Here is an 89,298-nt window from a genome sequence, read left to right as displayed (position 1 = left end):
TGCGGGAATAGCTCAGTTGGTAGAGCGCAACCTTGCCAAGGTTGAGGTCGCGAGTTCGAGTCTCGTTTCCCGCTCCATGTTCCGACAGGCCCCATCGCGGGGTTTTGTCATGTCAGGGGCGTCGTTCCTGATCGCAGTACGTTGGCCTCATGGCAGAGTGGCTATGCACCGGATTGCAAATCCGTTTACAGCGGTTCGATTCCGCTTGAGGCCTCCAATTGAAAAGCCCTGACTCCGGTCAGGGCTTTTTCTTTGCGCGTCCCCTGGCGCCAGCAGGGGTACCAAACTGCACATGCGACCCGGCGGGACCGGCTGCTAACGTCGCCGCACTCCTCTTCAGCGGTGGTGACTGCAGTGCGGAACCTGGCCATCCAGCAAGCGGTATACGTTCCTCTCGGCGGCATGCTGGCGCTGATCGCTTTCGCATTCACCGTGCCCGGCTACCACCCGTTCTCCCAGCACCTCAGCGAGCTGGGCCTGATGCCGGGGCTGCCAGCCAAGGCGGTGCAGGTCGGCGCGGTGGTCAGTGGCTCGGCCATCATCGTCTTCAGCCTTGCGTTGCTGGCGCAAAGCCGCCGTTTCGCGCTCACGGTGCTCACCTCCACCCTGTTCGGGGTGTCTATGGTCAGCAATGGCGTCTTCACCACGGGCAGCCCGCTGCATGGCCTCTATGGCATCGGCATCTTCTCGATCCTGACCCCGCTGCTGTTCCTGGCCGAGCTGGGCCCTGCTGCGTCGACGCGGATGGCCTGGATTGCGCGCGCCACCTCGCTGCTGGGGATGGCCTATCTGTGGCTGATGCTTTCCGGCTTCGACCCGGAGCCCTATCGCGGCCTCACCCAGCGCATCGCGCTGCTGCCGGCGTTCGGCTGGTACACCTTCGCCGCGCTGGAGCTGCGTCGATCCCGGCGCTGATTGGCCTGGCGCGGTGGCATTTGCCCGCAGGTACGATCAGTCGTAGCGTATGGCCAAACGGGGCCGCAGGGCCCGGGACAGGAGGTCTGGCATGAACATGAAACCTGGCATCGTCCTGGCATTGCTGCTGGTCGCGCCGCTGGCATCGGCACAGGTCTACAAGTGCAAGGGTGCGTCCGGTGAAACCACCTATTCACAGCATCCGTGCGGTGCCGGCGCAGAACCGATGAAGCTGCGCTCCAACCGCGCCGCAGCGGAATCGGCTGGCGAGCTTGCCAACCGCACCGCGGTCTATCGCACTGCCGAATTGAATGACGCCGGCATTGTCGAGCGCAACTGCCTGCAGAGCGAGCAGTCGCGCATCTACGGCCCGCTGGAATCGCGCAGCCAGGCGGTCAATCAGCAGGTGGCCGATCTGAACCGGCAGCTGGCTGCAGCGAGCAGCAATCTCGCCGGTGCCACCAGCGAATCCGGCATCCGTGCGCAGATTTCCAGTCTGCAGCAGTCGTTGAGTTCTGAACGGACCTCGGCCGACAGCCAGATGACGACAGCCCGCGAGCGCTGCTCGAGTGCGCGTCGCGACCGCGAAAAGGAGGTTCGCGAGAAGTACTCCAACGCGCCCGCGTCTTCTTCCTGATTGCAGCTGTCATGCAGTCAGCGGCAAAGGATCGTCAGCACGGAAATTGCGCGCCACCGGCGTGGTGGTGCCCACATAGTGCCGGAACAGGTAGATCAACGGTGCCCAGCGCTGCACGTCGATGTGCTGGGTTCCGGCAACGGTGATCGCCTCGTGCGCATGCACCCGGCAGATCCGTCCTTCGACGATCATGAAGCCCTGATCCTGCGTTCCGCTGGGCCGATGCGAGGCGAGCAGCGTGACCTCCACCTGCAGCGGGCATTCGGCAATCGCGGGCGGTGCCACCTGCACCGAATCGACGCGGCTGAAGCCGCCCAGTGCGAACTTGTCAGGCACGTGCACGTAACCCATGGAACGCTTCGATTCCGGCACCGGGGTGCGAGCGGTGGCGCGGGCAATGGCTTCAACCTGCGCCGCCTGCGTGGCATCTGCGAAGTTCAGTACGCATTCGCCGCGTGCCAGAAGGTTGCTGCAGCCTTGGCCCTGTTCGCCGATACCGAGCACCACGCGGTCGCCCAGCGCCCAGAATGATGAAAGCGGACTGATGTTCGCACTGCCGTCTTCATTCAACGTGGTCATCAGCACTACCGGTGTTCCCGGGTAGAGCACGGAGGGGGTGATGCAGCGGCGCTGGAAGTCTTCCGGTGGCATGCCTGGGCTCGTGGGGTGCGGGCGATGACTGTGCACTGTGCAGGGGAGAGCATGCTTCGATCCGGGTCGAACGATGCGCGGAAAGCGGCATGCCACAATGCGGCCATGGTCCAGACGTCCCGCTCCTTCATCCATGTCGGCACGCTGGTCGGTGACCATGCACGCGCGGCCATGCTGTTGACGTTGATGGATGGCCGGGCGCACACGGCGTCCGAGCTGGCCGGCGTGGCTGGCATCTCGCCGCAGACGGCAAGCAGTCATCTACGGCGGTTGCTCGACGGCGGCATCCTGGCCGTGGAGGTGCAGGGACGCCACCGCTATCACCGGATTGCCTCGACCGAGGTCGCCGACATGCTGGAAGGCATCCTGCGTTTCAGCGATCAACGGCCACCGCTTTCTCCACGAACCGTACGGTTTGATGCCGGCTTCCGCCGGGCGCGCACCTGCTACCGGCACCTGGCGGGCGAATACGCCGTTGCCATCTGTGACCACCTGCTGACCATCGGGGCGATTACCGCGGCGGCAGACCACTGGCAGATGACGGCTCATGGCGCTGACGTCCTGCGCGCGGTGGGGCAGCCGCTGGAAGAATTGATCGCGCGATCGCCACAGGTGACGCCCGCGCGATACTGCCGCGGCTGCCTGGACTGCACCGAGCGGCGCCCGCACATGGCCGGCATGGTGGGTGAAGCACTGCTGGAGAGTTTCCTGCAGAACCACTGGCTGCGTCGCCTCGCGGGGCGGCGCGACTTGCAGGTCACACCTGCCGGGCAGGAGGCATTACGCAGGCTGTTTGACGTACGCGCGTGAAGCCCGCCGCGCGCCGCCGGCAGTCTCAGCCGGCCACGACATTGCGACGGGGTATGGTCGGAGTCCTGGTCTTCGGGAGCAGCAATGGCAGGCAAGGACATGAGGGGCCGCATGCACGATGCGGCTGGTCGGCAATGAGCAGGTCAACCGCAGATGTGCGCTGGCTTACATTCCGGCTGAAGAACGGGCAGTCCATCGGCCCCGATCAACTGAAGGATGGCTGGGTCGTCGCCTCGGAGAGCCGTCATTGCGATGTGCGCCGGGAGAGTATCGAGGGCGCTGGCGTGGTCTATGCCCTGTATGGCCCGCCGGATCTTCCGTCTCCGCGCCGCGCCGAACTGCGTATGCGCGACTTCCTCATGCGCTCCGGCTATACCTTCACCATGGGTACGCTCGGCCACTGATGCGGTCGGCTGCTCAGAAGGGAGCCGCGGCTGCCTTCAACGCCTCGACCACCTGTGAATCCGTAAAGCCGCAGTGCCCCTCGCCCACCGCAGGCAGTACGCGCGGCAATGGCGTGGCGCCAGCGCGCTCGGCCAGTTGCGGATACACCGTCTGCATGTGCGGCACGATGCTCGGGTCGTTGTTGTTGAACTGGATCACCAGCGGTCGCTTGAGCGCGCCGGTCAACGCCAGCTTTTCGCGCACGTATCGCTGTGCCGGCGCAACAGGTGCCAGCCGCTGCACGCCCGCGTTGAACGCCTTGTCGTCACCGAATCCGCGGTAGACGGTCGTAACGTTGCCGACCGGCATGCCGCCGGCGCGCGTGGCCAGTTCGTGCAGGATCATCGCGTGCAGGCTGATCGTGCCCGGCAATGCCTCCACGCTTACCTGCAGCCGTGCAGCCAGTTGCGCAGCCACGGCCGGCCGGGTCTGAAGGGCGGCGGCGATGCCTTGATAGAGCTCCATCTGCGGCAGTGCCGCAGCTTCCGCCGATGCCAGGCCCGGCCGGGGCAATCCCTTCGCCCCGGGGAAGAAATAGTCGAACGCCACCAGGGTGGTCAGCAGGTCGTTGGCCAGTTGTTCGCCGGGCAGGTTGGCCCCGCACAGCGACACGCCACCGGCGTAGTGCCGTGGCAGGCGTTCGAGGGTGGCGATGGCCACCGCACCGCCCATCGAAAAGCCGACAATCCAGGTGCGACGCACGTCCTTCAATTCGGACAGGGCGTGCGCGCGCAGGCGTTCCATGTCCACGATCGCATCTGCCACCGCCCAGCCCTGGCTGGCATAGGCGCTCTGCGCCACGGCATAGCCCGCTGCAAGCAGGCTGGCGGTGCTGTCGTTGGCCGGCATCGGTGATGGCTGCGGCATGCCCACTGGTTCATAGCCATGCGCCAGCATTACCAGTTCGCCGTTCCAGCCGGCGGGCACGTCCAGGCGCCAGCGCGCGCCCTGCAGCTCGCCGCTGGAGGTGCGTGGCGGGGCGGGCGGCGCGGCGGCCTGCGACACGTGCGGCAGCAGCAGGACCAGTGCCAGGACCAGCCGGTGGAAGGTTCGCATCATGGTCTTTGCCCTGGCCGGTGCGGTCTGCGCGGAAGGTGCCGCCTGTATAGCGCTGCCTCTGCACGGTGGCTAGCCCCTGACGCAATGCAATCGAATTCGATACGATCTGCCGTATCTGCTCCCTTCCATTTGATCTGGAGTCCCGCCATGGTCGATCGCCTCGCCATCCTGCTCGAACGCTTCGCGGTCACCGCCTCGGTGTTCCATGCCGGCGCGCTATGCGGCATCAACAGCCTGGAGGCCGAAGGCGACGCCGGCCAGCTGCACCTGGTGCGGCGCGGCCCGTTGCAGGTCAGTCATGGCACGCAGACGGTGCAGGTCGACGTTCCCAGCCTGCTGCTGTATCCGCGCCCGCTGCCACACCGCTTCCACACCGATCCACAGCATGGCGCGGACATGGCCTGCGCCAATCTCCATTTCGAGGGCGGCAGGCTCAACCCGATCAGTGCCGCGCTGCCCGATTTCATCTGCCTGCCGTTGGCCGAACTGTATGGCGGCCATGCCGCCCTGGAGCTGCTGTTCGAGGAGGCATTCGAGCAGCGCTGCGGTCGCACGGTGATGGTCAACCGCCTGTTCGAGGTGGTGATGATCCAGGTGCTGCGGCAGTTGATGGAGGGGGGCGAGATGCGCGGCGGCCTGTTCGCCGGGCTTGGCCATCCACGGCTGCGGTTGGCGCTGGTGGCCATGCACGAGGCACCCGCCCAGGCCTGGAAACTGGAAGATCTGGCCGATGTTGCAGGCATGTCGCGCAGCGTGTTCGCCGCCAGTTTCCGTGAGGCCATGGGTACCACGCCCGGGCAGTATCTGCAGGGCTGGCGGGTAGGCCTGGCGCAGCAGGCGTTGCGGCAGGGGCGACCGTTGAAACGGATCGCCGACGAGGTTGGCTATGGCAGCGAGGCCGCGTTGTCGCGGGCGTTCAAGGCACACACCGGGCAATCGCCACGGCAGTGGCGCGGACAGGCGCGCGCTGCTGCCGGCTGAGTGTTACCCCAGCGCGAGCCGGGTCAGCTTCATGCCGGCGAACAGCCCGGCCAGGCCCAGGGCTACCGAGCCGCCGGCGTACAGTGCGGCCAGGCCATGCTGGCCCCGCTGCAGCAGCAGGCCGGTTTCCAGCGAGAAGGTGGAGAACGTGGTGTAGCCACCAAGAATGCCGGTGGCCAGCAGCAGGCGCAGTTGCGGCGACGCGCCGTTGCGCAGCGCAAACGCCTCCACCACCACGCCCATCAGCACGGCGCCGCTGATGTTGACCAGGAACGTCGACCAGGGCCAGGTGCTGCCGGCGGCCACGCGGGCGCCGATCAGATTGCAGGCATGGCGCAGGCAGGCGCCGACACCGCCGCCCAGGAATACCAGCACATAGTTGTTGAACGTCTGCATTGCTTGCCTCGAGTGCGTGTTCGCAGGTTCGACGGCGGACGCAATGGCGGGCACGGCCTGCCATCGACGAACGCCGGGTTCGTCTCAGCAGGAGCCATCAGCCATCTCAGGCGGTTATCGGGGGAGCCCCATCCCCATCGACGGCCATGCTACCAGCCCGCGATGGGTCAGGGCAGGGCAGTCATCACCACGCGTGCGACCTTGCCGCGGCTGACGCCCTCCATCAACAGGTCATGGGCCATCAACCCCAGCGTGGCCTCGCGACGGTAGCCCACCTCAAGTCCGCGCTCGTCAAGGATGTGGGCGACCAGCTCATAGGCCGCTTGCCAGACATCCAGATGGGCTTCGCTGGGCATGTGCATGTAGGCCGTGCCGCGCTCGCCGACTCCCCGTCCCAGCGGGCCAAAGAGCAGCTCGCGTGGGTCCAGCTTCACCGCATCGGCAATGCGGAACAGCTGTTCGGCTTTCACGTGGTTGGCCTTGACGTGGTCATTGAGCCAGTTGCTGACCGTTGCCGTCGTCGTTTCGGCGGCACGCGCCAGGTCGGCCGGGCGTGCATGCCCGGCGTCCTTCATGGCGACCGCGAGTCGTTGTCCAAGAGTATTCATCTATGCAAGCCAGCTTAACGCGTGGAAGCGAAAGAGGCCTTGGCGCAAGAATAAGTTTGATGATGAAAGGGATCGAAAATGGACGAATTCTGGAGCAAGCGGCAGGTCCGCACGCGGCTGGGCTTTTCCACCGACGCAGAGCTCGCCAGGTTGTTTGGAATCAGCAGATCCGCTGTCTCGCAGTGGCCCAGGGGCTTTCCCATCCCGCCGCTCAGGCGCTACATCCTGCAGCAGCGATACCCTGCGTTGTTCCCGATGGATGACGACTCGCACGACGAAACCGCATGAGATGCGTCGATGGTTGTCGCAGACAAGCCGCCAAGATCGATTTGCTAAGTATGCTTAGCAACATAGACAGAATCGATCGACGTGTGCCCAGCGATGGTCCGATCTGTGATGGATACCTTGGTTCGCCGGCTGGCTTTGTCGACATCGGCACGGACGTTTCTGATCCCGGTCGCTACGGCCTTTCATGAACGATTAATAATTTCAATCGCGAAAGTCGCGGCCTGTAATTGACGTGTCGTGAAATCTATGACTAATTGGCATCAACCGGCTGTGAAGGCCGGGAGTCTTTCAGTAGCTCGCAAGTGAATCGGTCGACCGTCAACGATGCAGAACAAGTCCAACGGAGGTCGTATGGAATACGGCATGCATGGCTTGGCTGAACGGGTACGCCGCGAACTGGAAGCCAGTTATCACAAACACGGATGCGGTCCGGCGTTCTGGGATACCTACCAGCAGGTGCTTGATCGTCTGGTTCCCCAGGGGACCGGGCGTACCGATGTCACCAATGAAATGGCGCTGATCATCGAACAACTGGGCATCGTCCGTCGCGCCCAGCTGGTACCGCCACGCCCGGGCGAGCCGGGCTGATCAGAGCAGGCGCCAAGCGCCGCACACCAGCAGCGCCAGCAGCAACGATGCCAGGGCCGTGGTGCGGGGGCGCCACCACCGGCGCGGCTGGCCTGCCATCACCTGCGGACTGCAGTAGCGCACCAGGCTGGGACCGAAACCGGCCTGATGCTGCTGCTGCGCGCACGCGTCCAGGCAGGCACCGCAGGCCAGGCAGTCGGCCTGTGGGCCATGGCGGATATCCAGCTGCATCGGGCACGCGCGTACGCAGGCCATGCAATCGAGGCAGTCACCCAGCCGATCCGCGCTGAAGGTGGGCATCGGTCCGGCCAGCAGCGGATGCGCGGCGCGGAAGACATAGTCCTGCGCGGTGGTCGCGTCGAGCAGGCCGCGGCCGCGGCCGAGCACGCCGCCCAATGCCGGCGGGCGGGCGCCGCGCGGCTCGCCGCGGCGTGGGTAATACAACATGCGCGGGGTGTGCGGGTCGGTCAGCAACGGCTGCATGCGCGCGAACGGGCAAAGTGATCGGCACACCTGCTCGCGCAGGAACCCGGCATTGCCCCACGTGGCGCCGGCATAGAACAGCACCCAGAAGCTCTCCCAGCCACTCCATGCGCCATCGAACGCGCCGGTGACCAGTTCGCGGATCGGGCTGAACAGCCCGACGAACGTGATCCCGGTCCACAGCGACAGCAGCAACCAGGCCAACTGGGTGGCCGGCCGCGCCAGCTTCGCTGGCAGCATGCGGGCCAATGCCTGCGCGATTCCGTCGAACGCTCGTGTCCACAGCGTCTGCGGGCAGGCATGTCCGCACCACACGCGACCGGCCAAGTGGGTGAGCAGGGCCAGACCCACCGCCATCACCGCCAGCAGCCCCAGCAACACACCGATGTCATCCGGCCACAGGGTCCAGGCGAACAGGTCGAAGCGGCGCGCGTTGAGGTCCAGCAGCAGGGCCTGCCGTCCATCCCACTGCAGCCACGGCAGCGCATGGAACAGGACCAGCAACGCAAGGCCCAGGGTGCGGCGCCAACGCCATGCGCGCAGGGGCGAGGATGCGGTGATGCTCATCCCAGTGGCAGCTCCTCATCCTCTTCGTTCGGCATCGGCCGCAGCAGGTAGCCGGTCACCGCGCTGGAAAGTGCGGTGACCGCCCAGAACATGAAGAAACCTGCGGTGTAGCCCAGCTCACGGCTGATGGCCGTACCCGGGAAGCTGATCGCCTGCAGCCGCAGTGGATCGACGAAGGCGAAGAACACCACGCAGGCCAGGCCGGCGGCGATGAAGCTGGGCCACAGGACTGCACCCCAATGCTGGATACGCCGCTGGCGGCTGGAAGTCGGTGTGTTCATGCGGGTTCGGGTTGAAGAAGAGGGCGGCGCGTATACTTCGCCGTGGTTGGCGCAGCATCCGCAGGGCATGCTTCCTGCAAGCGTGCCAGCCTAGGTGCGCCGCAGTGCGCTGACATTGATCTGGATCAACAGCGGTGGTGGCGGCATGCGGCACACTGCCGATCCGCACTTGGTGCCCTGATGAACGCAACGCCCACGACTGCCCTTCCCATTGCTTCGCCAGAGTTGTGCAGCGAGGAGGAAGTGACCCGGTTGGTCCACGATTTCTATGCGCGCGTGCGTGAAGAGGAGCGTCTGGGGCCGGTATTCGAAGGGCATGTGCGCGACTGGCCGGAACACCTGGCCCAGCTCGTCGATTTCTGGTCGGCGATGCTGCGCGGGACCCGCAGGTTCAAGGGCTCGCCGATGTCCAAGCACATGGCGATCGATCTGGAAAAGGATCTGTTCGACCGCTGGCTGGTGCTGTTCCACATCACCACGGCCGAATGCAACAACCCGCCCATGCAGGCGCTGGCCGACGATGTGGCCGCCCGCATCGCCGACACCTTCTGGCGCCGCTACCAGATGCTGCGCTGGCCGCAGGTCATGCTGCCGGTGCTGGGCGTGCCCACCAAGGATTGATCTGGGTCAAGGCGCACCGCCAGGCTTGGGGCGATGCTGGCGCCATGGACACGTTCTCTCCCGCTGCCGGTGGCCTGGCCTGGACCTTCGATCCCGATCTGTTGCGACGGCATGACCGTCCCGGCCCGCGCTACACCTCCTATCCCACCGCGCCGCACTTCCATGACGGCTTCGACGCACCTGCGCTGCGCCAGGCGATCGCCGACAGCAACCCGTTGGCGCGCGCGTTGTCGTTGTATGTCCACGTTCCATTCTGCTCCAGCCCCTGCTTCTACTGTGGCTGCAACCGGGTGATCACCCGCGATCGCGGGCGTGGCCACAGTTACGTGTCACGCGTGCTGGCCGAGGCGGACCTTTTGGCACCGCAGTTCGCCGATGGTCGTGAAGTGATCCAGCTGCACCTTGGCGGTGGTACGCCGAATTTCCTCGATGCCGATGCGATGACCGCGCTCGTCGAGGGCCTGCGCCGCCGCTTCGATTTCAGCGGTTCGTCGCAGCGTGATTTTTCCATCGAACTGGACCCGCGTTTCATCGACACCAGCGACGTAGCGATGCTGGCCCGGCTGGGCTTCAACCGCGCCAGCCTGGGCGTGCAGGATTTCGACCCGCAGGTGCAGGAATCGATCAACCGGGTGCAGGGCGTACGGCAGACGCTGGATATCCTGCGTGCGTGCCGCGACAGCGGCATGCGTTCGGTCAACGTCGATCTGATCTACGGCCTGCCAGGGCAGAGTCTGCAGGGCTTCGGCCGCACCCTGGAACTTGTGCTGGCGCTGCGTCCGGATCGACTGGCGGTGTATGGCTATGCGCATCTTCCGCACCTGTTCCGCGCGCAGCGGCAGATCGACGAAAGCCGGATGCCTTCGCCGGAAGACAAGCTGGCGCTGCTGGGCCTGGCGGTGGAGCGCCTGTCCGCAGCCGGCTACCAGTACATCGGCATGGACCACTTCGCATTGCCGGAAGAAGATCTGTCGCGTGCCCAGCGCGCCGGCCAGCTGCACCGCAACTTCATGGGCTACACCACCCACGCCGACACCGATCTGCTCGGCCTTGGCGTAAGTGCGATCAGTCACATCGGTGCCACCTACAGCCAGAATCCGCGTGACCTGCCGTCGTGGGAGAGCGCGGTGGACCAGGGACAGCTGCCGGTCTGGCGCGGCGTCGCACTCAGTGCCGACGACCAGCTGCGCGCCGAGCTGATCCAGCAGTTGATGTGCCAGGGTGAGGTGGATGGAATGTCACTGGCCCAGCGCCACGGCATTGATTTCGAGACCTACTTCGCCGAAGACCTGCAGGCCGTGCAACGCCTGCAACACGATGGCCTGGCCGAGTACCGCGATGGCGTGGTGCGTGCCAGCGAGCCGGGGCGGCCGTTGCTGCGCCTGCTGGCGATGTGCTTCGATCCCTATCTGCGCGCTGCGCAGGAGCAGCCGCGTTATTCGCGGGCGATCTGAGCGCAGGCCTCAGCGCTTGCCGACGCCGCGTTCGGGGTGGCGAGCGGCCATGCCACCACTGGAGGTGGTGCTCCAGTTGCCGCTCAGATCGCGCACGCTGGTGGAGTAGGAGCCGTCGCTGTACTCGGTGCGCCACCTGCCGCTCAGGTCACGCTTGCTGACCGAGTAGCTGCCGTCACTGTACTGGGTGCGGATGTTGCCGCTCAGGTCAGTGCTGCTGTTGGAGTAGCTGCCATCGCTGTGGGTGGTGCGCTTGCGGCCACTCAGATCGGTGGTGGTGGTTGAACGGCTGCCGTTGCTGTGCTCGGCGATCACCCGGCCGGACAGGTCGCGCTTGATTCGGCTGGACGATCCGTCACTGTTGCGGATATCCAGGCTTCCGTCGAGGTTGCGGTGGCTGTCCGAACGGCTCTGCGCCGATGCCGGTGCAGTAGCTTGGGCGAGCAGCGTGACCAGTGCCAGCGATGATGCGATCCCTATCCACTTCATGGCTGATCTCCTTATGCGTCGTTCGGCGGCCGGTATGGCGCGTTCGATTCTGCCATGCCGGCCTGAAGGCGTCCTGATCGGGGAGAGGGCAGCCGAATGGCCGCATTCCCTCCGGCGGGCTGCTGTGCAACCAGCGATGTGCGGACGTGGTGCGGGGGCGTCGATGCTTGATTGGGTGGTGCCCGGAGCCGGAATCGAACCGGCATGGGGTTGCCCCCGGCGGATTTTAAGTCCGATGCGTCTACCAGTTTCGCCATCCGGGCCTGCAGCGCGCGCCGATTGTAACGGAATCGCCGCCACTGCCGCCGGCTAACGCGGCTTTTACGCAACCGGGCGCGGCGCTGGGTACAGTCCGCCAACGTACCCGGGGATGGCGATATGCGTGCACGTGGCAGGCGATGGATCGGATGCAGTGCCGTGCTGGGGCTGATGCTGGCGATAGGCGCGGCCGCCGCGCAGCAGGCACCAGCGCCCACTGGCCCGGTGGTGGACATGGACACGGTGCAGGTGACCGGCGAACAGCCCGGCCCCGGCCTCTGGAAGGTCACCGCTCCGCAGGGGCACGTGCTGTGGATCCTGGGCACGGTCTCACCGTTGCCAAGCGGTGTGCAATGGCGCTCTGACGAAGTCGAACGGACCATTGCCGGCGTCGACCATGTGCTGGGCGATCCGGGTTTCGCCCTCGATGCGAAGATCGGTGTGTTCAAGGGCCTTACCCTGCTGCCACTGGCGTTGAAGACGGCGCGCGATCCGCAGGGGCGCACGCTTGACCAGATCCTGCCGCCGGCAACGCACGCGCGCTGGCTCGGCCTGAAACAGACCTACCTGGGCAATGACCGTGGCGTGGAAAAGGACCGTCCGCTGGTGGCCTCCGGCCGCTTGTACCAGGCCTTCCTCAAGCGCAACGGCCTGCGCGATGGCAAGCAGGTCAAGGAAGCACTCGGGCGCGCGTACAAGGCGCACGATCTGAAGCCGGAAGACGTGCAGGTCAAGCTGAAGGTCGACGACATCCGTGGCACGTTGAAGGAGCTGCAGGCCACCGAAGTCGATGACCGCGCGTGTTTCGAACGCACGCTCGACACGGTGGAATTCCAGGCACCGGTGCTGCGCGAGCGCGCCAACGCCTGGGCGCTGGGGGATGTCGCGGCACTGCGTCGGCTGTCGGGCTCGTCGATGGCCCAGACCTGCCGCGAACTGCTGCAGGATTCGGCCTTCGTGCGCCGGCGCGGCTGGAGCGATATGCCGCAGCAGGTACGCACGCGCTGGCTGCAGGGCGTGGATGCCGCGCTGAGCCGTCACCCAGGCACCTTCGCGACGGTGCCGGTCAGCCTGCTGCTGGGCGAGGGCTATCTGGATGCGTTGGTGCAACGCGGCTACCAGGTCGAGTCGCCGCCGGAATAACCAACGCTTGAAGTCCTCGTGCTTCCTGTCATATTCCTCTGCACTCAGGAGGGGAGTGATGGACATGCCGTTGCATGCGTACGCCTATGTCAGCACGGCCAGGGAGGGACTGGACGTGCCCGAGCTCGATGCATTGCTGGCCGATGCGACCGCGTTCAACCGCATGGCCGGGGTGACCGGGGCGCTGATGTTCGATGGCAGCCGTTTCCTGCAGTACATCGAAGGCCCACGGGATGGGCTGGCTTCGGTGCACGCGCGGATCGGCAACGCGCGTCGCCACGGCAGCATCATCCAACTTGCCGCAGGCCCAATCCCGAGCCGCTGGTTCCCGCGCTGGACGATGGCCAACCGGCACGTGGATGCGGCGACGCTGGGCAGCATCGTGGCGGCCCCATGGCATGGTTTCAGCCTGGCGCAAGAGCCCCCGGAGCATGGCTTCTGCCTGTTGTTGCGGGCCTGGACGGGGCGGCACGGCGAACTCGAGCCGGCGGCCGTCAGCCTCGGGTCCTGATCGGGGCGTGGTCTGGCGCCGCTGCCGCGGTTAACCTTGTCGGCATGTTTGCCTGCACCCGGACCCTCGCATGACCCAGTGGACACCGTTGCCGCCTGCTGGACGCCGCGCATGAGCGCGCCGATCGGCGCAGCACAGATGCCGTCCCCGGCCATCATCGGCCTGGGATATGTCGGGCTGCCACTGGCGGTGGCTTTCGGCCGCCAGCTGCCCACCCTGGGATACGATATCGATTCCGCACGCATCGCCGAACTTGCCGGCGGGCAGGACCACACGCTGGAGATGGAACCGGATGAACTGGCCAGCGCGTCGCTGCTGCGCTACAGCAGCGATCCGGCACAGCTCGACACCTGCAACGTCTACGTCGTCACCGTGCCCACGCCGATCGATGCCTACGAGCAGCCTGATCTGGAGCCTTTGCGCTCGGCGACGCGACTGATCGCCAGCCATCTGCGCGCCGGTGACCTGGTGATCTACGAATCCACTGTTTACCCGGGCACCACCGAAGAAGTCTGCGTGCCGCTGCTGGAACAGGGCTCGGGCCTGCGCTTCAACGAGGATTTCTACTGCGGCTACAGTCCCGAGCGGGTCAGCCCGGGTGACCGCCAACGGCGCCTGGCCGACATCCGCAAGATCACCTCCGGTTCAACGCCGGACGTGGCTGCGGTGGTCGATGGCCTGTACCAGCGGATCATCACCGCCGGCACGTTCCCGGTGCCGTCGATGCGGGTCGCCGAAGCGGCCAAGGTGGTGGAGAACATCCAGCGCGACGTCAACATCGCGCTGGTCAACGAGTTGGCCCTGATCTTCGATCGCCTCGGCATCGACACCCAGGATGTGCTCGACGCCGCAGGCAGCAAATGGAACTTCCTGCCGTTCCGGCCGGGGCTGGTGGGAGGCCACTGCATCGGCGTGGACCCGTACTACCTGCTGCACAAGTCCGAAAGCATGGGCTACCACCCCGACCTCATCCACACCGCCCGGCAGGTCAACAACCGGGTGGGGGAACATGTGGCCAAACGGGTGCTGGCGATGCTGGCCGAACGTGGCCGCATGCCAGCGCACTCGCGCATTCTGGTGCTGGGCGTGACCTTCAAGGAGGACTGCCCGGACCTGCGCAACAGCCGCGCGCTGGAACTGGCCCAGCGGCTGGCCGGCAGCGGCGCGCAGGTGGACGTCAGCGATCCGTGGGTGGGGCCGGCTGCCATGGCGGACGAAGGCGTGAACTGGCTGGCCGAGCCGGTGCCCGGCAGCTACGACGCGGTGGTGCTGGCGGTGGCGCATGAGAGCTTCAAGGCGATGGACGATGCCCATATCCGCAGCCTGTTGGCGCCCGGTGGGCTGGTCTATGACGTGAAGTCCGCCTGGCCGCGCAGCGTGGTCGACGATCGCCTGTAGGTGCTTGCGCGGTAGACTCGGGGCAGTTGCAACCGAGGAACGCCATGCACCGGTATATCGTCTACCTGCTCGCCATCGTGATGTTTCCGATCTGCCTGTGGCTGGCCACGATCTGGCCGGCCTGGTACTGGGGCGTCGGCATTACAGCTGCGATGGTGGCGCTGGGGACCTGGGACCTGCTGCAGAAGCGCAGCACCCTGCGCCGCAACTATCCGGTGATGGCGCACTTCCGTTATGGCCTGGAATCGATCGGCCCGGAGATCCGCCAGTACTTCGTGCAGAGCGACCTGGAGGATGTGCCGTTCTCGCGGCAGCAGCGTGCGCTGATCTACCAGCGCGCCAAGAACCAGATGGACACGGTGCCCTTCGGTACCCTGCGCAGCACGTATGCGGTGGACTACGAATGGATCAACCATTCGCTGGCGCCCACCACTATCGCCAAGCATGATTTCCGCGTGCTGATCGGCGCGAACTGCGCCAAACCCTATTCGGCGAGCGTGTTCAACATCTCGGCGATGAGTTTCGGCTCGTTGTCGGCCAATGCGATCCGTGCACTGAACGAAGGCGCGCGCCGGGGTGGTTTCTACCACGACACCGGCGAAGGTTCGATTTCGCCGTATCACCGGGAGATGGGCGGCGACCTGGTGTGGGAGATCGGCTCGGGCTACTTCGGGTGCCGTGACGAGAAGGGCGGCTTCAGCGAGGAACGCTTCGTTGCCAATGCCAACCACGATCAGGTGAAGATGATCGAGATCAAGCTGTCGCAGGGTGCCAAGCCTGGCCATGGCGGGGTGCTGCCGGCGCCGAAGGTCACCGCCGAGATCTCGGTGACGCGTGGCGTGCCGATGGGCGTGGACTGCGTGTCGCCATCGCGCCATTCGGCCTTCTCCACGCCGGTTGAACTGCTGCAGTTCGTCGCCCGCCTGCGCGAACTGTCCGGTGGCAAGCCGGTTGGTTTCAAGCTGGCCATCGGCCACCCGTGGGAATGGTTCGGCATTGCCAAGGCGATGCACGAGACCGGTCTGCTGCCTGATTTCATCGTCGTCGATGGCGCCGAAGGCGGTACCGGCGCGGCACCGGCCGAGTTCGTCGATCACGTGGGGGTGCCGATGCACGAAGCATTGCTGCTGGTGCACAACACCCTGGTCGGCCTGGACCTGCGCGAGCACATCCGTATTGGTGCTGCAGGCAAGATCACCAGCGCGTTCGATATCGCCCGCACCATTGCCATGGGTGCCGACTGGTGCAATGCAGGGCGCGGCTTCATGTTCGCGCTGGGCTGCATCCAGTCGCTCAGCTGCCATACCGACAAGTGCCCGACCGGCATCGCGACCCAGGATCCGGCGCGCTGGAAGCATCTGGATGCACCGGACAAGGCCACGCGCGTGTACAGCTTCCACGAGCACACCCTGCACGCGCTGAAGGAGTTGCTGTGCGCGGCGGGCTTGAACGATCCGGCCGAGCTCGGCCCGGAACACATTCTGCGCCGGGTGTCACCGGTCGAGATCCGTTCGCTGGCCTCGCTGTATCGTTACCTGGAACCGGGCGAGCTGTTGCACAAGGTGCCCGACCACGCGGTGTTCCATTCGTTCTGGGCGGACGCACGCAGCGATTCGTTCCAGCCGCCACCGAAGATCCAGGCGCTGCGGGCCAGCAAGTCGCGGTGACCCGCGTTGCAGGGCATGAAAAGCAGAGGCATACGGAGGCTGCATGCAGTTCAGGACGGGTACCGACGATGATGTGGGCACACTGTGGGCCCTGCGAACGCGCTGCGTACGTGAGCTGTGCAGCAGCCACTATCCGCCGGAGGTGATTGCACCCTGGTCGGCATCGCCGCCGCCGGTGCAGTATTCGCGGCTGCTGGGGCAGGGCGGCTGCGTCGTGGCCGAGGATGACCGGGGCAATGTGCTGGGGTTCGGTGTGTTCGATGCCGAGGGCAACGAGATCGATGCGCTGTTCGTCGATCCGGATCGGGGCGGGCAGGGTATCGGCCAGGCGCTGATGCAGCGGTTGCTGGCCCTGGCCGACCCGACGCGGGAGGTGGTGCTGTCGGCCTCGCTCAACGCCGTGCCGTTCTACCAGCGGCAGGGCTTCGTCGCCGAGCGCGAGGAACTGTATCCGCATCCCAGTGGCGTGGCATTGGCGTCGGTGAAGATGCGCCGGCCGGCGTGAAATTTCCGGCGCTATCGCGCGTTGATCAACGCGTGGCCAACCACGCGTTCACGCCCTCTGCCGCACGCAGTCCGCTGGCATAGCACGCCGTCAACAGGTAACCCCCGGTCGGCGCTTCCCAGTCCAGCATCTCTCCGGCGCAGAACACGCCGGGCAAGGCACGCAGCATCAGGCCCTCGTCCAGCGCGTCCAGGCGCACGCCGCCGGCCGTGCTGATCACCTCGGCCATCGGCCGCGGGCGCAGCAGGCGCAGTGGCAGGCGCTTCAATGTGGCGATCACCGCGGCCAGATCGTTGCCGGCATCCTTGCCCAGTGTTTCGAACACCAGTGCGGTCTTCACTGCGTCCAGTCCGGCCTGGCGACGCAGGTGCTCGCCGAAGCTTCGTCCCTTGCGCGGCTGCGAAAGGTCGGCCAGCAGCCGTGCCTCGTCGCGGCCCGGAACCAGGTCCAGCCACAGAGTGGCATGGCCGTCGCGGTTGAGGGTTTCGCGCAGGTCGGCCGACAGGGCGTAGATCAGGCTGCCTTCGATACCGTACTCGCTGGCCACGCACTCCCCTTGCAGGGCGCGGGGCTCACCGTCGAGGCCATGCCAATGTGCGACGACCGGCTTCAGGGGTGCACCCGCATGGCGTTGCGCGAAGAACGGCGTCCATGCAACGTCGAATCCGCAGTTGGCCGATTGCAGCGGCGCGATGTCCACGGCGCGGGCCTGCAACGCGGGAGCCCATGCGCCGTCACTGCCGAGCTGCGGCCAGCTTCCGCCGCCCAGTGCCAGTACGGTCGCATCGGCACGCACCTCCAGTTCGCCGTTGTCGGTGGCAAAACGCAGAGCGCCGTCGTCGCTCCAGCCCAGCCAGCGATGGTTGACGTGCAGGCGCACGCCCTGTTCCTTCAGCCGGCGGACCCAGCCGCGCAGCAACGGTGCCGCCTTGCGGTCGACCGGGAACACCCGGCCGGAACTGCCGACGTAGGTCTCCACGCCGAAGCCAGCGGCCCAGTCGCGCAGCGCCTGCGCGTCGAAACCATCCAGCCAGCGGCCGACGCGGGTGGCCTGCTCGCGGTAGCGGCTGTCGAACAGTGGGCGCGGGTCGGAATGGGTGAGGTTGAGCCCACCCTTGCCGGCGATCAGGAATTTGCGGCCCGGCGAGCCCTTGGCCTCGTACAGATCGACATCCAGGCCTGCCGCGCGCAGCCGCTCGGCGGCAAACAGCCCGGCCGGGCCGCCGCCGATGACGGCGATGCGGCGCGGCGGGCGGACGTCACTGTTGGACATTGAGCAGCTCGACGTCGAACACCAGCGACGAACCTGCCGGAATCGGGCCGACCTGGCGGTCGCCATAGCCGAATTCGGGCGGAATCATCAGCGTGCGCTTGCCGCCGACCTTCATGCCGGCGACGCCTTCATCCCATCCGCGGATGACCTGGCCTGCGCCCAGTGTGAAGGTGAACGGCTCGCCGCGCTCGACCGAACTGTCGAAGGTCTTGCCGTGCTTGTTGTCGGCGCGCTCGTCGTAGATCCAGCCGGTGTAATGCACGCTGACCTTCTGGCCCGGCACGGCCTCGGCACCGCTGCCCGGCTGGGTGTCGATGCGCTCGAACGTGGCAATGGTGCCTCCCGGCGGCGGACCGGAGGGCTCCGACGAGCAACCAACGGCGGCGAGGGACAGCAGCAGGGGAAGCAGCAGGCGGCGCATCAGGCGTCTCCAGGGGCGATGAGTCGAGGGCGGCAAGGTTAGCGCATCGGCGCCGGGTATCATGGTGGCATGGCAAAACTCCTGCTCAATCTGCGCAATGTCGGCAACGACGAATATGCCGATGTCTGCACGCTGCTGGACCAGCACGGCATCGCCTGGTACCGCACCGAACCCAGTCCGTGGGGCATCTCCAACGGTGGCCTGTGGCTGCGCGAGGATGCCGACCAGCCGCGTGCCAAGGCGCTGATGGCCGACTACCAGGCGGCCCGTGGCGTGCGGGTCCGTGCCGAGCGCGAACAGGCCCTGCGCGACGGCACTGCCGAGACCTTTGGCAGCCTGTTCCGGCGCCGCCCTGTGTTCGTGGTGCTGGTGCTGCTGGGCATGGCGGTGGCGGCGGCACTGGTGCTGCTGCCGTTCATGCTGCTGCGGGGGTAGGGGGTCCGGCCGGGTTGCACCCGGCACCCGCAGAGGCAACGGCAACAGCAACAGCAACAGCAACAGCAACAGCAACAGCAACAGCGGGCGTTCCGTGGTGGGCGGGGCGGTATAGGCAGGCGGGACACGCCGTAGACCCATCCTTGGGGGCTCGATGGCGCCATCCATCGCGCCAACGGTCCCGCCTGCCTATACCGCCCCGCCCCGGACGCGTTCCGGGTGCTGTCGGTAGATGTCGACCTTGGTCGACACTGTGGTAGATCCACGCCATGCGTGGATGAACGGTGGAGGCTGATGCGGGGGCGGTCAGGCGCTAAAATGGCGGGATGATCGCCAATACCGCTGCCTATCATTTCGCCGTCATCGACGCCCCCCAGGCCCTGTGCGACCAGCTGCAGGCGTGTGCCGAGGCGTCCGGCCTGCAGGGGACGATCCTGGTGGCGGGCGAGGGGCTGAACCTGTTCCTGGCGGGTGCACCGTCCGCGATCGATGGCTTCTACGCGGAACTGCGTGCTGATGCGCGCTTCGCCGATATGCGGGTCAAGACCAGCTTCAGCGAGCACCAGCCATTCGCGCGGCTGAAGGCCAAGGTCAAGGACGAGATCATCAGCTTCCGTCGTGACGATGGCCAGCCGCTGGACTACCCGCGCGCGCCGGCCATCGATCCTGCCACCGTGCAGCGTTGGCTGCGGCAGGGGCATGATGATGCTGGCAAGCGCGTGGTGATGCTCGATACGCGCAACCTGCAGGAGATCGAGTACGGCACCTTCAAGGATGCGCTGGTACTGCCCATCCACAAGTTCACCGATCTGCCCGAGGCGCTGGCACCCCATCGTGAAGCGCTGAAGGACAGCACCGTGGTCAGTTTCTGCACCGGTGGCATCCGCTGCGAGAAGGCGGCGCTGTGGATGCTCAACGACGGCATGGACAACGTGCTGCAGCTCGATGGCGGCATCCTCGGTTACTTCGAGGAAGTGGGCGGTGAGGGCTACGAAGGTCGTTGTTTCGTGTTCGACGAACGGGTGGCGCTGGATGCCGAACTGAAGCCTTTGGTGGACGAGCCGTTGCCCGAGCCACGCCCCAGCGCGTTCTGACCCTTCCACATTGGCCTGCGGGCCTGAACCGGCCAGGCAGGAATCAGCGTCCCGCCACCGGCACTGGCCGTGGCGGCAGGGCGACCCCATCAAACGGGGATCCTGTGACGGAAAACCGCCTGATGATCCCGTTGTCGATTCTCGACCTGGCCCCGGTCTGCGAGGGTAGCGATACCACTGCCGCCTTTGCCAACATGCTTGAGCTGGCCCAGCATGCCGATGCGCTGGGCTACCGCCGCTACTGGCTGGCCGAACACCACAACATGCCTGGCATCGCCAGTGCCGCCACGGCGGTGCTGATCGGTCATGTGGCCGGTGGCACCCAACGCATCCGCGTCGGCGCCGGTGGCATCATGCTGCCCAACCATGCGCCGCTGCAGGTGGCCGAGCAGTTCGGCACGCTGGCTTCGCTGTATCCCGATCGCATCGACCTGGGCCTGGGCCGCGCGCCGGGTACCGACCAGCCGACCGCCCGCGCCCTGCGCCGCTATTTCGACAGTGCCGACCAGTTCCCGCAGGACGTACGCGAGCTGCTGCACTACTTCGAACCGGTGCAGCCTGGGCAGGCGGTGCAGGCCGTACCGGGTGGCGGCCTGCGGGTGCCGACCTGGATCCTCGGTTCCAGCCTGTTCGGCGCACGCATGGCCGCCTCGATGGGCCTGCCGTACGCCTTCGCCTCGCACTTCGCCCCCGATTCCATGGATGAAGCGCTTGCGGTGTATCGCCGCGAATTCCGCCCTTCGGCCACGCTCAAGCAGCCGCACGCGATGCTGGCGTTGAACGTGGTGGCCAGTGACAGCGAGGCCGAATCGCGGCGGTTGTTCACCAGCCAGCAGCAGAGCTTCGTCAACCTGCGTCGCGGCCGTCCGGGCAAGATTCCGGCGCCGATCGATGACATCGAAGCGTTCTGGGAACCCCACGAGAAGCTCGGCGTGGAGCGGGCGCTGGCGTGCACCGTGCTGGGTGATCCGCAGCAGGTCGCCGATGGCATTGCGGCGTTCGTCGAGCGCCATCAGCCCGACGAACTGATGCTTACCGCCAACCTGTACGACCACCGCGCGCGCCTTCGCTCGTTCGAGCTGGCAATGCACGCCTGGCATGCCCGCCACGCGGGCTGAACAATTGCGTCACGGCAATTTGCGGTGCGGACGCGTCTGATGGGGACTCCCACTTCCGGAGTCCCCCATGGACGAATCGCGTACCGAGCACATTGCCCAGCTGGCTGAACTGATCAAGGACGTGGAGGTGGCGATGTTCACCACCCGTGGTGTCGATGGGCGCCTCTACAGCCGTCCGCTTGGCACCCAGCAGGTCGCCTTCGATGGCGACCTGTGGTTCGCCACTGCGGCCGACAGCCCGAAGGTGGCCGAGATCGCGCTCGACCCGCGGGTCAACGTGGCCTATGCCTCGCCATCGAAGAATACGTATGTGTCGGTAGCCGGCGTGGCACGGATCATCGACGACCGCGCGAAGGTCGAAGAGCTGTGGTCGCCGGCGATGAAGCTGTTCTTCCCGGGCGGCCCGGATGACCCAAGCCTGCGCTTGATCCACGTGCGTGCAGAGACCGCCGAGTACTGGGACGGACCGGGCACGCTGCTCGGCTCGGCGTTGAGTTTCGTGTTGTCGGCGGTGCAGGATGAACCGGCACGGTTGGGCGACAACGGATTCATCGATCTGCGTTGATTGCAGCAACCCGCCGGGCATGGCCCGGCGCTACCGGGCGGGGCTCAGGGTAGCGCCGGACCATGCCCGGCGAGCGCAGCGGCAGGCGCTCAGAACCAGCGCTGGAACAGGTCGACGGTGTAGCCCACCAGCTGCCCGGAACTGAAGCCGAAGAAAGCGATCGCCACCAGCGCAGCCACCCAGTTGAACAACATCAGCGCGCCGTCGCGTTCAAGCAGGGCCAGCGCGAACAGCAGCAACTGGAAGCCGAACAGATAGTTGGTGAACGGAATCGGCAACGACAGCAGCAGGCCCAGCAGCACCAGCAGCAGGCCGCTGAAGGCGTGGGCGGGAGCCGGGGTCAGCAGTTGCGGCATGCGCGGCTTGAGCATGCGGTCGAGGCGGCGCAGGGCACCATCGATGCGATCCAGGAACCGGTGCATGGTGCCGCGCTTCGGCCCGCGACGGGCAATGAAGCCGGGCAGCCAGGGCCGGCGCATGCAGAACAGCATCTGCAGGCCGATCAGGATCACCAACGGACCGCTGACTGCGCCGCCCAGCCCCGGGATGGGGATGAAGGCCGGCAGGATGGCGACGAACAGGAATACACCAAAGGCACTCTGCTGCAGATCCTGCAGGATCTGCCCCAGCTTCATGTGCTGGGCCGGGTCACCGAAGGCGAACATCGCCAGCAGGGTCCGGATGCCCTCGTTGCGGTACTCCGGCGATGCAGCGCCGGGGCCGGCGTCAGGCGGTGAGCTCATCGGCCTGCTCGTCGGACAGGGTGCGAAGCAGTAGTTTGTCCACGCGCGCACCGTCCAGATCGACCACCTCGAAGCGCCAGCCGGCCCAGTCGAAGTACTCGCCCGCGTGGGGGATGCGGCCGAAGAAGTGGATGCACATGCCGGCCAGGGTGTAGTAATCGCCATCCTCGGCGTCGGGCAGGTCGTTGCTGCCGATCAGCTCGCGCAGGTCCTCGATCGGCAGCGAGCCGTCCACCAGCAGCGAGCCGTCCTCACGGGTCACCACCAGCGCGTCCTCGTCGGCATTTTCCGTTGCCTGCAGGCGGCCGACCACCGCGCCCATCAAATCGCTGATGGTTACCAGGCCCTGGATCTCGCCGTACTCGTCCACCACCAGCGCCATCGACTGCTGTTCTTCGCGGAAGATCTCCAGCAGCTTCATCGCATGGGTGGATTCGGAGACGTACAGCGGTTCGCGCAACGTCTGGAACAGCGCGTTGTCGCCGCGTGCCATCCGCGTGGCCAGCGATTTCAGCTCAAGCACGCCGACCACGTCCATGTCGTTGTCGCGGTACACCGGGTACCGCGAGAACTCGTGCTCGGCCATGATCTCCAGGTTCTTGTCCAGGCCACCCAGCGTATCCAGCCAGGCGATCCGGTTGCGCGGGGTCATCAGGCTGTCGGCGGTACGGTCGCCCAGGCGCATCACGCGGTTCATCATGTCGCGCTCGTGGCTGTCGATCACGCCGGCCTCGTGGCTCTCGGCCACCAGCATGCGGATCTCCTCTTCGGTCACCGACGCGACCTCGTCCTTGCCCAGGCCGAACAGGCGCAGCACCAGCTGGGTGGTCTTGGACAGCAGCCAGACGAAGGGGAAGGCCAGCTTGGCCAGCCAGCTCATCGGCAGCGCCACCAGGCCGGCGATGTCCTCCGAGCGGGTCAGGGCCAGGCGCTTGGGCACCAGTTCGCCGAAGATCAGGGTGATGAAGGTGATGAAGGTGACCGCAAGGGCCTTGCCGATGCCGCCGGCGTAGGCGAAGCCCGGCATCAGCCCCTGGATCCAGCCGCCGATGGCTTCACCCAGGGCCTCGCCGCCGAGGAAGCCGGTCAGCACGCCGATCACGGTGATGCCGATCTGGACGGTGGACAGGAAGGCTTCCGGCTTCTCCGACAGCTCCAGGGCCTTGGCCGCGCGCTTGGAATTGCCGGCCAGCTGCTTCAGCCGGCTCTTGCGCGAGGTCATGACTGACATCTCGGACATGGCAAAGAAGCCGTTCAGCAGAACAAGCGCGAAAACAATCAGGATCATTTCAAACACGGGCATCGTCCCCGGTTGGTGGCAGGGAGGGCGGGTGCTTGCGATGGCGGCAGGCGCTCAGGAACGGGGTCCGGCGCGGCGCTGGGGGATAAGGGTCGTCGTCCATAAGGTGCGCCCGAAGGCGCGCTGGCATCTTAGCAAAGGGCCGTGGCTCGGTGGCAAATGCCTGTTCAGTTTTGGGCGTCCTGACCCCCGGAAAGGGGCAGGGATACCCGTGATGGTCATCTAGCCGTCATAATTCGCACTGGTGCCGTCCTTCCCGCGACGGCTGACAGGTTTCTCAATGTTCTCTCTGCAGACCATTTTCGGTTCCGGCAAACAGTTCTACACCCTGCTCGATGAGGCTGCCGTCGCGGCTTCCGACGCCGCCAAGGCACTGCATTCCATGCTGCGCGACGCCGATCGCCAGCCCGCCCTGGATGCCTTCAAGCTGGCCCGTCTGCGCGAACGCGCGGCCTCGGACAAGATCAGCCAGGCGCTGGTGGACAGCTTCATGACCCCGATCGAGCGCGAAGACATCGAAGCGCTGGGCTCGGCCCTGTACAAGATTCCCAAGCAGATCGAGAAGTTCGCCGATCGCTATTCGCTGGCCACCACCCACCTGGAACACATCGACTTCGCGCCGCGCGCGGCGATGCTGGAGCAGGCCGCTGGCGTAGTGGTGGAGATGGTCGCCGACCTGCGCCACATGAACCTGGACCGGATGACCGCGCTCAACGAGCGCCTGCGCTCGCTGGAAAACGAGGCCGATCGCCTGATGCTCGAGCTGTACCGTGACATCTATTCCGGTCGCCTGGACAACCTGCAGATGTTCCTGCTCAAGGAATTCTTCGAGATCCTGGAAAAGGCCATCGACCGCTGCCGCGAGGCCGGTGTGGTGGCGTACCAGATCGTGTTGAAGAACAGCTGACGGGCCGGTACCGATGCTCACCCTAGTCCTGGTGGTGATCCTGGCCGCGCTCGTCTTCGAGTTCATCAACGGCTTCCACGATACCGCCAACTCCATCGCTACCGTGGTGGCAACCAAAGTACTGTCGCCCGGTTGGGCGGTCATGCTTGCCGCCTTCATGAACCTCATCGGTGCCCTGACCGGCACCGCGGTCGCACTGACCATCGCGTCGGGCCTGCTCAACACCAACGTGGTCGACGTGACCCCGCAGGTGATCCTGTGCGCGCTGCTCGGCGGCATCATCTGGAACCTGATCACCTGGTGGAAGGGCCTGCCGTCCTCGTCCTCGCACGCGTTGATCGGTGGCCTGTGCGGCGCCGGCCTGGCTGCGGCCCACAACAACTGGGACGCGCTGATCTGGTCCGAACGGCTTGGCAGCTGGGCGCAGAACAAGGGCCTGCTGTGGAAGGTGTTCGTGCCGATGATCACCTCGCCGATCGCAGGCTTCCTGCTCGGCATCGCAGTGATGGTGCTGTTGTGGGCACTGATCGCAGGCCTGGCCAAGATCGGCGGCGCGATCGGCCGGCTGGCACGTCCGCGCATCGTCAATGCGTTCTTCGGCAAGGCACAGATCGCTTCGGCGGCCTACATGGGCTTTGCCCACGGCCACAACGATGCGCAGAAGACCATGGGCATCATCGCGATGACCCTGATCGGTGCCGAGGCGACCGGCGCGTTGAACGACCTGCCGTCGTGGCTGGCCTTCATGCATCCGGACGCGCACGCCGGCGACGGCATTGCCATGTGGATCGTGCTGACCTGTGCGGTGGTGATGGCCGCCGGTACCGCCTCGGGCGGCTGGAAGATCATCAAGACCCTGGGCCACAAGATGGTCAAGCTGCACCCGATCCACGGCTTCGCCGCGGAAACCAGCTCGGCCACCGTGCTGACCCTGGCGGCGCACTTCGGCATGCCGGTATCGACCACCCACAGCATCTCCACCGCGATCATGGGCGTAGGCTTCGCCAAGAACCCGCGTTCGCTGCGCCTGGGCGTGATCGAACGCATCGTCTGGGCCTGGATCCTGACCATCCCGGCGGCAGGCGGCTGCGCCTACCTGATCCTGAAGCTGTTCGAGCTGCTCGGCTGGACCTGAGTTCCACGCCAACGCTGGAAACAAAAAGCCCGCCGGATTCCGGCGGGCTTTTTCATTTCATGAAGCATCCGGTTTCCGTTATCCACGCATGGCGGGGATCAACAGTGTCGACCAAGGTCGACACCTACCAACAGCAGCAGGAAGTCGACACCCACCAACAGCAGCCGGAACCTGCCAACCCACGGAAAGCCCGCTTTTGACGTTGCCGCTGCCGTTGCCGTTGCCGTCGATTCCGCGGGTGCCGGGCCGCAGGCCCGGCCGACAACCCCTTAATTGCGCTGGAACAACGCCTGCACATCCCTGCGGAACGCCGCCTGGCTGTCAGCCCGGCTGTAGAACATGTGCCCGCCCGGATAGCTGCGCACCTGCACGCGGTCCGGGTTGCTGCCCATCGTCGGCATCTGGTCCACCGTCAGGATCGAGCCCATGAACGGGCAGGACAGGTCATTCCAGCCATGCACGATCAGCACCTGCAGATGCGGGTCGATCGCCACGGCCTGGCGCAGCTGGGTCACCGCACCTTCGCGCAGGTCACCATTGCGATCCCACAGACGGTTCACGTCGTAGTTCAGTGCCTGGTAGCGCGCATCCACCTTCCAGCCGACCTCGCGGGTGACGAAGTCGACCATCGCGGTGGTGGTCGGGGCGATGATGCTGTCCAGCAGCGGATCGTTGGCGCGCTGCTCCGGATCGTTCGGGAACGGATCGAACGCAGTGACGTTGGAATCGTAGCGGCTGCCCAGCGTGCCCTTGTCGCGGAACACCTCGCGCAGGTAGGCCTGGGTTTCCAGGCGACCGCCGGCGCGGCGCACGAACTGCGGGTCCAGGCCGGTCAACTCGGCCACCCGGCGCAGCATCGCCTCGGTCGCCTGCGGATCGCTGCGGCCCTTCATCAGCGCGGTGGCGTAGTCACCGCGGGTGTACTCGACCACCTCGCGCATCGCCGCGTCGGTCAGCTTGCCCTGGCGTTCCAGGTGCGCGGCAGCGATCGACGGCAGGGTCTGCATCCACGCCATCGGCGAGACATCGGCGTTGTCTTCCAGGGTCGGGCTCAGGTAAGGCGACACCAGCACCAGGCCGTTCATCGCCACGCCCAGGCGCGTCTGCAGGAAGTGGGTGATGCGCGGGCCGCGATAGCCGCCATAGCTCTCGCCGGTCAGGTACTTGCGCGAGGCCATGCGCTGGTTGCGCAGCAGCCAGTCGTAGATCGTGCGCGAGAGGTACTCGACATCGGCACTGGGCGTATACAGCTGTTTCTTCGCCTCCTCATCGCCGATGCGGGCGCGGCTGAAGCCGGTACCGACCGGGTCGATGAACACCAGGTCGGTGAAGTCCAGCCAGGTGCCGGGATTGTCGTGCAGCTTCGCCGGCGCCGATGCGCTGTCGCCTTCCGAACCGAAGGTCACCACCTTCGGGCCGATGGCGCCCAGGTTGAGGTACACAGAAGACGCGCCGGGGCCGCCATTGAGCGCGAAGGTCACCGGCCGGTCCTTGCCCGGCATCGTGTAGGCGGTGAACACCACATCGGCGATCACCTTGCCCTTCGCATCGCGTACCGGCAGGGTGCCGACGGTGGCGGTGTAGTCGAGGGTGCGCCCAGCCAGGCGCATGCTCTGGCGAGCCGACGCATCGGCCGGCAGGGGAGCGGCTTCGGTCTTCTCTTCTTTCGTTTCGGAGGCACCGTCAGCAGCAGGCGCGGCCAGCACGCAGGCAGGGGCGATCAGCAGGCCGACGCAGAGCGCGGCAGAGTGCAGCAGGAACTTCATGGCACCGGAACGGCAGCGGAAGGGACCCCGATGCTAGGGCGGGGTGCCGCGCACCGTATGTGTCCAAAGGCATGGGCCGGCGTTGTGGCCTGATCCGGTCAAGCGACGGTGGCTGAGCGCACCGCGTCGTCGGCCAGCAGCCCATACACGGCCGAGTCGGCCAGTTCACCCTGGATACGCCAGCGCTGCCGCAGCAGGCCTTCGCGGTGGAAGCCCAGGCGTTCGAGCACGTGTGCCGAGGCGTGGTTGCGTGGATCGATCTCCGCTTCCACCCGGTGTAGTTGCAGGGTGTTGAACAGATAGGCCAGCACCTGCTGCAGCGCTTCATGCATGTAGCCGTGGCCCTGCCTGCCAGGTGCCAGCAGATAGCCGATTTCCGCGCGCGCCGCATCCCGATCCAGGGCAAACACCACGCAGATGCCCAGCAGGGGGCCGTCCACCGATTCGCGCAGGGCCAGCTTCAACTGCGTGCCGGTCGCCTGTGCAGCCAGGTCGTCGTCGATCTGCGCGCGTGCTTCGGCCGGACGCGTCCACGCCGGGTGGTTCCACCAGTGCATCACGTCCGGGTCGGACTGCAGGGCGAACAGGGCCGCGGCGTCATCGCGGCGAATGGGGCTCAGTACCAGGCGCGCGCTGTGCAGCGGCAGCCCGGGGAACAGCAGTGAGTTGGCGGGCAATGGGGTCGTCCACGCGGATGAACGCGCATTATGGACCCGCAGGGTTTGCCGATGGCGGCCGATCCAACGGCCCGGTAATGCCGGCCGCTGGCCGGCAGCACGAAGAGGTCCGGTAGTGCCGGCCGCTGGCCGGCAACCCAGGTATCCCGCTGGTTCGCGAAAAGCAGCCGGCCAGCGGCCGGCACTACCACCGGTCCGGGAATCAGACTTCCAGCGAAGCCAGATCGCCCGCGCCGAGTGAACAATGCCCGCACGGCGAGGTTGGGGCCGTCGCCACGGCCCCGTGCAATGACGCACCGGAATCAGACTTCCAGCGAAGCCAGGTCGCCCTTGCTCTCCAGCCAGCCCTTGCGGTCCGACGCGCGCTTCTTGGCCAGCAGCATGTCCATCAGTGAATGGGTCTGCTCGCCATCGTCGATGGTCAACTGCACCAGGCGACGGGTGTCCGGATGGATGGTGGATTCACGCAGCTGCGGCGGATTCATCTCGCCCAGGCCCTTGAAGCGGGTCACGTTGATGGCGCCCTTGATCTTCTCGCGTTCGATCTTGTCCAGCATCGAGCGCTTTTCTTCCTCATCCAGGGCGTAGAACACCTGCTTGCCCACGTCGATGCGGAACAGCGGCGGCATCGCCACGAACACGTGGCCGGCATCGACCAGCGCCGGGAAGTGCTTCAGGAACAGTGCGGTCAGCAGCGTTGCGATATGCAGGCCGTCGGAGTCGGCGTCGGCCAGGATGATCACCTTGCCGTAGCGCAGGCCGCTGATGTCTTCCTTGCCCGGGTCACAGCCGATGGCCACCGCCAGGTTGTGCACTTCCTCCGAGGCCAGCACGCTGTTGGAGGACACTTCCCAGGTGTTGAGGATCTTGCCGCGCAGCGGCAGGATCGCCTGGAAATCCTTGTCGCGGGCCTGCTTGGCGCTGCCGCCTGCCGAGTCGCCCTCGACCAGGAACAGTTCGGTGCGCGACAGGTCCTGGCTGATGCAGTCGGCCAGCTTGCCGGGCAGGGCAGGGCCCTGGGTGACCTTCTTGCGGACGACCAGCTTCTCGGTCTTCAGGCGCGCACTGGCGCGCTCGATGGCGATCTGCGCGATCTTCTCGCCCAGCTCCACGTTCTGGTTCAGCAGCAGGCTGAACGCATCGTGCGCGGCGCCTTCGACAAAACCGGCGGCCTGGCGCGAGGACAGGCGTTCCTTGGTCTGGCCGCTGAACTGCGGGTCGGTCATCTTCAGCGACAGCACGAACGACACGCGGTCCCACACGTCTTCCGGGGCCAGCTTGACGCCGCGCGGCAGCAGGTTGCGGAAGTCGCAGAACTCGCGCAGCGCTTCGGTCAGGCCGGTGCGCAGGCCGTTGGCGTGGGTGCCGTGCTGTGCGGTGGGAATCAGGTTGACGTAGCTTTCCTGCACCAGCTCGCCTTCCGGCAGCCAGGCCACGGCCCAGTCCACGATCTCGGTGTCTTTCTTCAGGTTGCCCACGAACAGATCAGCCGGCAGCGACTCGCGATCGCCCAGTTCCAGCTTCAGGTAATCGCGCAGGCCATCCTCGTAGTACCAGGTGTCGACCTCGCCGGTGGCTTCGTCGGTCAGCTTGACGGTCAGGCCCGGGCACAGCACGGCCTTGGCGCGCAGCAGGTGCTTGAGCGCGCGCACGGCGAACTTGGGCGTATCGAAGTACTTCGGGTCCGGCCAGAAGCGCAGGCGGGTACCGGTGTTCTTCTTGCCGACGGTGCCGACCACTTCCAACGGCGAGGCGCGGTCGCCGTTGCGGAAGGTGATGCGGTGTTCGGCACCGTCGCGCTTGATGTGGATTTCCACCAGGGTCGACAGCGCATTGACCACGCTGACGCCGACGCCATGCAGGCCGCCGGAGAAGGTGTAGTTGTTGTTGTTGAACTTGCCGCCGGCATGCAGGCGGGTCAGGATCAGCTCGACGCCCGGGATCTTCTCTTCCGGATGGATGTCCACCGGCATGCCGCGGCCGTCATCGCTGACCTCCACGCTGCCGTCCTTGAACAGGGTGATCTCGATCGAGCGGGCATGGCCGGCGAGGGCCTCGTCCACCGAGTTGTCGATCACTTCCTGCGCCAGGTGGTTCGGGCGCGCGGTGTCGGTATACATGCCGGGGCGGCGCTTGACCGGGTCAAGGCCGGACAGGACTTCAATATCGGCGGCGTTATAGCGGGCGTTCATCTGTCTTCGAAAGCGTGGAGCGACGGGCAAGTGTGCGGTCTGGACCGGGAATTTGCACGCCTGCGGTTCAGCCTCGTTGGCGGGGAGGGGGTAAAATGGCAACCGCTGGAACCGAACACCGGCGCCCCCCACATCCGAGCCATACCGCGAGGAGGACTCCATGAAGAAGTTGCTGACCATTGCGATCCTGGCTGCCGCCGCTGTTGCAGTGCCGATGGTGCTGGCGCAGAACGCCGGCCAGCCTGCTCCGCAGCAGGGTGACCAGGCCGACAAGGCGCAGTCCGAAGCCGAGGCCAAGGCCAAGCGCCGCGCGCAGGCCAATGCCGAGATGAAGGCCAAGGGCCAGCCGGTGCCGCAGCAGGAAGAAGAGGAAGAGGCACGCAAGAAGAAGTAATTCTTCTGCCCCTCCGAGGCCCTCGCCACAAGGGTCTCCCCCTCGAACGCCCCGCCCAGCGGGGCGTTTCTTTTTGCCGATGGCGCCATCTGCCCCTTGGGTTGGCGGCCATCTATCTGTAAACTATGGCTTTCCGGGAGTAAGTGCGTGTCCACCATTTGCGAATGGGCTGGCACGGCCAAGCGTGGCCTCCAGCAAAGCGGGTCGCAGGTGACGGTCGAAGTGACCGGCACGGCCGCCCCGACCTCGCAGGGTGGTTCCCCGCTGGCGCATTGCGCTGGCCGGGCCCGCACCTCCCTCGCTGCTCCAGCGAACCGGAAAACCCCCTTTCTGCTCCACGCCCGCCCCCCGGGCAGGCGTGGTGCTGCCGTTTTCCATTTCCAGACAGGATGCTTGCAGCCATGACTCCCTTGATTTTCGTAACCGGCGGCGTGGTGTCCTCGCTCGGCAAAGGTATTGCCGCCGCGTCACTGGCCGCCATTCTCGAAGCGCGTGGCCTGAAGGTCACGATGATGAAGCTCGATCCGTACATCAACGTCGACCCGGGCACCATGAGCCCGTTCCAGCACGGTGAGGTGTATGTCACCGACGACGGCGCCGAAACCGATCTCGACCTGGGCCACTACGAGCGCTTCGTGCGCACCCGCCTGAGCCGCAAGAACTCGGTCACCACCGGTCGCATCTATGAGGAAGTGATCCGCAAGGAGCGCCGCGGCGACTACCTGGGCGCGACCGTGCAGGTCATTCCGCACATCACCGACGAGATCCGTCGCTGCATGGACGAAGCCACCGAGGGCTTCGACGTGGCCCTGGTGGAGATCGGCGGCACCGTCGGCGACATCGAGTCGCTGCCGTTCCTGGAGGCGATCCGCCAGGTACGCACCGAGCGCGGCCGGGAAAAGGCGCTGTTCATGCACCTCACCCTGGTGCCGTACATCGCTGCGGCGGGTGAGCTGAAGACCAAGCCGACCCAGCACTCGGTGAAGGAACTGCGCTCGATCGGCATCCAGCCGGACGTGCTGCTGTGCCGTTCGGAACAGCCGGTACCGGATTCGGAGCGTCGCAAGATCGCCCAGTTCACCAACGTCTCCGAGCGCGCGGTGATCAGCGTGCCCGACGTCGATGTGCTGTACCGCATTCCGATGGGCCTGCACGCACAGGGCCTGGACGAGATCGTCATCAACCAGCTGAAGCTGGCCGACAAGGCCGGCCCGGCCGACCTGTCGATGTGGGAAGACGCCGTCGATGCCACCCTGCATCCGCTGGATGCGGTGACCATCGCGGTGGTCGGCAAGTACATCGACCACCAGGACGCCTACAAGTCGGTCGGCGAAGCGCTCAAGCACGGTGGCCTGCGCCAGCGCACCAAGGTCACCCTGAAGTGGCTGGAAGCGCAGGACCTGGAAGGCAGCGACATGTCCGCGCTGGCCGATGTCGACGGCATCCTGGTGCCGGGTGGTTTCGGCGACCGTGGCTTCGAAGGCAAGGTGCTCACCTCGCAGTACGCCCGTGAGCACAAGGTGCCGTACTTCGGCATCTGCTACGGCATGCAGGCTGCGGTGGTCGACTACGCGCGCCACGTGGTGGGCCTGGAAGACGCCAACAGCACCGAGAACGATCGCCAGTCGCCTAACCCGGTGATCGGCCTGATCACCGAATGGCGCACTGCCACCGGCGACGTGGAAAAGCGTGACGACAAGAGTGACCTGGGCGGCACCATGCGCCTGGGCCTGCAGGAGCAGCGCCTGAAGCCGGGCACGCTGGCCCGCGAACTGTACGGCAAGGACGTGGTCGCCGAGCGCCACCGCCACCGTTACGAGTTCAACAACCGCTACCGCACCCAGCTGGAAGACGCCGGCCTGGTGATCGCCGGCAAGTCGATGGACGACACCCTGGTGGAAGTGGTTGAACTGCCGCGCGACCAGCACCCGTGGTTCCTGGCCTGCCAGGCGCACCCGGAATTCCTGTCCACCCCGCGTGATGGCCACCCGCTGTTCATCGGCTTCATCCGTGCTGCGCGCGAGCGCAAGGCCGGCGGCAAGCTGCTGCAGGAAGTGCGCGCCTGACTTGTCATGGGGGCCGCCGGCCCCCATCTTGCTCGCTTCAACCCCAGCGCACCGGCACTGCCGGTGTAGCGGACAACAAGGAAACGCCATGAAACTGTGTGGATTCGAGGTCGGGCTGGACCAGCCCCTGTTCCTGATCGCCGGCCCCTGCGTGATCGAGTCGATGCAGCTGCAGCTGGATACCGCCGGCAAGCTGAAGGAAGTGACCGACAGGCTCGGTGTGAACTTCATCTTCAAGTCCAGCTTCGACAAGGCCAACCGCACCTCCGGCACGGCCTTCCGTGGCCCGGGCATGGAAGAGGGCCTGAAGGTGCTGGCCGAGGTCAAGAAGCAGATCGGCGTGCCGGTGCTGACCGACGTGCACGAATACACGCCGATGGACGAAGTGGCCTCGGTGGTGGACGTGCTGCAGACCCCGGCGTTCCTGGTCCGCCAGACCGACTTCATCCGCAAGGTGTGCTCGGCCGGCAAGCCGGTCAACATCAAGAAGGGCCAGTTCCTGGCGCCGTGGGACATGAAGCCTGTCGTCGAGAAGGCCAAGGCCACCGGCAACGAGCAGATCATGGTCTGCGAGCGTGGCGCCAGCTTCGGCTACAACAACCTGGTCAGCGACATGCGTTCGCTGGCGGTGATGCGCGATACCGGCTGCCCGGTGGTGTTCGACGCCACCCATTCGGTGCAGTTGCCGGGCGGGCAGGGCACCAGTTCCGGCGGCCAGCGCGAGCATGTGCCGGTACTGGCGCGTGCCGCGGTTGCCGTGGGCATTTCCGGCCTGTTCGCCGAAACCCATCCGGACCCGTCCAAGGCGCTGTCCGACGGCCCCAACGCGTGGCCGCTGGACCAGATGGAAGCCCTGCTCGAGACCCTGATGGAGCTCGACGCGGTGACCAAGAAGCACGGCTTCTCGCGCTTCGCGTGAGCCAGCACCCGCAGGCGGCGCTGGAGATCCAGCGTCGTCGCCGGCGCTGGCAGCAGTGGCCGTGGGGCCCGATCGCACTCGGCCTGGCATTGCTGTCGGTGTCGGGTGTGTTCGCCATCGGCATGCTGTTCGGTGCCGGCATGCGCCCGTCCAGTGCCGGCGGTCCGGTAGTGAACCTGATGCCCTTCGTCATCGCCCTGGCGGTGGCCGAAGTGCTGACCATTTCCGCAGGGCTTTTCGCCGCGGTGCTCGGCTGGCGCCTGAACCGGGGCAGGGTTACCGCTGCACTGGCGATGGTCCTGCTGTCGCTGTGGGCGGGCATCCTGCTGCACGATCTTCTTTGATGAATACGACGCCTGAACCCTCGCGCGGCTGGCCATGGGGCCTGATCGCCCTGTTGCTGTCGGTGCTCGCCTGGGGCGGCCTGCTCGTGGGCGTGCTGGCCTTCGCCGCCAGCTTCCGTCCGCCGGGGGATGGCAACAACGGCGTGCAGGCCATGCAGTACTGGATGCTGGGCGCGCTGGTCACGCTGGTGCTGTCCTTCGTGGGCAGCCTGGTGGCGATGGTGATGGCCTGGCGACGTCGGCGCGGGCCGGTGTGCGCGGCCATTGCCGGAGCCCTGCTGGTGATGCTGGTGTCGCTGCTGCTGATCGTGATCGGGTCCAGCTGGGGCTGATGCCCATCACGCCATTTGGCAAGTGAGGGGTAGCCGGGGATAATCACGCGGCATTCGTTTTTGTCGCCCCCTCTCCATACAGGTAACCGGCCCGACCATGAGTACGATCCGCAGCATCCATGCCCGTGAAATCCTCGACAGCCGTGGCAACCCCACGCTGGAAGCCGAAGTCACCCTGGAGGACGGTTCGTTCGGTCGCGCCGCGGTTCCCTCCGGCGCATCGACCGGCACCAAGGAGGCGGTGGAGCTGCGTGACGGCGACAAGACCCGTTACCTCGGCAAGGGCGTGCGCAAGGCCGTCGACAACGTCAACGGCGCCATCGCCAACGCACTGAAGGGCTTCGAGGTCACCGACCAGGCCGGCCTGGACCGTCGCCTGATCGATCTGGATGGCACCGAGAACAAGGGCCGCCTGGGCGCCAACGCACTGCTGGGTGTTTCCATGGCTGCCGCGCACGCCGCCGCTGCCTCCAGCAAGCAGGCACTGTGGCAGTACCTGGCCGCCAAGACCGGCGCGACCCCGTCGCTGCCGGTGCCGATGATGAACATCATCAACGGCGGCGCGCACGCCGACAACAACGTCGATTTCCAGGAGTTCATGGTGCTGCCGGTCGGCTTCACCTCGTTCTCCGAAGCGCTGCGTGCCGGTACCGAAATCTTCCATTCGCTGAAGTCGGTGCTGAAGGGCCACGGCCTGAGCACGGCGGTGGGCGACGAAGGCGGCTTCGCGCCGGACTTCCGCAGCAACGTCGAAGCGCTGGACACCATCCTCGAAGCCATTGGCAAGGCCGGCTACACCGCCGGTGAAGACGTGTTGCTGGGCCTGGACGTGGCCTCCAGCGAATTCTTCGAGAACGGCAAGTACAACCTGGTCGGCGAGAACAAGCGCCTGACCTCCGAGCAGTTCGTCGACTTCCTCGCCGACTGGGCCGCGCAGTACCCGATCATCACCATCGAAGACGGCCTGGCCGAGAACGACTGGGCGGGCTGGAAGCTGCTGACCGATCGCATCGGCAAGAAAGTGCAGCTGGTCGGCGACGATCTGTTCGTCACCAATCCGAAGATCTTCCAGGAAGGCATCGATTCGGGCACCGCCAACGCGATCCTGATCAAGGTCAACCAGATCGGTACCCTCAGCGAAACGCTGGAAGCGATCGCCATGGCCGACCGTGCCGGTTACGCCGCCGTGGTCTCTCACCGTTCGGGTGAAACCGAGGACACCACCATCGCCGACATTGCGGTGGCGACCACCGCCACCCAGATCAAGACCGGCTCGCTGTGCCGCAGCGATCGCGTGGCCAAGTACAACCAGCTGCTGCGCATCGAGGAAGCCCTCGGTGCCGGCGCGCGTTACGCGGGTCGTGACGCGTTCGTGTCGCTGAAGCGCTGAGCCGATGCGCGACTGGCGCTGGCTGCTGTTGTTGCTGGCCCTGCTGCTGGCATGGCTGCAGTACCGTTTCTGGTTCGGCCCGGGCAATTCGGGTGAAGTGATGATGCTCGAAGCCCAGGTCGCCAACCAGGAGCGGGACAATGACGGCCTGCAGCAGCGCAACGATGCGCTTGCTGCCGAAGTGAAGGACCTCAAGGAAGGCCAGTCCGCCATCGAAGAGCGCGCGCGCAGCGAGCTGGGCATGATCAAGCCCGGCGAGAAGTTCTACCGCGTCGTGGAAGATGCACCGACGCGTCCGGCGCAGCCTGCGCCGGTTGTGGCCCCGGCCGGTGACCATCCGGCGGACGTGCCATGAGCGCGGCGATCTGGGTGGTTGTTCCGGCCGCAGGGCGCGGCACGCGTTTTGGTGCGCCGTTGCCCAAGCAGTACCTGCAGGCGGGCGGGCAGACCCTGCTCGCCCACACCCTGGACGCACTGCTGGCACACCCGGCCGTGGCCGGGGCGATGGTGGTGATCGGTGCGGACGATGCCGATTGGCCGGGCTGGAGCGAATGGGCCGGCAAGCCGGTGCTGACCTGCACCGGTGGCGCCACCCGCGCCGCCTCGGTGCTGGCGGGGCTGCAGGCCCTGCCGGACAGCGTGCGTGCCGATGAATTCGTGCTGGTGCACGACGCGGCGCGTCCGAACCTGTCGCAGGCCGATCTTGGCCGCCTGCTGGAAGTGGGCCGCACCGATCCGGTCGGCGCCATCCTGGCCGCGCCGGTACGCGACACGCTCAAGCGTGCTGGTGATGATGGTGGCATCGACGGCACCGAGCCACGTGAGCGCCTGTGGCGTGCACTGACGCCGCAGCTGTTCCGCCGCCACCAGTTGATCCGCGCACTGTCCGAGGCCGCTGCCGCCGGTGTCGATGTGACCGACGATGCCATGGCCATGGAGCGCCAAGGCCAGCGCCCGCTGCTGGTGGAAGGCAGCGAGGACAATTTCAAGGTCACCACCCCGGCCGATCTCGATCGTTTCGAATTCGTACTCTTCCGCCGCGCCGGCTGACCGCCCGCGCGGCCCTGCTGCAAGGGCTGCATCCATGAGCACCTCTCCGTTCCCGCCCGTCCGTATCGGCCAGGGCTACGACGTCCATGCCTTCGGTGAAGGCGACCACATCATGCTCGGTGGCATCGCGGTGCCGCACAGCTGCGGCGTGCTTGCGCACAGTGACGGCGACGTCATCCTGCACGCGTTGTGCGACGCCATGCTCGGTGCGATCGCGCTGGGTGACATCGGCCAGCACTTCCCGCCCACTGACGACCGCTGGAAGGGCGCGGACAGCAGCGAGTTCGTGCGCCATTGCGATGGCCTGCTGCGCGAGCGCGGCTGGCGTGTCGGCAACACCGACATCACCGTGATCTGCGAACGGCCCAAGGTCGGCCCGCATGCGCTGGCCATGCGCGAGCGCATCGGTGAACTGTTGCAGCTGCCGTTGGATGCGGTGAGCGTCAAGGCCACCACGTCCGAGAAGCTGGGCTTCACTGGCCGTGGCGAAGGCATCGCTGCGCAGGCGGTCGTGCTGCTGGTGGCCGCATGATCCCGTTGCCGCTCGCGTTCGGTGCACCGCTGCTGCAGGCGCGCATCCGCACCACGCCGGAAGATTTCCAGGTCGATGAGCTGCCCGCTTTCGAAGCGACCGGTGAAGGCGAGCATCTGCTGCTGCATATCCGCAAGCGTGGCGCCAATACGGTGCACGTGGCCAAGGTACTGGCCAAGTGGGCGGGCCTGCCGGAAATGGCGGTCAGCTATGCCGGCATGAAGGATCGCAACGCGGTCACCACCCAGCGTTTCAGCGTACATCTGCCCAAGCGCGTCGCGCCCGATCTGGCCGAGCTGGCCAGTGACGAGATCGAGGTGATCGACTCCACCTGGCACAACCGCAAGCTGCAGCGCGGTGCGCTGGCGGGCAACCGCTTCAGGCTGGTGCTGCGCGATGTGCAGGGTGATGCGGCGGCGATCGACGAGCGCCTGCAGCAGATCGCCATGCGCGGCCTGCCGAACTGGTTCGGCGAGCAGCGCTTCGGGCGCGATGGCGGCAACGTTCCCGCTGCGCTGGCGATGTTCGGTGGCCGGCGCATGCGCAAGGACCAGCGTTCGCTGCTGTTGTCGGCGGCGCGTTCGGCCTTGTTCAACCGCGTGCTGGCCGCACGCGTGGAGCAGGGCAGCTGGGACCAGCCGCTGCAGGGCGAAGTGTGGATGCTTGATGGCAGCCGCAGCGTGTTCGGCCCCGAGCCCTACAGCGACGTGCTGGCCGAGCGCCTGGCACGATTCGACATCCACCCCAGTGCTCCGTTGTGGGGCGAGGGTGAGCTGCGCAGCAGCGACGCCGCCCGTGAGCTGGAACTGGCAGCGCTGGATGATGGCGAATCCAAGGCGCTGCGCGGCGGCCTGGAAGAGGCGCGGCTGAAGCAGGAGCGGCGCGCGCTGCGGCTGCGTCCGGCGCTGCTCCAGCACCAGTGGCTGGCCGCTGACGTACTGGAATTGTCCTTCGCGCTGCCGCCAGGCTGCTATGCCACTGCGGTCCTGCACGAGCTGGGCCCGGTCGAAGACGCTTCGCAGGCCTGACGGAAATGGTGGCGGAGGCGAAGAGCATCCACGCATGCCGTGGATCCACTTTCCTCCGCCCGCCGCAGTAGACCCACGCCATGCGTGGATGGGCCGTCAGTAGATCCACGCCATGCGTGGATGAATCCCACCGGCAGAACGTCAACGCCGCGCCAGCAGCACCAGCATGGCGCCGGTCCCGCCTTGCCCGGTCGGGGCGGAATGGAACGCCAGCACGTCGTTGCGCAGGCGCAGCAGGCGGTCCACCAGGTTCTTCAGCACCGGCGCACTGCCATCGGACTGCAGGCCCTTGCCGTGGATGATGCGCACGCAGCCGTACTCGTGGGCGTGGGCCTCCAGCAGGAACTGGCGCAGCATCATCTCGGCCTGCGCGGCGGTGGCGCCGTGCAGGTCCAGTTCGTCCTGCACCGAGTACTGTCCGCGCTTCAGGCGCTGGAACAGGCGCGGCGGCAGGTTGTCGCGCCGGTAGCTGGCAACGTCGCCCGCTTCCAGCGGAGCGTTGTCGCGCAGCAGCCGGGCGAACTCACCGGCGGCTTCCGCGTCGTCGCGCTCGGCCATGCGCGCACGCGGCCTGGGCCGCGGCGCAGCAGGGGCGGGCTCCACTTCCTTGCGCAGCGGCGTCACTTCGCCGATGGCGGCACGGAACAATGCAGCCGGATCTTCGTCTTCAGGGTGCGACATGCGCACAGGTTAAACCGCCTGCGCGGGTCTGCCTATGACCGTTGGATGTCGGCCGTGACAGCAGACAGGGTAGGACCCAGCGCCCGCTTGCGGCACAATAGTCGGCGCACTTGCGGAGCTGCCGCCTCCCTGGAGGAGACGGGCCGGCTTCGCCCACGTTGCAAGGTGACGGGATCGAATTCTTGGAAAATCAAGCGGTTAAATCGAAGATGCGCATCCTGGTCAGCAATGATGACGGTGTCGACGCGGCGGGCATCCGGATGCTTGCATCCGTGCTGCGCGAGGCCGGGCACGAAGTCACGGTGGTCGCACCCGACCGCGACCGCTCCGGTGCCAGCAATTCGCTGACCCTGGATCTGCCGATCCGGCTCAAGCGCATCGACCACTACACCGTGTCGGTGGCCGGCACGCCCACCGACTGCGTGCACCTTGCGCTCACCGGCCTGCTGGAATTCGAGCCTGACATTGTCGTGTCCGGTATCAACAATGCCGCCAACCTCGGCGACGACGTGATCTATTCCGGCACCGTCTCGGCGGCGATGGAAGGTCGTTTCCTCGGACTGCCTGCAGTGGCGGTGTCGCTGGTGACCCGTAACCACGACCCGAAGCATTTCGAGACGGCGGCGCGTGCCGCAGTGGAGATTGTTGCCCGCCTCAAGGCCGATCCGCTGCCGGCCGACACCATCCTCAACGTCAATGTGCCGGACCTGCCGTGGAGCGAGGTCAAGGGCTTCGAAGTCACCCGCCTGGGCAACCGTCATCGCGCCGAAGGCTGCATCGCGCAGAAAGACCCGCGCGGCAACGAGGTGTACTGGATCGGTCCGGCCGGCCGCGAGCAGGACTCCGGCCCGGGCACCGATTTCCATGCGGTGCGCACCGGCCACATTTCTATCACCCCGATCCAGGTTGACCTGACCCGCTACCAGGCACTGGAGAAGGTCGCCAGCTGGGTCGGCGGCCTCAGCGCCGCGCTGGACCGGCCGGCATGAGCCCACGCCTGCGCCTGCAGCCGGAAGCAGTCGGCATCGGCATGACATCGCAGCGCGTGCGCGACCGCCTGGTCGACCGCCTGCGCGAAGCCGGCATCGTCGACGAGTCGACGCTGAACGCGATCCGGGTGGTGCCGCGCCATCTATTCATCGATGAGGCCCTGGCCTCGCGCGCATATGAAGACACCGCGCTGCCGATCGGCCACGGCCAGACCATTTCGCAGCCGTGGGTGGTCGCGCGGATGACCGAGGCCGTGCTGCAGGTGGCGCCGAAGAAGGTGCTCGAAGTGGGTACCGGCTCGGGCTATCAGGCCGCCGTGCTCGGCGCGCTGGGGCTGGAGGTCTATACCGTCGAGCGCATCGGTGACCTGCTGCGGCAGGCGCGCAAGCGGTTCCGCGCGCTGGGCATGAACATCCGCACCAAGCACGACGACGGCCGCGTGGGCTGGGCCGAGCATGGCCCGTTCGACGCCATCGTGGTTACCGCCGCCGCACCGGCACTGGTCGATGCGCTGGTCGAGCAGCTGGCTGCAGGTGGCCGCCTGGTCGCCCCGGTCGGTGGCGCGGGCGCACAGTCGCTGGTGCAGCTCGACCGCAAGGATGACGGCAGCATCGAACAACGCGTGCTGGCGCCGGTCACCTTCGTGCCGCTGCTGTCTGGCATGCTCGATTGAATCCACGGAGCAGGGTTGCATGAAGATTTTCGGGCCGCTGTACGAGCGGGCAATGAAGTGGGCTGCGCATGAGCGCGCGCCGACTTATCTGATGGTGCTGAGCTTTTTCGAAGCCATCATCTTCCCGGTGATGCCGGAAGTGATGCTGGCGCCGATGTGCGTGGCCCAGCCCAAGCGCGGCTGGTGGTTCGCCACCCTCAGCCTGGCCGGCTCGATGGTCGGCGCGCTGATCGGCTACGCGCTGGGCCACTATGCATTCGAAGCGGTCAAGCCGGTGTTCGAGGCGCTGGGCATGCTGCCGGCGATCGAGCAGGGCATTGCTACCGTGCAGGCGAAGATGGTGGAGTCGCCCTGGGCGGTGTTCACCTTCCTGGTGCTGGGCGGCTTCATGCCGATTCCGATGAAGGTCTTCACGTGGGCATCGGGTATCGTCGGCGTGCCGATGCCGCAGTACCTGTTGAGCATGTTGATCGGTCGTGGCAAGCGCGTGTTCGTGCTGGCTGCGGTCATCCGTATCGGTGGTGCGCGCGCGGAAGCTGCGCTGCGCCGATGGATTGAACCGCTGGGCTGGATCGCCACCGCGTTGGTGGTGGTGCTGATCGCCTGGCTTGTATGGAGGTCGAAGTTCGCATGAGTGCAGATCGTCTGAGCAAGGGAGTGCGCATCGGCGCGCTGGCGTTGCTGGTATCCACCCTGGCCGCCTGTGGCACCGCCACCGTGGTCCGGCCCAGTGGCGGCGGCAGCAGTGGCGTCAGCACGCCGAAGACGTCGGTGCCCAAGCCGGGGCAGACGGTGGTCGTGCGCAAGGGCGACACCATCTATGCGCTGGCCCGCATCCACGACATCACGCCGGCCGACCTGATCGCCTGGAACAATCTGGACAACCCGTCGACCATTTACCCGGGGCAGGTGATCCGCCTGTATCCGGCCGGTTCCGGTGGCGGTCGTGCGCCGACCACCGTGGTCACCGCGCCGCGTCCGGCTGGCAGCACGTCTGGCGGCAGTACCGCGCCGACGCCGGTTCCGGCCGGTCCGGTCAAGAGCAACATCGCCTGGCGCTGGCCGGCCGATGGCGCAGTCGTGGGCCGCTACGTGGCCGGGGATGCGACCAAGCAGGGCGTGGACATCGCCGGCACCAGCGGTGCACCGGTGAAGGCCACGGCCAATGGCGTGGTGGTGTACTCCGGTGCCGGCCTGGTCGGCTATGGCGAGCTGATCATCATCAAGCACAGCGACCAGTGGCTGTCGGCCTATGGCCACAACCGCAAGCGCCTGGTCAATGAAGGGCAGAGCGTGAAGGCCGGCGAGCAGATCGCCGAGATGGGCCGAACCGGCGCCAACCGGGACATGCTGCACTTCGAGATCCGCTACAACGGCAAGCCGGTCGACCCGCAGCAATATCTGCCGGCGCGCTAGCGCGGGCAGATACGCGGGTAGCGCCGGGCCATGCCCGGCGGCTGTACGCCGCAATGGAGCGCTGCCCGAGCATGGGCTCGGACGCTCACAGATGCCGCGATTGCCTTGCGCCTGTAGAGCCGCGCCGTGCTCGTCTGCCTTTCGACCCGCAGCAGTATCTACCGGCGCGCTAGCGCGGGCAGATACGGGTAGCGCCGGGCCATGCCCGGCGGCTGTACGCCGCAATGCAGCACTGCCCTAGCATGGGCTCGGACGCTTACATATACGCAACGTGTGTTTCAGGTAGCGCCGGGCCATGCCCGGCGACCTCGGGCCTCAGCCTTCCAGGATGAAGGCGGCCGCCACCTTGCGGCCTTCGCCGGCAAGGATGTTGAAGGTGCGTGCGGCAGCCGGATTGTTCATCACTTCCAGTCCGATGCCGCGCGACAGGCAGGCAGCCATGACAACCGCCGGCGGGAACGCCTGGCGCTCTCCGGTGCCGAGCAGTATCAACGCCGGCTTCAGTGCCAGGATCGGCTCCAGGTCAGCCAGCTGCAGCGCCGTGACGTCGGTCACCGGCCACTGTTCGACCAGCTGGTCCGGGGTCAGGAAGAAGCTGTTGCCCAGAACGCGATCATTCACCCGTGCCGAGCGACCGTCAGCGGCGCGCAGGCTGTAGGCGTAGTCGGGCAGTTCGTGGTTCAGCTGCATGGCAGGGTCCGATCAGCCGCGCGGCAGCACGATCTGGCGGTGTTCCTTGCTCGGACGATACAGCACGGCCACATGGCCGATACGCTGCACCAGCGCACTGTCGGTGGCCTGCACGATCTCGCCGATCATCACGTCGCGGGCGTCACGGTCTTCGGCGGCAACCTTCACCTTGACCAGTTCGTGGCGTTCCAGCACTTCGTTCAGCTCGGTCAGGAAGGCCGGAGTGACGCCCTTGCCGCCGGTCTGCAGCAGGGCCTTCAGGTCGTGGGCTTGGCCGCGCAGGAAACGGGTCTGGGAAGGGGTCAAGGCAGTGGGCATGCAGAAAACACGGTTGAATGGGACGATCAGGGTATCATGGCGACCCCATCAGCCCCTATTTCCAATGGCTACCCGCAGCAAAAGCAGCCAGCGCTGGCTCAAGGAACACTTCTCCGATCCCTTCGTGAAGAAGGCCCAGGCCGAAGGCATGCGCTCCCGTGCGGCCTACAAGCTTGAAGAACTGCTCGAACGTGACCGGCTGCTGAAGCCGCACATGGTGGTGGTCGACCTCGGCGCGGCCCCGGGTGGCTGGTCTCAGCAGGTGCGGAGACAGATCGGCGATACCGGCCGTGTGCTGGCCCTGGACATCCTGGACATGCCGCCGCTGGCCGGCGTGGAGTTCCTTCACGGTGACTTCAGGGAAGAAACCGTCCTATCGCAGTTTGAAGCGATGCTCGGGGATCAGCCGGTGGACCTTGTGCTGTCGGACATGGCCCCCAATAAGAGTGGTGTGGGCGCGGTCGACCAGCCGCGGATGATGCACCTGGCGGAGCTGGCGCTGGATTTTGCCGACAACCACCTCAAGACCGGTGGGGCATTCCTGATCAAGCTGTTCCAGGGCGAAGGCTTTGACGACTACGTGCGCGAGATGCGCCGCCGGTACGACAAGGTCTCCATCCGCAAGCCGGAAGCCTCGCGCAAGCGCTCTCCCGAGGTGTATGCCTTGGGTCAGGGAAAACGCGCCCACATGAAGTAAGCTCGACCCCGTAAGTTCGACCCCAACGCAACGCCAGCACTAAGAGGAACACCGGAGCCAATGAGGATGAACGACTTGACCAAGAACCTCCTGCTATGGGTGGTCGTCGCCGTCGTGCTGATGGTGGTCTTCCAGAGCTTCTCGCCCAAGACCTCGGGGCCCGGGGCGCAGGGCGCTTCGTACTCGCAGTTCCTGGACCAGGTGGACACCGGCAACGTGCAGAAGGTCGCCTTCGGCGGCGATACGCGCGGCGGTACCAGCCAGATCACCTACACCACCCGTGGTGGACAGTCGTCCACCATCACCGCGCCGTTCGATCGCGACCTGATCAACGTGCTGCGCAACAAGAATGTCGAGATCGTGCAGGAAGAGCCGTCCAGCGGCATCTCCCTCGGCGCGATCCTGATGAATTTCCTGCCGGTCATCCTGATCATCGGCTTCTGGCTGTTCATCATGCGGCAGATGCAGGGCGGTGGCGGCGGTGCCAAGGGCGCGATGTCCTTCGGCAAGTCGCGCGCCAAGCTGCAGGGCGAAGACCAGATCAAGGTCACCTTCGCCGACGTTGCCGGTTGCGACGAGGCCAAGGAAGAAGTCGGCGAACTGGTCGACTTCCTGCGTGACCCGTCCAAGTTCACCAAGCTCGGCGGCAAGATCCCGCGCGGCGTGCTGATGGTCGGCCCTCCGGGTACCGGCAAGACGCTGCTGGCCAAGGCCATCGCCGGTGAAGCCAAGGTGCCGTTCTTCTCGATCTCCGGCTCGGACTTCGTGGAAATGTTCGTCGGCGTCGGCGCCAGCCGTGTGCGCGACATGTTCGAGCAGGCCAAGAAGCACGCGCCGTGCATCATCTTCATCGATGAAATCGACGCCGTCGGTCGCCACCGTGGTGCCGGCCTGGGCGGCGGTCATGACGAGCGCGAGCAGACCCTGAACCAGCTGCTGGTCGAGATGGACGGTTTCGAAGGCGGCGAAGGCGTGATCGTGATCGCCGCCACCAACCGTCCTGACGTGCTGGACCCGGCGCTGCTGCGTCCGGGCCGCTTCGACCGCCAGGTGGTGGTCGGTCTGCCGGACGTGAAGGGCCGCGAGCACATCCTCAAGGTGCACATGCGCAAGCTGCCGCTGGCCGACGATGTCGTGCCGATGGTGATCGCGCGTGGTACCCCGGGCTTCTCGGGCGCCGACCTGGCCAACCTCTGCAACGAGGCCGCCCTGTTCGCCGCCCGTGGCAACGAGAAGGAGGTCCGCATGGACCACTTCGATCGTGCCCGCGACAAGATCCTGATGGGTGCCGAGCGCCGCTCGATGGCCATGAGCGAGGAGGAAAAGACCCTCACCGCCTACCATGAAGCCGGCCATGCCATCGTCGGCCGCCTGGTGCCGGAACATGACCCGGTCTACAAGGTCACGATCATTCCGCGCGGCCGCGCGCTGGGCGTGACCATGTACCTGCCGGAAGGCGACAAGTACTCGATGAACCGCGTGGCGATCCAGTCGCAGCTGTGCTCGCTGTACGGTGGCCGCGTGGCGGAAGAACTGATCTTCGGTACCGACAAGGTCACCACCGGTGCGTCCAATGACATCGAGCGTGCCACCAAGATGGCACGCAACATGGTCACCAAGTGGGGCCTGTCCGAGCAGCTCGGCCCGATCGCCTATGGCGAAGAGGACGATGAGGTGTTCCTGGGCCGTTCGGTGACCCAGCACAAGAGCGTGTCCAACGACACTGCCCGTCGCATCGACGAGGAAGTGCGCAACATCCTCGACAAGGCGTACGCCCGCACCACCGAGCTGCTGACCGAGAACATCGACAAGCTGCACACGATGTCGCAGCTGCTGCTGCAGTACGAAACCATCGATGCGCCGCAGATCGACGCGATCATGGAAGGGCGTGATCCGCCGCCGCCGATGGGCTGGGGCAAGTCCAACAAGGATGGCGGCAACAACGACAAGGGTGGCGATGCCCGTCCGTTGCCGCCGATCGCCGGTCCGGCCGAATCGATCTGACGGCCTGCCGTACGCAACGCAAGACGAGGCCGGGGCAACCCGGCCTTGTTGTTTCCGGGCCCCCGGCCCATCCGATCCCGACCGTCCGCTGGAGTCCGCATGTCCGCCCCCAAGCCTGAACCGATTTCCCACACCGCCGAGATGGTGATCGCTACCGTAGTCGGCGTCGCTGTCGGCCTGACCGTGGACAATCTGCTGCTGGGCTGTGGCGTGGGTATCGCGGTGGGTATCCTGCTGAGCATCATCAAGACGCTGTACGTGGACCGGAAGCGTCGCCGGCAGCGGTGAGGTTTGCCGGCAGGGCTGCGCCCCGCCTTCGACAATTTCCCGCTGCTGCTGGTAGGTGTCGACCTTGGTCGACACGGTAGATCCACGCCATGCGTGGATGCTCTTCGTTCAATTGTCGAGATATTCGATTCCGATGGAGATTCATCCACGCATGGCGTGGATCTACTGGCCACCGGGCAGCGCCGCCCGCAACCGGACCCACCCCGCCATCCCACAGAATGCCGCGGTTGCTTTTGCTGTTGAGGTTGCCGGCCAGAGCGGCCGGCATTACCGCTTCTGCGGGTGCAGGGCTCAGCCCTGCCGCCTTAAACTAACCTCCGTTGCCCGCAGGATTGACCATGTTCGACATCTCGCCCCAGCTCGATTGCGCCGGCCGCATCCTGCGTCTGGACCGTGCCCGGGTCATGGGTATCGTCAACGTCACCCCGGATTCGTTCTCCGATGGTGGCGCCCATGACACCACCGAGGCGGCGGTCGCGCATGGCCTGAAGCTGGTGGAGGAGGGCGCCGACCTGCTCGACATCGGCGGCGAATCGACCCGTCCGGGCGCGGCGCCGGTGTCGATCGACGAGGAACTGCGTCGTGTCGTGCCGGTCATCGAACAGCTGGCAGCGCGCACGGCGGTGCCGATCAGCATCGATACCTTCAAGCCGGAGGTGATGCGTGCCGCCGTTGCCTCAGGCGCCGGGATGATCAACGACATCTTCGGCCTGCGCCAGGACGGTGGGCTGCAGGCGGCGGCGGATGCAGGCGTGCCGGTGGTGCTGATGCACATGCAGGGCGAACCGGGTCACATGCAGACTGACCCGCAGTACGACGACGTGGTCGCCGAGGTCCATGGCTTCCTGGTGCAGCGGCTGTTCGCCGCGGAGATGGCCGGCATCGCCAAGAAGAATCTGGTGATCGACCTCGGCTTCGGCTTCGGCAAGACCACGGCCCACAACATGACGCTGCTGGCCCGCTCGGAGCGTTTCCTTGAACTGGGCGTGCCGATGCTGGCCGGGCTGTCGCGCAAGCGCAGCCTGGGCGAGCTGACCGGTCGTCAGTCGCCGGCAGAGCGTGTCGCTGCGTCGGTGGCCGCACACTTGATCGCCGTGCAGCGCGGCGCCCGTATCGTGCGCGTGCACGATGTGGCAGCGACGGTCGATGCATTGAAGGTCTGGCAGGCGGTCGAGGCGGTACCTGCCGTGCGGGTGGACGCCAAGCCGACCCTCCGCTGGCCGGACGAAGACTGATGGCAGTGGATCAGCGGCCGCTGGCGATCGCCGTGATGGGGCCGACCGCCAGCGGCAAGACCGCCACCGCGATCGCGCTGGCGCAGCAGCTGGACGGTGAAATCGTCAGTGTCGATTCGGCGCTGGTCTATCGCGGCCTGGATATCGGTTCGGCCAAGCCGGATGCGGCCGAGCGCGCACAGGCACCGCACCACCTGCTGGACCTGCGTGATCCCTGGCAGACCTATTCGGCGGCCGAGTTCGCTGCCGACGCCGCCCGCGTGGTGGCCGACATCGTCGCCCGTGGCAAGACTCCCATCCTGGCCGGCGGCACGGGGCTGTACTTCCGCGCGCTGTTGCAGGGTCTGTCGCCGATGCCGGAGGCCGACCCGGCGATGCGTGCCGTGCTGAGTGCCGAGGCCGCCGAGCGAGGCTGGGTGGCGCTGCACGCCGAACTGGCCGCCGTTGACCCCGCCGCCGCAGCACGCATCCATGCCACCGACCCGCAACGCATCCAGCGGGCGCTGGAGGTCTACCGGCTGACCGGCACGCCGATCAGTGAATGGCAGCGCCGCCCCGGTGTGGCCCCGTTGCCGGTGCGCACGTTGAAGCTGATTCTGGCGCCGCGCGACCGCGCCGTCCTGCACCAGCGCATCGAGGCCCGCTTCGACGCCATGCTCGCCCAGGGCTTCCTCGACGAAGTGCGCGCCCTGCGTGCATTGCCGGAAATGCGGGCGGTGGCCGCACCGCTGGACCTGCCCGCCGTCCGCGCGGTGGGGTATCGCCAGGCCTGGGAGTACCTGGACGGGGACGGGGACGCGGCCCGCTTCCGGGACAAGTCCATTTTCGCCACCCGGCAACTGGCCAAGCGCCAGCTTACCTGGCTGCGCGGCGAGCTTGATGCGCGCTGGTTCGACCCCCATATGGATGGGGAGCGCCTCGCAGGTGCGGTGTCGACCTTCGTTGCACGCTGAACCGACGCTGGCCGTGTACCATCATGGGCCGGCAAGCGGCTCGGGGGCCGCGGCAACCGCCGGCTACCAATAAGAACAATAATCAGGAGTGTGCAATGTCCAAGGGGCAATCGCTGCAGGATCCTTTCTTGAATGCACTGCGGCGCGAGCGCGTGCCGGTTTCGGTGTACCTGGTCAACGGCATCAAGCTGCAGGGCACGATCGAATCGTTCGATCAGTTCGTGGTCCTGCTGCGCAACACCGTCAGCCAGATGGTCTACAAGCACGCCATTTCCACCGTGGTGCCGGCGCGCAACGTCAAGGTCGGCCCGGGTGGTGGGTACGTGCAATCAGGTGAGGATGGTCAGGCGGGTGATGAAGCAGACGAATGATGTTGGAGCGGTGAATGTTTGACCGCTCGAAAAAGGGCGAACACGCCCTGTTGATCCAGCCGCATTTCGGCAAGCTGGAAGACGATGTGCTGGAAGAATTCGGTGATCTGGCCCGCTCGGCCGGCGCCAGCATCGCGGTGACCATCACCGCGCGGCTGGATCGCCCCAACCCGTCGACCCTGATCGGCAGCGGCAAGCTGGATGAGATCAAGGCCGCCGCCGAAGCCACCGGCGCAGACCTGATCCTGGTCAACCACGCGTTGAGCCCGGGCCAGGAACGCAATCTGGAGCGTTTCCTCGAGCGCCGGGTGATCGACCGTACCGGCCTGATCCTGGACATCTTCGCCCAGCGTGCGCACAGCCATGAGGGCAAGCTGCAGGTCGAGCTGGCCCAGCTGCGCCATCTGGCGACCCGCCTGGTGCGGGGGTGGACCCACCTGGAGCGCCAGCGCGGCGGTTCGATCGGCCTGCGCGGACCGGGTGAAACCCAGCTGGAAACCGATCGCCGCCTGCTGCAGAAGCGGGTTGAACAGCTACAGAAGCGGCTGGAGAAAGTCGAAGTACAGCGCACCCAGATGCGCCGTGCGCGTGTGCGCAGCGAACTGCCGCGCGTGGCCCTGGTGGGCTACACCAACGCCGGCAAATCGACCTTGTTCAACGCGATGACGGGCGCCGAGGCGTATGCGGCCGACCAGTTGTTCGCCACCCTGGATCCAACCGTGCGCCGTATCGCCGTGCCCGGTGGCAACGTGGTGCTGGCCGATACGGTTGGTTTCGTACGCGACCTGCCGCATGACCTGGTGGCGGCCTTCCGCTCGACCCTGTCTGAAGCGAGGGAAGCGGACTTCCTGCTGCATGTCGTCGATGCCGCGGACCCGCATCGCGAGGAGCGCATCGCGCAGGTCGACGAGGTGCTGACCGCGGTCGGTGCCGGCGATCTGCCGCAGCTGCTGGTTTTCAACAAGATCGACCGTATCGAGGGTGCCGATGTGCGCCACGATGGCCAGGACGGCGTACCGGATGAATCGCGGCGCGAGCGGGTGTGGATTTCCGCACGCGACGGGCAGGGCATGGAGCTGTTGCAGGCCGTGCTCGGCAAGCGCCTGGGCCTGCAGCATGTCACCGGCGAGCTGCGCCTGCCGCCCAGTGCCGGCCGCCTGCGCGCGCGCCTGCATCAACTGGAAGTAATCCGCAGCGAGCAGGCCGATGAAGACGGCTGGCTGCTCCAGGTCGATCTTCCCATCGCCGAGGCCGAGAAGCTGGCCGCCACTGCCGACGGCGAGCCGATCCGGGCCCTGCTGCCGGAGAAGCTGCCCGAATGGTGAGGTAGTGCCGGCCGTTGGCCGGCATGTCCTGTGGCCGCGACACCCCCCTGCCATCTGCGGTACAACGTGCAGGTTCTTCACTTTTCAGCTACCCCGATGGCCTTCCCGACCGACGCCGAACTCAATGCCCAGGCCGCTGCGCTGGGCCAGCGCCTGCAACAGGCCTCGCTGCAGCTGGTGACTGCTGAAAGCTGCAGCGGCGGCTGGATCGCCAAGTGCATGACCGACATAGCCGGTTCCTCGGCGTTCTTCGACTGCGGCATGGTGGTTTACAGCTACGAAGCCAAGCAGCGCCTGCTCGGCGTGCGCGCGCAGACGCTGGAGCAGTTCGGTGCGGTCAGCCGCGAAACCGTGCTGGAGATGGTCTCCGGGGCGCTGGTCAATTCCGGTGCCGGCATCGCGGTGGCGGTGACCGGTATCGCAGGGCCGGGCGGTGGCAGCCCGGACAAGCCGGTCGGCAGTGTCTGGATCGGCTGGAAGCGCCGTGGCGGCTATGCCCGGGCCGAACTGTTCCAGTTCGATGGTGACCGTGAAGCCATCCGCCGGCAGACCGTAGCGGCGGCATTGCACGGCATCGACGCCCAGCTGTGACATGCTGCTCTGGCAATCAACCGGAGTAGGCAACGATGTGGGAGACGCTGGGCACCGTCCGTGACCTTGGCCGGCTGCAGGAAATCGCCGCCGTCCTGATCCGCTACGGCTTCGGCGACGTCGTGCGGCGCATCGGCCTGGCCACGGTACTGGAACGTGCCGGCCGCCTGCTGCACTGGAACGAGGAGCGGCAGGAGATGCTGCGGATGACCGCGCCGGTACGCGTGCGCAGCGCCCTGCAGGATCTCGGACCGACGTTCGTGAAGCTGGGCCAGGTGCTCGCCACCCGCGTCGACCTGCTGCCGCCGGACTGGATCGCCGAACTCTCCGAGTTGCAGAACGCGGTCCCGGCATTGCCCTACGAGAAGATCCGCGAACAGCTGGAGGCCGATCTCGGTGCACCGCCGTCGCAGGTGTTTGCCTTCCTTGATGAAACCCCGATGGCGGCCGCTTCCTTGGCCCAGGCCCATCGGGCGCGGTTGCGTGATGGCCGCGAAGTGGTGCTGAAGGTGCGCCGCCCGGGTATCCGTGACGTGGTTGAAGCCGATCTGCGCCTGCTGGCACGGCTGGCCGAAATCGTTGAGGCACGGCTGCCGGATCTGCGCCGCTACCGGCCCGCCGAGGTGGTGCAGCAGTTCACCGTGTCGCTGCGCCGCGAGCTGGATTTTGCCGCGGAGTGCCGCAACGCCGAGCGCATCGCGCGCAACTTCGAGGGCCGTGACGACATCCTGATTCCGGCGGTGCACTGGCAATGGACCTGCGAAAGCCTGAATGTCCAGGACTTCGTCGACGGCATTGCCGGACGTGATCTGGCCGGTGTCGATGCGGCCGGCATCGACCGCCGCGAACTGGCCCGGCGTGGCGCCGACATCGTATTGAAGATGGTGCTGGAGGACGGCAGTTTCCATGCCGATCCGCACCCGGGCAACATCATCTACCTGCGTGACGGCCGCATCGGCGTGATCGATTTCGGCATGGTCGGCGCGTTGTCGGAGGTGCGTCGCTTCCAGGTCGCGCAGCTGCTGCATGGTCTGGTTGAACAGGATCCGCAGGGCGTGGCCGATGTGTTGCTGGACTGGGCCGGCGGCGTGGAAGTGGACGAGAACCGGTTGCAGCACGACATCAGCCTGTTCGTCGACCAATACCGCGGCGTGCCGCTGAAGGACCTGCGCATCGGCCTGATGCTGGGCGACATCACCCAGCTGCTGCGCAGCTACAACCTGACCCTGCCGGCAGATCTGGCGCTGATGATCAAGGCCTTCCTGACGCTGGAGGGCATGGGCCGCCAGCTCGACCCGGATTTCGACATGGCCAGCGCCGCGCGTCCCTTCCTGGAGCGGGTGGTACTGCAGCGCTACGCGCCGCGGGCGCTGTTCAAGCGTGGCCGACGCAGCCTGCTCGGCATGATCGACTTCGCCGGTGATTTGCCGCGGGACCTGCGCAAGCTGGTCCAGGCGGCGCGCCGTGGCCGCCTGCAGCTGAAGGTCGAGACCAACGCGCTGCAGGGCTTCGGCGACCAGGTCAATCGCGCCGCGAACCGCTTGGTGATGGGGATCGTCACGGCAGCCTTGATCATCGGCTCCTCGATCGTGATGCACAGCGTAGGAGGCGTTTCCAGCCGTTGGCTGCTGGCGCTGGGCGTGTGCGGCTTCATCGGCGCAGGGTTCTGCGGGGTGTGGATCCTGTTCTCGATCTGGAGAAGCGGCAAGCACACGTAGTGTGCTTGCCGCGGGTCGGCTGCTTCTGCCTTTGCCGCCCCCAACCAGCCGCGCCGCATTCCCGGTAGCGCCGGGCCATGCCTGGCCGCTTTCGCTCCTCCCGGAATCGCCCTCGGCACTTGCAGTCCCGGACGTTAGTAGTAATACTACTAACCATGGACCTGACCGACACCCAGCAGGCGATCCTGCAGTTGATCGCCGAGCGTATCGAAAGCGAAGGCGCACCCCCTTCGCAGACTGAAATCGCGCGTGCCTTCGGCTTCAAGGGCGTACGCGCAGCGCAGTATCACCTGGAGGCGCTGGAGCAGGCCGGGGCGATCCGTCGCGTGCCGGGCCAGGCCCGCGGCATCCGCCTGGTGCAGGCACCGCCGGTGGAGAGGCTTGCCGAACCGGGCCTGCCCGACAGCGTCCTGCGTCTGCCGATCCTGGGTCGGGTTGCTGCCGGTCTGCCGATCGGCGCCGACATCGGCTCGGATGATTTCGTGGTGCTGGACCGGGTGTTCTTCTCGCCGGCACCGGACTACCTGCTGAAAGTGCAGGGCGATTCGATGATTGACGAAGGCATCTTCGATGGCGACCTGATCGGTGTGCACCGCACGCGCGATGCCCATTCCGGACAGATCGTGGTGGCCCGCATCGATGACGAGATCACCGTCAAGCTGCTGAAGATCGCCAAGGATCGCATCCGCCTGCTGCCGCGCAATCCCGATTACAAGCCGATTGACGTGCTTCCAGACCAGGATTTCTCGATCGAGGGCCTGTACTGCGGGCTGCTGCGACCGAACCGTTGACGATTCATCCTGCAATTCCCGCGGTCTTTTGTGGCGATTCTCTGGTTCTGCTGAGGTTGGTACGGATGTCCGATAATTTTTTTCCGAACGCCGGGCAGAATCTCAGCCTGTGCGATACGCCAGCCTTAAAGTGAACCCATGGCCAAGAAGACTTCCAAAGACAGCACCTCCAACGACGTGACCTCTGCAAGGACCAATCCGATGGACGAGAACAAGAAGCGCGCCCTCGCTGCAGCTCTGGGCCAGATCGAAAAGCAGTTCGGCAAGGGCTCGGTGATGCGCATGGGCGACCGCGTGGTCGAGCCCGTCGAGGCGATCCCGACCGGTTCTCTGATGCTGGATATCGCATTGGGCATTGGTGGCCTGCCCAAGGGCCGCGTGGTGGAAATCTACGGTCCGGAATCCTCCGGCAAGACCACGTTGACCCTGCAGGCCATTGCCGAGTGCCAGAAGCTGGGTGGCACCGCCGCCTTCATCGATGCCGAGCACGCGCTGGACCCGATCTACGCAGGCAAGCTGGGCGTCAATGTCGACGATCTGCTGCTGTCGCAGCCGGATACCGGTGAGCAGGCGCTTGAAATCGCCGACATGCTGGTGCGCTCCGGTTCGGTGGACATCCTGGTGGTCGACTCGGTCGCCGCGTTGACCCCCAAGGCTGAAATCGAAGGCGAGATGGGCGACCAGTTGCCGGGTCTGCAGGCGCGTCTGATGAGCCAGGCGCTGCGCAAGCTGACCGGCAACATCAAGCGCTCGAACACCCTGGTGGTGTTCATCAACCAGCTGCGCATGAAGATCGGCGTGATGATGCCGGGCCAGAGCCCGGAAGTGACCACCGGCGGCAACGCGCTGAAGTTCTATGCCTCGGTGCGCCTGGACATCCGCCGTATCGGCGCGATCAAGAAGGGCGACGAGATCATCGGCAACCAGACCAAGATCAAGGTCGTCAAGAACAAGCTGGCGCCCCCGTTCAAGCAGGTCATCACCGAGATCCTGTACGGCGAAGGCATCAGCCGCGAAGGCGAGCTGATCGATATGGGTGTCGAAGCCAAGCTGGTCGAGAAGGCCGGTGCCTGGTACAGCTACGGTGAAGAGCGCATCGGCCAGGGCAAGGACAACGCCCGTGGCTATCTGCGCGACAACCCGCAGGTTGCCGCCAAGCTTGAGGCTGAGCTGCGCGAGAAGTTCCAGCCGACCGAAGCCGTCCGTGAGGAAGGCGAAGACGAAGGCGACGACGAGTAAAGGCTTGCTGTGGGGCAGGGCGGCGCCGTCAGTGACGTCGCCCTGTCCTGCAGATTCGGTTTCCCCGACGGGGGACGCGCCAGGGACGGCGCATTTGATTGAAGGCGAGAATGAACGATTCCGACGCCCCGGCACCCGGCCGCAAGCGCCGCGTACGCGAACAGACGCCTGTCCAGCGCGCCCTGGGCCTGCTGGTCCGTCGTGAGCACTCGCGCAAGGAGCTGACCCGCAAGCTGACGTCCCGGGGCATCGAGGACGAGGCTGCGCAGGCGGCGGTCGACAAGCTGACCGAGGCCGGTTGGCAGGACGACAACCGGTTTGCCGAGAATCTGGTGCGCATGCGCGCCAATACGGGCTATGGCCCCATCCATGTACGTGCCGAGCTGGGAACCCACGGGCTGGACAGCGAGCAGATCACTGCCGCGATGGATACCTTCGAGGGCGACTGGACGGAGAATGCCCGGGATCTGGTCCGTCGCCGCTTTGGTGAGGCCGGTCCGCAGGACCTCGCGCAGCGCCGCAAGGCCGCCGATCTGCTGGCCCGCCGGGGCTTCGATGGCGACAGCATCCGCCGCGCGACCCGCTACGATCCGGACGACTGAGACTGATGGCGCCGGGCCTGATACCCTTTGGGGTTTCGGCGGTCCGTTCGACCCTGGCCACTGCGGCCGGCGGCACGGGCCCCGGCCCGCAGACTGCCAGCCCCCATGAACGCATCCGCCAAATTCACGACATCCCAGATCCGCAGCGACTTCCTTGAATTCTTCAAGGGCAAAGGCCACACCATCGTGCCGTCGGCGCCGCTGGTGCCGGGCAACGATCCGACCCTGCTGTTCACCAACTCCGGCATGGTGCAGTTCAAGGACGTTTTCCTGGGCGCGGAAAAGCGCAGCTACGTGCGCGCGGCCGACGTCCAGCGCTGCCTGCGTGCCGGTGGCAAGCACAACGATCTCGACCAGGTGGGTTACACCGCCCGCCATCACACCTTCTTCGAAATGCTGGGCAACTGGTCCTTCGGCGATTACTTCAAGAAGGATGCGATCGCCTGGGCCTGGGAGCTGCTGACCCAGGTCTGGAAGCTGCCGGCCGAGCGCCTGCTGGTGACGGTCTACCAGACCGACGACGAGGCCTACGCACTGTGGCGCGACATGATCGGCATTCCGGAAGACCGGATCGTCCGCATCGGCGACAACAAGGGCGCGCCGTTCGCCTCGGACAACTTCTGGCAGATGGCCGATACCGGTCCCTGCGGTCCGTGCACCGAGATCTTCTACGATCACGGTGACCATATCGCCGGTGGCCCGCCGGGCTCGCCGGACGAGGACGGTGACCGTTTCATCGAGATCTGGAACCTGGTCTTCATGCAGTTCGATCGCCAGCAGGACGGCACGCTGATGCCGTTGCCGGCGCCGTGCGTGGACACCGGCATGGGCCTGGAACGCCTGGCTGCGATCCTGCAGCACGTGCATACCAACTACGAGATCGACCTGTTCCAGGCGCTGATCCGCAAGGCATCGGAGCTGACCGGCACTGCTGATCTGGAAAACAAGTCGTTGCGCGTGATCGCCGACCACATCCGCGCCTGTTCGTTCCTGATCGTCGATGGCGTGCTGCCGTCCAACGAAGGCCGCGGCTACGTGCTGCGCCGGATCATCCGCCGCGCACTGCGACACGGCTGGATGCTGGGCGTGCGCCAGCCGTTCTTCAGCAAGCTGGTGCCGACCCTGGTCGAGCAGATGGGCGAGGCCTACCCGGAACTGCAGGCACAGGCCGATACCGTGGTGCGTGCCCTGCAGGCAGAAGAAGAGCGTTTCGCCGAGACGCTGGACTCGGGCATGAAGATCTTCGACGACGTTGCGGCCAAGGTCAGCAATGGCGTGATCCCGGGCGTGGACGCGTTCCGCCTGTACGACACCTACGGCTTCCCGCTCGACCTGACCCAGGACATCGCCCGCGAGCGTGACCTGACCGTGGACATCGACGGCTTCAATGCCGCGATGGAGACGCAGCGCGAGACCGCGCGTGCCGCCGGCAAGTTCGGCGGTGGCGTGACGCTGTCGGCCGATCTGGTCGCCACGCTCAAGCCGACTGTCTTCCTGGGATATGACCGCCTGCAGGCCGACGGCCTCGGCGTGGTGGCGATCCTCAAGGATGGTCGCCCGGTGGACGCTGCCCAGGCCGGTGACGAGGTCATCGTGCTGACCAACCAGACCCCGTTCTACGCCGAGTCCGGTGGCCAGGTCGGCGACACCGGCACCTTGTCCGCTGCCGGCGTACAGCTGCAGGTGAGCGATACCCAGAAGTTCGCGGGCCAGTTCCATGGCCACGTCGGCAAGCTCACCCAGGGCAGCCTGAAGATCGGTGACGTGCTGTCCGGCCAGGTCGATGGCGAGCGCCGTGGCGCCACCATCCTCAACCACTCGGCGACCCACCTGCTGCATGCTGCCCTGCGCGAAGTGCTGGGCACCCACGTGCAGCAGAAGGGCTCGCTGGTGGCGCCGGACCGCCTGCGCTTCGATTTCTCGCATTTCCAGCCGATCAGCGCCGAGGAACTGGCGATCATCGAGCGCAAGGTCAACCAGCAGGTGCGCGCCAACAACGCCGCCGAAGTGCACAACATGGGCATGCAGGAAGCGCTCGACTTCGGCGCGATGGCCCTGTTCGGCGAAAAGTACGGCGAGAACGTGCGCGTGCTGAAGATGGGCGACTACTCCACCGAGCTGTGTGGTGGCACCCACGTCAACCGGACCGGTGACATCGGTCTGTTCAAGATCACCTCCGAAGGCGGTGTCTCTGCCGGTGTGCGTCGTATCGAGGCCGTCACCGGCCAGGGCGCGCTGGACTACGTGGATGCCGAGGAGGCCCGCCTGGCCGAGGCCGCCGAGCTGCTGGGTGGCAGTGCTGCCGACGTGGTCGAGAAGATCCGTGCGTTGGGCCTGCGCCAGAAGCAGCTGGAGCGCGAGCTGGAGGCCGTGAAGGCCAAGGTCGCCGCCGGCGCCACCGCCGACCTGTCCGGCCAGGCCGTCGAGGTCGCCGGTGTGAAGGTTCTGGCTGTCCGCCTGGAAGGCTTCGACGCCAAGGCCCTGCGCGATGCCATGGACCGCCTGAAGCAGCAGCTGGGCGATGCGGTGATCGTGCTGGCCGGTGCCCAGGACGGCAAGGCGGCCCTGGTCGCGGGCGTGAACGGCAGTGCAATGGGCAAGGTCAAGGCCGGGGAACTGTTGTCCCATATCGCCGGTCAGATCGGGGGCAAGGGCGGCGGACGCCCGGACCTCGCCCAGGGTGGTGGCGAGGACGGGCCCGCCCTTGCTACCGCGCTGGCTGCGGTCGTCGAATGGGTCAGCCCCCGCCTGTGATGAACCCCTGCCGTCCCCCTCCTTGTAGGAGCGGGACGGCTGACGGTACCATTGCGAATCTTTTCCCTTTGTCGTGGGCGCGCTTCTTGACGGAGCGTCAAGCCGGTGGGGGATACCCTTCCACACGGTTCCATGGAGACTTAAAAAAATGTTGATCCTGACTCGCCGCGTCGGCGAAACCCTGATGATCGGTGACTCGGTGAGCGTCACCGTGCTTGGCGTCAAGGGTAACCAGGTGCGTATCGGCATCACTGCGCCGAAGGACGTCGCCGTGCATCGCGAAGAGATCTACCAGCGCATCCAGCGTGGTGACGAAGCCGGCAGCACCGGTGGTGAAAATTCTGCGGAATAAGGCTTTACCTTCGCGCGTGATTAACGTTATGATTCACGCCCCGCTGAGGTGCAACGCACCAGACGCGGAGAAAACCCCGGAGTGATGCCCGAGCGGCTGAAGGGGCTCCCCTGCTAAGGGAGTATAGGGTCAAAAGCTCTATCGAGGGTTCGAATCCCTCTCACTCCGCCAGATGCAAAGAGCGCCCGCAGATCCAGGATCTGCGGGCGTTTTCTTTGTGCGTCGCGTTGGCCTGCGGCCCACGATCGCGGTGCCAGGTTCGCACCATGACCGCCGAGCGGAGCACGTCGATGACCAGTGCGAAGAAGGCCACCTTCCTGCAGCGACGTCTGGTGTTTCGGTGACGGCAGGATGGCTACGCTCGGGGCCTTTGTCGTCGACCCCGGATCAGCTGCCTGATGCAACCAGCGCCTGCGAAGGTCCGGCCAACGGGCGCAGCTGGGTATGATCGATGCACCATGACGCCGCCTGATTCCCTGCAGGACCCGCTGCATCGCTTCCATCCCGCGACGCAGGCCTGGTTCCGTGCCGCGTTCGACGCCTCCACGCCGGTGCAGGATCAGGCCTGGTCGTCGATCGGTGCTGGCCAACATACCCTGGTCATCGCGCCAACCGGATCGGGCAAGACGCTTGCCGCATTCCTGCATGCCATCGACCAGCTGTTCGGCGAGCGTGATCGGCAAGCGCGTGCAGCGCCGTCGGCCAAGCCGGTGCGGCGCACCCGCGTGCTTTACCTGTCGCCGATCAAGGCGCTGGGCAGCGACGTGCAGCGCAACCTGCAGGTGCCGCTGCAGGGCATCACCGACGAGCGCGCCCGACGCGGCGAGCCGGCGGTGCAGCTGACCGTCGCATTGCGTACCGGCGATACCTCCAGCAGTGAACGTGCAGGGCTGGTGCGGCGGCCGCCGGACATCCTGATCACTACGCCCGAGTCGCTGTACCTGATGCTGACCTCGCAGGCACGCGAGATCCTGCGCGATGTGCAGACCGTCATCCTCGATGAAATCCATGCAGTGGCCGGTGGCAAACGCGGTTCGCATCTGGCGCTGAGCCTGGAACGGCTGGATGCGCTGCTGCACGAACCGGCGCAGCGCATCGGCCTGTCGGCCACGGTGCGGCCGGTCGACGAGGTGGCGGCGTTCCTGGGCGGCGACCGCCCGGTGAGCGTGGTCCAACCCGGCTCGGCGCGGCAGCTGCAGATGCGCATCGTGGTGCCGGTGGAAGACATGTCCAGCCTGACTACGCAGGGCACGCCCGGGGAGCGCGACGGCGGCGCGCGGATCGGCTCGATCTGGCCGCACGTGGAGGCAAGCATTCTCGACAACGTGCTGCGCCATCGCTCGACGATTGTCTTTGCCAATTCGCGTGGCGTAGCCGAAAAGCTGACCGCACGCCTGAACGAGCTGCACGCCGGACGCAGTGGCGAAGACGGCGCAATCCGTGGCGATTCGGGTAGCGGGTTGGCCTATGGCTCTTTCACCGGCAGTACGGTCAACCGGGTCTCCGCTGCGCCGGCACTGATTGCACGCGCGCATCACGGGTCGGTCTCCAAGGAGCAGCGCGGCGAGATCGAGCAGGCGCTGAAATCGGGTGCACTGCGCTGCGTGGTGGCCACGTCCAGCCTGGAGCTGGGGATCGACATGGGGCTGGTTGACCTGGTGATACAGGTGGCCGCGCCGCCGTCGGTGGCCAGCGCCCTGCAGCGCGTTGGTCGCGCCGGCCACCAGGTGGGCGGCATGTCCCGCGGTCTGGTGTATCCGCGTACGCGGCGCGACCTGATCGATGCCGCCGTGGTGGTGGACAGCATGCTGGCCGGACGCATCGAGGCCATCGCTCCGCCGCGCAACCCGCTTGATGTGCTGGCCCAGCAGACGGTGGCGGCGGTGGCGATGGAGCCGTGGCAGGCCGATGCCTGGTATGCGCGGGTACGCCGTGCCGCGCCGTACCGCTCACTCCCGCGCAGTGCTTTCGACGCCGTGCTGGACATGCTTTCCGGCCGCTACCCGTCCGAGGATTTCGCCGGCTTCCGGCCGCGGCTGGTATGGAACCGGCAGAGTGGTGAGCTCAGCGCTCGCCCTGGTGCGAAGCAACTGGCGGTTACCAGCGGCGGCACCATTCCCGACCGTGGCATGTACAGCGTGGTGCTGCCTGAAGGAGAAGAGCGGGCCGGATCGCGTCGCGTCGGTGAGCTGGACGAGGAGATGGTCCACGAGTCGCGGGTGAATGATGTGATCACGCTGGGCGCGACCTCATGGCGGATCGACCAGATCACCCACGATCAGGTGGTGGTGACGCCCGCGCCCGGACGTTCGGCGCGCCTGCCGTTCTGGCGTGGCGAAGGTGTGGGCCGCCCTGCCGAACTGGGACAGGCCATCGGCGCGTTTCTTGCCGCGTTGGAGGCGCACATCGATAGCAGTGACACCCCTGCGACGGCGCTGCACGCACGCCTGCAGGCCAGTGGCCTGGACGCCAACGCGATCAGCAACATGCTCGGCCTGGTCGCCGAGCAGCGGCAGGCCACGGGCGTGCTGCCCACCGATCTGCGCCTGGTGGTGGAACGTTGCCGCGACGAGCTGGGCGACTGGCGGGTGATGCTGCATTCGCCGTATGGCCGCCGCGTGCATGATCCGTGGGCATTGGCGGTGGCAGCACGATTGCGCGAGCGCTGGGGCATCGACCCGGCCGTGGTCGCCAGCGACGATGGCATCATCGCGCGGATTCCCGACAGTACCGGGCGCGTTCCGGGGGCGGACATGTTCGTGTTCGAACCGGAGCGGTTGCGCCGTACGATCACCGCGGCGGTCGGTCATTCGGCACTGTTCGCGGCGCGCTTCCGCGAGTGTGCCTCGCGCGCACTGCTGTTGCCGCGTCGCACGCCGGGGCGTCGATCGCCGCTGTGGCAGCAGCGCCTGCGCGCCGGCCAGTTGCTGGAGATCGCGCAGGCCCATGCGGAGTTCCCGATCCTGATCGAGACCGCCCGCGAGTGCCTGCAGGATGTCTACGACCTGGATGCGCTGGACGCACTGATGCAACGCGTTCAACGCGGCCAGGTGCAGTTGCTGGACGTCGCGACCGAGGTGCCTTCGCCGTTCGCGGCCAATCTGCTGTTCGGCTATGTCGCCGAGTTCATGTACGAGGCGGACGTACCGCTGGCCGAGCGCCGTGCTTCGGTGCTGTCACTGGACAGTGGCCTGCTTGCCGAGCTGCTGGGCCAGGTAGATCTGGGCGAACTGCTGGATGCGGGGGTGGTCGATCAGGTTGAACGTGAACTGCAGCGGCTGGAACCTGCGCGCAGGGCCCATGGCATGGAAGGCGTGTCCGACCTGCTGCGCGAGCTGGGACCGTTGGCTGCATCGGACCTGGCGCTGCGCCTGTCCGATCCGGAATGCGTGGAAGTGCACCTGGCAGCGCTGCAGGCGCAGCAGCGCGCCATCCCGGCTTCAATTGCCGGCCGCACGCAGTGGGTCGCCGTGGAGGACGCCGCACGTGTGCGCGATGCGTTGGGTACGGCGCTGCCGGGCGGCCTGCCCGAGGTGTTTCTTGCAGGCATGCCCGATCCCCTCGGCGATCTGCTGGCCCGCCACGCACGTACGCATGCGCCTTTCACCAGCAGCGCGCTGGCCAAGCGGTTCGGGCTGGGTGTGGCGGTGGTCGACGGCGCGCTGGAAAGGCTGCAGGAGCAGGGGCGGGTGCTGCGTGGCAATTTCGGCGCAGCGCGGCGACAGCAGGAAAATGAGGGGGTGCATCCGTCGCCGGACGTAGTGCACGAATGGGTCAGCGAAGATGTATTGCAGCGTCTGCGCCTGCGGTCGCTGCAGGCCGCACGTGAAGCCACCCGGCCGGTGCCACCGGCAGCCTATGTGCGCCTGCTGCTGGAGGGGCAGGGGGTATTGCTGGAGGGCGGCGCCGGGCGTGCCCGCAATGGTGCCGTTGCGGCCATGCTTGAGGGCAGCGACGGCGTTGCCCGTGTGGTCGAGCAGCTGGCGGGGTTGCCGCTGCCGGTTTCGGTCTGGGAACACCAGGTCCTGCCGGCCCGGGTACGCGACTACGCACCGGCCCTGCTTGATGAGCTGCTGGCGACCGGCATGGTGCTGTGGGCCGGGCACGGGCGGCTGGGTGACGACGACGGCCTGGTGTCGCTGCACCTGCAGGAACATGCCGCCGAAACGTTGCCGCTGCTGCCGGAAGCGGATCCGGCGCTGCGTACACCGATGCAGGACGCCATCGTGCAGGTCCTGGCCGATGGCGGCGCCTACTTCGCGCGGCAGCTGGCCACGCAGGTGCAGTCGCGCCTGGCCGGCAGTGCGGCGGCGGCCGAGGACTTCCAGCTGGCGCTGTGGCAGCTGGCCTGGAGGGGCGAAGTGAGCAGCGACCTGTGGTCGCCGTTGCGGGCCCTGGCCGGCGTGCGCCAGCAGCGGGCGCGCGTTGCGTCGGCCTCGCGGCGCACGCGGGGTTTCCGCTTCATGCCGATGCTGGACGCGCGGGCCACGGCGCTGGACCCGGCCATTGCCAGCGGGCCGACCCTGGCGGGGCGATGGTCGTTGCTGCCCCGCGAGCGCAGCAACGACACCGTGCGGGCGCTGGCGCTGGGCGAAGGCCTGCTTGATCGCTACCGGGTGGTGACCCGGGCGGCGGCAATGACCGAAGCGGTAACCGGTGGGTTCCCTGCACTGCAGCCTGTCTATCGAGGCATGGAAGATGCCGGGCAGGTCCTGCGCGGCCGCTTCGTGGCGGGGCTGGGCGGAGCACAGTTTGCAGAGCGCGGCACCATCGACCATCTGCGCGAGCTGTCCGAGCGTGTGCCGCGTGAGCTGTCGGTTGTCGCGCTGTCAGCGCTGGATCCGGCCAATCCCTTCGGCAGCCTGCTGCCGTGGCCGCAGCCGGTGGCCGGTGCACGTCCGCTGCGGCGTTCCGGCGCGATGGTGGTGATCGGCAACGGCCGGTTGCTGCTGTACCTGGCGCAGGGCGGGCGGCAACTGTCCAGCTGGATCGAGGGCGGGGCAGAGGATGCGGCCAATACTCTGGTTGCCGCTGCACAGGCCCTGGCGGTGGCATTGCGCCGGGGGCGGCGCCTGTCCTTCACCCTGGAACGGATCAATGATGTGCCGGTGCATCGCGGCGCGCTGGTGGACGCGCTGCGGGCCGCAGGCTTCAGCAACGAGCCGCGCGGGCTGGGATGGAACGGCTGAGCGCGGCGGAATCACCTCGATGAATGCTCACCCCGTGGGGCCTGGCCCCGGATCGGACTGCCGCACTGTGATGCAGTTCGTTACGCGCCTGCCCCGGTGGCTGCAGAGTCCGGGTGGTGCGGCCATCGTGCACGTTGCGCAGACGGTTCTTCACTCGACAGGAGACTCACATGAAGCTGTTTTCTGCTGTGCTGCTGGCCCTTCTTCCGCTGCAGGCATCGACGGCGCAGGCGGCCGACGCTATGCGTTCGCCCCTGCTCGGCCGCTGGTCGCTGGAGATCGCCACCTCCGCTCTTCCTGAGGCGCAGCGGCCGCAACAGGTCGTGCTGGAATTCAAGGATGCCGGTGCGGGCAGGTGGAGCTCGCATGTGGACATCGTCCTGCATGACGGCAAGACCATGAAATCCGACGGTACGCTGGCACTGGATGGCACGCCCGCGGCGTTGACCGGCAGCTACGGCGCCAACCAGGCAACGCTGAAACTGCCGGCGCCGAATACGCTGGTGATGCAGCTGGTCGATCATGGCGCGCCGGCGTCCACCCGCGTGTACACGGTGGCCGCCGATCGTTCAACGATGACCGAGACAAAGGCCTTCTTCGGCCATGACGGCACGCCGATCCTGCAGACCAACCTGTTCAAGCGGTTGCCGTAGTGATGTGATGCAACGGCACCCACAGAAGCTTGCTCTGCGGGTGCCGTTGCTGTTCTGTCATGCCGCGGCGGGATCGGGCTTGCCGGTGTCGATGCCGTACCGGTCGATCGCCTGCTGCAGCAGGCCCCGTTCCACATGCCCGTCGTCGGCCAGGGCCTTCAGTGCCGCCAGTACGATGAAGTGGCGATCGACTTCGAAGAACGTGCGCAGCGATTCGCGTGTATCCGAGCGGCCAAAGCCATCGGTGCCGAGTGCGATGAAGCGCCGGTCGTTGATGAAGGGGCGGATCTGGTCGCCGACGATCTTCATGTAGTCGGTTGCCACCACCACCGGCCCGGCATGGTGCTGCAGGCACTGCTGCACGTAGGGAACGCGCGGCGGGTCGGCCGGATGCAGCAGGTTCCAGCGCTCGGCAGCCAGGCCATCACGGCGCAGTTCGGTCAGGCTGGTGGCACTCCAGACATCGCTTGCGATGGCGAAATCCTGCTGCAGCAGATCGGCGGCGGCCAGCACCTCGCGCAGGATCGCGCCACTGCCCATCAGCTGCACGCGAGGCTGTGCCGTGCTGTCGGCAGCGGCGGGACGCAGCAGATGGAGCCCCTTCAGGATGCCGGCTTCGGCGCCGTCAGGCAGTGCAGGGTGCGGGTAGTTCTCGTTGAGCAGGGTGATGTAGTAGTAGATGTCTTCCTGGTCCACATACATGCGGCGCAGGCCGTCGTGGATGATCACTGCCAGTTCGAAGTTGTAGGTCGGGTCGTAGGACACGCAGCTTGGAATCACCGAGGACAGCACGTGGCTGTGGCCATCGTCGTGCTGCAGGCCTTCGCCCATCAGGGTAGTGCGGCCGGAGGTGGCGCCAAGCAGGAAGCCACGGGTGCGCGCGTCGGCCGCTGCCCAGGCCAGGTCGCCGACGCGCTGCAGGCCGAACATCGAATAGAAGATGTAGAACGGAATCGTGGCCAGGCCGTGGTTGCTGTACGCGGTGCCCGCTGCGATCCACGAACAGATTGCGCCGGATTCGTTGATGCCTTCCTGCAGGATCTGGCCGTCCTTGGACTCCTTGTAATAGCTCAGCTGGCCGGCGTCCTGCGGGGTGTACAGCTGGCCCAGGAAGGAATGGATGCCGATCTGGCGGAACAGCCCTTCCATGCCGAAGGTACGCGATTCATCGGGCACGATCGGGATCACCAGCCTGCCCAGTTCGGGATCCTTGAGCAGGGTGGTGAGGATGCGTACGAAGCCCATGGTGGTGGATTGGCCACGATCACCGCTGCCCTGCAACTGCACGTTGAACGTGGACAGCGGCGGCAGCGGCAACGGATCGACCTGGGTCAGCCGTGCCGGCAGCTGGCCGCCCTGCGCCTGGCGACGCTGCGCGAAGTAGAGCGCCTCGGCGCTGCCCGGTTGCGGGCGCAGGTAGGGCATCTCTTCCAGCTGCCCGTCGCTGACCGGCAGGTCGAAGCGGTCACGGAACGCACGCACCGCGTCGGCGCTCATCTTCTTCAGCTGGTGGTTGATGTTCTGGCCTTCGCCGGCCTCGCCCATGCCGAAGCCCTTCACCGTCTTGGCCAGCACCACGCTCGGGCGACCGCTGGTGTTCACCGCCTGCTGGTAGGCGGCAAATACCTTCTGCGGATCGTGGCCGCCGCGTGCCAGTGCCCAGATCTCGTCGTCGCTCATGTGCGCCACCAGCGCCAGCAGTTCCGGGTAGCGCCCGAAGAAGTGTTCGCGCACGTAGGCGCCGCTCTGCGACTTGAAGGTCTGGTAGTCGCCATCCACGCACTCCATCATGCGCTGGCGCAGCAGCCCACTATGATCGCGTGCCAGCAGCTCGTCCCAGCCGCTGCCCCAGATCACCTTGATCACGTTCCAGCCGGCGGCGCGGAAGGTGCCTTCCAGTTCCTGGATCACCTTGGCGTTGCCACGCACCGGTCCGTCCAGACGTTGCAGGTTGCAGTTGACCACGAACACCAGGTTGTCCAGGCGCTCGCGCCCGGCCAGCGAAATGGCCGCCAGCGATTCGGGCTGGTCCATTTCGCCGTCACCAAGGAAGGCCCAGACCTTGCGGCCCTGGTGCTGCTTCAGGCCCCGGTATTCCAGGTAGCGCATGTAGCGGGCCTGATAGGCCGCCGTCAGCGGGCCCAGGCCCATCGACACGGTGGGAAACTGCCAGAACCCGGGCATCAGCCGCGGGTGCGGATACGAGGACAGGCCCTCGCGTCCGGCTTCGCGGCGGAAGTTGTCCATCTGCTCGGCACTGATGCGGCCTTCCACGTACGCCCGGCCGTAGATGCCCGGGGCCGAATGACCCTGGATGTAGATCATGTCGCCGTCGAAGGTTTCGGTCCGTCCACGGAAGAAGTGATCGAAGCCCACGTCATACATGACTGCTGCGGACTGGTAGGTGGCGATGTGGCCGCCGACATTGGAATGCCTGCCGGCACGCAGCACCATCACCATGGCGTTCCAGCGGATCATCGCGTTCAACCGCCGCTCGATGGCCAGGTCACCCGGGTAGGCGGGCTGGCGTTCGGGGGGAATCGTGTTGGTGTAGGCGGTCCACGCGCGGGTGTGCAGGTCGCCATGCTGCTGCACATCGAGTGCATCGAGCTGGTCCAGCAGATAGTGCGCGCGGGGGCGGCCGCCGGCCTCGATCACCGCCTGCAGGGACTCGCGCCATTCGCGGGTTTCCTGCGGATCGGCGTCGAGAGGGAAATGTGCCTGGTTCATGCTGCGTCTCCAGAGAGCGCCGGTTCTGCACCTGCACGGCACCGCCGGCAGGGCGACAGCTCTGGAGCGGAGTCGCGCCGGCAGGTCCGTGGCGCGGGGGCGGCCGTGGTGGCTGCCGAGGAGACAAGCGTAGGCGCCGTATCGGCTGGCGGGTAGACGGGCGACGATTGGGTCTGCGCGAACCTTCGCTTGGCCATGCAGCGCTGCAATGCGGATGTCATCGTTGGTGTGCACCCTGCTGGGTTTTCCAGCCTCGGGGTGGTTGGTCGGTTGTGAACAGCGTCAGGATCTGGGAGAAGAGCTATGCCTTGCGGCGCCGCCTGCTGCGTGGCTTCTTCCTTCGGCGTGGTTCACAGGCTGCCGATGCCGAGGACCTGGCCCAGGAGGTCTACCTGCGGCTGCTGCGCAGTACCGGCGAAGATGCCCAGGCGATCGAGAATCCCGAAGCCTATCTGTTCGCGGTGGCGGCCAACCTGGCGCGTGAACAGGCACGCTCGCGCTCCGGCCTGCCACAGATCGAGGACGTCGACCTGCTGGCCGAGGTACTGCGCAGCGAGGAGGACATCGAAGCTGATTTCGAGCGGGCACAGCGCTGGAGCGGAATCCGCGGCGCCATCGCGCAACTGCCGCCGACAACGCGGCGGGTGATGGAGCTGCACTATCGCGATGGGCTGGATTGCCGGCAGGTGGGGGCACAGCTGGATGTGTCGGTGCACATGGTGCGCAAGCACATCGGCAAGGGACTGGATGCCTGCAGGAAGGCGCTCGGCGCCGGGAAGGATGGATGAACCGGCAGGAGCCTGCAGCGATGGATGACGAGGTGGCCGAGCAGGCCGCGCACTGGTTCCTGTGCAACCGCGAGGGTGACCTGAGCGCCGCTCAGCGCATCGAGTTCATGGCATGGATGAAGCGCTCTCCCGAACACATACGCGCGTACCTGCACGTCCTGCACGTGCACCGGCAGGTAGGCGCGGTGATGGTGGCGTACGGACAGGAGCAGGGGGACAGGGCCGCGTTGCCGGAGCTGCCGGCAACGGCGAAAGTCGTGCCGTTGTTTGCCGTACCGGTGCCCGTGCCGCGCGCCGTGGTCGCATCGCGATCACGCCGACCACTCTGGAGGCGGGTGGCTGCGGTGGCCTGCTGCCTGTTGATGGTGGCCGGACTGGTGCCGTGGCTGATGCCTCGCGAACAGATGCTGATCGCCGGCCACGGGCAACTGCGTGAGGTGGTGCTGGCTGACCGGACGCAGGTGCGCCTGAACGCAGACAGCCGTCTGCGGGTGAACATCGGCTGGTTCAGCCGTCGGGTTGAATTGCTGAGCGGCGAGGCCACGTTCGATATCGCAGCGGATCGCCGGCCGTTCGAGGTGCAGGTTGGCGATCTGCGGATCCGCGACATCGGCACCGTGTTCGATGTGTCGCGCCGTTTGCAGAGTACGCGCATCGGCGTGGTGTCCGGCGAAGTGGAGGTCTGGACCGCCGGCAGCGGGCAACGACGGCTGGCGCAGCTGCCTGCCGGGAAGGTGGTCCAAGTCGATCACCGCAGCCATGCGGTGCAGCCATTGGAAATACCGGTGTCCATGCTGCTGGACTGGCAGCAGCGCCGGGTGTCGTTCCGCGATGAGCGGCTGGACGAGGTGGCGGCTGCCTTCAACCGCCACAACCAGGTACAGGTGCGGCTGACCGATGATGCGGCGCGCGCGGCGCGCCTGTCAGGCAGCCTGGAGGCGCACCGGGTCGCAGCGCTGCAGGCATTCCTGCAGCGGGACGCACGCTTCGTCATCCGCCGCGAAGCGGACACGGTGTGGGTGTCCAGCCGTTGACCGCGGTTCGGCGAACGGTTGTCAGAAAAAATTCATCGAATCGGCGTTCTCCACTTCCGCCGATGCCGGCTCTTACTTGGGAGAAGCCGCCGTCGCCTGCCGACGCGGTACCAGCAGTCCTCTCTCCTCCAAGGAACCGTGATGCGCAAGAAGTTCTATCTGTCGGTGGTACTGGCCTTGTCTCCCTGTCTGGGTGCGCATGCACAGGTGGCGTCGGCCAACGGGCTTGAGACCCGGATCACCGCAGCGATCGCCGCGCAGCCGCTGAGCCAGGCGCTGGAGCAGCTGTCACGCAGTTCGGGCGTGCAGTTCCTGTATGCCGGCGCGGGCGCTGCACCCATGGCGGGCGCGGTACCGCGAGGAGCCACCGTCAAGCAGGCGCTGGACACGCTTCTGGCCGGCACCGGCCTGCGCTACACGGTGGTGGACGGCAACGTGATCGCCATCGACGCGGCACCGGTCTCGCGGGAAAGCCGGCCGGCCGCACCTGCACCGCGCCCACCGGAAGCGGTGGTGGCCCCGACCCTGGGCACGGTCAAGGTGATCGCCGCCCATGAGGTCATCGATCAGAAGAAGACCTCGCCGGTGATCAAGGATTCGGTGATCTACGACGAGATGGACAGCTATGGCGATGAAACGCTGGCCGAGAGCCTGATGGCCGCGCCCGGCCTGAGTGCGGTGGAAGATGCGGGCGAACCGCGTTACGTGACCGTGCGCGGCGTGCAGGCCAATCTCAACTACACGACCATCGACGGCATCGCGATCGCAAGCGTGGGCGGCAGTGGCTCCGGCGAGCGCATGAACAACCTGCAGCTGATTCCCAGCGACATCGGCACCCGCACCGACATCTACAAGAGCTTCAGCGCCGAGCAGGCACCGGATGCCATCGGTGGTGTGATCGACATCATCAGCCGCAGCGCCTTTGACCGCTCCGGCAAGTACGTGTTCGCCGACGTGGCCGGCATCCATTCCACGGCCGAGACCAATGTGTGGCGCAGCGCGGGGGGCGACCACAAGACCCTGGGTCACTTCGGCAAGAGCGCCAAGGCAGTGTTTTCCAACCAGTTCGGCGGCGACGATCAGTTCGGCATCGTCGCGGTCGCGCGCTACGAACAGCGCTCGCGCAACAGCGTCAAGCGCTGGGTGGAATCGAACTACTATTACAACGATGCCGGCAAGTACCTCACCGATGGAACCACCGGCCCCGACGAGGCGAAAGGCTGGAACGGCCTGCGCGCACCGGGCAACTTCAGCACCGGCACCTACACCAACTACATCACCAACTTCGGTGGCTCGGCCAAGCTGGAATGGAAGCCATCGGACGACCCGTTCTATGCCTCGCTGCTGCTGTATTCGTACCGGTTCTACGAGAACTCGACGATGAACAAGACCGATCTGTATGGCAACGCCAAGTTCCCGATACGCAACCAGAGCGAGGACGGCGGCACCAGCCAGATCAACAGCATCTACATCAAGAACCGCCACGACCGCTGGGACCGCAGCAACCGCGGCGCGATCGCCAGTTTCAACTGGGATATCGGTGACCTCTCGCGGCTGACCCTGCGTGCCGGCCACACCGAAGAGACCTTCCACAACAACCAGGTCTACTGGGGCGTGCGCGCCTACCCGAGCAACCTGTTCGTTGACTATGCCAACGACAGCCATGGTTTTCCGAACGCCGTGGGTGTTTCCGATTCCAGCCTGCTGACCAGCTCGGCGTTCAAGCTCAATCCGGCGCAGGCCTATATCTCGCCGCGCGACGCCAAGGAAAGCATCGACAACCTGCGCGCCGACTTCAGCTACAACATCGATGCCGATGCACGCGGTTTCGGTCTGGCTGCCGGTGCCGAGTATCGCCACCTGAAGATCTGGCAGGACATCGATTTCGATTACTACAAGACCAGCGCGACCTTGAATGACTATCTGTACCCGGGTTCGACCCTGCTTGGCAGCGTTCCCGGTTTCCCGTTGATCGACAACCGCAAGTGGCATGACGAGCTTTACCCGAAGCTGGGCAACAACGATGCGGCGTACCCGAATGCCGACTTCACCAGCGATTACAAGTACGTGGAAGACATTGCCAACGCCTACGTGTCGGCGCATTACGCCTGGGACCGGCTGCTGCTGATCGGCGGCCTGCGCTACGACCACACCACCTTCGATGCGTTCAGCCCGTTCAGTGAGGATGGTGGCACCACCTACACATCGGCATTCCGCAAGAGCAGTGGCGGCTACAACAACCTGCTGCCGTCGCTGAACGCCACCTTCAAGCTGAGCGAAGACCAGCGCCTGAGGTTCTCCGCCAGCCGCACGCTGGGCCGGCCGACGCCCAGCAACATCGCCCAGGCCACCAGCACCAGCTGCGGCGACGACGAGCTGGGCGGAGGCTTCTGCACCATCAAGCAGGGCAATGCCTCGCTGCAGCCGCGCCGCTCGACCAACCTCGATCTTGCCTGGGACCTGTACTTCAACGGCAACAACGGCCTGGTCTCGGTGGCGTTGTTCGACAAGGTCATCAAGGACGACATCTACACCCTGACCACGTTCGAGAACGTCGGCGACATCCGCTACCGGATCACCCAGCCGATGAACACCGATGAGTCGACGCTGCGCGGTGTCGAGTTCGCGGTAGCCAACCGCAACCTGCAGTGGGGCCGCCACCGTTTCGACATGTACCTCAATGCCACCCGCCTGGACGGGCAGACCAACTACCGCATCAGCGACGGCAGCGAGCGCCGCCTGGACCGCCTGCTGTACCAGCCGGACTGGTCGGTGAACGGCTCGGTGATCTGGCGCATGCCGTGGAAGAGCTCGCAGCTGCGCGTATCCGGCACCTACCGCAGCCGGATGCTGGTCGACTTCGGCGATACCCAGTGGCTGGATTCGTACTACGACCCGTACATGACCTTCAACCTGGCCTTCAGCCACAAGGTCAGCAAGCACGTGACGCTGAAGTACGAGGCCAAGAACCTGTTCAACACCCAGCCGACCTACAGCACCGGTCCGAACGGGCGCTTCCGCACAGAGATCGATGACTACGGCCGTTTCTTCTATTTCCACATCATCTACAACTGAGGGCGGCCGTCTTGGATACGATCAATCGCAGGCGTTTCCTTGCCCTGTCCGGACTTTCCGCATTGGGTGCGTGGGCCGGAACGGCCTGCGCGCTGGCCGCGCAGAACGATGTGGCAGCGCTGAATCCGCGCAACCTGCTCGCATCGCCGCGCTTTGCCAGTACGCCGTTCACTCTCGGCGTGGCGTCGGGCGATCCGTCGGCCGACGGCGTGGTGCTGTGGACGCGGCTGGCCACCGAGCCACTGGTGTTCGGTGGCGGCATGCCACCCCGGCCGATGGCGGTGGCATGGCAGCTGGCCGCCGACGAGAGCATGCGTACCGTGGTGCGGCAGGGCACGGCGCTGGCCCACCCCGAGCTTGGCCATGCGCTGCACGTGGAACTGGACGGCCTGCTGCCGGGGCGGCCGTACTGGTACCGCTTCACCGTGGGAGGCCATGCCAGTGCGATTGGCCGCACCCGCACCCTGCCTGCGGCCAACGCACGGGTCGACCGCGTGCGCTTCGCGGTGGCCGGTTGCCAGCACTACGAGGAGGGGCACTACAGTGCATGGCGGCACATTGCCGAGGAGCCGCTCGACTTCGTGTTCCATTACGGTGATTACATCTACGAGGGCGAAAGCCAGCCTGGCGTGCGCAGGATGAACGGCCAGCCGTTCACCAACCTGCGCAACCATGTTGGCCCGCAGACCTACACGCTCGACGACTATCGCCGGCGCTACGCGCAATACAAGACCGATACGGACCTGCAGGCCGCGCACGCCGCGTCGCCGTGGTTCGTCACGTTCGACGACCATGAAGTGGACAACAACTGGGCCGGCGCCGAGGACCAGGACGGCACGCCCAGTGAAGTGTTCCTGCTGCGCCGCGCACAGGCATTCCAGGCGTACTACGAGAACATGCCGCTGCGTGCTTCGTCGTTCCCGCGCGACGGCCATATGCAGATGTACCGGCGCGCGCGCTATGGCACGCTGCTGGACCTGCACCTGCTCGATACCCGCCAGTACCGCAGCAAGCAGGTGGACATCGCGCAGCGCGGGCAGGTCGAATCTCCCGAACGCAGCATTGTTGGCGCAAAGCAGGAGCAATGGCTGTTCGACGGCCTGGCCGACGCCGCGCCGCGCTGGCACACCATCGCCCACCAGGTTTCGCTGGGCAACTACCTGCGCGAGAAGGACGGCGTGGTGCAGGCCTCCGACGACCAGTGGTCCGGTTATCTGTCCAGCCGCCGGCGCCTGCTCGATCACATCCAGAAGGTGGGCTTCGGCAACGTGGTAACCGCCTGTGGCGATGCGCACCGCCACTATGCCAGTGACCTGGTGCAGGACAATGCCGATTCCGGGGTCATTTCCAGTGAGTTCCTGGCCACTTCGATCACGTCGGGCGCGGACGGGCAGGGCGTGGATGCCTATGCAGAGAACCAGCTGTGGCACAGTCCGCACCTGAAGGCGACGACGGACAAGCGCGGTTATGTGCTGTGCGACGTCACCCGTGATGCCTGGATCGGTGACATGAAGACGCTCGATACGGTCATGCAGCCGAACGGCGCGCTGCAGAGCTGGAAGCGCTATGCCGTGGAGCATGGCCGGCCGGGGTTGCAGGAGGCCTGAGCGGGATGGGCCACCCTGTGGAGCCGAGCACGCGCCCGGCTCCACAGAATCACTTTCAGCCGTGATCGAAGCGCAGCGGTTCGCTGCCCATGGCAGGGTCGCTGGTGCCAGGCCGGCCGTCTTCGGCACGTCCGGCGAGGCGTTGCTCGACGCCCTGCGAGCGCACGATCAGGTCGTACCAGCCTGCGGTTGGCGCGGGATCCCAGGCCAGTACGGTTTCCGCGCCAGCCACCAGCTGCAGTTCGCGGGTAGGCATGTGGCCGGCATAGGCTCCGGCCTGCACCTGGACCTTCCGCGCTGAAGGCGATGGATTGCGCAGTGTCAGACGCATCTGGCCGTCCGCGCGCTCCACGTGCGCGTGCAGCGGCGCGAGCGTGCCATCGCCGCGATAATGGCGATGGAATCCATTCGGTCCCAGCAGCCAGAGATCGTAACGACCCTGCGCATCCAGCGGCCAGCGATCCTGCAGCGGGGCACCCGGTACCACGGTGAAACGGCGCGGAACGGCGTCCAGGTGCAGGCGGTCGTAGACATGCAGCACGGTCGCGGCGCCATCGCTGGCCAGCTGCAGGGTGAGACCAGCGCCATCCACCGATGTGGCCTGCACCTGCGGCCGATAGGGCAGTGCCCGTGCAGGACGTACGCCTGGCTCCTGGCGGGCCGGATGCAGGCCATCGGGCAGCGCGGGCACGGTACGGCCGGGCAGGGCGGCGGCGCGCGCGGCGACCGCGGTGACATCGGGCAGCGCCTTGGCGAAGGGGCGGGTGTCGCGCTGGGCGAAGTCGAAGGCGTTGCTCAGATCACCGCAGACCGCACGCCGCCACGGCGAGATGTCCGGCGCGGCGACGCCGAAGCGGCGCTCGATCAGACGCAACACCGACGTGTGGTCGTACACCTGCGAGTCGACCCAGCCGCCGCGGCTCCACGGTGAAATCACATACAACGGTACGCGCGGGCCAAGCCCATAGGGGCGCCCACGCAGCTCGGCGGCATCGTATTTCTCGTCGCCGGGTGCCGGGTGGCGGTGGTATTCGCCCTCGGTGCTGACCGCCGACGCACCGGCCCAGCCGGCACCAAGCGGGGAGGGCGGTGCCGGTGGCGGCACATGGTCGAAGAAGCCATCGTTCTCATCGAACATCAGCAGCAGGGCGGTACGGCTCCACACCTCTGGATCGGCGGTCAGTGCATCCAGCAGGCGCGCGGTATAGGCGGCGCCCTGCGCGGGGCTGGACGGACCGGGGTGCTCGCTGCCGGCTGCGTCGGCAATGATGAAACTCACCTGCGGCAGGCGGCCGCTGATCGCGTCCTCGCGCAGTTGCGCCAGGCCACGGGTACTGACACCGCGCGCGCGCAACTCCGGGTCATGCCCCGGGTCGCCGCGGTACGCCTGGCGGAAGGTCTCGAACCCGGCAAGCGGGTTGTCGGTGAAGTTGTCGGCCATGTCCTGGTAGATCTGCCAGGACACGCCAGCCTGCTGCAGCCGCTCGACATAGCTGGCCCAGCGGTACGAGTCCGGATGGCCGCCCAGCTCGGGGAAATTGTCGTGCGAATTGGCGATCACCGGGCCGCCTGCCTGGCCCTGGGCGTCGTTGTGGCCGGTCCACAGGAACACGCGGTTCGGGTTGGTGCCGGCCTGCATCGCGCAGTGGTAGGCATCGCACAGCGTGAATGCATCGGCAAGGGCGAACTGGAACGGCATGTCGCTGCGCTGGAAGTAGCCCATCGAATGGTTCTGCTTGGCCTTGGGCCAGTGCGCCATGCGCCCGTGGTCCCATGCCTGCTGTGCATCAGGCCAGGTGTGGGGCGTGCCTTCCACCCGCATGTAGCCGAAGTGCGCAGCGGTATCCAACGGGAAGGGGGCGATGGCGCGTTGTCCGCTGGCGTCGGGTTGCAGCCACAGGCTGCGCGGGCGGTCGCCACCGGGCAGCGGCGATGCCGGGGCAACGAAACGGTCACCGAAGCCACGCACGCCCGGCAACGTGCCGAAGTAGTGATCGAACGAGCGGTTCTCCTGCATGAACACCACGATGTGCTGCAGGTCCTGCAGGCTGCGCGCGCGCGGCGCAGGGGCGATCGCTGCTGCCCGGGCGATGCTGGGCAGCAGCGGCGAAAGGCCGGCGGCGACGCCGGCCTGCAACAGTCGGCGTCGGCCGGTATCAGTCACAGGGTCACACTCACAGGTCCACGCGGAAGGAGATGCCGACGGTGCGCGGGGCGCCGATGAAGGCGTTGTCGCGGCCGTCCACCCCTGCAAGATAACGCTTGTCGGTCAGGTTGCTCACCACCAGGTTGGCGCCCATGCCCTTCAGGCGCGGCGACAGGCCCTGCAGGTCGAAGCCGATGTTGGCGTTGAACACGGTGGCCGAGGGCAGCTTGTTGACGTTGGCCGCATCCAGGTAGCGTTCGCCCAGGTAGCGACCGGACAGGCCGAAGTTCCAGTTCTCACCCTGCCAGTCGGCCGATACCACCAGGATCTGCTCCGGCTGGCCGATCACCTTGGCGCCATCGACGATGCCCAGCTGCGTGTCGCGCGCGTCGTTGCCGCTGCCCAGGTACTTGGACCGGTTGTAGGTGTAGGCCGCATTGATGCGCCAGCCATTGTCCCAACCGTAGCCGAAGGCCGCTTCCAGGCCGTTGCTCTCCACGCCGCCGAAGTTCTCATAGACGCCATCGGTCTCGCCGAGGTAGTCGATGCCGCTGACCAGGCCGGCCGGCAGGTAGACGATGCGGTTGTCGAACTTGATGTTGTACAGGGTGACCGAGGCGGTCAGCGGCCAGCGGCTGATGCGCATGCCCAGTTCGATGTTGTCGGCGGTCTCCGGTTCGACGTTGCGGAAGCGCTGGGGATCGGTTTCACCCAGCACGCCGGACGGGATCGCGGCGAAGTTCTGCGAGTAGCCGGCGAACAGTTCCAAGCCCTCCACGCCCGGGGCCCAGGTGAAGCCGGTGGACAGCAGCGGATCGGACTTCGAGTCGGACTTCACATTCTCGGCGGCGCCGATCACGCGGCGGCGGGACTGGTCGACGAAGAACTGCTTTACGCCCAGTCGCGCGCTGAACGGGCCGAAGCGGGCCACGTCCTCGACGTAGTACATCTGCTCGTCGACCTTGTACTTGTCCTCGAACTGCACCCAGTAGGGCTGGTGGTCGAAGGCGATGTCCTGGCCGACGTTGAGCAGGCGGTGCCAATCGCGGCGCACGGAACGGTCCAGCTTCTCCACCCACAGCCCGCCGCGTACGGTGTTGTCGATGGCGCCGAAGGTCTGCCGCCATTCGACGTCGGCGGTCACGCCCACGCGATCGTTGTCGTAGTGGGAGTGGCGGTAGGACTGCGCGCCCTGCACGTTGCCGGCGTAGCAGTTGGGGTCGTACTCGGCGCTGAAGCCGAGTCGCGGCGTGCAGTTGGCCAGGCGCTGGGCGGAACTGCCGTCGGGGTTCACGAAGTAGATCTGGCCGCGGTTGCTGCCACCGTAGACCGTCCTGCCGCCGAGGTACTCCGACTGCGGGCGACCGGCACCGTCGTCGTTGACGTCGGCCAGGTACGGCGGCAGCCAGTCACCGCGACCCTGCATGCGGTGCCCGTAGGCGGCCATCGAGGCCTTGAAACCGTTGCCGTCATCGAAGGCGGCGCGCAGGTAGCCGAACGTGTTCTCGCGCAGTGCGCGCGAACCGGAGCGGTAGTTCTGGTCCAGGTACGGAATGCCGGTTAGGGTGCCGACCAGGCCGTCGCGGTCGGGGTTGGTGGCGAACCCCTGCGGCGAAACGCTGGTGTACTCCGGCTCGTCGGCATCGTTGTAGGACAGGTAGCCGGTCAGGGTCCAGCGGTCCAGCTCGGTGATGAACTTGCCGGCGATGTTGTCGTTGCTGGTGTGGCCGGTGCCATCGATCCAGTCATGCACGCGCGCCGACGATGCGCTGATCCATGCGCGGGTATGCCCTCCAAGCAGGCCGGTGTCGTAGCGCACGTAGTACTTGCGCGCTTCATTGTCACCGGCACCCACCACCATGCGCAGTCGCTGCTCCTGCAGTGGGTCGCTGGTGAGGAAGTTCAGGGTGCCACCGAGTGCTTCGTTCGAGCGCGAGGAGATATCGGCCGTACCCTGGCTCACTTCCACCGTTTCCAGGTCGAGCGTGTCGATGTAGCGGTTGGCCAGCGAGCCGCCGCCATAACCGGAACCACCATTGGGCAGGCCATCGATGGTGGTGCCGATCTGCTGGGTGTCGCGGTTGGTGACAAAGCCGCGCATGCTGATCTGCGTGCCCCAGACCGACGAACCGGTGGCATCGGCTTCGCTGACGACCACGCCGGGCACTTCGTTGAGCGCGCCATTGACGCTGCTCAACACGGTCTGTCGGTTCAACGTTTCCTGGCGCACGGAGGTCTTGGCATAGCTGGTGGCCTGGCCGATCACCTGTACCTGGTCCAGGGTCCGCGCGTCGGCGCTTCGCGTATCGGCCACATCGCCCTGCGGTGCTTCGGCCAGGGCATCCAGTGCGGGAGCAATCAGCAGGGCAAGCAGCGAGATACGGGGAAAGCGCGCAATCGTTCGCATCGAAACCGGACCTTCAAGGGAGGAAAGTCCGGGAGTGTCGGCAGCGCCGATGACATGGCGGTGACGCGCAGATGCAGGGAGTGTGTTGTGTGACGGCCGGCAAGACCGGGGCGTTGCTCAGTAGCGCGCGTCCTTCGGTTTTGGATCGCGCGGCCAGTCCTTGGCCTTGCCGGCGAAGTCCGGGCGCGGCTTGTTGATGAAGTAGCTGGCGATATCCACCGCGTCCTGGTCGGGCATCACCTGCTGGCCCAGTGGCGGTTCACGGGTCATTGCCGGCGGCATGTTGTGCTTGACGAAGCCTGCGGCCTTGTACAACCGCGCCATGCCGGCACCGATGTTGAAGCTGCGCTCGCCCCACAACGGCGGGAACGCGATATCGCCGCTGGCATCGCGCCGGCCTTCGCCGTTGTCGCCGTGGCAGGCGGCGCACTGCGCGGCATACAGCGCCTGCCCGCGCACGGGGTCCGGTGTCAGCGTGCTGTCGATCGGCCCTTCGCTGGGCGCGGCCACGCGCGCACCCTCCGGTACCGGGCGGCTCAGCCACGCCATGTATTCCAGCATCGCACGCATCTCCGGCGCGTCCTTGGCCAGTGGTTTGCCGTTCATCGAGCGCTGCAGGCAACCGTTGATGCGCTCGGCCAGGCCGATTTCCCTGCCCGGTCGCGGCATGTAGCGCGGATAGCTGCCGCCTCCGGTATTGAAATAGTGGTTGCCGAACGGTCGCTTGCCCTCGGCCATGTGGCACGAATTGCAGTTCAGATCGTTGCCGACGTTGTCCGGCAGCAGGCGTGCGGTCTCGTTGAGCAGGCGACGGCCGAACATCACCGCGTCGGCGTTGCCGAGGCTGGCGATCTCCTCGGCACTGGGTACGTGGTACTGGCCCACCACCTGGCCGTGGCTGTCGAGGATGTCCAGGGTCCTTGCGACTTCCGCGTCCAGGTCCGGGTACAGGTGCTGGTACAGCAGCGCGCCAGCACCGGCCAGCAGCACCACAACGACCGCGCTGGCGATCAACGCTGTCGAACGCTTTTTCGAACGCCTCATTGCGCCGTCTCCTGCGGGACCACATGCGCCGGCTTGTCACGCACCACCCGGCGCATGCGTGCTACGTCCAGTTCAGTGACTGCGCTGGCCTGGTTGCCCCAGCTGTTGCGGATGAAGGTGAGGATGTCGGCGAGCTGCGCATTGGGCAGCTGCTCGAAGCCCGGCATGGTGAATGCCATGGGGTCATGCGCGGTATGTGGCGTGCGCCCGCCGGTCAGGGTTACCTGCACCAGCGAGCTGGGATCGTCGGCGAACACGATGGAGTTGCCCGCCAGGGCAGGGTAGACCCGCGGCATGCCCCGGCCATCTGCGCGATGGCAGGCCTGGCAGTGTTCGGCGTAGGCCAGCGAACCGGCCACCCGGTAATCGCCGCCGCGCAGTGCGGCGGTAGTGGTGTCGGTGCCCGGCGTCCACTGCGCGCTGCGCCCTTCGCGCGCCGGCAGCTGCTTCAGGTACCGCGCCATCGCCAGCAGATCTGCGTCGGACAGGTACTGCGTGCTGTGCTCGACCACATCGGCCATGCCGCCAAAAGCCGCGGAGCGATCGGTGCGGCCGGTACGCAGGAACTCGACGATTTCGGCTTCGCTCCAGCTGGCCAGGCCGGTCTGTTCATTGCGCAGGTTCTTCGCGTACCAGCCTTCCAGCACCGAGCCGGACAGGAACTGGCGGCGGCCATCATCGGCCATCGCCTTTTCCTGGAAGGCCAGCCCGCGCGGGGTATGGCACGCGCCGCAATGGGCCAGGCCTTCAACCAGCTCGGCGCCGCGCTGCTGGCCGGCATCCAGGGTGGGATCAGGGCTGAAGCTGCGCGGGCGTGCGAACAACAGCTGCCACCAGGCAAGCGGCCAGCGCATGTTTGCCGGCCACGGAATCGTGCTGTCGGCGTTGTCCTGCCGGACCGGCTGCACCGCACCCATGAAGTAGGCATACAGCGCTTTGATCTCGGTATCGCTGGCGATCACGTACGAGGCGTAGGGCATGGCCGGATACAGCGGCTGGCCGTCATGGCGGATGCCACGCCGCACCGCGCGCTCGAAATCGGCGTAGTCGTATGCGCCGATGCCGGTCTCCGTGTCCGGTGTGATGTTGGTCGAGTACAGCGTGCCCATCGGGGTCTGCATGCCAAGGCCGCCGGCGAACGGCCTGCCGCCCGGTGCGGTATGGCAGGCGGCGCAGTCGGCAGCACGCGACAGATACCGGCCCTGCTCGATCAGGGCCGGGTCGTGGATGTTGACCTCGGCCTGTTGCCGTGGGGCGAACCAGTACGGTGTACTGCGGGCGATGCCGTAAGCGGCGGCCAAGGTGGCGGCCAGGGCAATGGCGAGCTTGAACGGGGTGCGCATGCCGGCACTGTGGCCATTCATGCGATGGCATTCATTGATCCGGATCAATGCTTTGGCCGGTCGCGACATTGTGACAAGCTGAATCGATCCTGCGCTGTCATCAACCCGTCATCCAGCTGCGATAGATGGCGCCGGGCGTGGCCGCTAACCTGCCACGCTGTCGCACTTTTCCCCTGACTGCCCATGAAGCGCCTGCTGCTGCTTTTGCTGGCGTGCGCCGGCCTGTGGCTGGCTGCATGCTCTTCCTCGATGACGGCCTCGTCCACCTCGCTCAGCGATCGCCTGATCGCGCCCGGTGGCGTCTCGACCCTGCTTGATCAACCGCGTATCGCCGCAGCTGTGGCCGCGCTGCCGAACCGGCATGGCTTCGCCCCGGGCCGTGATGGCGTGCCGATCTTCTGGCGTGCTTTCGATCCGGGCGACTACGGTGCGCGCTACCACTACCTGCCGCAGCAGCACCAGAACGGCCTGCCGCTGGATACCGGGTTGAGCCTGTCCGTACCGCAGCCGTTCCGCGCGCAGGCACCGCGCGGCACCGTGGTGCTGCTGCACGGCTGGATGATGAACGGTGATTCGATGCTGCCATGGTCGCTGCAGCTGGCCGAGTCGGGCTACCGCGTGATCACCCTGGACCTGCGCAACCATGGCCAGTCCGGCGCCGGTCCCTCCGGCTACGGCACCTATGAGTCGGACGATGTTGTGGATGTCATCGCCGAACTGCGCGCGCGCGGCGAAGTGACCGGCCCGCTGTACCTGTTCGGTGTTTCCTACGGCGCTGCCACCGCATTGTTCACCGCCGACAAGCTGGGCGACCAGGTCGCCGGCGTGGTGGCGATGGAATCGTTCGCCAATGCCGGGGTTGCGATCCGCACCATGATTCCGCATCTGATGGCCCTGCAGCCGGAAGGGTTGAAGGCACAGGCCATCGCTTCTTATGCACGCTGGCGCTACGGCAGCCAGGACATCAACCAGGTGGTGGCCGCCGCCAGCCGCCGCATCGACGTGGATCTGGACAAGGTGGATGTTGCCCGCGCGCTGGCCGATACCCGCGCCTGCGTGCTGCTGCTGCACGGGCAGGGCGACCAGCACATTCCGGTCAGCCAGGGGCGTGCGCTGGCGCAGGCCAATCCGCGTGCGCACTACATCGAGATGCGCGGCGAAGATCACATCACCCTGCCGCTGCGGCTGGACCTGCTGGCCGGAGTGGTCGATGACTGGATGGCGCGCGACGAGCACCATCCGAAAGCCGCGTGTCCGGCACCGCAGTTGCCGGCCCAGGCCGAATGGCTGGTGCATGGCGTCGACACACCCGCAAAAACCCCAGCACGCGGCTGAGCGTCAGGGCAGGCGGCGGGCCAGCGAACGTGCAGATGCCGCTACACCCAGCAGCATCGCTGCCACGCACAGGAAGGCAAAGCCCAGGCTGGTGGCATGGGCGAGCGCGCCGATCGCTGCGGGGCCTGCAAGAATGCCGGCATAGCCCAGCGTGGTGACTGCGGTGATCGCAATGCTCTCCGGCATCGCGCGCTGCTGACCGGCCATCGAGAACAGGGCGGGCACGATGTTGGCGCAGCCCAGGCCCACCAGCACGTAGCCGACCAGCGCCATGGCAAAGGAGGGCACCAGCGTGGCCAGCGCGAAACCGGCCGCAGCGGTGATGCCGCCAATGACGATGGTACGGGTTCGGCCGAGGCGCTCGACGATGCCATCGCCGAACAGGCGCATCGCCGTCATCGCCAGCGTGAACACGGCAAAACCGGCACCGGCCTGGTCGCGCGGCACGTGGCGTATTTCGGCCAGGAACACCGCGCTCCAGTCCAGCATCGAACCCTCGGCCAGGAACACCACGAAGGCGAGCACGCTGATGAACAGCACCACGCCGTGCGGCAGGGCCAGCATCGGGCCGTCATGCAGAATGCGCTGCGGGCGCCAGTGCGGTGCCGACAACAGGGCCACCAGCAGCATCGCCGCCACGGCAACCCATGACGCCAGCCACAGGGGCGTGCCGAGAACCAGCAGGCCGGTCATGCAGCCGGCGCCGATGAAGCCGCCGATGCTGTAGAACGCGTGGAAGCCGGACATCATCGGCCGCCCTGCATCGCGCTCGACGGCCACCGCCTGCATGTTCATCGTGCAGTCCATCGCCCCCACACCCGCGCCGAACACGAACAGCGTTGCTCCCAGTGCCAGCGGCGTGGGGGCGAGCGTCAGCAGTGGCAGGGCGAGCAGGATCAAGGCCGTGGTCGCGATCATCAAGCGGCGCGAGCCCAGGCGCGCGGTCAACGCACCGGCCAGTGGCATCGCCAGCAGCGAGCCGAGGCCAAGGCACAGCAGCAGCCCGCCCAGGCTGGCGTCGGACAACCCGGCCTTGGCTTTGGCGAAGGGCACCATCGGCGCCCAGGCAGCGGTGGCAAAGCCGGGGATGAAGAACGCAGCGCGGGTCGCGTGCTGCTGGGCGCGGGGAGAAGAGGGCGTCATGCGCGAGGAAGGCTCCAGAGGGTCGATTGCATGAAAACGTTTTCATAATCCGTAGGCAAGTGCCATGGATGACATCGGATGTCGAATACGAATGCATCGTGGCGATTCCTCCGGTCTTCCCTTGCAGGTAGCGCATTCGGGCCATTGTGAGGACGGCGCATGCAGCGACGGTGCGCTGCATCGATGCTCGCGCAATGGCTCGCGCAGATGTCGCGCGCATGGAAGTGTGACCCTTCGCCAGCTTTGCACCCGCACGAGCGGAATCCTTGGCGCAAGCATGGACATTTTCCGATACAGAGCCTGCGAAGCACCTCCTAAGGTCTCTCCGTCGCGCAGAAGCGACCGGGGCAGGGAATCCCTGCTCACCGCCTTGCCCTTCATGGAGGAAATCGTCAATGAACTCACCGCACGTGCTGAAGCTGGTGATGGCCAGCGTTCTTGGTCTGGGAAGCGGCGCGGTTGCCGACGGCGCACTGGCCGGAGGCAGTACCTGCACGGATTCGGGATGCTGGGTCTATCCGCCCATCCTTCCCAACCCTGGCGGGGGCAGAGGAGGAGGAGGCTGGGGCGGCGGTGACGGTTCGTCAGACCCGCGCGACGAATATCACAAGATCTCATGGTGCACCGATGCCCCCGGTTACGCCTGGGACGGCCATGGCTGTGACCTCTACAGCCCGCCGGTGCTGGCGGTAAATGGCTGTGGCACGGCGGGTGGCGTACCGGTGCCGGATTTTCTGGTTGCACCAGGGGCGTTGCAGGGCGGCGCGGCGGCGTTCGGAGCGATGTTCAAAGCGGCCTGTGATGCGCATGACACGTGCTACGGGACGCATGGCAATGACAAACATCAGTGCGATGAACGTCTTCGGCAGGACATGATCGCGGATGGACAGCAGAGGCTCGGTGGCGCATTTCCTGCATTCGGTGCATTCGTGATAGGCCAGGCCACGGCGTATGCAAGGTTTCTGCAGTGGGAATGGATCGAGCCCTGGACGTCACAGCCGGCGTATGACCGGTCGCAGATGGACGCGGCCTGCCGTACATCCAGCGCTGCCTTCAAGAACTACTGCGATCATCTCGGGTTCGGGAGCTGACCATGAAGTTCACCTGGAAGGCTGCAGGCCTGTTGGCGGTCCTGGTTCTGGTCCTGGTCTGCGGCGGACTGTGGCTGCTGGATTCATATGTCGAGGGGGATGTCGATTCGCTGCAATCGGCTCACCAGGCCGATCCTCTCCTGCAGCCCTACCGCGGCGCGATGGCGGGGATGAAGGCGCAGCGTGATGCGGACGCGCTGGCATCCATGAAGAAACCACCGCAGCAGCGCAAGCTGACGGTGCGCGAGGCATTTGCGGGCGATCCCCGTCTGATTGCGTTGTCGGTTGAAGAGGCGGCATGGATGGATCGGCATCACTACCCAAAAGCTGCCGACCTGGCAGCAGCAGAGTCGATCGATCCGCGACAACTGGCAGGAACCCGCGATCCCCGGCTTTTGACGATGGCGGGTTCCGCATTCAAGAAACGTGGTGAGTACATGCTGGCCATGAGCCAGAATTTCGATGCCGGTGCCCATGGCGCTTTGTATGCCTATCAACAAGGTGCGGTTGCCGAGCGCGCACTGTACGAGGAGCGTTTTGGACCTACGAATCGGGATACTGCCGGTGTACTGCGAGCTCGGCTGGAGGTGCCACTGGCGCTGGGGGATCACACCGTGCAGTACCTGATGGATACCGTGATGGCTGACGTGGACGCCATGGCATCCCCGAAGCACGTGCAGATCCAGTCCCGCGAGTTCCTGCGCGCGCTTGCCGAAGACGCCCGGCTGCAGGGGTTGCCGCCGCCCAGCGTGGATCCCCGTCCAAATGCAGCGCAATGGAACGAGCTCTATCAATTGAGTCGATCGGGTGCTGCAGATGATCTGGTCACCATCTACGAGCGCCAGTAACCATGGATATCACGTTCACCTGCAGCGACCAGTGGATCGCTGATGCCTTTTCCGAGCTGCGCCTGTCGTGTGGTGTTCCGCTTCGGCAGGACGTCACTTGTCCGCTGCCAGTGGCAACCGCGCTGCTGCTGCATGATTCGTTTGATCGTTCCGAGCTCTTTGAACGGAACCTGGAGCGTCATGAGCTGCTACACGCGCACGCACTGCTCGAACCGGCACTCAACCGCGCGCACGCTGCGTGCACGCTGGGGCAGCTATCAGCGGCACTGGAAACGATCACCGGCCTTCGTCCGGCGCAGCGCATGCGCGGAATAGGGATCGCGACGCAGAACTCCTACAGTCAACGGTTCCGCGGACCTTCAGCGGTCCAGGCCATGCGAGCGTCGGTGCGCTTGTTCAGCACACGGCGCCGGCAAACGGAACGGTCCGGTATCGAGAAGGCACTGGCCACCTATGTGGTCCTGTTGTCGATCCATCCGTTTGCCGATGGCAATGGGCGCACGACACGCATGCTGTTTGCCGCCGATGCGCTCGCGCATGATGGTCATGCCGCGCCTCAATTGACGCTTGCTCTGATTCTGCTGCACCGTGGGCGGGGACGGCTGTTCCATCTGGCTGCCCTGTGCGCCCGCACAGGTGACTTTTCGATGCTGGCAACGTGCTACAGCGAGGCATTGTCGTTGGCTGGCGCGTTTCTCCCGGCACTGTGCCCGCAACAGGGGCGGCCAGCATTGTTCGACGGATATCAGAGGATTGATGGACTGTTGAAACGCGCACCAGCTCCGCACATCTGAATTCCGGCTCCAAGGCCTCACCGGGGATTAACGTCGCCAGCGCAGAGTAGACCGACGGTCGGCATTCCGCCCGGCCGCCGCCGGAGATCAGCGCATGAGCACCACACCGACCATCCTCCTCGTCCATGGGTTCTGGGGCGGGGCCGCACACTGGGGCAAGGTCATCCTGGAGCTGCACCGCAAGGGCCATGACCAGGTGAAGGCGGTCGAACTGCCGCTGACCTCGCTGGTCAACGACGCCGAGCGGACGCGCAGGATGATCCGCCAGATCGATGGCCCGGTCGTACTGGTCGGGCACTCCTACGGAGGCGCGGTGATCACCGAAGCCGGCAACCAGCCGAATGTGCAGGCGCTGGTCTACATCGCCGCCTTTGCGCCGGACAGTGGTGAGAGCCCCGGCGGCATTACCCAGCAGCACCTGCCCGAAGCAGCACCGAACCTCGCCCCGGACAGCGATGGCTATCTGTGGCTGCGTGCCGACAAGTTCCATGAGAGCTTCTGCCAGGACCTCAGTGCCGACGAAGGCTGGGTGATGGCGGTGACCCAGAAGGCGCCGCTGGCCAGCACCTTCGGCGATGCGATCAGCGATCCGGCGTGGAAGCACAAGCCGAGCTGGTACCAGCTTTCCGGCCAGGACCGGATGATCGCGCCACAGAACCAGAAGGCCATGGCCGAACGCATGCAGCCCAAGCGCCTGCTGCAGCTGGAGGCAAGCCATGCCTCGCTGGCCTCGCATCCCTCCGAAGTGTCAGCACTGATCCTGGAGGCCGTAGCCGCCGTCGACGGCTGACTATCGCCAGGCAGCAGTCCCTGGTCAGGCACTGGCGCCACCCCACGACAGTGGGGGCGCAGGAGAGTAAACTCCTGCGCCGGCCGCCCTTGGCCGCATTCCCCCTTCCCCTCGAGCCGCCGCCAGAGGATCCCACCCCTTCGTGGAGGTCCCGTCGTGTCGTCTGTGCCTGTTCGTTTTTCCGTGCTGTCCCTGCGTCGCCGCCCATTGGCGAGGGCCCTTGCCAATGGTCTTCTGCTGACCACAGTGGCCACTGCCGGCGCCGCCTCGGCGCAATTGGCGCCGGTTGAAGAAAAGGGCAGGACAGCCTCGCAGACCCTGCAGACCGTGCAGGTCACCGCCAACCAGCTGGGCACCATCACCGAGGGCAGCGGCGCGTACACGCCGGGTACCATCGCCACCGCCACCCGCCTGGTGCTGACTCCGCGGCAGACCCCGCAGACCATCAGCGTGATCACCCGTGCGCAGATGGACGACTTCGGTCTGGATGGCATCGATGACGTGATGCGGGTGACCCCGGGCATCAGCATCGTCACCTACGACAGTGAGCGCACCGAGTACTACGCACGTGGTTTTGCCGTGCAGAACTTCCAGTACGACGGCATTCCGATGTCACGCGACTCGGCGTACTCGGCCGGCAATACGCTCAGCGATACCGCGATCTACGACCGCATCGAAGTGCTCAAGGGCGCCACCGGCCTGCTGACCGGCATGGGCGACCCCGGCGCGACCATCAACCTGGTGCGCAAGAAGCCGGGCAAGGAATTTGCTGGCAGTGCGACGCTGGGCGTCGGCCGCTGGGACGACTACCGTGCCGAAGTCGATGTCGGCGGCCCGCTGGCCGCCGATGGCCGCGTGCGCGGGCGCGCGGTAGGTGCCTGGCAGGACAAGCATTCCAATCTGGATTTCTACCAGCGCACCAGCAAGGTCGGCTATGCCGTGCTGGAAGCCGATCTGGGCGAACGCACGCTGCTGACAGTCGGTGGCGACGTGCTGGAGAGCGATCCCAAGGGCTCGACCTGGGGCGGTATTCCGCTGCTGGACAGCCAGGGCAATTTCAACGACATGCCGCGCTCGTTCAACAACGGCACCCACTGGAGCGGTTGGCGCCAATACGTGCGCACCGGCTTTGCCACGCTGGAACATACCTTCGACAACGACTGGGTAGCCAAGCTGCAGCTCAACCATCAGGTCAACGGCTACGATGCGGCACTGGCCGGTGCGGCCGGTGGCAATCCCGATCCGGTCACCGGCGAAGGCGTCTCGTTGTGGCTGGGCAAGTACGTCGGCAAGACGGTCAGCAACGCGGCCGACTTCTATCTGAGCGGCAATTTCGGCCTGTTCGGTCGCCAGCATGAACTGGTGGTCGGCGGCAGTGCCTCGCGCAAGCGCTGGACCAACACCGGCTATTCGCCGCAGCCCGGGTACCCGACCGCCGTTGCCGACTACAACAGCTGGAAGGGCGACATCCCGGAGCCGGAATGGCAGCGCGGTTATGGCAACAATGAGGTGACCCGCGAGAACGGCCTGTACGTGGTCGGTCGCTTCGACGTGGCCGACCCGTTGAAGGTGATCGTCGGCAGCCGCCTGGCCAGCTACCGTTCGCCGCAGACGCGCGAGACCGGCGTGTTCGTGCCTTATGCCGGCGTGGTCTACGACCTTGGCCAGCACTATTCGGTGTATGCCAGCTACAGCACCATCTTCAAGCCGCACAGCGAACGCGACGAACAGGGCAAGGCACTGGATCCGCTGGAAGGCCGCAGCTATGAAATGGGCCTGAAGGCGGAGTTCCTCGACGGCCGCTTCAATGCCAGCGCGGCACTGTTCCAGCTCGACCAGGACAATTTCGCCCAGCTTACAGGCGGCAAAACGCCCAACGGAGAAGACGCCTATCGCGCACTGATGGGCGTACGCACCAAGGGCTACGAACTGGAGATGTCCGGGCAGTTGGCCGAGGGCTGGCAGGTGCAGGGTGGCTTTGCGCACAAGATCGCCCGCCAGGCCGGCAGCAAGGTGACCACGCTGGAGCCGGAAAACCAGTTCAGCCTGCACACCAGCTACCGCCTGCGCGGCGACTGGCAGGGCCTGACCGTCGGTGGCGGTGCGCGCTGGCAGGACTCCACGTTCGGCGACATCACCAACCCGGCCAGTGGCACGTCGGTGGTTCATCGCACCCAGCCGTACTGGCTGCTGGATGCCATGGCCCGGTACCAGTTCAACGATCGCCTGTCGGCCACGGTCAACGTCAACAACCTGCTGGACAAGCGCTATTACACGATCTTCAGCTGGTACAGCACCTACACCTGGGGCGAGCCGCGCAACGTGCGGCTGGCAGTGACGTACAGGTTCTGATCGCGTTGCAACAGGACATGCCCGCGCTGCCGGATGGCATCGCGGGCATGCTGGTTACAGCTTCAGGTCGAACACCAGCACTTCGGCGTCGTTGCCGTTTTCCAGGGTCAGCTGTGCCTCGTCGCTGACCTGCAGTGCGTCACCCGCTTCCAGGGTGATGCCGTTGACCTGCAGCTGGCCACGCGCCACCTGCACATACGCGCCGCGGCCGGCAGCCAGGGCGTGGTGCAGCTTCTGCTCGCCATCGAGGATGGTGGCGAAGATGCGCGCATCCTGATGGATATGCAGCGAACCATCGGCGCCATCCGGCGAGGCGATCAGGCGCAGCTGGCCGCGCTTGCTCTCCGGCGTGAAGTGGCTCTCCTCATACGACGGCGCGATGTTCTCGGCCTCCGGGAAGATCCAGATCTGCAGGAAATGCACCGGATCGCTGGCCGAATGATTGAACTCGCTGTGGCTGACGCCGCTGCCTGCGCTCATGCGCTGCACGTCGCCGTAGCGCAGCACCGAACCGGTGCCCATCGAGTCCTTGTGTTCCAGCGCGCCGCCCAGCACGTAGGAGACGATCTCCATGTTGCTGTGGCTGTGGGTGCCGAAACCCTGGCCGCCGATCACCTTGTCTTCGTTGATGACCCGCAGCGGGCCGAAGCTCACATAGCGGGGGTCGTAGTAGCTGGCGAACGAGAAGGTATGGCGCGAGGACAGCCAGCCATGCTCGGCCAGGCCACGGGTAGCGCTCTTGCGGATCTGCAGGGCATCGAGGCTAAGCTTGAGCATTCGAAATTTTCGATGATGGCTGTCAAAAC

The 89,298-nt window shown here is 66.2% G+C and carries 84 protein-coding genes, 4 tRNA genes and 1 riboswitch; of the genes, 63 read left to right on the top strand and 25 right to left on the bottom strand.

Translation table 11 applies throughout. From position 1 onward, the window contains the following. The first annotated feature begins 1 nt into the window (after nucleotide 1). From ACUXVE_RS15285 to ACUXVE_RS15270, 4 genes are all read left to right on the top strand, one after another. Nucleotides 2-77, top strand: a tRNA-Gly gene (locus ACUXVE_RS15285). 66 nt (nucleotides 78-143) lie between these two features. After that, nucleotides 144-217: transfer RNA gene (locus tag ACUXVE_RS15280), tRNA-Cys, on the top strand. Between the two features lie 137 nt (nucleotides 218-354). Then, the gene (locus ACUXVE_RS15275; protein WP_445514712.1) at nucleotides 355-915 is read left to right on the top strand and encodes a DUF998 domain-containing protein; all 561 of its coding nucleotides are present in this window, start codon (nucleotides 355-357) and stop codon (nucleotides 913-915) included. Nucleotides 916-1,006: 91 nt separating this feature from the next. Next, nucleotides 1,007-1,552: a DUF4124 domain-containing protein gene (locus ACUXVE_RS15270; protein WP_261311931.1), complete on the top strand. Its 546-nt coding sequence runs from the start codon at nucleotides 1,007-1,009 to the stop codon at nucleotides 1,550-1,552. 9 nt (nucleotides 1,553-1,561) lie between these two features. Here the strand turns inward: ACUXVE_RS15270 and ACUXVE_RS15265 are convergent, their stop codons facing one another. Beyond that, nucleotides 1,562-2,203, bottom strand: coding sequence for a flavin reductase family protein (locus ACUXVE_RS15265; RefSeq protein ID WP_314819829.1), 642 nt, complete (start codon nucleotides 2,201-2,203; stop codon nucleotides 1,562-1,564). A 171-nt stretch (nucleotides 2,204-2,374) separates the two neighbouring features. Between ACUXVE_RS15265 and ACUXVE_RS15260 the strand changes: the two genes are divergently transcribed. Then, complete coding sequence (locus tag ACUXVE_RS15260; RefSeq protein WP_261311930.1) at nucleotides 2,375-3,013, top strand: ArsR/SmtB family transcription factor; 639 nt, start codon at nucleotides 2,375-2,377, stop codon at nucleotides 3,011-3,013. 134 nt (nucleotides 3,014-3,147) lie between these two features. Further along, on the top strand, nucleotides 3,148-3,417 hold the full coding sequence (locus ACUXVE_RS15255; protein ID WP_025875177.1) for a hypothetical protein: 270 nt from the start codon (nucleotides 3,148-3,150) through the stop codon (nucleotides 3,415-3,417). Between the two features lie 13 nt (nucleotides 3,418-3,430). Here the strand turns inward: ACUXVE_RS15255 and ACUXVE_RS15250 are convergent, their stop codons facing one another. Then, entirely contained in the window at nucleotides 3,431-4,513 is a 1,083-nt protein-coding gene (locus tag ACUXVE_RS15250; protein WP_445514714.1) for an alpha/beta hydrolase family protein, read from the bottom strand. Between the two features lie 150 nt (nucleotides 4,514-4,663). Here ACUXVE_RS15250 and ACUXVE_RS15245 point away from each other — a divergent pair, with 150 nt between their 5' ends. After that, nucleotides 4,664-5,497: a cupin domain-containing protein gene (locus ACUXVE_RS15245; RefSeq protein ID WP_445514711.1), complete on the top strand. Its 834-nt coding sequence runs from the start codon at nucleotides 4,664-4,666 to the stop codon at nucleotides 5,495-5,497. A 3-nt stretch (nucleotides 5,498-5,500) separates the two neighbouring features. Here the strand turns inward: ACUXVE_RS15245 and crcB are convergent, their stop codons facing one another. Both crcB and ACUXVE_RS15235 read right to left on the bottom strand, forming a co-directional pair. After that, nucleotides 5,501-5,893 carry a fluoride efflux transporter CrcB gene (crcB, locus tag ACUXVE_RS15240; protein WP_025875171.1) on the bottom strand — a complete coding sequence of 131 codons (393 nt, stop codon included), beginning with the start codon at nucleotides 5,891-5,893 and terminating at the stop codon, nucleotides 5,501-5,503. Between the two features lie 81 nt (nucleotides 5,894-5,974). Then, a riboswitch (Fluoride riboswitch) is annotated at nucleotides 5,975-6,038 on the bottom strand. Nucleotides 6,039-6,060: 22 nt separating this feature from the next. After that, nucleotides 6,061-6,501, bottom strand: a complete 441-nt coding sequence (locus ACUXVE_RS15235; RefSeq protein ID WP_223485056.1) for a helix-turn-helix domain-containing protein — start codon at nucleotides 6,499-6,501, stop codon at nucleotides 6,061-6,063. Between the two features lie 78 nt (nucleotides 6,502-6,579). Here ACUXVE_RS15235 and ACUXVE_RS15230 point away from each other — a divergent pair, with 78 nt between their 5' ends. After that, nucleotides 6,580-6,789, top strand: coding sequence for a transcriptional regulator (locus ACUXVE_RS15230; protein WP_025875167.1), 210 nt, complete (start codon nucleotides 6,580-6,582; stop codon nucleotides 6,787-6,789). A 351-nt stretch (nucleotides 6,790-7,140) separates the two neighbouring features. Then, nucleotides 7,141-7,377: a hypothetical protein gene (locus tag ACUXVE_RS15225; RefSeq protein WP_093817858.1), complete on the top strand. Its 237-nt coding sequence runs from the start codon at nucleotides 7,141-7,143 to the stop codon at nucleotides 7,375-7,377. Here ACUXVE_RS15225 and ACUXVE_RS15220 read toward each other — a convergent pair whose 3' ends face one another. Both ACUXVE_RS15220 and ACUXVE_RS15215 read right to left on the bottom strand, forming a co-directional pair. Then, entirely contained in the window at nucleotides 7,378-8,427 is a 1,050-nt protein-coding gene (locus tag ACUXVE_RS15220; RefSeq protein WP_445514710.1) for a 4Fe-4S dicluster domain-containing protein, read from the bottom strand. Then, nucleotides 8,424-8,708 carry a hypothetical protein gene (locus ACUXVE_RS15215; RefSeq protein ID WP_032976492.1) on the bottom strand — a complete coding sequence of 95 codons (285 nt, stop codon included), beginning with the start codon at nucleotides 8,706-8,708 and terminating at the stop codon, nucleotides 8,424-8,426. The genes ACUXVE_RS15220 and ACUXVE_RS15215 overlap by 4 nt, the downstream gene beginning before the upstream one ends. Before the next feature lie 180 nt (nucleotides 8,709-8,888). On the opposite strand from ACUXVE_RS15215, the gene ACUXVE_RS15210 reads away from it, so the two are divergent. Then, nucleotides 8,889-9,329, top strand: a complete 441-nt coding sequence (locus tag ACUXVE_RS15210; protein ID WP_032976493.1) for a group III truncated hemoglobin — start codon at nucleotides 8,889-8,891, stop codon at nucleotides 9,327-9,329. Nucleotides 9,330-9,373: 44 nt separating this feature from the next. Beyond that, nucleotides 9,374-10,783 carry an oxygen-independent coproporphyrinogen III oxidase gene (hemN, locus tag ACUXVE_RS15205; RefSeq protein WP_445514709.1) on the top strand — a complete coding sequence of 470 codons (1,410 nt, stop codon included), beginning with the start codon at nucleotides 9,374-9,376 and terminating at the stop codon, nucleotides 10,781-10,783. A gap of 9 nt (nucleotides 10,784-10,792) precedes the next feature. On the opposite strand, the gene ACUXVE_RS15200 is transcribed toward hemN, so the two are convergent. Both ACUXVE_RS15200 and ACUXVE_RS15195 read right to left on the bottom strand, forming a co-directional pair. Then, nucleotides 10,793-11,272 carry a hypothetical protein gene (locus ACUXVE_RS15200; RefSeq protein ID WP_445514708.1) on the bottom strand — a complete coding sequence of 160 codons (480 nt, stop codon included), beginning with the start codon at nucleotides 11,270-11,272 and terminating at the stop codon, nucleotides 10,793-10,795. A gap of 176 nt (nucleotides 11,273-11,448) precedes the next feature. Then, nucleotides 11,449-11,535: transfer RNA gene (locus ACUXVE_RS15195), tRNA-Leu, on the bottom strand. A 154-nt stretch (nucleotides 11,536-11,689) separates the two neighbouring features. On the opposite strand from ACUXVE_RS15195, the gene ACUXVE_RS15190 reads away from it, so the two are divergent. The 5 genes from ACUXVE_RS15190 (at nucleotide 11,690) to ACUXVE_RS15170 (ending at nucleotide 16,754) form a co-directional block, all read left to right on the top strand. Beyond that, nucleotides 11,690-12,673, top strand: a complete 984-nt coding sequence (locus tag ACUXVE_RS15190; RefSeq protein ID WP_222390011.1) for a TraB/GumN family protein — start codon at nucleotides 11,690-11,692, stop codon at nucleotides 12,671-12,673. Between the two features lie 58 nt (nucleotides 12,674-12,731). Next, nucleotides 12,732-13,184, top strand: coding sequence for a BLUF domain-containing protein (locus ACUXVE_RS15185; RefSeq protein ID WP_312786223.1), 453 nt, complete (start codon nucleotides 12,732-12,734; stop codon nucleotides 13,182-13,184). A gap of 111 nt (nucleotides 13,185-13,295) precedes the next feature. After that, on the top strand, nucleotides 13,296-14,582 hold the full coding sequence (locus tag ACUXVE_RS15180; RefSeq protein ID WP_445514707.1) for a nucleotide sugar dehydrogenase: 1,287 nt from the start codon (nucleotides 13,296-13,298) through the stop codon (nucleotides 14,580-14,582). 44 nt (nucleotides 14,583-14,626) lie between these two features. Then, on the top strand, nucleotides 14,627-16,249 hold the full coding sequence (locus ACUXVE_RS15175) for an FMN-binding glutamate synthase family protein (RefSeq protein WP_222390009.1): 1,623 nt from the start codon (nucleotides 14,627-14,629) through the stop codon (nucleotides 16,247-16,249). A gap of 43 nt (nucleotides 16,250-16,292) precedes the next feature. Then, the gene (locus ACUXVE_RS15170; RefSeq protein WP_222390007.1) at nucleotides 16,293-16,754 is read left to right on the top strand and encodes a GNAT family N-acetyltransferase; all 462 of its coding nucleotides are present in this window, start codon (nucleotides 16,293-16,295) and stop codon (nucleotides 16,752-16,754) included. A 25-nt stretch (nucleotides 16,755-16,779) separates the two neighbouring features. Here the strand turns inward: ACUXVE_RS15170 and ACUXVE_RS15165 are convergent, their stop codons facing one another. Further along, the gene (locus ACUXVE_RS15165; RefSeq protein WP_445514706.1) at nucleotides 16,780-18,027 is read right to left on the bottom strand and encodes a TIGR03862 family flavoprotein; all 1,248 of its coding nucleotides are present in this window, start codon (nucleotides 18,025-18,027) and stop codon (nucleotides 16,780-16,782) included. Further along, nucleotides 18,014-18,448, bottom strand: a complete 435-nt coding sequence (locus ACUXVE_RS15160) for an FKBP-type peptidyl-prolyl cis-trans isomerase (protein WP_025878883.1) — start codon at nucleotides 18,446-18,448, stop codon at nucleotides 18,014-18,016. Before ACUXVE_RS15160 ends, ACUXVE_RS15165 begins: the two co-directional genes overlap by 14 nt. A 69-nt stretch (nucleotides 18,449-18,517) precedes the next feature. Between ACUXVE_RS15160 and ACUXVE_RS15155 the strand changes: the two genes are divergently transcribed. The 4 genes from ACUXVE_RS15155 to ACUXVE_RS15140 all read left to right on the top strand — a co-directional run bounded on the left by ACUXVE_RS15155 (nucleotide 18,518) and on the right by ACUXVE_RS15140 (nucleotide 21,660). Beyond that, the gene (locus tag ACUXVE_RS15155) at nucleotides 18,518-18,883 is read left to right on the top strand and encodes a DUF6164 family protein (RefSeq protein ID WP_222390003.1); all 366 of its coding nucleotides are present in this window, start codon (nucleotides 18,518-18,520) and stop codon (nucleotides 18,881-18,883) included. A 326-nt stretch (nucleotides 18,884-19,209) separates the two neighbouring features. Beyond that, nucleotides 19,210-19,977: a sulfurtransferase gene (locus ACUXVE_RS15150; RefSeq protein WP_222390001.1), complete on the top strand. Its 768-nt coding sequence runs from the start codon at nucleotides 19,210-19,212 to the stop codon at nucleotides 19,975-19,977. 122 nt (nucleotides 19,978-20,099) lie between these two features. Further along, nucleotides 20,100-21,095, top strand: coding sequence for an LLM class flavin-dependent oxidoreductase (locus tag ACUXVE_RS15145; protein ID WP_032976501.1), 996 nt, complete (start codon nucleotides 20,100-20,102; stop codon nucleotides 21,093-21,095). Nucleotides 21,096-21,162: 67 nt separating this feature from the next. Then, on the top strand, nucleotides 21,163-21,660 hold the full coding sequence (locus ACUXVE_RS15140; RefSeq protein WP_025878887.1) for a pyridoxamine 5'-phosphate oxidase family protein: 498 nt from the start codon (nucleotides 21,163-21,165) through the stop codon (nucleotides 21,658-21,660). 89 nt (nucleotides 21,661-21,749) lie between these two features. Here the strand turns inward: ACUXVE_RS15140 and ACUXVE_RS15135 are convergent, their stop codons facing one another. Beyond that, the gene (locus ACUXVE_RS15135) at nucleotides 21,750-22,403 is read right to left on the bottom strand and encodes an exopolysaccharide biosynthesis protein (protein WP_025878888.1); all 654 of its coding nucleotides are present in this window, start codon (nucleotides 22,401-22,403) and stop codon (nucleotides 21,750-21,752) included. Then, a complete protein-coding gene (locus ACUXVE_RS15130; protein WP_093820083.1) occupies nucleotides 22,387-23,706 on the bottom strand; it encodes a hemolysin family protein in 1,320 nt (439 codons plus the stop codon). The genes ACUXVE_RS15135 and ACUXVE_RS15130 overlap by 17 nt, the downstream gene beginning before the upstream one ends. 277 nt (nucleotides 23,707-23,983) lie before the next feature. Here ACUXVE_RS15130 and ACUXVE_RS15125 point away from each other — a divergent pair, with 277 nt between their 5' ends. Both ACUXVE_RS15125 and ACUXVE_RS15120 read left to right on the top strand, forming a co-directional pair. Further along, entirely contained in the window at nucleotides 23,984-24,610 is a 627-nt protein-coding gene (locus ACUXVE_RS15125; protein WP_025878890.1) for a DUF47 domain-containing protein, read from the top strand. 13 nt (nucleotides 24,611-24,623) lie between these two features. Next, nucleotides 24,624-25,745, top strand: a complete 1,122-nt coding sequence (locus ACUXVE_RS15120; protein ID WP_025878891.1) for an inorganic phosphate transporter — start codon at nucleotides 24,624-24,626, stop codon at nucleotides 25,743-25,745. Between the two features lie 269 nt (nucleotides 25,746-26,014). Here ACUXVE_RS15120 and ACUXVE_RS15115 read toward each other — a convergent pair whose 3' ends face one another. The 3 genes from ACUXVE_RS15115 to parE form a co-directional block, all read right to left on the bottom strand. Further along, nucleotides 26,015-27,511 carry a S10 family peptidase gene (locus ACUXVE_RS15115; RefSeq protein WP_088101354.1) on the bottom strand — a complete coding sequence of 499 codons (1,497 nt, stop codon included), beginning with the start codon at nucleotides 27,509-27,511 and terminating at the stop codon, nucleotides 26,015-26,017. A gap of 98 nt (nucleotides 27,512-27,609) precedes the next feature. Further along, on the bottom strand, nucleotides 27,610-28,188 hold the full coding sequence (locus ACUXVE_RS15110) for a GNAT family N-acetyltransferase (RefSeq protein WP_059063745.1): 579 nt from the start codon (nucleotides 28,186-28,188) through the stop codon (nucleotides 27,610-27,612). A 302-nt stretch (nucleotides 28,189-28,490) separates the two neighbouring features. Further along, nucleotides 28,491-30,380: a DNA topoisomerase IV subunit B gene (parE, locus tag ACUXVE_RS15105; protein ID WP_025878894.1), complete on the bottom strand. Its 1,890-nt coding sequence runs from the start codon at nucleotides 30,378-30,380 to the stop codon at nucleotides 28,491-28,493. A 160-nt stretch (nucleotides 30,381-30,540) separates the two neighbouring features. On the opposite strand from parE, the gene ACUXVE_RS15100 reads away from it, so the two are divergent. The 10 genes from ACUXVE_RS15100 to truD all read left to right on the top strand — a co-directional run bounded on the left by ACUXVE_RS15100 (nucleotide 30,541) and on the right by truD (nucleotide 38,435). Beyond that, nucleotides 30,541-30,774 carry a hypothetical protein gene (locus ACUXVE_RS15100; RefSeq protein ID WP_025878895.1) on the top strand — a complete coding sequence of 78 codons (234 nt, stop codon included), beginning with the start codon at nucleotides 30,541-30,543 and terminating at the stop codon, nucleotides 30,772-30,774. Nucleotides 30,775-31,175: 401 nt separating this feature from the next. Beyond that, nucleotides 31,176-32,840, top strand: coding sequence for a CTP synthase (locus ACUXVE_RS15095; protein ID WP_445514705.1), 1,665 nt, complete (start codon nucleotides 31,176-31,178; stop codon nucleotides 32,838-32,840). 88 nt (nucleotides 32,841-32,928) lie between these two features. Beyond that, nucleotides 32,929-33,759: a 3-deoxy-8-phosphooctulonate synthase gene (kdsA, locus tag ACUXVE_RS15090; protein ID WP_012510652.1), complete on the top strand. Its 831-nt coding sequence runs from the start codon at nucleotides 32,929-32,931 to the stop codon at nucleotides 33,757-33,759. Continuing rightward, the gene (locus tag ACUXVE_RS15085; RefSeq protein ID WP_445514704.1) at nucleotides 33,756-34,103 is read left to right on the top strand and encodes a hypothetical protein; all 348 of its coding nucleotides are present in this window, start codon (nucleotides 33,756-33,758) and stop codon (nucleotides 34,101-34,103) included. The genes kdsA and ACUXVE_RS15085 overlap by 4 nt, the downstream gene beginning before the upstream one ends. Next, nucleotides 34,103-34,435, top strand: coding sequence for a hypothetical protein (locus ACUXVE_RS15080; RefSeq protein WP_093820073.1), 333 nt, complete (start codon nucleotides 34,103-34,105; stop codon nucleotides 34,433-34,435). The genes ACUXVE_RS15085 and ACUXVE_RS15080 overlap by 1 nt, the downstream gene beginning before the upstream one ends. A 97-nt stretch (nucleotides 34,436-34,532) precedes the next feature. Further along, a complete protein-coding gene (eno, locus tag ACUXVE_RS15075) occupies nucleotides 34,533-35,825 on the top strand; it encodes a phosphopyruvate hydratase (RefSeq protein ID WP_445514703.1) in 1,293 nt (430 codons plus the stop codon). A 4-nt stretch (nucleotides 35,826-35,829) separates the two neighbouring features. Continuing rightward, the gene (ftsB, locus tag ACUXVE_RS15070) at nucleotides 35,830-36,180 is read left to right on the top strand and encodes a cell division protein FtsB (protein ID WP_093820071.1); all 351 of its coding nucleotides are present in this window, start codon (nucleotides 35,830-35,832) and stop codon (nucleotides 36,178-36,180) included. Further along, on the top strand, nucleotides 36,177-36,875 hold the full coding sequence (gene ispD / locus ACUXVE_RS15065; protein ID WP_445514702.1) for a 2-C-methyl-D-erythritol 4-phosphate cytidylyltransferase: 699 nt from the start codon (nucleotides 36,177-36,179) through the stop codon (nucleotides 36,873-36,875). The genes ftsB and ispD overlap by 4 nt, the downstream gene beginning before the upstream one ends. 34 nt (nucleotides 36,876-36,909) lie before the next feature. Next, on the top strand, nucleotides 36,910-37,407 hold the full coding sequence (gene ispF, locus ACUXVE_RS15060) for a 2-C-methyl-D-erythritol 2,4-cyclodiphosphate synthase (RefSeq protein WP_025878902.1): 498 nt from the start codon (nucleotides 36,910-36,912) through the stop codon (nucleotides 37,405-37,407). Then, nucleotides 37,404-38,435 carry a tRNA pseudouridine(13) synthase TruD gene (gene truD, locus ACUXVE_RS15055; protein WP_445514701.1) on the top strand — a complete coding sequence of 344 codons (1,032 nt, stop codon included), beginning with the start codon at nucleotides 37,404-37,406 and terminating at the stop codon, nucleotides 38,433-38,435. The genes ispF and truD overlap by 4 nt, the downstream gene beginning before the upstream one ends. 141 nt (nucleotides 38,436-38,576) lie before the next feature. Here truD and ACUXVE_RS15050 read toward each other — a convergent pair whose 3' ends face one another. Continuing rightward, complete coding sequence (locus tag ACUXVE_RS15050; RefSeq protein ID WP_032976509.1) at nucleotides 38,577-39,116, bottom strand: Smr/MutS family protein; 540 nt, start codon at nucleotides 39,114-39,116, stop codon at nucleotides 38,577-38,579. Between the two features lie 209 nt (nucleotides 39,117-39,325). On the opposite strand from ACUXVE_RS15050, the gene surE reads away from it, so the two are divergent. From surE to ACUXVE_RS15030, 4 genes are read left to right on the top strand one after another with little or no spacing between them, the layout of a single operon-like run. Further along, a complete protein-coding gene (gene surE, locus ACUXVE_RS15045) occupies nucleotides 39,326-40,105 on the top strand; it encodes a 5'/3'-nucleotidase SurE (RefSeq protein WP_025878905.1) in 780 nt (259 codons plus the stop codon). After that, nucleotides 40,102-40,779 carry a protein-L-isoaspartate(D-aspartate) O-methyltransferase gene (locus ACUXVE_RS15040; RefSeq protein WP_025878906.1) on the top strand — a complete coding sequence of 226 codons (678 nt, stop codon included), beginning with the start codon at nucleotides 40,102-40,104 and terminating at the stop codon, nucleotides 40,777-40,779. Before surE ends, ACUXVE_RS15040 begins: the two co-directional genes overlap by 4 nt. 19 nt (nucleotides 40,780-40,798) lie before the next feature. Continuing rightward, the gene (locus tag ACUXVE_RS15035) at nucleotides 40,799-41,413 is read left to right on the top strand and encodes a YqaA family protein (protein ID WP_025878907.1); all 615 of its coding nucleotides are present in this window, start codon (nucleotides 40,799-40,801) and stop codon (nucleotides 41,411-41,413) included. Further along, the gene (locus tag ACUXVE_RS15030; protein ID WP_093820063.1) at nucleotides 41,410-42,195 is read left to right on the top strand and encodes a peptidoglycan DD-metalloendopeptidase family protein; all 786 of its coding nucleotides are present in this window, start codon (nucleotides 41,410-41,412) and stop codon (nucleotides 42,193-42,195) included. The genes ACUXVE_RS15035 and ACUXVE_RS15030 overlap by 4 nt, the downstream gene beginning before the upstream one ends. 315 nt (nucleotides 42,196-42,510) lie before the next feature. Here ACUXVE_RS15030 and ACUXVE_RS15025 read toward each other — a convergent pair whose 3' ends face one another. Both ACUXVE_RS15025 and yhbY read right to left on the bottom strand, forming a co-directional pair. After that, nucleotides 42,511-42,885, bottom strand: coding sequence for an Mth938-like domain-containing protein (locus ACUXVE_RS15025; RefSeq protein ID WP_208082923.1), 375 nt, complete (start codon nucleotides 42,883-42,885; stop codon nucleotides 42,511-42,513). Between the two features lie 12 nt (nucleotides 42,886-42,897). Next, complete coding sequence (yhbY, locus tag ACUXVE_RS15020) at nucleotides 42,898-43,203, bottom strand: ribosome assembly RNA-binding protein YhbY (protein WP_025878910.1); 306 nt, start codon at nucleotides 43,201-43,203, stop codon at nucleotides 42,898-42,900. 64 nt (nucleotides 43,204-43,267) lie between these two features. Here yhbY and rlmE point away from each other — a divergent pair, with 64 nt between their 5' ends. From rlmE to ACUXVE_RS14935, 17 genes are all read left to right on the top strand, one after another. Continuing rightward, nucleotides 43,268-43,900: a 23S rRNA (uridine(2552)-2'-O)-methyltransferase RlmE gene (gene rlmE / locus ACUXVE_RS15015; RefSeq protein ID WP_008265654.1), complete on the top strand. Its 633-nt coding sequence runs from the start codon at nucleotides 43,268-43,270 to the stop codon at nucleotides 43,898-43,900. 66 nt (nucleotides 43,901-43,966) lie between these two features. Further along, complete coding sequence (gene ftsH, locus ACUXVE_RS15010) at nucleotides 43,967-45,904, top strand: ATP-dependent zinc metalloprotease FtsH (RefSeq protein ID WP_222389992.1); 1,938 nt, start codon at nucleotides 43,967-43,969, stop codon at nucleotides 45,902-45,904. 99 nt (nucleotides 45,905-46,003) lie between these two features. Then, nucleotides 46,004-46,192 (top strand): hypothetical protein, encoded by a 189-nt coding sequence (locus ACUXVE_RS15005; RefSeq protein ID WP_025878913.1) that lies wholly within the window; start codon nucleotides 46,004-46,006, stop codon nucleotides 46,190-46,192. Nucleotides 46,193-46,530: 338 nt separating this feature from the next. Beyond that, a complete protein-coding gene (folP, locus tag ACUXVE_RS15000) occupies nucleotides 46,531-47,427 on the top strand; it encodes a dihydropteroate synthase (protein ID WP_445514700.1) in 897 nt (298 codons plus the stop codon). Continuing rightward, entirely contained in the window at nucleotides 47,427-48,380 is a 954-nt protein-coding gene (gene miaA, locus ACUXVE_RS14995) for a tRNA (adenosine(37)-N6)-dimethylallyltransferase MiaA (protein WP_222389989.1), read from the top strand. The genes folP and miaA overlap by 1 nt, the downstream gene beginning before the upstream one ends. A gap of 95 nt (nucleotides 48,381-48,475) precedes the next feature. After that, entirely contained in the window at nucleotides 48,476-48,751 is a 276-nt protein-coding gene (gene hfq / locus ACUXVE_RS14990; RefSeq protein ID WP_025878916.1) for an RNA chaperone Hfq, read from the top strand. 14 nt (nucleotides 48,752-48,765) lie between these two features. Beyond that, entirely contained in the window at nucleotides 48,766-50,076 is a 1,311-nt protein-coding gene (gene hflX, locus ACUXVE_RS14985; RefSeq protein WP_093820055.1) for a ribosome rescue GTPase HflX, read from the top strand. 96 nt (nucleotides 50,077-50,172) lie between these two features. Beyond that, entirely contained in the window at nucleotides 50,173-50,667 is a 495-nt protein-coding gene (locus tag ACUXVE_RS14980; RefSeq protein WP_093820053.1) for a CinA family protein, read from the top strand. A 35-nt stretch (nucleotides 50,668-50,702) separates the two neighbouring features. Beyond that, on the top strand, nucleotides 50,703-52,385 hold the full coding sequence (ubiB, locus tag ACUXVE_RS14975) for a 2-polyprenylphenol 6-hydroxylase (protein ID WP_088101363.1): 1,683 nt from the start codon (nucleotides 50,703-50,705) through the stop codon (nucleotides 52,383-52,385). A gap of 155 nt (nucleotides 52,386-52,540) precedes the next feature. After that, complete coding sequence (lexA, locus tag ACUXVE_RS14970; protein WP_093820051.1) at nucleotides 52,541-53,176, top strand: transcriptional repressor LexA; 636 nt, start codon at nucleotides 52,541-52,543, stop codon at nucleotides 53,174-53,176. Nucleotides 53,177-53,377: 201 nt separating this feature from the next. After that, a complete protein-coding gene (recA, locus tag ACUXVE_RS14965) occupies nucleotides 53,378-54,415 on the top strand; it encodes a recombinase RecA (protein WP_025878921.1) in 1,038 nt (345 codons plus the stop codon). Between the two features lie 110 nt (nucleotides 54,416-54,525). Then, complete coding sequence (gene recX / locus ACUXVE_RS14960; protein ID WP_222389988.1) at nucleotides 54,526-55,017, top strand: recombination regulator RecX; 492 nt, start codon at nucleotides 54,526-54,528, stop codon at nucleotides 55,015-55,017. Nucleotides 55,018-55,122: 105 nt separating this feature from the next. Further along, nucleotides 55,123-57,771, top strand: a complete 2,649-nt coding sequence (alaS, locus tag ACUXVE_RS14955) for an alanine--tRNA ligase (protein ID WP_445514699.1) — start codon at nucleotides 55,123-55,125, stop codon at nucleotides 57,769-57,771. A 148-nt stretch (nucleotides 57,772-57,919) separates the two neighbouring features. Beyond that, nucleotides 57,920-58,123, top strand: a complete 204-nt coding sequence (csrA, locus tag ACUXVE_RS14950) for a carbon storage regulator CsrA (protein WP_025878924.1) — start codon at nucleotides 57,920-57,922, stop codon at nucleotides 58,121-58,123. Between the two features lie 78 nt (nucleotides 58,124-58,201). Then, nucleotides 58,202-58,294: transfer RNA gene (locus tag ACUXVE_RS14945), tRNA-Ser, on the top strand. 287 nt (nucleotides 58,295-58,581) lie between these two features. Beyond that, entirely contained in the window at nucleotides 58,582-63,312 is a 4,731-nt protein-coding gene (locus tag ACUXVE_RS14940; RefSeq protein ID WP_445514698.1) for an ATP-dependent helicase, read from the top strand. A gap of 170 nt (nucleotides 63,313-63,482) precedes the next feature. Beyond that, entirely contained in the window at nucleotides 63,483-63,965 is a 483-nt protein-coding gene (locus ACUXVE_RS14935) for a LuxR family transcriptional regulator (protein ID WP_445514697.1), read from the top strand. 57 nt (nucleotides 63,966-64,022) lie between these two features. On the opposite strand, the gene aceE is transcribed toward ACUXVE_RS14935, so the two are convergent. Continuing rightward, nucleotides 64,023-66,695 (bottom strand): pyruvate dehydrogenase (acetyl-transferring), homodimeric type, encoded by a 2,673-nt coding sequence (gene aceE, locus ACUXVE_RS14930; protein ID WP_222389984.1) that lies wholly within the window; start codon nucleotides 66,693-66,695, stop codon nucleotides 64,023-64,025. A 272-nt stretch (nucleotides 66,696-66,967) separates the two neighbouring features. Between aceE and ACUXVE_RS14925 the strand changes: the two genes are divergently transcribed. From ACUXVE_RS14925 to ACUXVE_RS14910, 4 genes are all read left to right on the top strand, one after another. Continuing rightward, the gene (locus tag ACUXVE_RS14925) at nucleotides 66,968-67,483 is read left to right on the top strand and encodes an RNA polymerase sigma factor (protein ID WP_025878928.1); all 516 of its coding nucleotides are present in this window, start codon (nucleotides 66,968-66,970) and stop codon (nucleotides 67,481-67,483) included. After that, entirely contained in the window at nucleotides 67,480-68,517 is a 1,038-nt protein-coding gene (locus ACUXVE_RS14920) for a FecR family protein (RefSeq protein ID WP_222389983.1), read from the top strand. Before ACUXVE_RS14925 ends, ACUXVE_RS14920 begins: the two co-directional genes overlap by 4 nt. A gap of 141 nt (nucleotides 68,518-68,658) precedes the next feature. Next, a complete protein-coding gene (locus ACUXVE_RS14915; protein ID WP_445514696.1) occupies nucleotides 68,659-71,592 on the top strand; it encodes a TonB-dependent receptor in 2,934 nt (977 codons plus the stop codon). Between the two features lie 11 nt (nucleotides 71,593-71,603). After that, complete coding sequence (locus tag ACUXVE_RS14910; protein ID WP_445514695.1) at nucleotides 71,604-73,199, top strand: alkaline phosphatase D family protein; 1,596 nt, start codon at nucleotides 71,604-71,606, stop codon at nucleotides 73,197-73,199. Nucleotides 73,200-73,254: 55 nt separating this feature from the next. On the opposite strand, the gene ACUXVE_RS14905 is transcribed toward ACUXVE_RS14910, so the two are convergent. The 4 genes from ACUXVE_RS14905 to ACUXVE_RS14890 all read right to left on the bottom strand — a co-directional run bounded on the left by ACUXVE_RS14905 (nucleotide 73,255) and on the right by ACUXVE_RS14890 (nucleotide 80,139). Further along, nucleotides 73,255-75,363 (bottom strand): phosphocholine-specific phospholipase C, encoded by a 2,109-nt coding sequence (locus ACUXVE_RS14905; RefSeq protein ID WP_445514694.1) that lies wholly within the window; start codon nucleotides 75,361-75,363, stop codon nucleotides 73,255-73,257. Between the two features lie 10 nt (nucleotides 75,364-75,373). Next, nucleotides 75,374-77,752, bottom strand: a complete 2,379-nt coding sequence (locus ACUXVE_RS14900) for a TonB-dependent receptor domain-containing protein (RefSeq protein ID WP_445514693.1) — start codon at nucleotides 77,750-77,752, stop codon at nucleotides 75,374-75,376. A 117-nt stretch (nucleotides 77,753-77,869) separates the two neighbouring features. Then, nucleotides 77,870-78,796 (bottom strand): c-type cytochrome, encoded by a 927-nt coding sequence (locus tag ACUXVE_RS14895; protein WP_445514692.1) that lies wholly within the window; start codon nucleotides 78,794-78,796, stop codon nucleotides 77,870-77,872. Beyond that, on the bottom strand, nucleotides 78,793-80,139 hold the full coding sequence (locus ACUXVE_RS14890) for a c-type cytochrome (protein ID WP_445514713.1): 1,347 nt from the start codon (nucleotides 80,137-80,139) through the stop codon (nucleotides 78,793-78,795). Before ACUXVE_RS14890 ends, ACUXVE_RS14895 begins: the two co-directional genes overlap by 4 nt. A 183-nt stretch (nucleotides 80,140-80,322) precedes the next feature. Here ACUXVE_RS14890 and ACUXVE_RS14885 point away from each other — a divergent pair, with 183 nt between their 5' ends. Further along, a complete protein-coding gene (locus ACUXVE_RS14885; protein WP_032976526.1) occupies nucleotides 80,323-81,474 on the top strand; it encodes an alpha/beta fold hydrolase in 1,152 nt (383 codons plus the stop codon). 3 nt (nucleotides 81,475-81,477) lie between these two features. Here the strand turns inward: ACUXVE_RS14885 and ACUXVE_RS14880 are convergent, their stop codons facing one another. Beyond that, nucleotides 81,478-82,617: an MFS transporter gene (locus ACUXVE_RS14880; protein WP_093820029.1), complete on the bottom strand. Its 1,140-nt coding sequence runs from the start codon at nucleotides 82,615-82,617 to the stop codon at nucleotides 81,478-81,480. Between the two features lie 395 nt (nucleotides 82,618-83,012). Between ACUXVE_RS14880 and ACUXVE_RS14875 the strand changes: the two genes are divergently transcribed. From ACUXVE_RS14875 to ACUXVE_RS14855, 5 genes are all read left to right on the top strand, one after another. Beyond that, nucleotides 83,013-83,708 carry a hypothetical protein gene (locus ACUXVE_RS14875; protein ID WP_445514691.1) on the top strand — a complete coding sequence of 232 codons (696 nt, stop codon included), beginning with the start codon at nucleotides 83,013-83,015 and terminating at the stop codon, nucleotides 83,706-83,708. 2 nt (nucleotides 83,709-83,710) lie between these two features. Further along, nucleotides 83,711-84,556, top strand: coding sequence for a hypothetical protein (locus tag ACUXVE_RS14870; protein WP_222389976.1), 846 nt, complete (start codon nucleotides 83,711-83,713; stop codon nucleotides 84,554-84,556). A 2-nt stretch (nucleotides 84,557-84,558) separates the two neighbouring features. Then, nucleotides 84,559-85,350 carry a Fic family protein gene (locus ACUXVE_RS14865; protein ID WP_445514690.1) on the top strand — a complete coding sequence of 264 codons (792 nt, stop codon included), beginning with the start codon at nucleotides 84,559-84,561 and terminating at the stop codon, nucleotides 85,348-85,350. A gap of 94 nt (nucleotides 85,351-85,444) precedes the next feature. Next, nucleotides 85,445-86,140, top strand: a complete 696-nt coding sequence (locus ACUXVE_RS14860) for an alpha/beta hydrolase (RefSeq protein ID WP_445514689.1) — start codon at nucleotides 85,445-85,447, stop codon at nucleotides 86,138-86,140. Between the two features lie 156 nt (nucleotides 86,141-86,296). After that, nucleotides 86,297-88,492 carry a TonB-dependent siderophore receptor gene (locus ACUXVE_RS14855; protein WP_445514688.1) on the top strand — a complete coding sequence of 732 codons (2,196 nt, stop codon included), beginning with the start codon at nucleotides 86,297-86,299 and terminating at the stop codon, nucleotides 88,490-88,492. 54 nt (nucleotides 88,493-88,546) lie between these two features. On the opposite strand, the gene ACUXVE_RS14850 is transcribed toward ACUXVE_RS14855, so the two are convergent. Beyond that, the gene (locus ACUXVE_RS14850; protein ID WP_445514687.1) at nucleotides 88,547-89,269 is read right to left on the bottom strand and encodes a pirin family protein; all 723 of its coding nucleotides are present in this window, start codon (nucleotides 89,267-89,269) and stop codon (nucleotides 88,547-88,549) included. Nucleotides 89,270-89,298: the final 29 nt, after the last annotated feature.

The sequence above is a fragment of the Stenotrophomonas sp. 3(2025) genome (genome assembly GCF_052665395.1).
The sequence above is the reverse complement of the archived record's forward strand: the minus strand, read 5'-3'. Positions and strand labels throughout refer to the sequence as shown.

Coding starts and splice junctions, on each gene's coding strand:
- ACUXVE_RS15235 (WP_223485056.1), bottom strand. CDS start 6,501: ATGAATACTCTTGGACAACGACTCGCGGTCGCCATGAAGGACGCCGGG.
- ACUXVE_RS14940 (WP_445514698.1), top strand. CDS start 58,582: ATGACGCCGCCTGATTCCCTGCAGGACCCGCTGCATCGCTTCCATCCC.
- ACUXVE_RS15050 (WP_032976509.1), bottom strand. CDS start 39,116: ATGTCGCACCCTGAAGACGAAGATCCGGCTGCATTGTTCCGTGCCGCC.
- ACUXVE_RS15185 (WP_312786223.1), top strand. CDS start 12,732: ATGGACATGCCGTTGCATGCGTACGCCTATGTCAGCACGGCCAGGGAG.
- ACUXVE_RS15265 (WP_314819829.1), bottom strand. CDS start 2,203: ATGCCACCGGAAGACTTCCAGCGCCGCTGCATCACCCCCTCCGTGCTC.
- ACUXVE_RS15140 (WP_025878887.1), top strand. CDS start 21,163: ATGGACGAATCGCGTACCGAGCACATTGCCCAGCTGGCTGAACTGATC.
- ACUXVE_RS15095 (WP_445514705.1), top strand. CDS start 31,176: ATGACTCCCTTGATTTTCGTAACCGGCGGCGTGGTGTCCTCGCTCGGC.
- crcB (WP_025875171.1), bottom strand. CDS start 5,893: ATGCAGACGTTCAACAACTATGTGCTGGTATTCCTGGGCGGCGGTGTC.
- eno (WP_445514703.1), top strand. CDS start 34,533: ATGAGTACGATCCGCAGCATCCATGCCCGTGAAATCCTCGACAGCCGT.
- ACUXVE_RS15220 (WP_445514710.1), bottom strand. CDS start 8,427: ATGAGCATCACCGCATCCTCGCCCCTGCGCGCATGGCGTTGGCGCCGC.
- ACUXVE_RS15255 (WP_025875177.1), top strand. CDS start 3,148: ATGAGCAGGTCAACCGCAGATGTGCGCTGGCTTACATTCCGGCTGAAG.
- ACUXVE_RS15175 (WP_222390009.1), top strand. CDS start 14,627: ATGCACCGGTATATCGTCTACCTGCTCGCCATCGTGATGTTTCCGATC.
- ACUXVE_RS14920 (WP_222389983.1), top strand. CDS start 67,480: ATGAACCGGCAGGAGCCTGCAGCGATGGATGACGAGGTGGCCGAGCAG.
- ACUXVE_RS15215 (WP_032976492.1), bottom strand. CDS start 8,708: ATGAACACACCGACTTCCAGCCGCCAGCGGCGTATCCAGCATTGGGGT.
- ACUXVE_RS15130 (WP_093820083.1), bottom strand. CDS start 23,706: ATGCCCGTGTTTGAAATGATCCTGATTGTTTTCGCGCTTGTTCTGCTG.
- ACUXVE_RS15120 (WP_025878891.1), top strand. CDS start 24,624: ATGCTCACCCTAGTCCTGGTGGTGATCCTGGCCGCGCTCGTCTTCGAG.
- parE (WP_025878894.1), bottom strand. CDS start 30,380: ATGAACGCCCGCTATAACGCCGCCGATATTGAAGTCCTGTCCGGCCTT.
- yhbY (WP_025878910.1), bottom strand. CDS start 43,203: ATGCCCACTGCCTTGACCCCTTCCCAGACCCGTTTCCTGCGCGGCCAA.
- ACUXVE_RS15180 (WP_445514707.1), top strand. CDS start 13,296: ATGAGCGCGCCGATCGGCGCAGCACAGATGCCGTCCCCGGCCATCATC.
- ACUXVE_RS15080 (WP_093820073.1), top strand. CDS start 34,103: ATGAATACGACGCCTGAACCCTCGCGCGGCTGGCCATGGGGCCTGATC.
- ACUXVE_RS14865 (WP_445514690.1), top strand. CDS start 84,559: ATGGATATCACGTTCACCTGCAGCGACCAGTGGATCGCTGATGCCTTT.
- recA (WP_025878921.1), top strand. CDS start 53,378: ATGGACGAGAACAAGAAGCGCGCCCTCGCTGCAGCTCTGGGCCAGATC.
- ACUXVE_RS14980 (WP_093820053.1), top strand. CDS start 50,173: ATGGCCTTCCCGACCGACGCCGAACTCAATGCCCAGGCCGCTGCGCTG.
- ACUXVE_RS15100 (WP_025878895.1), top strand. CDS start 30,541: ATGAAGAAGTTGCTGACCATTGCGATCCTGGCTGCCGCCGCTGTTGCA.
- ACUXVE_RS15230 (WP_025875167.1), top strand. CDS start 6,580: ATGGACGAATTCTGGAGCAAGCGGCAGGTCCGCACGCGGCTGGGCTTT.
- aceE (WP_222389984.1), bottom strand. CDS start 66,695: ATGAACCAGGCACATTTCCCTCTCGACGCCGATCCGCAGGAAACCCGC.
- ispD (WP_445514702.1), top strand. CDS start 36,177: ATGAGCGCGGCGATCTGGGTGGTTGTTCCGGCCGCAGGGCGCGGCACG.
- ACUXVE_RS15210 (WP_032976493.1), top strand. CDS start 8,889: ATGAACGCAACGCCCACGACTGCCCTTCCCATTGCTTCGCCAGAGTTG.
- ispF (WP_025878902.1), top strand. CDS start 36,910: ATGAGCACCTCTCCGTTCCCGCCCGTCCGTATCGGCCAGGGCTACGAC.
- alaS (WP_445514699.1), top strand. CDS start 55,123: ATGAACGCATCCGCCAAATTCACGACATCCCAGATCCGCAGCGACTTC.
- ubiB (WP_088101363.1), top strand. CDS start 50,703: ATGTGGGAGACGCTGGGCACCGTCCGTGACCTTGGCCGGCTGCAGGAA.
- hflX (WP_093820055.1), top strand. CDS start 48,766: ATGTTTGACCGCTCGAAAAAGGGCGAACACGCCCTGTTGATCCAGCCG.
- truD (WP_445514701.1), top strand. CDS start 37,404: ATGATCCCGTTGCCGCTCGCGTTCGGTGCACCGCTGCTGCAGGCGCGC.
- ftsB (WP_093820071.1), top strand. CDS start 35,830: ATGCGCGACTGGCGCTGGCTGCTGTTGTTGCTGGCCCTGCTGCTGGCA.
- ACUXVE_RS15005 (WP_025878913.1), top strand. CDS start 46,004: ATGTCCGCCCCCAAGCCTGAACCGATTTCCCACACCGCCGAGATGGTG.
- ACUXVE_RS15225 (WP_093817858.1), top strand. CDS start 7,141: ATGGAATACGGCATGCATGGCTTGGCTGAACGGGTACGCCGCGAACTG.
- ACUXVE_RS14885 (WP_032976526.1), top strand. CDS start 80,323: ATGAAGCGCCTGCTGCTGCTTTTGCTGGCGTGCGCCGGCCTGTGGCTG.
- ACUXVE_RS14915 (WP_445514696.1), top strand. CDS start 68,659: ATGCGCAAGAAGTTCTATCTGTCGGTGGTACTGGCCTTGTCTCCCTGT.
- folP (WP_445514700.1), top strand. CDS start 46,531: ATGTTCGACATCTCGCCCCAGCTCGATTGCGCCGGCCGCATCCTGCGT.
- recX (WP_222389988.1), top strand. CDS start 54,526: ATGAACGATTCCGACGCCCCGGCACCCGGCCGCAAGCGCCGCGTACGC.
- ACUXVE_RS14870 (WP_222389976.1), top strand. CDS start 83,711: ATGAAGTTCACCTGGAAGGCTGCAGGCCTGTTGGCGGTCCTGGTTCTG.
- ACUXVE_RS14850 (WP_445514687.1), bottom strand. CDS start 89,269: ATGCTCAAGCTTAGCCTCGATGCCCTGCAGATCCGCAAGAGCGCTACC.
- csrA (WP_025878924.1), top strand. CDS start 57,920: ATGTTGATCCTGACTCGCCGCGTCGGCGAAACCCTGATGATCGGTGAC.
- ACUXVE_RS15135 (WP_025878888.1), bottom strand. CDS start 22,403: ATGAGCTCACCGCCTGACGCCGGCCCCGGCGCTGCATCGCCGGAGTAC.
- lexA (WP_093820051.1), top strand. CDS start 52,541: ATGGACCTGACCGACACCCAGCAGGCGATCCTGCAGTTGATCGCCGAG.
- miaA (WP_222389989.1), top strand. CDS start 47,427: ATGGCAGTGGATCAGCGGCCGCTGGCGATCGCCGTGATGGGGCCGACC.
- ACUXVE_RS15040 (WP_025878906.1), top strand. CDS start 40,102: ATGAGCCCACGCCTGCGCCTGCAGCCGGAAGCAGTCGGCATCGGCATG.
- ACUXVE_RS15250 (WP_445514714.1), bottom strand. CDS start 4,513: ATGCGAACCTTCCACCGGCTGGTCCTGGCACTGGTCCTGCTGCTGCCG.
- ACUXVE_RS14875 (WP_445514691.1), top strand. CDS start 83,013: ATGAACTCACCGCACGTGCTGAAGCTGGTGATGGCCAGCGTTCTTGGT.
- ACUXVE_RS15125 (WP_025878890.1), top strand. CDS start 23,984: ATGTTCTCTCTGCAGACCATTTTCGGTTCCGGCAAACAGTTCTACACC.
- ACUXVE_RS14935 (WP_445514697.1), top strand. CDS start 63,483: ATGAAGCTGTTTTCTGCTGTGCTGCTGGCCCTTCTTCCGCTGCAGGCA.
- ACUXVE_RS14860 (WP_445514689.1), top strand. CDS start 85,445: ATGAGCACCACACCGACCATCCTCCTCGTCCATGGGTTCTGGGGCGGG.
- ACUXVE_RS14900 (WP_445514693.1), bottom strand. CDS start 77,752: ATGCGAACGATTGCGCGCTTTCCCCGTATCTCGCTGCTTGCCCTGCTG.
- hfq (WP_025878916.1), top strand. CDS start 48,476: ATGTCCAAGGGGCAATCGCTGCAGGATCCTTTCTTGAATGCACTGCGG.
- ftsH (WP_222389992.1), top strand. CDS start 43,967: ATGAACGACTTGACCAAGAACCTCCTGCTATGGGTGGTCGTCGCCGTC.
- surE (WP_025878905.1), top strand. CDS start 39,326: ATGCGCATCCTGGTCAGCAATGATGACGGTGTCGACGCGGCGGGCATC.
- kdsA (WP_012510652.1), top strand. CDS start 32,929: ATGAAACTGTGTGGATTCGAGGTCGGGCTGGACCAGCCCCTGTTCCTG.
- ACUXVE_RS15155 (WP_222390003.1), top strand. CDS start 18,518: ATGGCAAAACTCCTGCTCAATCTGCGCAATGTCGGCAACGACGAATAT.
- ACUXVE_RS14895 (WP_445514692.1), bottom strand. CDS start 78,796: ATGAGGCGTTCGAAAAAGCGTTCGACAGCGTTGATCGCCAGCGCGGTC.
- ACUXVE_RS15260 (WP_261311930.1), top strand. CDS start 2,375: ATGCTGTTGACGTTGATGGATGGCCGGGCGCACACGGCGTCCGAGCTG.
- ACUXVE_RS15160 (WP_025878883.1), bottom strand. CDS start 18,448: ATGCGCCGCCTGCTGCTTCCCCTGCTGCTGTCCCTCGCCGCCGTTGGT.
- ACUXVE_RS15035 (WP_025878907.1), top strand. CDS start 40,799: ATGAAGATTTTCGGGCCGCTGTACGAGCGGGCAATGAAGTGGGCTGCG.
- ACUXVE_RS15145 (WP_032976501.1), top strand. CDS start 20,100: ATGATCCCGTTGTCGATTCTCGACCTGGCCCCGGTCTGCGAGGGTAGC.
- ACUXVE_RS15115 (WP_088101354.1), bottom strand. CDS start 27,511: ATGAAGTTCCTGCTGCACTCTGCCGCGCTCTGCGTCGGCCTGCTGATC.
- ACUXVE_RS15150 (WP_222390001.1), top strand. CDS start 19,210: ATGATCGCCAATACCGCTGCCTATCATTTCGCCGTCATCGACGCCCCC.
- ACUXVE_RS15165 (WP_445514706.1), bottom strand. CDS start 18,027: ATGTCCAACAGTGACGTCCGCCCGCCGCGCCGCATCGCCGTCATCGGC.
- ACUXVE_RS14890 (WP_445514713.1), bottom strand. CDS start 80,139: ATGCGCACCCCGTTCAAGCTCGCCATTGCCCTGGCCGCCACCTTGGCC.
- ACUXVE_RS15030 (WP_093820063.1), top strand. CDS start 41,410: ATGAGTGCAGATCGTCTGAGCAAGGGAGTGCGCATCGGCGCGCTGGCG.
- ACUXVE_RS15245 (WP_445514711.1), top strand. CDS start 4,664: ATGGTCGATCGCCTCGCCATCCTGCTCGAACGCTTCGCGGTCACCGCC.
- ACUXVE_RS15025 (WP_208082923.1), bottom strand. CDS start 42,885: ATGCAGCTGAACCACGAACTGCCCGACTACGCCTACAGCCTGCGCGCC.
- ACUXVE_RS15170 (WP_222390007.1), top strand. CDS start 16,293: ATGCAGTTCAGGACGGGTACCGACGATGATGTGGGCACACTGTGGGCC.
- ACUXVE_RS15270 (WP_261311931.1), top strand. CDS start 1,007: ATGAACATGAAACCTGGCATCGTCCTGGCATTGCTGCTGGTCGCGCCG.
- rlmE (WP_008265654.1), top strand. CDS start 43,268: ATGGCTACCCGCAGCAAAAGCAGCCAGCGCTGGCTCAAGGAACACTTC.
- hemN (WP_445514709.1), top strand. CDS start 9,374: ATGGACACGTTCTCTCCCGCTGCCGGTGGCCTGGCCTGGACCTTCGAT.
- ACUXVE_RS15200 (WP_445514708.1), bottom strand. CDS start 11,272: ATGAAGTGGATAGGGATCGCATCATCGCTGGCACTGGTCACGCTGCTC.
- ACUXVE_RS14880 (WP_093820029.1), bottom strand. CDS start 82,617: ATGACGCCCTCTTCTCCCCGCGCCCAGCAGCACGCGACCCGCGCTGCG.